Here is a 115,343-nt window from a genome sequence, read left to right as displayed (position 1 = left end):
CCGGCCGGTGTGGCGCCGCTACTCGCCCTTTGCCATCCGCAGCCGCGCGGCCTGCACCCCGGGCAGCGCGCGCACCGCGCGCAGCAGGTCGGGGATGGCTTCCACGCGCCAGTCTTCGCCCAGCTCCAGGTCGGCCTGGGCCTCGGCGTTGTGGTAGCCGTGCAGGGTGACGCTGGCGCGGCCGCCGCGGAAGCCGGCCAGCGTCTGGCGCAACTGCGCGGCGAAGCCGGCGTCGATGCCGTTCAACTTCAGCTGCAGCAGGCGCGCGTGGCGTCGGCAGGCGTCGGCCAGGGTCATGGCGCTGCGGGCGCGGATCTGGAAGCCGCCGCCGGAGAATTCGTCGATGCGCAGGCCGCCCTCGACGATCAGCATTTCGTCGCGCACCAGCAGCGGCGCCACCTGCTGGTACAGCTCGCCGAAGAAGCTCACCTCGATCGCGCCGGTGCCGTCCTCCAGCCGCACGAAGGCGTCGCTGTCGCCGCGCTTGCGCACGGCCACCACCATGCCGGCCGCCGTCCACGGCGTGTCGGGGCCGCGGCGGAAGCGGTTGCCGTCGTCGCCGTCGCTCTTGCGCGGCCGCGGCGGCTGGTAGCGCTCGACGATCTCGCCCAGCGGACAGGTGGCGAGCTGGGCCAGCTCTTCGCGCCAGGGATCGACGGGATGGCCGGAGAGGTAGTGGCCCAGCGTGTCGCGTTCGCCCTGCAGCTTCTGCTCCAGCGGCCAGTCGGGCACGGTGGGCAGCTCGATCTGCACCACCGGCGCGGCCGCGCCCATGGCGGCGCCGAACATGTCGTTCTGGCCGGACTGGCGGTCGCGCAGGTGCTGCTCGGCGGCCTTGATCGCGTCGGGCAGCTGCAGCATCAGGCTGGCGCGGTTGGGCGCGAGGGCGTCCAGCGCGCCGGAGAGGATCAGCGCCTCGAGCACGCGCTTGTTGAGCTTGGTGGGATCGACGCGGCGGCAGAAGTCGGCGAGATCCTTGTACGGGCCGCCGCGCTGGCGCTCCGCGACGATGGACTCGCAGGCGCCCTGGCCCACGCCCTTGATCGCGCCCAGGCCGTAGCGGATGGTTCGGACGCCTTGGCGTCCGGACGAAGACGGCTCGTCGGGCTCGACCGCGACGAACATGAAGTCCGAGGCGTTCACGTCCGGCGGCAGCACGGTGAGGCCGATCGCCTTGGACTCGTCGATGAAGGTCACCGCCTTGTCGGTGTTGTCCATGTCCGACGAGATCGTCGCGGCCATGAATTCGGCGGGGTAGTGCGCCTTCAGCCAGGCGGTCTGGTAGGAGACCAGCGCGTAGGCGGCGGCGTGCGACTTGTTGAAGCCGTAGCCGGCGAACTTCTCCATCAGGTCGAAGATTTCGTCGGACTTGCTGCTGCTCAGCCCGTCCTTGGCCGCGCCCTCGCGGAACTTGGCGCGTTCCTTCGCCATCTCCTCGACTTTCTTCTTGCCCATCGCGCGGCGCAGCAGGTCGGCGCCGCCGAGCGTGTAGCCGCCCACGATCTGCGCCATCTGCATCACCTGCTCCTGGTAGACCATGATGCCGTAGGTCTCTTTCAGGATGGATTCGGTGCGCGGGTCGGGGTAGACCACTTCCTCGCGGCCGTGCTTGCGCGCCACGAAGGTGGGGATCAGATCCATCGGGCCGGGGCGGTACAGCGCACCCAGCGCGATGATGTCGTCGAAACGGTCGGGCTTGGCGTCCTTCAGCATGCGCTGCATGCCCGAGGATTCGAACTGGAAGATCGCCACCGTCTTCGCCTTGGCGAAGATCTCGGCGTAAGTGTAGGCGTCGTCCAGCGGCAGCTTGGCGATGTCCAGCGGCTCCTCGCCGCTTTGCGCGCGGTGCGCGTTGATCGCCTTCACCGCCCAGTCGATGATGGTGAGCGTGCGCAGGCCGAGGAAGTCGAACTTCACCAGGCCGACCGCTTCCACGTCGTCCTTGTCGTACTGGGTGACCACGCCGCCGCCGCCGGCTTCGCAGTACAGCGGCGCGTATTCGGTGAGTGTCTGCTGGCCGATCACCACGCCGCCGGCGTGCTTGCCGACGTTGCGGGTGAGGCTTTCCAGCTTCAGCGCGAGGTCGATCAGCGGGCGCGCCTCGTCCTCGTCCTGCTCGTACAGCTCGCAGAATTCCTTGACGACGCGCTCGGGCTCCTTCTTCGATTTCTCGGTGCGGCCCAGCGCGTCGGACAGCGTGAGGTCGAGCGGGCGCGGCGGGATCAGCTTGGCGATCTTGTCCACCGCGCCGTAGCCCATGCCCAGCACGCGGCCGGAGTCGCGCAGCACCGCCTTCGCCGCCATCGAGCCGTAGGTGATGATCTGGCTGACGTGGTCGCGGCCGTACTTGCGCGCCACGTAGTCGATCACCTCGTCGCGGCGATCCATGCAGAAGTCGATGTCGAAGTCCGGCATCGACACGCGTTCGGGATTGAGGAAGCGCTCGAACAGCAGGTTGAACTGCAGCGGGTCGAGGTCGGTGATCTTCAGCACCCAGGCCACCAGCGAACCCGCGCCCGAGCCGCGGCCCGGGCCCACCGGGATGCCGTTCGCCTTGCCCCAGTTGATGAAGTCCGCCACGATCAGGAAGTAGCCGGGAAAGCCCATCTTGATGATGACGTCCAGCTCGCGCTCCAGCCGCGCCTCGTAGTCGGCCAGCGTGTAGCCGGCGGCCAGCGGCGCGTCGGCGAGGCGCTCCTTCAGGCCCTGCCGCGCCAGTTCGCGGATGTGGCTGTCGAGGTCGTAGCCTTCGGGTACCGGGAAGTCGGGCAGGTAGTAGGTGCCGAACTTCAGTTCGAGGTTGCAGCGCTTGGCCAGCTCGACGGTGTTTTCCAGCGCCTCGGGGATGTCCGCGAACAGCTCGGCCATTTCTTCCGGGGACTTCAGGTACTGCTGGTCGCTGTAGTCGCGCGGGCGCTTGGGATCGGCCAGCACGCGACCCTGGTGGATGCACACGCGCGCTTCGTGCGCCTCGAAGTCGTCGCGCTTGAGGAAGCGCACGTCGTTGCTGGCGACCACCGGCAGTTCGAGTTCGGTGGCCAGCGCGAGGGCCGCCGAGTTCCAGGTTTCCTCGCCTTCGCGGCCGCAGCGGACGAGTTCGAGGTAGAGGCGATCCGGGAACAGCCGCGCCAGCGGGCGCAGCTTCGCCAGCGCGGCGTCGTGGCCCTGCGACAGCGCGACGCGCGCCACCTCGCTTTCGCGGCCGAGCAGGGCGATCAGGCCGTCCGTCGCAGTAGCAGTGAGCCAACCAGCCTCGACCAGTGCGCGGCCGCCGTGCTGGCCTTCCTGCCAGGCGCGCGAGACCAGGCGCGACAGGTTGAGGTAGCCCTCGCGGTGCTGGCACAGCAGGGTGAGCCGCCAGGGGCGCGGGTCGTCCGGCGCGGAAATCCACAGGTCGCTGCCGCAGATCGGCTTGACGCCCGCCGCATTGCAGGCCTTGTAGAACTTCACCAGCGCGAACATGTTGCATTCGTCGGTGAGCGCCACGGCCGGCATGCCCGCCTGCGCGCAGGCGGCGACCATCGCCTTGATGCGGATGGTCGAATCGACCAGCGAATACTCGCTGTGCAGGTGGGTATGGACGAAGCGTGCGGACATGCGGATGGACACGATGAATCCATGCAGGCTAACCGGCACCCGATCCAGCGGCAAGATTGACTTCCGCGTGTCCCTGTCGGCGCGCAGGCAACCGGATTCCGGCTGTCGAATGCCGCTTGCCGGGATGCTACGGGCTGCCCGAGTTGCCGATGGCGTGAGCGGCGGGTTTCTCGGCGAGCAGCTCGTTGATCTCGCCCACCATGCTGTCAAGCGAGCCTTCGCCGTAGCCGGCATGGATGTGCGCTATCGAGCCGTCGCGATGCAGCATCACCATCACCGGAATGCCCTTGTCGCTGCCATAGGGTTTCCCCAGTGCGCCATCGCGATCCCAGGTCAGCACCAGGCCGGGAAGGCGCGGACGCAAGGCGCGCACGACGTTCACGAAGGTGCGTCGATTCTCGCGATAGTCGACGGCCACCACCTGCAACGGCAGGCCGCGCTGGCTAGCCAGCGACTGCAGGTTCGCCAGTACCGGCATTTCCTTCATGCAGTAGCCGCACCAGGTGGCCCAGAAGCTGATCACGACGACCTTGCCGTGCAGCGATGAAACCGTCACTTTCTGGCCGTCCAGGGTTTTGCCCAGCGCGTCCGGAGGCATTTCTCCGGGGTGCAGTCTTGCGCTCGCGGAGCAGCAAAGCATCAGCCCGCACAGTGCGGCAGCGATCCGGCGCATGTCATGTCCCCCTGGTCTGTCGCGGCAGCTTAGCAATGCGCGGCGGCATGGCGGAAGTCGCACGGATCGTCGGTTTCGGCGCGTCGCACCGCGATGGCGTGTGTTGGCCGACGCGGGCCACGGGGCAGCGTTGAATGGGTTCTCAGCTCACGTGGAAGCGCTCGTCCTCCGTGGGCTTCACGTAGTGTTCGAGGCCGCCCACCAGCAGCGGCTGGTGGTTGTAGTCGCCGTGCGGCAGCGCCGGTTCGGCGGCGGCGTTGGCGTTGGCGTTGCCGGTGGGCAACAGGGCGTCGGACGTTGGTTGGACGATGGGCGGATGACGATTCGGCGGAAGCATCATGGCTCGACTCCTGCGGTTCGTTGGCGCGGATGGCCATGCGATGGCAGTGCTTGTCGTCGGCATGGCCGGTGCGTCCATGCGGCGATGATCCCGGTAGTTATGATGCGCCCGATCGGAGGATGGTTGCATGCGATTTTTGCGTGCGGCGCTCCTTTTCCGACGCAGCGTTTCGCACGTGCGGGAATGCTGGCGGAATCGTCAGAACAGCACGCCCTGGTCGAGCAACCGGCGCACCGGCGCGAAGCTGCGCCGATGTTGCGCGCAAGGCCCGAGCCGCTGCAGCGCGGCGAGGTGGGCCGGCGTGGGGTAGCCCTTGTGGATGGCGAAGCCATAGCCGGGATGGACGTCGTCCAGCGCCACCATCAACCGGTCGCGCGTGACCTTGGCGAGGATGGAAGCGGCGCTGATCGCCGGTTCCAGCGCATCGCCGCCCACGATGGCGCGGCCGGGGCAGGGTAGATCCTTCGGCAGCTTGTTGCCGTCCACCAGGGCTTCGTGCGCGGCCGGTGCGAGCCCGGCCACCGCGCGGCTCATGCCGGCCATGGTGGCCTGGAAGATGTTGAGGCGGTCGATCTCCTCCGCCTCCACCACCACGATGCAATGCGCCAGCGCGCGCTCGACGATCTGCGGGAACAGCGCTTCGCGTTTCTTCTCGCTGAGTTTCTTGGAATCGTCCAGGCCGGCGATGGGACGCGCCGGGTCGAGGATCACCGCGGCCACCACCACCGGGCCGGCCAGCGGGCCGCGACCGGCTTCGTCCACCCCCGCTTTTAAAAGACCTTGCTTGATCGAAGTCGGGCTGTTCATGTTTGTCAGGTGTTGGAAAGTGCGAACCCGCATAGCGCGTTCGCTTCCTCTCCCCTTTGGGGAGAGGATTGAGGTGAGGGGTCGGGGCTTGCGAAGGGCCGCATCGGAGCATGCCTTGATGTGACCCTATCGCCAGCGTGTCCCCTCACCCCGGCCCTCTCCCCGGAGGGGAGAGGGAGCAAGGCGGCTCCATCAACTCGGTGATCGCCGCGGCTGCCGCATCCGCCGCGCTACCGTCCAGATCCGCACGCAAGGCCCGGTGCAACTGCTCGAACGCCGCCACGATGGCGCCGCGGCGTTCGCTGTCGTTGAACAGCGCGAGCACGGCGTCGGCGAGCTTCGCGGCGGTGCAGTCGTCCTGCATCAGCTCCGGCGCCAGCACGGTGCGATCGCCCATGCCGCATGCGCGGGCGAGGATGTTGGGCAGGGCGTAGACGTCGGTCTTGAGCATGCGCAGCAGTTTCGCGATGCGGTAGCTCAGCGGCGAGACGCGGTAGCCCACCACCATCGGACGCTTGGCCAGCATCGCTTCCAGCGTGGCCGTGCCGGAAGCCAGCAGCACCACGTCGGCGGCCTGCATGGCCTCGTGCGCGTGGCCGTCCAGCAGCTGCGGCGCGGTGGTGTCCCGCGGCGCCTGGGCGAGCATGGTGCGCAACCGTTCCAGCATGCGCGGGTTGGCGGCGGGTATCACCACACGCAGGCCGGGCAGGGCGGCGGCCACGCGCCGCGCGGCGTCGAGGAAGGGTTCGCCCAGCCGCGCCAGTTCGCTGCCGCGGCTGCCGGGCAGCACGGCCAGTACCGGCGCGTCCTGCGGCAATTGCAGCGCTTCGCGTGCGGCGGCGCGATCGGACACCAGCGGGAAGCGGTCGGCCAGCGGGTGGCCGGTGAAGCGCGCATCGACGCCGTGCTTCGCGTAGATCGCGGGCTCCATCGGGAACAGGCATAGCACGCGGTCGGCCGAGCGGCCGATCTTTCCGGCGCGCTTCTCGCGCCATGCCCACACCGAGGGGCTGACGTAGTGCACGGTGCGCAGGCCGGCCTGCCGCAGGCGTTCTTCCACGCCGAGGTTGAAGTCCGGCGCGTCGATACCGACCACCAGCGCCGGCTTCGCGGCGATCAGGCGCGCGACCAGTTCCTTGCGCAGCCTGAGCAGGCGCGGCAGGTGCGACACCACCTCGGCGAAGCCGAACAGCGACAGTTCGTGGATGTCGTACCAGGACTCGAAGCCACGGGCCTGCATGCGAGCACCGCCGATGCCGACGAAGCGCGCCTCGGGGTAGCGCGCGCGGAGCGCGGCGATCAGGTCGGCGCCGAGTTGGTCGCCGGAGTCTTCGCCGGCAAGGAGGGCGATGAGTGGAGGCTGTGTGTTGGTCATGCGTAGTGCAAGAGCAAAGACCCGTGCCTGATTTGCCGATATGCGGGACGCATATCGGCAGCGCTTATCTGGCGAGCGACCGCTCGCTGCGCTCGATGAAGTCCAGCATCGAGCGCACGTCGGCGCTGTCCTGCGCCTGCGTGGCGAGCTGCTCGCGGGCTTCGGCCTGCGACAGGCCGGCCATGTACAGCGTGCGGTAGGCGCGCTTGATCGCGGCCACGCGCGTGCTGTCGAAGCCGCGGCGCTTCAGCCCCTCGCTGTTGATGCCGCGCGGCCGGCCGCTCTGTTCGTTCGCCATCATCAGGAACGGCGGCACGTCGGCGCCGACCAGGCAGCCCATCGCGATGAAGGCGTGCGCGCCCACCTTGCCGAACTGGTGCACGCCGGCGTAGCCGGAGATGATCACCCAGTCGCCGATCTCCACGTGCCCGGCCAGCGCCGAGTAGTTGGAGAACACCACGTGGTTGCCGACCTGGCAGTCGTGCGCGACGTGCACGTAGGCCAGCAGCCAGTTGTCGTTGCCGATGCGGGTGACGCCGCCGCCGTCACCGGTGCCACGGTTGATGGTGACGAACTCGCGGATCAGGTTGCGGTCGCCGATCACCAGCTCGGTGCGCTCGCCGGCGAACTTCTTGTCCTGGGGATCGCCGCCCAGCGAGGCGAACTGCGCGATGCGGTTGTCGCGGCCGATCTTGGTCGGCCCCTCGATCACCACGTGCGGGCCGATCACCGTGCCGTCGCCGATTTCCACCTCGGCGCCGATCACGCTGTAGGCGCCGATGCTGACGTTGTCGCCGATTTTCGCCGATGGGTCGATCTGCGCGGTGGCGTGGATCATTTGTCCGCCCTCGCCGCGCACATCAGCTCGCAGCTCGCCACTTCCTTGCCGTCCACCAGCGTGCGCGCGGCGAACAGGCCCATGCCGCGCATCACGCGCTTGACCGACACTTCCAGCCGCAGCTGGTCGCCCGGCACCACCGGCGCGCTGAAGCGCGCGTTGTCCACCTTGACCAGGTAGAACAGCGAGCTGGCGTTGTTGCCCTTCATGCGGTTGCTGAGCTGGGTGAGCAGGCCGGCGGCCTGCGCCATCGCCTCCACGATCAGTACGCCCGGCATCACCGGGTGGCCGGGGAAGTGGCCGTTGAAGAACGGCTCGTTGATGGTGACGTTCTTGATCGCCACGGCGCTCTGGTCGGGCACCAGCTCGATCACGCGGTCGACCAGCAGGAACGGGTAGCGGTGCGGCAACAGTTGCTGGATCTGTTCCACGTTCACCGGCAGGGTCACGGGGGCGGGGGCGTCACTCATCGTTCTTGTCCTTCTCCAGCGCCGCGAGGCGGCGCGCGAAATCGTCCAGGTGCTTGAAGCGGGCGGCGTTCTTGCGCCAGCTGCGGTTGTCCTGCAGCGGCGTGCCGGAGGAATACTCGCCGGGCTCGCGTATCGAGTGCGTGACCAGGCTCTTGGCGGTAATGGTAACCCGGTCGGCCAGTTCGAGATGGCCGAGCACGCCGGCGTTGCCGCCGATCATGCAATAACGGCCGATCTTCGCGCTGCCGGCCACCGCGGCACAGCCGGCCAGCGCGCTGTGCGCGCCGATGTGCACGTTGTGCGCGATCTGGATCTGGTTGTCGAGGCGCACGTCCTCTTCCAGCACGGTGTCGTCCAGCGCGCCGCGGTCGATGGTGGTGTTGGCGCCGATCTCGCAGTCGTCGCCGATGCGCACGCCGCCGAGCTGGGGGATCTTCACCCAGTGGTCGCGCTCGAAGGCGAGGCCGAAGCCATCCGAACCGATCACCGCGCCGGGATGCACCAGCACGCGTTTGCCCAGCGTCACCCGCGTCACCAGCGTGACGCGCGCCACCAGGCGCGACTGCGCGCCCACCGTGCAGCCTTCGCCCACGATGCAGTGCGGGCCGAGCACGGAGCCGTCCTCGACCGTCGCGCCGCGCTCGATCACGCAGCAGGGGCCGATGCTGGCGCTGGCGCCGACCGTGGCGTTTGCGTCCACTACGGCGCTGGGATGGATGCCGGGCGCGGCGGCGGGCAGGCGCTCGAACAGCGCGGCGACCTTGGCATAGGTCACGTAGGGATCGGCGGCGAGGAGGGCGTCGACCGGACAGTCGGCGAGGTTCTCCTCGCGCAGGATCACCGCGCCGGCGCCGGTGGCGGCCAGTTGCGCGGTGTACTTGCTGTTGGAGAGGAAGCTCAGCTGGCCGGCGTTCGCGTTCGCCAGCGTGGCGATGCCTTCGACGCGGCGGCTGCCGTCGCCGTGCAGGCGCAGGCCGAAACGCTCGGCGAGTTCGGCGAGGGTGTGGCTGGGTTGCGGGCTCAAGGGCGGCTCCTCGGCGGGGCGGCCATTGTATCGGCCGGGTGCGAAAACGCGAAAAGCGCGGCGAACCGCGCTTTTCGGGGTGTGACGCGGTGCCGATGGATCAGAACGTGGAGCCGAAGGTGAACTGGATGCGTTCCTCGTAATGGTTGTCGCCCGGCTGGGTGCGGAACGGCATCGCGAAGTTGATGATCATCGGGCCCATCGGCGACTGCCAGTGCAGCGACAGGCCGGTGGACGCGCGCAGCGTGCTGGCGCTGAAGCTGTTCCAGTTGGCGTAGGCGTTGCCTGCGTCCACGAACCAGGAGACGCGCGCGGTGTTGACGTCCTTGAGGAAGGGCAGCGGCAGGTACAGCTCGGCCGTGCCCAGCACCTTGAACGCGCCGCCGACGGGCTGGGCGTAGTCGTAGTAGCTGCTGGAGCAGTAGTCGTTGGCGTCCTTGACGCCGGTGCCGCCGCAGAGGCGCGGGCCCAGCGTGTTGTCCTGGAAGCCGCGCACGTCGCGCACGCCGCCGGCGTAGAAGTTCTCCCAGAACGGGAAGTCGTTGCGCATGTCCACCAGGGTCTGGCCGTTGGCGGCGTAGGCGGCCTTGAGCTGATCGAACTGCTCGTCGCTGATGCCGTTCTGGCCGTAGGTCTTGCCGTAGCCGAGCTGGCCGTCGAGGTAGAGCACGAAGCCGTGGCCGATCGGCCAGTAGTGGTTCGCCTCGCCGGTGAGCTTCCAGTACTTCACGGTGGAGGTGGGCAGCGCGACCTCGGAGTTCAGCGACAGCACGCCGCCGCGGGTGGGCGCCCAGTAGCCGTTGCGGGTGTCGCGGTTCCAGCCCAGCGTGGCGATGGTGGAGTGGATCGTGTAGTTGCCGATCTCGTTCTGGTAGTCGATCAGCGGCTGCGGCGTGTAGCCGACGATGGAGTTGATCTTGTTGCTGCTGAGGCCCAGGCCCGCGCGGATGCTGGAGAAGTCGGTGATCGGGAAGCCGAGGTAGGTGGAGAACGCCTTCTGGCTGGTGGAGTAGTCGGCGAACTCGCCGTTGTCCACGTCGCTGTAGTCGGTCTTGGAGTAGGTGGCGTTGTAGCCGATGCCCACGCCGTTGTTGGTGAGGTAGGGGTTGTAGTAGTTGACGTTGAAGCGCGTGTAGTAGGCGCTGCGCTCGCCGCTCACCGACACGCTGTCGCCGCTGCCGAACAGGTTGCGCTCCGACACCGAGGCGGACAGGATGATGCCCGAGTACTGCGAGTAGCCGATGCCGAACTGCAGGCTGCCGGCGGACTGCTCCTCGACCTTGACGGTGACGTCCACCTGGTCGTCGGAGCCGGGTACCCTCTTCTTGTCGATGTCCACCTTCTTGAAATAGCCCAGCTGCTGCAGGCGGATCTTGGAGCGGTCGATCACCGCCTGCGAATACCAGGAGCCTTCGAGCTGGCGCATCTCGCGCCGCAGCACGTTGTCCTCGGTGAGCGTGTTGCCCTCGAAGATCACGCGGCGCACGTACACGCGCTGGCCCGGCTCGATGTAGAGCGTGAGGTCGACGGTGCGCTTGTCCTTGTCCAGCTTGGGATACGGCGTGACCTTGGCGTAGGCGTAGCCGATGTCGGCCAGCAGCCCCTTGATCGCCTTGGTGCTGGCCTCGATGGCGGCGCGGTTGAACAGCTCGCCGGGCTTGACGAACACCAGCTGGCGCAGCGTTTTCTCCGGGAGCACCAGGGTGCCGAGCAGCTTCACGTCGGCGATCTTGTAGACCGCGCCTTCCTTGACGTCGGCGGCGATGTACATGGACTGCTTGTCCGGCGCGATGGTCACCTGGGTGGAGTCCACGCCGAAGTCCGCGTAGCCGCGGTTCATGTAGTAGGCCTGCAGCTTGTCCAGGTCGCCGGAGAGCTTTTCCTGCGAGTACTGGTCGTTCTTGGAGTACCACGACATCCAGTTCGGCGTGCCCAGCTCGAAGTCGTCGCGGATCGCCTTGTCGGTGAACGCGTGGTTGCCGACGATGTTGATCTCCTTGATCTTCGCCACCTGGCCCTCGCGGATCTCGATGTCGATCGCCACGCGGTTGCGCTCCAGCTTCACCACGTGCGGGATCACCGAGACGCTGTACTTGCCGCGGTTGTAGTACTGGTGGATCAGCTCCTGCTTCACGTTGTCCAGCGCCAGCCGGTCGAACGTCTCGCCCTCGGCCAGGCCGATCGACTTCAGGCCCTTCTTCAGGTCGTCGGTCTTGATGTCCTTGTTGCCGCGGATGGTGAGCTTGGCGATGGACGGCCGCTCCACCACCTTGATGACGAGGATGTTGCCGTCGCGCTCCATCTCCACGTCGCTGAAGAACTTGGTCTGGTACAGCGCGCGGATCGCCCGCTGCGCCATGGCGTCGGTCATCTGGTCGCCGCGGCCCATCGGCAGGTAGTTGAACACCGTGCCGGCGGAGATGCGGGTGAGGCCGTCGATGCGGATGTCCGAGATCACGAATGGATCGAAGGCGAACGCCTTGGCGGAGAGGGAGGCAAGCAACAGCAGGGCGGCGATACGCTTCATCGTCGGTTCCGGTGGAGGGTTTCGATCAGGCCGCCGGCCCGATCATGGCACGCAACAGGGAGTGCCCTGCCGCGTGAAAAAAACTGACGCCCGCACGGGGTGCCGGATGTGACGTCGACGAACCGTGGGTGCGGAGCGTCGGCGTCACGACAGCAGCAGGCGATGGATGTCGTTGTAGAACACCAGACCCATCAGGCTGAACAGCAGTACCAATCCGATGTACTGGCCGATCGCCATGGCCTGCTCGCTGAGCGGGCTGCCCTTGAGCAACTCGATAAGGTAATACAGCAGGTGCCCGCCATCCAAGACCGGGATGGGCAGCAGGTTCAGCACCGCCAGGCTCAGCGACACCGTGGCGAGGAACCACAGGAACCACGCGAGGCCCATCTGGGCGCTGGCATTGGCCATTTGGGCAATGCCGATCACGCTGGACAGGTTCTTGGTCGAAGCCTCGCCGCCCAGCATCTTGCCGACCATGCCAAAGGTCTGCGCGACGTTGCGCCAGGTGCCGACCAGCGCTTCGCGCAGCGCACGCACGGGCCCGTAGCGCAGGGTTGCGGTTTCCTGCGGCATCGCGCCAACGCCGATCACCCAGTTCGGTGGCTGGCCCTGCAGCGATTCGTGCCTGGCCACGATCTGCAACGGCATCGTCTTGCCGTTGCGCTCGACCACGACAGCCAGGTTCGGTGACACAGTCGCGCCTTGCTGCACCAGCTTGGCTACCGCCTCGTAGTCCGCCACCGGCTTGCCGTCGATGCTGAGGATGCGGTCACCCACCTTCATCCCGCCCAGCGCGGCGGGTTGGCCGGGCAGCACGGTGGCGGCCATGGCGGGAACGGGCGCCAGATCCAGCCCCAGGGTCGTGAGGTACTGGTCGACGGTCTGGCCGGGCGGCAGCTTGTCCAGCGGCAGCACCAGCCGCCTTTGCGTGCCGTCGGCGTCGCGCACGGTCAGCGGCAGCGGGCTGCGATCCAGCAGGGCATTGCCCATGGCATCCAGCGAATCGCTCCAGGTGGCCACGTCGCGGCCGTCGATGCTGAGGATGCGGTCGCCCGGCCGGATGCCCGCCACGGCGGCCATGCTCTGCGGCTTGGCGGTGACGACGGGGGCGGCATCGGGCCGGCCCAGCATGAACATCAGCCACAGCGCGGCCACGGTGAAGATCAGGTTGAAACCTGGGCCGGCCAGCACGATCAGGATGCGCTTCCACACCGGCTGGCCGGTGAACTCCTGGTCGCGGAACTGCGGCGGCACCACGCCTTCGCGGGCGTCCAGCATCTTCACGTAGCCGCCCAGCGGGATCGCGGCGATCTGGTACTCGCAGCCGTCGCGGCCGACGCGCTTCCACAGCGCCTTGCCGAAGCCCACCGAGAAGCGCAGCACCTTCACGCCGCAGCGGCGCGCGACCCAGTAGTGGCCGAACTCATGGAAGGTCACCAGCACGCCCAGCGTGACCAGCAACCAGAATACCGAGCCAAAGAAGGAAGTCATCAAACGCCGAGGCAGGAATCTATCGGATAAGGATATCAGCAAGCCCGCCGCAACTGGCGCCGGGCCGCGGCCCGTGCCTCGCCGTCGCGCGCGACCAGGGACTCCACATCGACCACGGCCTGCGCCGGCAGTTCCGCAAGCACGCCCTCCACCACCTCGGCGATGGCCAGGAAGGGCAGGGCACCGGCCAGAAAGGCCTCCACCGCCACTTCGTTGGCGGCGTTGAGGATCGCCGGCGCGTCGCCGCCAGCGCGCAGCGCCTGGAAGGCGAGGGCCAGGCAGCGGAAGGTGTCCAGGTCGGGCGCCTCGAACTGCAGCGCGCCGCTGGCGGCGAGATCCAGCGGCGGCACGCCGGCCTCCACGCGCTCCGGCCAGGCCAGCGCGTGGGCGATGGCGGTGCGCATGTCCGGGTTGCCGAGCTGGGCCAGCACCGAGCCGTCCACGTATTCCACCAGCGAATGCACCAGGCTCTGCGGGTGCACCAGCACGTCGATGGCCCCGGCCGGCGCACCGAACAGGTGGTGCGCCTCGATCACCTCCAGGCCCTTGTTCATCAGGGTGGCGGAGTCCACCGAGATCTTGCGGCCCATCGACCATTTGGGGTGCTTGCAGGCCTGCTCGGGCGTCACCGCGGCCAGCTCGGCGCGCGTGCGGCCGCGGAACGGGCCGCCGGAGGCGGTGAGGATCAGCCGGCGCACACCGCTCTTCGCCAGCTCCGGGCGTCCGCCGGGCAGGCATTGGAAGATCGCGTTGTGCTCGGAATCGACGGGGATCAGCACGCCGCCCCCCGCGCGCAGCGCGTCCAGCAGCAACGGCCCGGCCAGCACGATGGATTCCTTGTTGGCCAGCAGCAGGCGCTTGCCGGCGCGTGCGGCGGCGAGGGTGGAGTCGAGCCCGGCGGCACCTACGATGGCAGCCACCACGGTGTCGCACAGCGCGCCGGACGCGGCGGCGGCCAGCGCCTCGTGGCCGCTGGCCACCTCGCAGCGCACGCCGGTCGCGGCGAGCCGGCGCGCCAGTTCGCCTTCCAGCGCGGGATCGGCGATCACCGCCAGCTCCGGGCGGAAGCGCGCGCACAGTTCGGCGAGGGCGGCCACGTTGCCGTGTGCGCTCAGCACGCTGGCGCGGAAACGATCCGGGTGCCGCGCGATCACGTCCAGCGTGCTGGTGCCGATCGAGCCGGTGGCGCCGAGGACGGCGACGTTTCTCATCTCACACGCCCAGCAACTGCAGGCCCAGCGCGAACACCGGCAGCGCCGCGAACACGCTGTCCAGCCGATCCATCAGGCCGCCGTGGCCGGGGATCAGGGTGCCCGAGTCCTTGATGCCGGCGTGGCGCTTCATCAGGCTCTCCAGCAGGTCGCCCACGATGGAGATGGCCACCGTGAGCGCGGCCAGCGCACCGAGGCCGGGCAGCGCCGCGGCGCGCACGCCGAGCAGCCACCCGCCAACCAGAGCCACCAGCACGCCAGCCACCATCGCGCCGTATGCGCCGGCCCAGGTCTTGCCGGGGCTGATCTGCGGCGCCAGCTTGCGCTTGCCGAAGCGGCGCCCGCTGAAATACGCGCCGATGTCGGCGGCCCACACGATCACCAGTGCCAGCAGCATCCACCATGGGCCGTGCGGCTCGCGGCCGTGCAGGGCCAGCAGCGCGATCCACGCGGGAAACGTCACGAAGGCGCCGGCCACGAGCTTCGTCGCGCGGTTTTCCGGCGTGGGCGCGGCGCCGAAGGCGAAGTGGCGCAGCCACAGGCAGGCCAGCAGCCACCAGGCCGCGCCCAGCACCAGCAGCAGCGGTGTCGCCAGACCGGCGTGCGCGATCCACAGCACGACGAACAGCGCGGCGGCGGGCGCCAGCAGGGCGAGGCGCGCGGCCGGCTTGCGCACGCCGGCGAGGCGCATCCACTCCTCCTGCGCGCCGAGGAACACGGCGGCGGCCACCGCGGCGAACCACGGCGTGGGCAGCAGCAGGATGATGGCGATGGCCAGCGGCGCGAGCAGCAAGGCGGTAATGACGCGTTGGCGCAGCATGCTTATCCCTGATTCCCCGTGGCGGCGAGCTGGTCGCCGGTGCGGCCGTAGCGACGCTCGCGCCGGCCGAAGTCTTCGATGGCCTGGCGCAGGCTGGCCTGGTCGAAGTCCGGCCACAGGGTATCGGTGAAATGCAGTTCGGCATAGGCCGACTGCCACAACAGGAAGTTGCTGAGCCGGCATTCGCCGCCGGTGCGGATGAACAGATCCAGCGGCGGCAGCTCGGCCAGGCACATGCGGCGGCCCAGTTCGGCCTCGTCGATGGCTTCGGCGCGCAGTTCGCCGCGCGCCACCGCGGCGGCGGCATCGCGCGCGGCCTGCACGATGTCCCAGCGGCCGCCGTAGTTCACCGCGATGTTGAGCTGCAGCTTGCGGTTGCCGGCGGTGCGCGCCATCGCGGCCAGCATGCGCTCGCGCAGCGGTTCGTCGAAGGCGGCTAGGTCGCCGGTGAAGCGCAGCCGCACGCCCTGCGCATGCAGTTCGTCGGTCTCCTTGTCCAGCGCGCGCACGAACAGCGCGATCAGGGCGCCGACCTCCTCCTCGGGGCGCTTCCAGTTCTCGCTGGAGAAGGCGAACAGGGTGAGCGCCTCCACGCCTTCGCGCAGGCAGCCTTCCACCGCCTCGCGCACCGCCTTGCGGCCGGCGTTGTGGCCGAAGCTGCGCGGCCGGTGGCGCGCCTTGGCCCAGCGCCCGTTGCCGTCCATCACGATGGCGATGTGGCGGGGGGGGGCGGGAGTCTTGGTCATCGGCAGGCGGGGCTTTTGTGTCCTTCTCCCCGCTGGGGAGAAGGTGCCCCGAAGGGGCGGATGAGGGGCGGGTGCTTGCGATGATGCTGCATCAGAGCGAGCTCGAATTGCGGGGATGTCGCAAGCTTGGCCCCTCACCCTGGCCCTCTCCCCGGAGGGGAGAGGGAAAATGCGCGGCGTGCGGGTTTGCCGCGGTGTCCATCACATGGACATCAGCTCGTCTTCCTTGGCCTTCACCACGCCGTCCACGTCCTTCACGAAGCGATCCGTGAGCTTCTGGATCTCGTCGTCGGCGCGGCGCTCCTCGTCCTCGCTGATCTGCTTGTCCTTGAGCAGATCCTTCACCTTCTGCATGGCGTCGCGGCGCACGTTGCGGATCGCGATCTTGGCGTTCTCGCCCTCGTGCGACACGTGCTTGGCCAGCTCGCGGCGGCGCTCCTCGGTGAGCGGCGGCATGTTCAGGCGGATCACGGTGCCGGCGGTGTTCGGCGTGATGCCGATGTCCGAGGCCAGGATGGCCTTCTCGACCGGGCCGACCAGGCTTTTGTCGAACGGCGTGATGACGATGGAGCGCGCGTCGCCCAGTACCACCGTGGCCACCTGGTTCAGCGGCATCTCCGAGCCGTAGGCCGGCACGCGGATGCCGTCCACCAGCGCGGTGCTGGCGCGGCCGGTGCGCAGGCGGGTGAGCTCGTGCCTGAGCGCGTCGATGCTCTTGCCCATGCGGGTCTGGGCATCGGTCTTGATGTCGTTGATCATGGGCGGGTTTCCACTTGAATCCGGCAAGCCGGAAAGTATAGCAGCGCGGATCGATGGCTCAGTTGTGCACCAGGGTGCCCACCGGCTCACCTTGCATGATGCGCATGAGGTTGCCAGGCACCGTCATGTCGTAGATGCGCAGCGGCATGCGGTGGTCGCGGCACAGCGCGATCGCGGCGGTGTCCATCACCTGCAGGTTGCGCTGGATCACCGCGTCGTAGGTGAGCTGGTCGTAGCGGGTGGCGTCGGCGTGCTTGGCCGGGTCGGCGGTGTACACGCCGTCCACCTTGGTGGCCTTGAGCAGCAGGTCGGCGCCGATTTCCACCGCGCGCAGGGCGGCGGCCGAGTCGGTGGTGAAGAACGGGTTGCCGGTGCCGGCGGCGAACAGCGCGATGCGGCCCTTCTCGATGTGGCGGATGGCGCGGCGGCGGATGAAGTCCTCGGCCACGTCGTGGATCTGGATCGCGCTCATCACGCGGGCGTAGCCGCCGCGCTTCTCGATGGCGTCGGCCATCGCCAGCGCGTTCATCACCGTGGCCAGCATGCCCATGTGGTCGCCGGTGACGCGATCCATGCCGGCGGCGGCCAGGCCCGCGCCGCGGAAGATGTTGCCGCCGCCGATCACCACGCCGATGTTCACGCCAGCCCGGTTGACCTCGATGATCTCGTCGGCCAGCCGGCCGATCACCTTGGGATCGATGCCGTAATCGGCCTCGCCCATCAGCGCCTCGCCGGAGAGCTTGAGCAGGATGCGGCGGTACTTGGGCTGGTCGCTCATGGGGTCTCCGGATTGTGCGGGGCAAACCGGCGCATTGTAGCGATTGCGCCTGAACGCGGCGAGTCGGGGCGGCGGAAGTTTGAATTCCGTTCGGCCTGAGCGTAGGCCCGTCAGGGCCGACGCGGGGAGCGGCCATGGATGGCCGCGTTCTGGGGAGCGAGGAAGTCGAAGGCTGCATGGCGTTTCGACTTCGCTCGCTGACGCGAGCTACGCTCAACGTGAACGGTCAAGTCCAAACCGGAGCATTACTTTGGTGGCCGGGCATGAAAAAGGCGGAGCCGAGGGCTCCGCCTTGGGTTGGCGCGCAGGGGAATCAGGCGAGGTTCTTCGCCGCAAACTCCCAGTTCACCAGGTTCCAGAACGCCTCCAGGTACTTCGGGCGGGCGTTGCGGTAGTCGATGTAGTAGGCATGCTCCCACACGTCCACGGTGAGCAGCGGCTTGTCGCTGCCGGTGATCGGCGTGGCCGCGTTGGAGGTGTTGACGATGCCCAGCGTGCCGTCCGGGCGCTGCACCAGCCAGGTCCAGCCCGAGCCGAAGTTGCCGGCGGCGGACTTGCTGAACTCCTCCTTGAACTTCTCGAACGAGCCGAACGCCTTGTCGATCGCGTCGGCCAATTTGCCGCTGGGCTCCTTGCCGCCCTTCGGGCTCAGCGAGTTCCAGTAGAAGGTGTGGTTCCAGACCTGCGCGGCGTTGTTGAACACGCCACCGGAGGACTTCCTGATGATGTCTTCCAGCGCGGCGCCCTCGAACTCGGTGCCCTTGATCAGGTTGTTGAGGTTGGTCACGTAGGCCTGGTGGTGCTTGCCGTAGTGGTACTCCAGCGTCTCGGCGGAGATGTGCGGTTCGAGCGCGTTCTTTTCGTAGGGCAGGGCGGGAAGTTCGATCGCCATGAGTGGCTCCTTGACGGTGGCTGGGGAAGGGATCGCGGCGGCCGACGGCCGCCGATGGCCGACTGATACAATACCGGTCTGTCCGCATTGTAAAGACGTACACCCGACCTATGGACGTAAACGAGCGAATCAAGTCGCTGCTCGCTGCGCACCCCATCGTGCTCTTCATGAAGGGCACGCCGGAATTCCCGATGTGCGGCTTCTCCAGCCGCGCCGCGCAGGCGCTGCAGCAGGCCGGTGCGCCGTTCCATGCGGTGAACGTGCTGGCCGATCCGGAGATCCGCGCCGCGCTGCCGCACTACGCGAACTGGCCGACCTTCCCGCAGCTGTTCATCGAAGGCGAGCTGATCGGTGGCTGCGACATCGTCGTCGACCTCGAAGCCTCCGGCGAACTGGCGCGCATGGCCGGCGATGTGAGCGGAGCAGTGCGCGAATGACGCTGCCGACGGCGCAGCTCCCCGTGGGCTGGACGCCCGCCAGCAATACCCTGGCTGGCCGCGTGATACTGGTCACCGGCGCCTACGGCGGCCTGGGCGGCGCGGTGGCGCGTGCGGCCTCGCGCGCTGGCGCCACCGTCGTCGCCAGCGGCAAGCGCAAGCGCCAGCTGGAGCAGCTTTACGATGCCATGCTGGCCGAAGGCCTGGCCGAGCCGGTGCTCCATCCGCTGGACATGGAAACCGCCACGCCGCGCGAATACGCCGCGCTGGCCGACGGCCTGCGCCACGACTTCGGCCGGCTGGACGGCATCGCGCACTGCGCCGCCAGCTTTGCCGGCCTCACGCCGGTTTCCATGCACAAGCCGGACGACTGGCTGCGCGCGATGCACGTCAACGTCAACGCGCCGTTCGCGCTCACCCAGGCCTGCCTGCCGCTGCTGCAGGAGGCAGCCGACAGCGCGTCGGTGTACGTGCTGGACGATCCGCAGCGGCTGGCGCGCGCGCACTGGGGCGCCTACGGCGCGTCGAAGGCGGCGCTGGAACGTTTTGCGGCGATCCTGCACGAGGAGACCGACGAGAGCCCGCTGCGCGTGCACGCGCTGCTGCCCGCGCCGATGCGCACGCGGCTGCGCCGGCAGGCGTATTTCGGCGAGGACACCACGCAGCATCCCCTGCCGGAGGCCGCGGCGGAAGCGCTCGTCTGGCTGCTGTCCGCGCAGGGGGCGTCGGCACGCGGGCACGTGCTCGATTTGCGGGGAGAGGGTTGATGGAATCGCAGATGACCACCTTGTCGGCGGCAATCATGCTGTTCCTGATCATGGATCCGCTGGGCAACATCCCGCTGTTCCTCAGTCTGCTCAAGGACGTGCCGCCCAAGCGCCGCCGCCGCGTGATGGTGCGCGAGCTGCTGATCGCGCTGGGCGTGCTGCTGGGCTTCCTGATCGGCGGCCAGCACCTGCTGAGCCTGCTGCAGCTCAAGCCGGATTCGATCAGCATCGCCGGCGGCATCGTGCTGTTCCTGATCGGCATCCGCATGGTGTTTCCGCCGGCGGACGGCGGCGGCATCTTCGGCAAGTCCGGCGGCGGCGAGCCCTTCATCGTGCCGATGGCGATCCCTGGCGTGGCCGGCCCCTCGGCGATGGCGGCGCTGCTGCTGCTCACCAACACCCAGCCGGGGCGCACGGCCGAATGGGCCGTCGCGCTGATCGGCGCCTGGTCGGCCACGGCGCTGATCCTGCTGTTTTCCACCTACCTGTTCCGCTGGCTGGGCGAGAGCGTGCTCACCGCGCTTGAGCGGGTGATGGGCATGCTGCTGATCGCCTTGTCGGTGCAGATGTTCATGGGTGGCGTGGCGGCGTTCCTGCACCTGGCGCTTTGACGAAACCATACGCTTGCGAATGCAAAAGGCTGGAACCAGTGTAAAATTGTTGTAAAATGCGTAGGGAACAATGCGCAACGCTTCAACGAAAGGCGGCGCGCCTAGGTAAGCGAGCCGCAAGAACATTCGAGTCGCAGGTCTGCCGCTCGACCTTTATAGGAGGTCGGGCTTTTTTGTGCCCGGAATTTACGTTTTTTCTTGCGATTCCGCATTTGCCCGCTACTACAAATCGATCATTACCGGTTTCACTTCGCACTACGGGGTACACACATGAAACGAGCCTACCTATCCGCTGCCATTGCACTGTCCCTTGGCCTGGCGTCGTCGATGACGTTGGCGCAGACCACGGCTGGCAACAGCCAGTCGACGCAGGGCACGACCCAGCAGGGCGGCGGCGGCCAGGCCAGCGTATCCAGCACCTCCAAGGTGTCGGCGGTGGCCACCAAGCGCGCACGTGAACTGCAGTCGGTCGTGGTGACGGCCACGATGCCTGTCCTCGGCGGCGGCCTGATGTCCGAGCAGGACGCGCCCAAGGCGGTGTCCACCATCACCCGCGAGGCGATCCAGCAGGGCGCGCCCGGCGGCACCTTCGCGCAGGCGATCGAGAGCATCCCCGGCGTGTTCACGTCCACCGACGACTACACCGGCCTGAACGACGGCGACTACTCCATCCGCGGCTTCACCAGCGACGAAGTCGGCACCACCGTCAACGGCGCGCCGATCAACGACAGCGGCAGCTACAAGGTGTACGCCACCGAGTACGGCGACGCCGAGAACATGGGCGACATCACCGTGCAGCAGGGCTGGCCGGACGTCGACCAGCCGATCTCCGGCGCGGCCGGCGGCTCCATCGGCTGGGCGACCATCGACCCGTCGCACGAGGGCAAGCTGGACATCAGCCAGACCTTGGGCGGCAACAGCTATCACCGCACCTTCCTGCGCCTGAACACCGGCGACCTCGGCCCGGTGCGCTCCTGGCTCTCGTACTCGAACAACGAAGCCAGCATCTGGGACGGCCCCGGCAAGCAGAAGGTGACCAAGGTCGACGGCAAGTCGCTGTGGACGATCGACGACCGCAACTCGATCTCCTTCTCGCTGCAGTACAACCGGGAGGTGAAAAACAACTACATGCACCTCACCAAGGCCCAGGCCGCCACCCGCTACGACCAGAATTATTCCGGCATCTGGGCGGTTCCGGCCAACCTGAAATCCACCTACACCAACGACTGCAGTCCGTCCACGACGTACAACGACTGCTACTACGGCCTGCACGTCAATCCGTTCAAGAGCTGGCTGGCCAGCGCCGACGGCGAGTTCACCCTGACCGACAGCCTGCATCTGTCCGTGGTGCCCTACTTCCAGTACAACGATGGCGGCAGCGACAGCGCCACCGCCTTCACCGAGATGACGCCCAGCGGCTACACCATGAAGGGCAAGACCAAGATCTATCCCTCCGGGACGTACGGCTACGTGGATGCCGACCTCAATGGCGATGGCAAGGTCACGCCGGGCCAGCAGGCGTTGGTTTCCTCCGACAGTCAGCAGAGCACCTACCGGCCGGGCGTCATCGCCAAGCTGAGCCAGGACTTTGGCACGAACGACACGCTGGTCTACGGCGTATGGTGGGAGCGCCCGCGCGAGCAGCAACGGGAAGTGTTCATGCCGATCGACTACGCCACGGGGCAACCGGCCGACATCTGGGGCCACACCGACCTCATCCGTTATCCCAACGGACAGACGATGATGGCTTATAACGAGTACACCACGACCACCAACGAGAAGGCCTTTGCCACCAATACCTGGACGCCTTCCGACCAGTGGACGGTCACCGCGGGCTTGGCCTATGTCTGGACGAAGCGCGTGGGCTGGGATTATCAGGATCCGGGCTCCTACGTTGCTGCGTGCAGCGGCAAGTATTACTACGAATACAAGTGCGGCTACGGCGGCCAGTTCGCCCTGACCTACCACAAGTGGTCGCCCACGATCGGCGCCAAGTTCCAACTGGACGACCAGAACCAGTTCTATTTCGGCATGGGCCGGACGTTCCGCGCGCCGGTGAACGGTGCGGCCGCCCAAAACGGCGCCGCGGCCATCTTCAACGAGCAGCATCCGGATCCGGGCTACAGCTTCACCGCCACCAACAAGCCGGAGACGTCCACGAGCGCCGACCTGGGCTGGCGCTTCTACACGACCCGAGTGTCGGCCAGCGTCGATGCCTATGCCGCCAACTTCCGCAATAAGCAGGTGAGCGGCTATGACGAGAACAGCGGTTCCACAGTCTTCACGGAACTTCCCAGCGTGCACATGCGCGGCCTGAACGGCGAGGCCAGCGTAAAGCTGACCAGGCAGTTCACGCTGTACGGCTCGTACACGTATACCTTGGCTCGTCAACAGGACAACGTGAACACGGGTGGCGACGGCATCTACTGGACCAAGGGCAAGACCTTGACCAACACGCCGCGCAATTCGGGTTACCTGCGCCTCGGCTACAAGCAGGGCGGACTGTGGGCCAGCCTGAGCGCGAAGTACCGCGGCGCAGTGTGGGGCGACTGGTCGAACACCGAGAAGGTTGGCGGCTACACCGCGTTCAACCTGAGCGCGGGCTACCACCTGCCCGATTTCTCGACGGACTTCACCAAGCCCTACATCAAGCTCAACGTGTTCAACCTGACCGACCATCACGCCTTCACCTGGGCGTCCAGCAACCCCTTCTTGGCCTCGAGCGCCGGAACCGTGTACGACGTCAATGGCGACAAGCTCTATACGGGGGCGGCGACCTACTCGATCCTGCAGGAACGCACTTACATGATCACCTTCGGCGTCTCGATCCACTGACGTCCTGGTCATCGCCCACGGCCGGTACGGCGTGGGCCATCGGGCCGGCTCCTTCGGGGCCGGCCTTTTTTGTTGCGACCCCCGCGATGCTTCGTGGCAAACAGCGAAATATGCAAGAAGTTACGAATCTGTAATATTCTTAACGTAACTTTACGCCGAGCGGGACGCCGCCAGTGCAACTGGCCCGGGCCGCTTCACCCAGGGAAAACAAGAAGAATCGCCGCCTTGCCCGCCAAATCGGGCGGCAGTCGGCCCGGCTGTTGCCCTGAATCGTTGTTTGTTGCGAACCACAGTGGGGTCCACGATGAGAAACACCAATCGCACGAAATTGCTTCCGGTCGCCATTGCCGCGCTGCTGGCTTCCTCGCCGATCCTGGCGCAGGACACCTCGTCCTCGATCAGCGGCCGCGTGCTCGACGGCAGCGGCCAGCCGGTGGCCGGCGCCACCGTGCAGATCGTGCACGAGCCGTCGGGCACCACCAAGATCGCCACCACCGGCGCGGACGGCCGTTATGCGGCGCAGGGTCTGCGCGTGGGCGGCCCATTCGACGTCACCGTGTCCAAGGCCGGCATGGCCCAGGCCGAGCAGAAGAGCGTCTACCTGCAGCTGGCGCAGGACACGTCGGTCAACCTAACGATGGGCGCCGCGCAGATCAAGGACGCGAAAGAACTCGGCGCCGTCACTGTATCGGCCAGCGCGCTGTCGCAGACCTTCACGCCGGACAACAAGGGCATGTCCACCAATGTCTCGCAACGCGAGCTGCAGGCGGCGCCGTCGCCCGGCCGCTCGATCGCCGACATCGCCCGCCTCGACCCGCGCGTGAGCATCTCCGACCGCGGCGAGGGCGCCATCTCCACGATGGGCATGAACAACCGCTACAACGCGATCACCGTGGATGGCGCTGGCGTGGGCGACCCGTTCGGCCTGAACTCCAACGGCATGCCGTACATCGGTTCGCCGATCTCGGCCGACACCATCGAGGAATACAACATCTCCACCGCGAACTTCGATGTCGCTTCCGACACCGTGGGCGCCAACATCAACGCCGTCACCAAGAGCGGCACCAACGATTTCCACGGCTCGGTGTATTACGCCTACCGCAACGCCGACAAGCTGGTCGGCAAGGCCGGCTGGCTGCACAAGGACGCCCCCGGCTACGACTACGCCGGCTACAACCACGACTGGACCGCCGGCGCCACGCTGGGCGGCCCCATCGTCAAGGACAAGCTGTTCTTCTTCGTCAACTACGAGAAGGAGAAGACCATCGGCCTCGGCGCCGATTCGGCCAATGCCCTCGACGCCAGCCTGGGCAACGGCCCCTCCACTTCCAACAAGGTGTCGCCGGGCGACCTGCAGCGCATCATCACCGCCGCCAAGGCGCTGGGCCTGAATCCTGGCAACTTCAGCGGCGGCAACGTGGATCTGCAGGACAAGCGCTACCTGGCCAAGCTGGACTGGAACATCAGCAACAACCACCGCGCCAGCCTGAGCTACCAGCGCACCAAGGAAACCCAGCCCATCGTGCAGGGCAATTCCAGCAATTCGATCGGCCTGACCAGCTACTGGTACACCAAGAACAGCGACACCAAGAACACGGTGCTGCAGCTGTTCGACGACTGGAACGAGAACTTCTCCACCGAAACCAAGCTCGGCTATCGCCAGTTCTCGCAGGTGCGCACCGTGGACGACCAGCAGCCGCAGGTGTTCGTGGACGTGGGCATCAGCACGAAGAACGGCAAGCAGTCGGGCTCCACGCCCTATGTCGACTTGGGCGAAGACCAGTACAGCCACTACAACGTGCTGAACATCAAGACCTGGAACCTGTTCGAGGCGGCCACCGTGTACCTGGGCGACCACACGCTCAAGGCCGGTATCGACTTCCAGCAGAACAAGATCTACAACCTGTTCGGCCGCACCGAGTTCGGCGCCTACACCTTCTACGGCATCGACAACTTCGAGAAGGGCATCTACGGCTCGTACAACATCTACCAGCCGTCGCAGGGCTACACCCTCGACGACGTGGCGGCGCAATGGACGCTGCGCCAGACCAGCCTGTTCCTGCAGGACTCCTGGCAGGTGAACAGCAACCTGTCGGTGCAGTACGGCATCCGCATCGACCAGGCCAACACGGGCGACAAGCCGGTGTACAACGCGAAGGTCGGCCAGACCTTCGGCATCGACGCGAACGGGCGGGTGGTGGCGAACTACGCGGCGGGCAGCGGCGTCACCCCGCTGCGCAACGACAACACCATCGACGGCCTGCGCATCGTCGAGCCGCGCGTGTCGTTCAACTACGCCTTCGACGGCGAGCGCATGATGCAGCTGCGCGGCGGCTTCGGCCTGTTCCAGTCCAACCCGCCGACGGTGTGGATGACCAACCCCTACCAGAACAACGGCATCACCACCACCGTGTACCAGGTGTACAACGATTACGGCGTGCAGCCCGGGCAGGGCAACGGCCTGCCGGTGTTCAGCGCCGATCCGCACGGCCAGAACCTGCCGCCGCCGGCCAACAGCCAGATGGGCGTGGACACCATCGATCCGAACTTCAAGCTGCCTTCCGTGTGGAAGTACAGCCTGGCGTTCGATCGCGAGCTGCCGTGGTGGGGCACCGTGTTCTCGGCCGAATACCAGTACGTGAAGGTGCGCAACGGCATCTGGTACCAGATGCTCAACCTCGGTACGCCCACGGGCACGATGCCTGACGGCCGCAACCAGTACTGGAAGACGCCGGGCGAAGCCGGCTCCAGCGGCGACGCGCGCGCCAACGCAAACAGGAGCTTCACGGGCAACTCCACCTACCTCACCAACACCCACAAGGGCCATGCCGAGGCGCTGACCCTGTCGCTGAAGAAGCCGTTCTCCGACAACTGGTTCGGCAGCGTGGGCGTGACCTTCGGCAATTCCACCGAGGTCAATCCCGGCACCTCCAGCCAGGCCAGCTCCAACCTGTCCAACAACGCCTGGGTGAATCCGAACGACGAGACGGTGGCGCGTTCCAACCGCGCGGTGCGCCAGCGCGTCAACGCGTCGATCACCTGGCAGCACCGCTTCTTCGGCGACTACGTCACCAGCATCAGCGCGTTCTACGACGGCCACACCGGCGAACCGTACAGCTGGACCTTCGGCAACGACGCCAACGGCGACGGCATCGGCCAGGGCACCGACCTGGTCTACATCCCGCGCAACGGCGAGGCGACCCTGCTGCAGCCGAACGGCAAGCCGGCTACCGATGCGCAGATCCAGCAGTTCTACAGCTACATCCAGAGCGACAAGTACCTGCGCAAGCACCAGGGCCAGATCGCCCAGCGCAACGCCGCCACGGCCGCGTGGGTCAACGACCTGGACATGAGCTTCCGCCAGGAGATCCCCGGCATCTTCAAGGGCAACAAGGGCGAGATCCGCCTGGACGTCTACAACGTGCTGAACCTGGTCAACAAGCGCTGGGGGCAGCAGCACGACGTGGGCTTCTACCAGACGCGCAACCTTGCCGATTACGCCGGCGTGGGTTCCGACGGCAAGTACATCTACAAGCTGTACACGGACAAGGCCGGCAACTACCAGCCGGAGCAGCTGACCGTGTACGACGCCGGCACCTACACCAAGACCAACGTGGTCTCGCGCTGGTCGGCGATGCTGACGGTGCGCTACACGTTCTGAGCCGCGTCCCGGCGTAGCGGCGGAAGCCGGCGCCCCGCAGGGCGCCGGCTTTTTCATGGCGCGAATCCTGTGAGCCGTCTTGCCTTGACTGCGCTGCGGCCAAGGCGGGAAGCTTCACGGTCGCCGCATCCGCGCGGGCGTGTGCCTGCGGGACAGTGGCATGGAGATACCGATGAACGATGCAGGTGCCGGCGAAGCCGGCCACAACGCCACCGTGAGCGCGCGGATTTCGCCTGCCGGTGGGCTCGACATTCTTTCCCGCCACGAAGTGGCGCGCCTGCGCGGCGCCAGCGATTCGGGCCTGCACAGCCTGCTGCGCCGCTGCGCGCTGGCCGTGCTGACCTCGGGCACGATCAGCGACGATCCGCGCGCCATCCTCGAACAGTACCCGGACTTCGACATCCAGGTGCTGCAGCAGGATCGCGGCATCAAGATCGAGCTGAGCAAGGCGCCGGCGCAAGCCTTCGTGGATGGCCAGATCATCCGCGGCGTCAACGAGCTGCTGGTGGCGGTGGTGCGCGACATCGTCTACGTGTCCACCCAGCTGGAGCAGATCGGCGGCGACCTGGATCCGTCCGATGCGCTGACCCAGGTGGTGTTCGAGATCCTGCGCAACGCGCGCATCCTCAAGCCGAACATCGACCCGAACCTGGTGGTGTGCTGGGGCGGCCACTCGATCTCGCGCGAGGAGTACGACTACACCAAGGCGGTGGGTTACCAGCTCGGCCTGCGTGGGCTGGACATCTGCACCGGCTGCGGCCCGGGCGCGATGAAGGGGCCGATGAAGGGCGCGACCATTGCGCACGCCAAGCAGCGCCGCCGCAACAACCGCTACATCGGCATCACCGAACCGGGCATCATCGCAGCCGAGTCGCCGAACCCGATCGTCAATCACCTCGTGATCATGCCGGACATCGAGAAGCGCCTCGAAGCGTTCGTGCGCATCGGTCACGGCATCCTCGTGTTCCCCGGCGGCGTGGGCACGGCCGAGGAAATCCTCTACCTGCTCGGCATCCTGCTGCATCCGGACAACGCAAGCATCCCGTTCCCGCTGATCCTCACCGGGCCGAGGCAGTCGGCGGCATACTTCGAGCAGATCGACAAATTCCTGCGCCTTGCGCTGGGCGACTCGGTGGCGCAACGCTACCAGATCATCGTGGATGACCCCGCCGCGGTGGCGAGGGCGATGGCCAAAGGCATCGACAAGGTGCGCAACAACCGCCTGGACACCAAGGACGCGTTCTTCTTCAACTGGGCGCTGCGCATCCCGCTGGAATTCCAGACCCCGTTCCGCCCCACCCACGAGGCGATGCGCGGCCTGCAGCTTCGCCATGGCCGCCCGCTGCACGAACTGGCGGCCGACCTGCGCCGCGCGTTCTCCGGCATCGTGGCCGGCAACGTGAAGGAGGAGGGTGTGCTGGCGATCGAGCAGAACGGCCCGTTCGACATCGACGGCGACCGCGACATCATGCAGGCGCTGGACAAGCTGCTGAAGGCCTTCGTCGAGCAGCACCGCATGAAGCTGCCCGGCGGCGCGGCCTACGTGCCATGCTATCGCGTTGTCACGGGCTGACGGTGCAACCAATGCGGGCTGTCGGCTTGACAGTCCGCTGCTCGGCCGACAAACTACGCAGCTCCCGCCCGAATAGCTCAGCCGGTTAGAGCACTTGACTGTTAATCAGGGGGTCGTTGGTTCGAGTCCAACTTCGGGCGCCATATAAGCATCACGCAGTACCCCGAAACACCCTAGAAACCGCGCCACGGCGCGGTTTTTTGTTGCCTGCACGTCACGCAAGGCGCCCGGTAAGTCCCTTGTGGTCACCCAAGTCGAGCGGTAACGTTGACGGTAACCGGGCCATTCGCCCGACCTGTTGCCGGGAGTTACCGTCATGCTGACCCCTTCCGCAGTCGCCAACGCCAAGCCGCAGGCCAATCCGTACAAGTTGGCCGACGAACGCGGGATGTATCTGCTGGTGAAGCAGGACGGGGCCAAGTGGTGGCGCTTCGATTACCGGCGCCCCGACACCGGCAAGCGCAATACGCTGAGCCTGGGCACCTTCCCTGATGTGAGCTTGCGCAAGGCGCGTGAGAGGCGCGAGGAAGCCCGCGCACTGGTGGCCGACGGTATCGACCCCAGCGAGCAGCGGCAGGCCAGCAAAGCCGCCAGCGCGGCCGCAGCGGCCAATACGTTTGAAGCCGTCGCCCGCGAGTGGCTGGCGCGCAAGGCCGCGCACGAATGGGTGCAGACGCAAACGGCGAAGGAAACCCGCAACCTGGAAAAACACGTCTTCCCCAAGATCGGCAGAAAGCCGATTGTCGAGTTGGACGTGGACGACCTGTCCCCCATCGTGCTGGGCCTGGCCGACGCCGGGCACCACGAGCTTGCACATCGGCTGCGCGCGAACCTGAGCCGCATCATGGTGTACGCCGCCGCCACCAAGCGCATCGCGCGCGGCATGAACCCTGCCGCCCCGCTCAAGGAATTGATGCCACCGCGTCGGCCATCGAAGCGGTTGCCTACCCTTACCGATCCCGAGCGCATCGGCGAGCTGCTGAGGGCCATCGACACGCACGCCGGCACGTTCATTGTCGGCTGTGCGCTCAAGCTCTCCGCCATGTGGGCGTGCCGCCCCGGCGAGATTCGCCAGTCCGAATGGGCGAACGTCGACCTGGAAAGCAAACATCCGACGCTGACCATCCCGCCCAGCATCCGCAAGCTGCGGCGCGTGCAAAAAGAAGACCCGGAAACCTCCCCGCACATCGTGCCGCTGTCGACGCAGGCTGTTGCCATCCTACGCGAACTGCGCACCGTGACCGGCAACAGCAAGTACCTGTTCCCCGGCGCGCGCGATCCGAAGCGCTCCATGAGCGAGGCCGCCGTGACTGCAGCCCTGGCTCGGCTGGGCTATAAGGGCACGCTGGTCGCGCATGGCTTCCGCCACATGGCCAGCACGATGCTCAACGAACACGGGTGGACGCCGGACGCCATCGAGCGCCAGCTTGCGCACAAGGACAAAGACAAGATTCGCGGCACCTACAACCTGGCGCAGTACATGGACGAACGCCGCCGCATGATGCAATCGCTAGCCGACTATCTGGACGGGCTGCGCGCTGGCGCTGATGTGGTGCCATTTAAGCGCAGGGCTGGGTGAAACATGGCGCAGACGGATGAAAGCGAGTCGGAAAAATCGACAAGTGAGTTTGATGTTGGCGTGTCCAAAGCGAAACTGCGCAAAAAAGGCGATTTCGATGGGCTGCTAGGGCAGCTGCCACGCAATGCATCACTACTGCTCAACGACATCTTGTCGGAACTGCGCGACTGCGTGCTACGGAAGCACTCGCTAGCTGAAACGCGCCGCCTGCTGAAAGAGCGCGCACCGCGTTCAGGCTACAGGAATGTAACCCCGGTCGCAGACGATGTAGCACTTGCGCTTGACCTATTGATAAGCATCGCAAGTGCGGCGCGTTGTGAAGGGGATCATTTTGCCAAGTTAATTTTTGGGCCCGAAGTGTTGATGCTTCGGCCAGCGGCGCAGCGTGATGCAGAGCGGAAGGAGGCAATGCGTAAGGCTGGCAGGGTTACTGGGGCTCAGAAACATGAAGAGGCGGTAGCCCGATATGTCCAGTGGTGCCAAGAGGCAGACAATCTAGTTGCGAACGGCAAGAATCCACGCGACCTGGCTGAAATATTGGCTCAGCGCCATAGCACGTCTGCCTCGACAATTCGGCGGGGGCTCAAAAAAGCGCGCAAGAGCTAAGCGTGCGCGCGCCTAGGTGTCCAGTATTCCCCAGCACATCCCGCCAAGTACGCGGGCAACCCTGAGGATTCTGCAATGACATCTAACGTCCTTCCCGCTCCCGGCGAACTCGTTGACGAACACGAAGCGGCAGCGATCCTATCAACCGCCGTGCGGACGCTACGGAACTGGCGCGCACTCGGCAAAGGTCCGCGCTATCGCAAGATCGGCTCACGTATGGTGCGCTATCACCGTGCCGATCTTGCTGAGTTTCAGAAAATCATGACGGGTGAGACTGCCGTTGTATGAGTGCCGCTCACCCGTTTAATCTGCGCGGCAATCAAGGCTGCACGCTCCTGTGTCGTCCAATACATCCTGCCTATCGGTGCACGCCATGAAGCATGATGCTAAACGGCGCGAGCGGCTGAAGGGGCGCTCCGGCGAAATAGTTAGCTTTGCCGGAGTCCCTCGCGAAGTCATGAATACCCGAAAGTACCGAGCCCTGTCGGCACCAGCAAAGGTTCTGCTTTTCGAGCTGTGCAGGCAGTATTGCGGCTCCAATAACGGCAATCTATGCGTGGCCTGGGGCGTTGTGAAGGATCGCGGCTGCGGCACACACACGACTGTCCAGAAAGCTGCCAAAGAGCTTGAGAATGCCGGAATGATCGAGCGAACCGAACAGGGAGGGCGGCACAAGCCGAATTTGTACGCGTTGACATGGAAGGCCATCGACGACTGCGGGGTGCGTGTAAGCTTTTCACCGAGGTCTATTCCTTCCGGTTTGTGGAAGGACGTGCAGTCACCATTGCCGTCCGTCCAGCAGGCGCCAGAAATTGAAAGGCCATACCCGCAAGACGGGCATGCCTTAACCACGAAACAGGTAAATCGGTCTTTTTTGACGAACACGCCATGACGAATCTACCTGTGGAACGGGTCTATCGGACTACTTTTGGTCATTGAATCTACCCGCCGATCGGGTACCTATATAGATATACCAAGGGGGTTCTTGTAGCCGGCGCCTAAGTAGATTTCAATTCTGGAGGCTGGAGCGCCTCTGAGTCATGCGAAAAGGAGTCCTATGGTTATGGCTGCAATCACTTGGGAAGTCACCTCATAAATGAGCGCGACGATGAATGTGCGCCCCACGGGCGATGAGGGATTCTTCGACCGAAACGCACGGTGCAAAATGAGTGCTTTAAATATCAAGGCGGTAGGAACCGCAATACAAAATGCAATGGCCAGGTTTTCAGAGAAGAACCATCCGAACAAAGCGCCTATGACTAGAAAGGCTGCCTGGAGCAGGCAGGAAATCCCAAATGCGTACAAGAATGACACGCGTGCCTTGGCCGCAAATCTTGCTCCCCATATGAGAACGAGCGATCCGGCAACTAGGACGATGAGGGTGCCCAGTGCAGCCTGTGTGGCAAGCACTTTCAATTTATCGACTTCGGTCATCTTAGTCGTGGCTTCTGTATGAAAGGGGGTCAGGCACGCCCCTCGCGCGCGCGAAAGGTGCCAATGGGTAGGTGCCTACGTCGATGATGTTCATTGCTCCCCTAGTATTTTTTTCTTCTGCGCGTCGTACTCGTCCTGGGTGATGATGCCTTTATCGAGCAAGTCCTTCAGCTTAATAAGCTGTGTGTACAGGTCTTGATGTGATTGCGGCTGAGATGGAGCAGCGGCTTGCTGGTTCTGCACGACCACATCGGGGCGGGCGACCAACATCCCGTTACGGGCTAGCGGGTCATCCTTGTCCACCACGCGAAACTCGTAAGTGAACTCGGCGAAGCGTCCTGGTCCAGCGGGTATGGATTGTGTGGAAACGCCAACGGCGACCTTGCCTTGGCTCTCAGCGAACGCGTTGGCTTGTCCAATTACATCGGCTTGAAGCTTGGCGGCGTTGCCGAACATGCCTGCATGGTCTTCCTTCGAGAGCATGTAGGTGTTGTCGGAAATCTTGACGATGCCTGGATTGGCGCAGCCGGCCAGCAGCGCGGCGCTGGCAATTAAGAAGATGGTCCGTTTCATCGTTCTGTCCCCTGATATCCGAAATTCCCCAAGGGGCATCCTAAGGCCATAACCTGACCTCTTGGCAAGTTCTAAGGTCGCCAACGCTACAGGCCGCCTATGCTGGTGCCTTGGAGCGAGCGCCTGGATTGGGTGCGGATCTGGCCGGCGTCGCGGCGCGTTGACGGTAACTTTGACGGTAGCACGGATTGTTCTTCGGATATGAATGCCTACAAGTGTCGGTTTGTGGGCTGTTGTTCGAGTCCAACTTCGGCGCCAATTCAGAGGGTCTGCAGCGATGCAGGCCCTTTTTGTTGCCCAACGGTTGGGCTCGATCGCCCAGTCTTTCCTAGACATCCCAAGGCCCGGATGGACTACCCCTCGGGGGCGTTCACTGCACGCCCCTCCGGGCCAGATTGAAGCCCCCCCTAAACTCTCGCGAGCATTCCCCGATGAGTCCCCTTGATCGGGCAGCCGGAGTGGCGTGCCCGCCATAGGATCGGATGGGAGCAACGCGATGGTGGCAGTGATCAGCGGTAACGGCCTGGGCCTGGGCAACACGTCGCAGCGCACCGTGGGCGGACAGGGCGGGCCGGCTGTCCTGGGCCAGGGCGGCGCGGCCAACGACGTCAACATCGCCACCGGCAACCTGATCCTGCAAGGGGCGGACGAAGGGCTGCTGTTCGATGGCCTGTCCCTATCGGCGGTACGCACCTACAACAGCCTGGGCCAGTTGAACGGTTCGGATGGCTGGAGCTACGGGTTCAGCCGCCGCGTGGGCGGCCTGACCGGTACCCTCGACACCGCCGGCAGCACGGTGACCCGCACCGACGACGACGGCTCGGCGGTCACCTACGCCTACGACGCCAGCCAGGGCGCGTACGTCAGCCAGGGGCAAAGCGGTGCGCTGGACACGCTGCGCTGGGATGCCGCGACGTCGACCTGGACGTGGAGCGATGCCGCCGACCAGCGCCAGGAAACCTACACCGCCGCGGGTCAGCTCGCGACGCTGAGCGACCTGGCCACTGGCGCCAGCTACCGCTTCGACTACGACGATGGCCAGCTCAGCCAGATCGTGGCTGGCGACGGCGACACCCTGCTGTTCGGCTACGACACCCAGCAGCGGCTGATCAGCCTGTCGATCCAGGAGGTGCCGCCCGGCCAGACGGCGGCGGTGACCCGGCAGACCGTCAGCTACGGCTACGACAGCCAGGGGCGCTTGAGTACGGTCACCACCGCGCTGGCCTCCGACACCGACAGCAGCACCGCGAGCTACGCCACCACCTACACCTACGACGGCACCAGCGACCGGGTGGCCTCGGTGACCCAGGGCGACGGCACGGTGGTGAGCTACACCTACACCGAGGACGCGGCCGGGGTGTACCAGGTCACCGGCATCACCACCGGCAGCGGCGCCGCCGCCCAGGCGCTCACGCTGAGCTACGGCACCGGCCGCACGACCGTCACGGACGGCCTGGGCAATGTCACGACGTACCAGTACGACGCCGCAGGTCACCTTACGGCGGTGGTGGCCCCGGCCGTGGGGGACGTGTCACCCACCACGACCTACACCTACGACAGCCAGGGCAATGTCCTGACGATGACCGACCCGGATGGGGCGGTCACCACCTACGCCTACGATGCCAACGGCAACCGCCTGAGCGTGACGGACGGTGTCGGGCACACGGTGGGTTACACCTACGACGCGCAGGATCAGGTCACCAGCCAGAGCGTCTACACGGTACCGGCCCAGGGCGTGCCCGGGGCCACCGGCTACGTGCAACCCAGCGGCGCGCAGACCGCCTACTACGTCTACACCGCCAACGGGCAATTGGCCTATGCCATCGACCCGCTGGGCAACGTCACCGAGTACGACTACACGGCCACGGCCGGCGGGCTGAGCGAGCTGGCCTCGGTGCGCCACTACCTGGGCGCGAGCTACCCCCTGGGCGGCCTCTCGCCGAGCGCGCTGCCGACCCTGGCGCAACTGCAGGCCTGGGCAGCCAGCAGCCCGGTGCAGGCCACCTTGGGCCAGACCACGCGCACGGACTACACCTACGACGTACGCGGCCAGTTGGCCACGCAGACCCAGTACGACACGGTCGACGCCGAGGGCAACGGCGTGCTGACGAACGGGACGGTGATCACCACCACGACCTATGACGCACGGGGGCGGTTGCTGCTGACGGGGACGGCGACGGGAGCGGATCGCGGCACGGTGCAGGCGACCCGTTACGCCTACGACGGGCGGGGGCGCGTGATCAGCCAGACCGATCCATTGGGCAACGTGACCAGCTACGTCTACACCGACAGTGCCGGCACGATCGCCATCACCCAGGCCAACGGGCTGACGACGACGCAGGCGTACAACAGCGCGGGGCAACTGGTCAGCAGCGTGCAGTCGGCGGCGGGCCAAACCAGTCGCACCACGACGCACCTTTACAACGCTGCTGGCGAACCGATCGTCACGATCGATCCGGCGGGCAACGCCACCTACACCTTCTACGACGCCGACGGGCGGGTTGCCGGCACGGTGGATGCGACCGGAGCGGTCGTCGCCTACACCTACGATGCCGACGGCCGGGTCATCGGCACCACGCAGTACGCCACGTCGGTCAATACGGCGAGCTGGATCAGCGGCGGTGCGCTCACCGCCAGCTTCCCCGCGAGCCTGCCGGTACCCGCCAATACGGCCAGCGACCGCACGACGACTACGGTCTATGACGCGGCGGGCGAAGCCGTCGCCACGATCGACCCGGAAGGCCATGTCACGACGACGACCTACGACGGCACCGGCCGTGTGACGTCGACCACGCAGTACGCCACGGCGCTGACGGCGGCGCAGCGCACGGCGTTGGGCAGCGCTCCGACCCTGGCCACGCTGCAGGCCGACCTGACGCCCAGCAGCAGCGATCGCACCACGCGCACTCTCCATGATGCCGATGGCCGCGTCGTCGCCGTCGTCGATCCCGACGGCTATGCCTCCGTCACGGCTTACGACGCCGCAGGAAACATCCTCACGACACGGAGATACACGATCCCGCTGTCTGTGCAGGAACTTGCGCAACTGGACACGTCCCCGGACATGGGGACACTGCAGTCGCTGCTTGGCCCTGCCGAACAGACCATCTACGACGCCAACGGCAACGCGGTCGCGACAATCGACGCGCAGGGGAACGTCACTGTCGCAACGTACGATGCGGCAGGCAACGCGACGTCAAGCGTGGTGTATGCCACGCCGCTGACCGTCGCACAGATTGCTGTCCTGGGCAGTTCGCCGACGCTGTCGGCGCTGCAAGCGGATCTGGTATCCAGCGCAAACGATCGCATAAAGCTGACGATCTACGACGCGAACGAACACGTCGTGGCCACGGTCGACGACTCGGGCGCGGTTGCGGCAACGCATTACGACGGCGCTGGCGATGCCACGGCGGTGACGCACTACGCGACGGCGCTGACGCACGATCAAGTCGTTTCACTGGGCAGTCAGCCGACGTTGGCGACATTGCAGGCCCTCCTGACACCTGGCACCGCCGACCAGGTGGCACTGACGGTCTACGACGCTGCCCATAGACCCGTGGCGACCATCGATCCGGCCGGAAACGTCACGGTTTCGATGTACGACGCATCGGGCAACCTGGTGGCCAGCACGGCATACGCCACGCCGTTGACCGCGGATCAACTGGCGGCATTGGGCGACGAACCGACCCTGTCTGCGGTGCAGGCCGATGTCAGCCCCGGCACGGCCGATCGTACGACGTTGACGGTATACGACGACGCCAGCCGTCCGGTGGCCACGATCGACCCCGCAGGCAGCGTCACGACGACGACCTACGATTCCGCAGGCAATCCGGTCAGCAGCACGACGTACGCCACGCCATTGACCTCTGCGCAATTGGCCACGCTGGGTTACCAGCCCACCTTGGGCGCCCTGCAGGCCGAGCTTGTATCCAGTGCGGCTGACCAAACGACGCGAACGATCTACGACGCCGACAATCAGGCCGTCGCCGTGATCGGCCCGGACGGACATGTCACGGTCAACACCTACGATGCGGCCGGCCATGTCGTTTCGAGCACGGTGGAATCGGCGACGTTGACGGCCACGCAATTGGCCGCATTGGGCGACACGCCGACCTTGGCCGCCGTGCAGGCCGAACTCGTCGCCAATGCCGGCGCACGAATCGCGCTGATCATCTATGACGCCAACGAGCGTCCGGTAGCCACGGTTGATGCGAGCGGCGAGGTCGTTACCACCATCTACGATGCCGCGGGCAACGCTATCTCGACCACCCGCTATGCCACGCCATTGACGGTGGCCCAGGTGGCCAGTTTGGCCGATGCACCATCCTTATCGGCATTGCAGGCCGATCTCACTCCCAATTCCGCCGACCAGACCAGCCTGACCATCTATGACGCCGACGAACGCGTGGTCGGCGCGGTTTCCGCTGACGGTATCGCCTCGACGACAACTTACGATGCCGCGGGTCATATCGTAGCGACGATCCAATATGCAACTGCGCTGACCCATGCGCAGGTTGCCTCGCTTGGAAGCGCGCCGACTCTGGCGTCGCTCACGGCTGTCGTCAGCCCCAGTGCCGGCGACCAGGCCACGGTAACCATCTATGACGCCGAAGGGCGGTTCGTGGGCACTGCAGGTACCAATGGCGGTGCCAGGGTCACTGCCTACGATGCTGCGGGCAACATCACCGCTCAAGCGAATTACGCGGCTGCATGGACGGCGGCGCAGGTCGAGGCGCTCGGCAATGCCCCGACGCTGGCTGCACTGGAGGCCAGCGTCGTACCCAGCCAGAACGATTCGGTGACGTTGACGGTCTATGACGCCGCGAACCGTCCGGTGGCCGTCATCAGGCCCGAGTATGGCTACGACCCGAATACGCATGCGTACGGCACGGTCGGAAGTGTCACGATCACCACTTACGACGCCAACGGCCTGACCGTTGCGACCCAGGAATACGTTCAGACGTTGACCATGCCGGAAGTGGAGGCGCTTGGCCTCGCGCCAACGCTGGGTCAAGTGCAGGCCATGCTGGCTCTTGCGGGTGGTTCGTCCCAACTGACGATCTATGACGATCAGAACCGGCCGATAGTCACGGTCAACGCCTCCGGTGCGGTGACAATGACCGTGTACGACAGTGCCGGTCGCGCTATTTCGACGCAGCAGTACGCCACTGCATTGACTGAAGAGCAGAGAGGTTCGCTGGAGCTTTCACCGACGCTGGCGACCCTGCAAGCCTTCCTCACGCCCAGCCAGAACGACCAGACATCACTGACGATCTACGACGGCCAGGGCAGGGTGCTTGGCAGCGTGGATTCCTATGGCAATGCCGCGATCAATACGTACGATGCGGCAGGGAGCCTTACTTCCACCACGAGCTACGCCACGCCTTTGACCGAAGCGCAAAGGTTGGCACTGGGAAGCGCCCCGACAGTGGACGCCCTGGAGGCTGCTCTGGGCTCCAGCAGCACGACGCGCACGCTGAAGATCTACGATGCCGGAGAGCGGATCGCCGGATCGGTGTCCTCGAACGGAGCCGTGACGCTTACGACGTATGACGCCGTCGGCAATGTCGCCATGACGGTGAATTGCGGCACCTCGCTCACGTCGGCGCAGATCGCTTCGCTTGGCACGGCGCCGACCTTGGCGGCTTTGCAGGCGATTGTCGGCCCCGCTTCCAGCGACTCGGTGAGCTTGACGCTCTACGACGCCGAGAATCGCCCAGTGGCTCTCGTAAGATCTACATACGGCTACAACCCCAGCACGCGCACGTACGGCAATATCGAGTATGTAACGCTCACGAGCTACGACTCGTCGGGCAACGTCATTGCGACTGTGAATCGCAGCGAGTTGTTCACGCCGCAGCAGATCGAGAACCTGGGTAGCAACCCGACGCTGCAGAACCTGCAGACCATGCTTGCGCTGGTGGATGCCAGCCAGGTACAGATGTCCCTCTATGACGCGAACAACCATGCGGTAGCGACCATAGACAACGGTGTCGTTACCACGAACGCCTACAATGCCAACGGCCAGGTAACCGCGAGCACGGTTTATGCCACTGCGCTGACCGCCACGCAGGTCATCGCGCTGGAGGCGGAGCCTTCCCTGGCAGCGCTGCAGTCGCTACTCAGTCCGAGTGCGAGCGATCAGACCCGCCTGACGATCTACGATGCAAACGGGCAAACCGTGGCCACGGTCGGCAACGGCGGCGTGGTGTCGACCATCAGCCGCGACGGTTTCGGCAATCCCACCGCGAGTACGCAATACGCGACGCCGCTGACGGCTGCACAGGTGGCGGCCTTGGGAACAGCGCCCACGCTGGCGATGCTCCAGGCCGACCTGACGACAGGCGCGTCTGACCAGACCAGCTTGGCGATCTACGACAGCAGCAATCGCGTCGTCGCGACGGTGAGCGGTGCCGGCGTGGTTGCGCTCACGGACTACGATGCGTCCGGTAATCCGACATCAGTCACGCAGTACGCCACAGCACTGACATCCAGCCAGATGGCGGCGCTCGGCACGTCGCCGACACTCGCCGCCTTGCAGGCCGACCTCACGCCCAGCGCGGCCGACCAGACCAGCTTGGCGATCTACGACGCCGACAATCACGTCGTTGCCACGGTCAGCGGCGCCGGTGGCGCCACGGTGACCACCTACGATGCCGCCGGCAACCCCATCGCGGTCACGCGGTACGCCACACCGTTGACGGCCGCCCAGTTGTCTTCGCTGGGCACATCGCCCACTCTGGCGGCACTGCAGGCCGACTTGGTGTCGAGCGCTACCGACCAGACCAGCCTGACGCTTTACGACGCCGACGAGCGCGTCGTGGCGACCGTGGGCTTGGATGGCACAGTCACCACCACTGCCTACAACGACGCCGGCCTGCCGAGCCTTACGCGGCAGTATCTGGCCAAGCTGTCGGCCCAGCAGGTGGCGGCCCTGGGTAGTGCGCCGACGCTTGGAGCCCTGCAGGCCGATCTCGATCCGCAGCAAGCCGACGCCACCACGGCGTTGCTCTACGACAGCGGCAATCGCGTCGTGGCCAGCGTGAGCAACGGCCTGGCGACGACGACGACCTACGATGCCGAAGGCAATGTTTCTCTGGTGTATTCGTTGTCGCTCGCATCGCTCGGCCTGGGGTCATCGGACATCCAGCAGATGGCAGGCAACCTGACTCTGTCTGGAGTGCAAGCGCTGCAGGCAATGGCGACCAATGCCAAGACGCCATTGGTCGTCTACGACACCGATAATCGTCCGGTAGCCATCGTTGCCAATGGCGTCGTCACGACGACGACCTACGATGCTTCCGGGAATGTTCTTGCGACCACGCAGTACGCGAATACGCTGAGCATCGACCAACGGGTGGCCCTGAGCGACGAGCCTACGCCAGCCATGTTGCAATCCATGCTGGTTGCAAGCACGGGAGACAAGACTAGCCTGAAGGTCTATGACGACCAGAACCGTCTAGTGGCCGTCGTTGCCGCGCCGCAGAGCATCTACGACCCGGTCAGTGGCACCGATGTCTACGGGTCGCAGGTAACCATCACCACCTATGACAGCGCCGGAGACGCCACGGCGACGACGCAATATGGCGGTTTGCTGACCCCGGCTCAGGTGGCGGCGCTGGGGACGGCACCGACTTTGGCCGACGTCCAGGCGGATCTCGATCCGGACGCGGGTTACCTCACCGCGCTGACCGTCTACGATGCGAACCATCGAGTGGTGGCCCAAGTGGGTACGGATGGCACGGTCGCCACCACCAGCTACGACGCCGCCGGCAATGTCGTGGCGCAAATCCAGTATGCGAACGGGTTGTCGACCACGCAGATGGACGCACTGGGCAACATGCCGACCTTGGCCGCCCTGCAGGCCGACCTCGTGCCCAGTAGCAGTGACCAAACGCGACTGACGATCTACGACAGCCAAGAGCGGGTCGTCGCCAGGCTTGTTCCGGTGGCGGTATCCGGTGGCGGCAACAGCACGACCGAGCAAGTCACGATCACGGCATATGACGCGGCCGGTCGCGTCACAGGGGTTACGCAGTACGGGACGCCATACGGCGGGTGGTTGTACACGGCGTCTTTGACGCCGGCGCAGATCGCCAATTTGGTGAATGACCCCACGCTGGAAACCCTCCAGTCGTATCTCCCGGCCAGTGCGGCAACGAGCGTTTCGCTGACGGTCTACGATGCCAACGGCAACGCCGTAGCGTGGGTCAATCAGGTACAAGTGTTTGACACCTATGGCTACTACGACCCTGAGGAACAGCTGACGACCGCAACGTACGACAGTTCGGGAAACCGTGTCGAACAACATGCATACGCCAACTATGTTTCGACCCCGGTCGTGGCGGCTCTCGGCACCTCGCCTACGTTGGAACAGTTGACGGCACTGTTCTCGATCCGTAGTCCCCAGGAAACCATTTACGACGCAAACAATCGCCCCGTTGCAACGATCAGTAATGGCCAGGTCACGACGACGGCTTATGATGCCTCCGGCCGGGTGCTGGCCACGACGGTTTATGGCAAGTCGCTCACAGAGGGGCAACAAGCTTTGCTTGGTTCGACTCCCACGTTGTCGGAGTTGATGGCCTACCTTACGCCCGGCCCGAATAACCGGACGAACCTCACGATCTACGACGCACAAGGCAACCCTGTTGCCGTCGTTTCGGCGACGTCGAGCTATGACTCCGTTGCGGGCGAGTGGGTCTACGGCGGTAAAGTCGTCCTTCAGAGCTTCGACAGCGCCGGCAACGTGACGGCCGTGACGCATTACGCCACGCCGTTGACGCCCGAACAGATGATGGCCCTGGGACAGGCGCCAACGTTGGCCGAGCTTGATGCAATGCTTACGCCGGCAGCCGGAGATCGCACCAGCCTCACGATTTACGGCGCCTACGGCCGAGTCGCCGGCGAAGTCGGCACGAATGGTGTGGTCACCCTGAACGTCTACGACGATTGGGGCGATCTCTTGGCAACGACGCAGTACGCCACGCCATTGACGGAAGCGCAGATCTCCGCGCTGGGCACTTCGCCAACGCTGGATGCCCTGCAGGCAGTCGTCGTACCCGGCCCGGCGGATATCACCAGCCTGTCCATCTACGATGAGAACGGCAATGTCGTTGGCAGCGTCAACACCAGCGGTCACGTCACCACCACGACGTACGACGATGCTGGCGATGTCCTGGCAACGGTAAATTACGCCACGGCCTTGACGGCGGCGCAGGTCGCGGCCCTGGGGCAGGCGCCGACACTGGCGGCGTTGCAGGCGGCAGTAACTCCGGGGCAGGGCGACAGCACCACCCTGACCATCTACGACTCCGAAGGGCGGGTGGTAGGCACGGTTGAAGCGAATGGCAGCGCTACGACCACGACCTACGATGCCAATGGCAACATCACGGCAGTGACCCAGTACGCCGCGCCACTGACGTGGCAGCAAGCCGAGGCCGTTGCGGCCTCGCCGACCCTGGCGACGCTGCAAGGCTTCCTCGGCCAGAGCGCCAGCAACCGCACCAGCCTGACGATCTACGACGCCGACGGCAATGCCGTGGCGACGGTAGCCGTGGACGGCACGGTCAACGTGCGGGCCTACGATGCCGACGGCAACCAGACGGCTGCGATCCGGTATGCCACGCGGCTCACGCCGGCGCAGATCATGGTGTTGGGCGATACGCCTGCATTGGCCGAGCTGCAGGCGATGGTAACCACGAGCGCGGCAGATCAAGCCACGCTCACCGTCTACGACGCGGATGGGCAGATGGTCGGAACGGTCGATTCCGCCGGCGACGTTTCCATCATGAGCTACGATGCGGCCGGCAGCATCGTCAAAACCGTGCAATACGCCACGCCGCTGAGCCCGATGCAGATCCAGGCGCTGGGCACGGCGCCGACCTTGGCCATGTTGCAAGCGGATCTCGGCATGGCGGGTGGCACCGGTACCAGCCAGACCCTCTATGACGACAGCGGACGGGCGGTTGCCGCCATCGACGCCAACGGGTTCGTCACCACGACCACCTACGACGATGCGGGCAACATTACCGCCGTCACGCACTACGCCACGCCTCTGCCTGCCCGGCGCGGTTACGTTTCCAGCCTGGGCCAGTTGCTTTCGGAAGTTCAGACGAGCTCGGCCGACCTCACGACGCGCGCCATTTACGATGGCCAGAACCGTCCCATCGCCGACATCGATGCGACCGGTCACGTCACGCTCACGACGTACGACGCCGCTGGCAACGTCGCTTCGGTCGTCCAGTGCGCAACGGTTCTGACGCCCATGCAGATGGCTGCACTGGGTGACGCGCCGACAATGGATGCGTTGGAGTCTGCGCTGACTCCGACCAATCGCACCATCTACGACGCGGCCAACCGACCGGTCGCGTCGATCGATGCCGATGGCGACGTCTCCTACAGCTTCTACGACGAGGCAGGCGAACTGTCGGCAACAGTGGATCCCACGGGGGCGGTGACCGTCTACAGCTACGATGCCGATGGCCGGGTGGTTCAGGTCACCCGCTACGCTACGCTGATCGATACCCGCGACTGGATGAGCGATGGCTCGCTCACTTCTAGTTTCCCCGGCGAGTTGACCTTGCCGCGCTCCAGCAACGCCGACCGCACGACGCAAACCATCTATGACTCGGTGGGCGAAGTCGTGGCCACCATCGACGCCGGCGGCAGCGTCGTCACGACCAGCTACGACGCCGAAGGCGACGCCGTATCGAGCACGGCCTATGCCGTCCGGCTGACGGCGACCCAGCGCAAGGTGCTGGGCGTGGCGCCAAGCCTGGCCGCACTGGAGACGGCGCTGACGGTCAACGCCGCCGACCGTGTCACGCAGGCCATCTACGATGCCGACGGGCGCTTGGTCGCCACCATCGACGCCAGCGGATACGTCAAGACGACGACTTACGATGGCGATGGCCACGTCGTGCGCTCCACGGCGTATGCCACCGTGCTGACGGCAGCGCAGCGAACCGCTTTGGGCGACACGCCGACGCTCGCCGACTTGCAGGCGGATCTGGTTGCGTCCAATAGCGACCAGACGACGCGCGACTACTACAACGGCCAGGGCCGGCTCGTCGCCCAAATCGACGCGGACGGCTATCTCACGGTGATGGCCTACAGCAATGCGGCCGACGCGGTCGTCACTACGCGCTATGCCGTGGCGCTGACCACGGATCAGTTATCGGCGCTGACGGGCAGGGAAGGCGCGGGTGCGCTGGTGCGCCTGTTGGGCACCAGTCCGTCCAGCGAAATCACCAGATCCTTCTACGACGCCTACGGCCAGCTCGTGCGCCAGGTGGCTGCCGACGGCACGACCACCGCCTATGCCTACGACGGCGACGGCAACCTCATCGGCACGACCACGAGGCCGGCGGCGGGACAGGGCGTCGTCCGCACCACGAGCGCGACCTACGATGCCTCCGGCCATGTGCTGACCAGCAGGGATGCCGCCGGCGCCATCACCACCTACACCTACGATGCGCAGGGCCGGCGCATCGAATCGACCGACGCGCTGGGCAACAGCACCTGGTACTACTACGACGGCGACGGACGCCTGCTCTATGCGATCCAGGGCGAAACCGGGGCGAATGGCGCCAGGAATGTCCTGGGCAATGTGACGGCCTATGCCTACGATGCCTTTGGCGAGGTGGTTTCGACCACGACCCACGCCACCCAACTGAACCTGGAATCGGCGGCAGGTAGCGTTGCCGCGCTCGATCCGGCCGGCGCCACGCTGGCGGATGTACAGGCCGCTGTCGCGCGATTGTCCACCTCGCTGGGCGATGCCGATGAAGTGACCACAGCCACCTATACCGCCGATGGCCAAGTGGCGCGCGTGACCGATGGCGATGGCTATGTCACCGCCAACAGCTACAACGCGTTCGGCGACCTGATCCAGGTGGAACGGCAGCTTAGCCAGCCGGGCCAGGCCCTGGACAGCGCCAACAGCACGACCACCCGCTACGGCTACGACGCGCGCGGCGAGCAGACCAGCGAAACCGATGGCTTGGGCAGCAGTGCGGCGCGCACCGCGCGCTCGGCCTATGACGCCTTCGGCCGTGTCGTCAGCGCGACCGACGGCAACGGCAATACGGCGACTTACAGCTACGACGGCCTGGGCCGGCGGATCGGCAGCAGCCAGGTGGTGCAGGGCACGACACGCACCAGCGGGACGAGCTACGATGCCTTCGGCCGCATCCTTTCCACCACGGATGCGCTGGGCAACGTCACCACCTACCAGTACGACCTGTCCACGCACACCGTGGCGGTCACGACGCCCGATGGCATCACCACCACCACGGTCGAGGATGCCTACGGCAATACCTTGAGCGTGACCGACGGCGCCGGCAACACGACGAGCTACAGCTACGACAAGGATGGACGCCTGCTCGGCACCACCGATGCATTGGGTAACGCCAGCGCCGATACGTACAACGCCGACGGCGAACTGATCCGTACCGTGGATGCCGATGGCACCCTGGTCGTATACACCTACGATGCGGGTGGCCGCGTATTGACGCGACGTGTCGACCCGTCCGGCCTCAACCGGGTCACCCGCTATGCCTACGACGGCGAAGGGCGCCTGGTCAGCACGACCGATCCGACCGGGATCGTCACCAGCTACACCTACGATGCCGACGGCAACCAACTCACGGTGTCCCAGGACGCAGGCAGCGGGGCGGGCAAGCTCAACCTCACCACGACCTATACCTACGACGGCAACGGCCATGTGCTGAGCGCGACCGCGGCGCAGGGCAGCGGCGTGCAGGCCACCACGCAGTACACCTACGACGCGCTGGGACGGCTCGTGCAGCAGGTCGTCGATCCCGCCGGCCTGGCCCTTGCCACGAGCTATGCCTACGACGCCGACGGCAACCTGGTGCAGTCCACCGATGCCGACGGCAACAGCACCTATACCGTCTACAACCAGGCCAACGAAGTGGTCTACACGATCACTCCGGCCGGCGCGGCGGGAGCGCAGCAGGGGGCGCTGACCCAGAACTGGTATGACGCCGACGGCCACCTGGTGGCTTCCCGCAGCTACGCGACGCTGGCGGATACCAGCAGCCTGTCGTCGCTTTCCGGCCAGCGCCCATCAGTCAACATGGCCGACGTCGCCGCCCTGGCGAAGAACGCCGGCGGCGCGGGAACGGCCACGAGCTATCGCGTGTACGACGCCGACGGTCGCCTGCAATACAGCATCGACCCGCTCGGCAACGTGACCGAGATGCGCTACGACGCGCTCGGCCAAGTTGCCGAGACCCTGGCCTACGCCACGCCGATCGCCGTAGCGTCCACGCTGGCCGGCGCCCTGTACAAGGGCACGGCGAAAGCCGCCGACCTCCAGCAGGCGCTGGCCACGGCCGGCGACAGCGATGCGACGGCACGGGTGAACTATGCCTACTACGACGCCGACGGACGCCAGGTCTATGGCATCGCCTTGAACCTCGTCGACGGCGCGCTGGGCGCCGTCGTCAGCCAGACCGAATACGATGCGGACGGGCGCGTCACCGCGGACATCGTCTATGGCGCGCCGTTGTCGCTCGCCGACGTGGGTGGCAGCGCCACCACGGCATCGGTCGCACAGGCGGTGGCGCAAGCCAATACCCCCGCAACCACACGCGCCACGCGATACATCTACGACGCGGCGGGGGAACAGGTCGCGCAAGTCGACCCGGATGGCAACGCCAGCTACACCTTCTACGACAGGGATGGCCGGGTCGCGGCGACGGTGGATCCGAGCGGCGCCGTGGTGCAGGACACGCGGGACGCATTCGGCCGGGTGATCCGGCAGACGGCCTATGCAAACGCCGTCGACACCACCGGCTGGCTGGACAACGGAACCGTCACGGCATCCTTGCCCCAGGCCATCCCTGGAACGGATCCGCTGAACGACCGGGTCACCTTGACCACGTACGACGCCTTGGGTCGCGTGGCAACGGTCACACGGTACTCACAGGCTGAAGAAAGCGAAGTCTACGAGCCGAGCACCGGCGGATGGGTCGATCGGGACAAGTACACCGGCGGCGACACGCTGACCTACACCTATGACGCGGCGTCGCGCGTTGTCCAGACCACCGACGTCGGCTTCTATACCTACGACATCCAGATATTCTATCCATCGATCGTCGCCGAGAACGCCTCTCCGGGCAACAACGCCACGCAAGGCGTGGTGTCGTCCACGCGCACGACGCGCTATTTCTACGACGCAGACGGCCATGCGATAGCCACGCTGGATGCGGACGGCTATCTGACGACCCGGTCGTACGATGCCGCGGGCCATGTCGTGCAGACCATGGCCTACGCCGATGCCACCGATACCGCCCAGCGCGGCTCGGGGTCGCTGGCGCAGCTCATGCCTTCGGCAAGTCCATCCGACCAGCAAACGCACGACTTCTACGACGCGCGAGGCAATCTGGTGGGCACACTGGATGCGAAAGGCTATTTCACGCAATACGCCTACGACCGCGACGATCGACTCCTGAGCACCACGCGCTACGCCACGGCCGTGGCAGCGGGCACGGCCACCAGTTTCGACGCCATCACCGCCGCCTTGGCCGGTACTGCGTCGGAGCAGACGAGCAACCATTACGACGCCTACGGCGACCTGAACAGCCAGCGCAATGCGGAAGGCACCGTCACGCAGTATGTCTACGACAACGCGGGCAGGGTGGTGCAGACAACGACAGCCGCCGGCACCGCCGACGCGCGTACGACCAGCGCAACCTACGACGCCTTCGGCAACCAGGCCAGCGCCACGGATGGCCTCGGCACCGTCACGACCAGCGCTTACGACCTTGCAGGCCTCAAGATTTCGACAACGGATGCCTTGGGCAACACCACCTGGTACGTCCACGACGCGAATGGCCGGCTGGTCTATACCATCCGAGGCGTAGCCGACGACACTGGCACGCCCAACGCCTTGGGCGAAGTCGCCGAAACGGATTACGACATCTTCGGGGACGTGATCGCGACGCGTACCTACGACGACCGTATTGCCGCGGGTGCCGGTTTCACGCCGACGCTGCAAACCGTGGCGAGCGCCATCTCGTCCGATCAAGCCAGCTTCACTTCTTTCTACTATGACCTGGAAGGCCAGGTTGACGAAAAAGTGGATGGTGACAACAACAGGACTGACTATACCAACGACGGCTTCGGCGACATCGCGCTCTCAATGGAGAGTGGCGGGTATAACTCCAAGGGGCTGATCACCTGGCGCACCTACGACGGGCTGGGGCATATGACCAGCGAGCTGGACGAAGCCGCGCTGATACGCTCATCGGGTGAAGCGGCGTATGCCGTTCAGTCGTCCTCCAACAACGCCAACGATCCGCTCCAGGTACTGCGAACGCAGGACTGGGCCTACGACGCCTTCGGCAACATGGTCAGCTACACCGATGGCGACGGTGCCACGACCACCTACGGCTACGACCAGCTCGATCGCCAGATCAACCAGAGCCTCACCGTGCAGGGGCAGTTGCGCGAGTCGTCAACGACCTATGACGCCTACGGCCGCGTGACCAGCACCACCGATGCCATGGGGCTGGTCACCACCTACGCCTACGACGATGCGAAACGAACGGTCACGACGACCGCGCCGGGCGGCGTGGTCACCGTCACCACGCACAATCGGGAAGGCCAGACCATCGCCGTCACCGATCCTGCGGGCAATGTCACTCGCTACCAGTACGACGCCGATGGGCGGGTGCTGCAGGTCACCCACCCGGACGGCAGCACTTCCACCGACCAGTACGACGCGGTCGGCAACCTGATCCAGGCCACGGATGCGGATGGCCATGTGGTCGCCTACACCTATGATGCCGCCGGCCGCGTGCTGACCCAGACCATCGATCCGGATGGATTGGCGCTGGTCACCACCTACGAATACGACGGCAGCGGCCTGAAGTTTTCGGTCACCGACCCGACGGGCGTCGTCACCACTTACGACTACGACGGCAACAACAACGTGATCGAAATGGTGCAGGACGTGAATGGCGAAGGCCTCACGACCGATTACCAGTACAACCAGAACAATGAGGTCACGTATAGCGACGTCCATGCGACCGGCGCCGGCTATGTGGGCGATTATGAAGAAAGCTCGTACGGATACGACGCCCTTGGCCGCCTGACGTACGAGAGCACGGACACCGGGCACGCGCGATCCACCGACTACACCTACGACGCCGACGGCAATGTGATCGCCAAGACCGACGGCAATGGCAACAGCACGTTCTATCGGTACGACGAGGCTGGCGAACCGATCTTCAGCATCGCGCCCACGGGCGCCGTGACGCAGACCTGGTACGACGCCGACGGCAGGATCACGGCCACGCGCCAGTACGCCAAGGAGGTCGCCCTGCCGGATGCGCTCTACTCCTACGACGGCGGGAATAGTTCCTACGACAACGGGAACAGCCTTTCGGCCGCGCAGTTGGAAGCCCTCATCGGCCAGGCTGCGGCACGCGCCAGATCCAGCGCGAATGATCCTGTTTCGTACCAGGTCTACAACGCCAACGGCCAGTTGCAGTACAGCATCGACCCCACCGGGGCCGTGACCGAGACCCGCCACAACGCGGCCGGCCAGGTCGAGGAGACGCTGGCCTACGCCCATGTCATCCAGACGGCGGCATTGGCGACGTCGCTGCTGGCCGGCACCGCCGGCATCAGCGACATCCAGTCGGCCCTGGCCACGGCCAACGACACCGACACGAACGCGCGGCGCACCTTCACCTACTACGACGACAGGGGCAGGGTGCAATACACCATCGCCTCCGCTTCCGCCGACGGCACGAACGGCGGAGCTGTCAGCGAAACCCGGTACGACGCCGACGGCAACGTGCTGGCGCGGATCCAGTACGGCAGTCTGATCCCGTGGGGACGCGTCGGCGGCAGCGCCACGACCAAATCGATCGGCAATTACCTGGCTACCCTGACGGCCAGCCGAGCCACCCACTACGCCTACGATGCCGCCGGCCGGCCGGTCTATGCGGTCGATGCGAGCGGCAACGTCACGCAGAACCAGTACGACGACGACGGTCGCGTCACCTGGACGCTGCAGTACGCGAATGCAATCGCCGCACCTGCCACCTGGAGCGCGGCGGACATTGCCGCCGCCGTGCAGACCGCCAATCCCGATACCTCGATGATGCGCGGCACCGGCTATGTCTACGACGGAGTCGGCAACGTCCTCCAGACACTGGATACGTCGAGCACCAAGCCAAACGCCACGTATACCTACGATGCGCGCGGGCTCAGAACCTCCTACACCAACCGCGATGGCCAGACATGGACGTACGAATACGACGACCAAGGCAATCTGCTTGAGCAGTTTGGCCCCAAGGTCACGGTGGCCTACTACAACAGCGACGGGAGCTACGGCGGAAACGTCCAGCAGAGCATAGAGACCAGCTACGAGTACGACGGCAATGGCAACGTCGTCACCGAATACGATGGCGAGGGCGGCAACAGCGCGCCCCGCATCACCTACTACGCCTACGACGCCGCGAACCATCTGACCCAGACGACCCGGCCTGATCCAGGCGCCGTCACCGCCACCGGGGCGCTGACCCTTACCGGCGCCAGCCTCGTCACCAGCACCATCTACAACGCGCTCGGCCAGGCCGTGGTCAGCACGGACGCCAACGGCAACAGCAGCTACCAGGCCTACGACCTGGACGGTCGCCTGGCCTATAGCGTCGATGCCGACGGTTACGTCACCGGGTACCGGTACGACGCCTACGGCGACCAGACCGCCGTGACGCGCTACGCCAACGCCATCGATACTTCCACGCTGGCGAACTGGTCGCTCGGGCAGCCGCTCACGCTGCAGCAGGTGCGCGCCATGGTCGCGTCGGCCGCGTCGAGCAGCGACCGCACCATCGCCACCACCTACGACGCGCAGGGCCACAAGCTCAGCGTCACCCAGCCCGCCATCACCTACACCAACAGCGACGGCAGCACGGCCACCGGCTCGCCGGTCACGCGCTTCACCTACGACGCCTACGGCGAGGTCACCAGCCAATCGGTGCTGGTGCAGGGCACGCCCGGCCAGGCCAGTGCGGTGTGGGCCACCACGTACAACTACTACGACGCGCTCGGCCACCGGGTGATGACGGTCGATCCGATGGGCTACGTGACGACCACCGCGTACGACGCCTTCGGCGAGGTCACCGGCACCACGGAATGGGCCACGCCGATCGACACCAGCGGCCTCGTCGCGGGCGGTACGCCACCGGAGAAGCCGCTGGCCGGCAACGCCGCCACCACCGGGCTGGATCGCGTCACCGACTACACCTACGACAACGCAGGCAACAAGACCAGCGAATCGGTGCTGCGTTCCTACGTCGACGCGCAGGGGCAGGCGGTGGTCGGCTACGTCACCACCACCTACGGCTATGACGGCGAGAACCGCCTCACCACGGTCACCGAGAACGGCAACACCATCACCACCACCTACGATGCGCTAGGCCGCGTCGCCAGCGTCACCGGCCCGCAGATGCAGGTGCTGGTCAGCAACTGGCAGGCGTTGCTGGCCGCCGACCCGACGCTCGACCTCTCCAGCCCATCGCTCTACACCACCGCTGCCCAGGTGATGGGCTACACCTACGACGCCCTCGGCAACCGCGTGATACAGACCGAGAGTTCCGCGGCATCGTCCCAAACCGTTTTCACCTATAGCAGGTACGACAACGACGGGCGCCTGGTGGCCCAGGTGCCCCTGCCTGCCGGCACCGGCCTCGAATGGTCGTCCGACCAGACAAGGTTCATGGCCTACGACGCCAACGGCAACCTGGTCAGCCAGTGGCACGCCCTGACCGGCGACGATGGCTCCACCACCACGGTGACGACCGACAACGTCTACGACGCCGACAACCAGCTCGTCCTCGCCACCACCGCGCGCTCGGGCGCTTTCAGTCCCGACAAGGTCGTCTCCACCACCTACGACGCCTTCGGCGAAGTCACCGCCACCGGCGACGGCGTGGCCACCACCGTGGCGACCACCTACGACAACGCCGGCAACAAGCTCACCACCAACGACGCCAGCAGCGGCGAAGTGCACACCTACGGCTACAACCTCGCCGGACAACTGGTGAGCGACACCGTGCCCCTGTCCACCTCGGTGGGAGGCACCGCGACAACCTTGCATACCCTGGATCTGGACGGCCGAACCGTCGCCGAGCAGGTACCCGCCACCGACGCCGCCGCCGGCGAGAATGCCGGCGTCCTGCACGCCAGCTACGACCGCTGGGGCAACGTGCTCAGCTCCACCGACGCCGCTGGCAACACCACCAGCTATACCTACAACGAGCGCAACCAGGTCGTGACCACGACCGAAGCCGCCGTCGCGGTGGTCGGCACCGACGGCACCAGCACCGTGGAAACGCCGGTCAAGACCGCGTCCTACGACGCGGACGGCAACCTCGTAACCAGCACCGACGAGAACCGTGTCGCCACGAAGACGGTGTACAACGCGCTGGGCCAGGTGGTGGAAACCGTGGACGGCACCGGCGCGATCAGCCGCACCGCCTACGATGGCCTGGGCAACGCAGTGGCCGCCGAGAACGGCAACGGCAACGTCACCTTCAAGAACGTCGACGTGCTGGGCCGGGTGGTGCAGCAGGGCGAATTCATGCTCTCCGGCACCGGCACGTCGCGCACGGCGGTGTGGCAGCAGGCCTACGTGCTCGACCAGGACGGCAACCACCTGGTCAGCTACGACGGCATCGGCAGCGCCTACCTGCAGAACGGCGACACCACGGATGCCGCGCTGCACGCCAACTACTATGGCTATGACAGCCAGGGTCGCGTGCTGTGGAGCCAGGACGCGGCCCAGCGCGCGGCCAGCACGGCCGAGGCGCACGGCGCGGCGGGCCCCGGCAACTGGACGCAGACGCCGTTCAACCCCGATTTCTCGCAAGGCAACACCGGTTGGACGCTCGGCGCAGGCTGGAGCACGGGCAGCTTCGGCACGGGTCCGTACGGGCCGTGGGGGGCGCGCTTCACCGGCTACACCGCCAATGGCTCCGGCAGCATGTACAACCAGGATCGCGTGCCCGTGATCCCCGGCCAGACCATCACCGCCAGCGCCGGGTTCGTGGTGAACGGCGAACATGGCGGCGGCGCCGTCGAGATCACCTGGTACGACGCCAACGGCAACTCGCTGGGCGGGCCGTTCAACCACAGCATCGTGTCGGCCCACAAGGGGCCGGGCATCTCCGTACTCACCGCCACGGCACCCGCAGGCGCCGCCTGGGCGGTGATCTCGATCAACGCGAACAACTACAACATCACCAATTCCGCCATCTACTGCTCCGGCGTGTCGTGGGACTACGTGCCGCCGGCGGGCGCCACCAGCACGGGCGCGGACGGCTCCACCGTGGTCTACCTGCCCAGCGGCAACTTCACCCTGCAGCCGACCAACCCGGACTTCGAGAACGGCGACACCGGCTGGACGAAGGGGACAGGCTGGTCCATCGTCCGGGGCGGCTACAACGGCAGCGGCTGGTCAGCGCAGCTCAACGAGACCGGCGGCACGCCGGCCACGCTGACCAACAGCAACCGCGTGCCGGTGATCCCGGGCCAGACGATCTCGGCCAGCGCGATGGTGCAGCAGGGCGCATCGGACGTAGCGGATACCGGCGCGGCCGTGCAGATCCTGTGGTACGACGCCAACGGCAACCTGATCAAGACCTCCACCGGCAACTACGTGATCGATGGCCGGCATGGTGCATGGCACCCTTCCAGCGTCACCGCCACCGCGCCGGCCGGTGCGGCCTACGCCACGGTGGCCGTCAACGGCTGGTGCAACAGCCCCGATCCACTGTGGGTGGATGCGGTGCAGTGGAACTACCAGTACATCCCGCAGACGCCCACGGGCGTGGTGCAGGACAGCTACGTCTACGACCGCGATGGCCGCCTGGTGAGCGAAACCACCGCCGACGGCGACACCGAAACCTGGAACTACAACCAGTACGGCCAGGTGGTGACGCACACCGACCTGAGCGGTGCGGCGTACAACTACACCTACGACCAGGCCACCGGCCAACTGACCAGCGAGAGCGATGACTGGTCGCCGACCGCGCAAGGCCAGGTGACGCCTGACTACGTCACGGCGCCGATCGCCACCGCCAACGGCTACACGGACACCTACTACGCCGACGGCCAGTTGGCCACGCAGACCTACACCGACGGCTCCGCCTACAGCTACCAGTACGACGCCAACGGCAATGTGACGCGTGAGGAATCGAGCACGGTAGACGGCGGCAACCAGGCGGTGCACACCGTCACCGTCACCAGCTACGACAGCCACAACCGCATCAGCCACGTGGTGACCACCGACGTGCCGACCGGCACGGTGACGCTGGACGAAAGCTTCGCCTACGACGCGGCGGGCAACCGCCGCGAAGTGAAGGCCACGTCGAACGGCACCACGCAGGATGCGTGGTACACCTACGACGGCGACAACCGCGTGGCGGTGTCCAACGGCTCGCTGGTCAACGGCCAGATCGTGGCGACGGACGCGGCGGAGTCCTACGCGCTGTCCTACGATGCGGACGGCAACGTGGTGAACCGCACCACGGTGAACGCGGCGGGCGACACGCTGGTGCAGCACAGTGCGTACGACCAGCGCGACGAGCTGATCCGCGCGGACTACGCGGTGGATCTGACCACCGGCGGCACCTCGACCGGCGTGGAGGAAACGCGCACCTACGACGCGGACGGCCACGTGCTGGTGACCAACCAGTACTACGCGCTGGGCACCACACTGGGCGGGGTGCCGCTGCACAAGGTGAACCCGGACGACCCGGACGACCCGGATGGCCCGGACGAGGGCGGCGTGGACGTGGGCGGCGAGTTGTCGTCGGCCACGGTGAACTACTACGACGCGGTAGGCCGGTTGTCGGAGTCGCAGAACTTCGGCAACCCGAGCAACTGGGCCGGCAATGCCGGCACGGCGCCAAGCAGCCCCGGCGGCCCCAACGCCACCACCTACGGCAGCCTGACGCTGCAGAACGAAGTGGTGTACCAGGGCCCGAACGGCAGCGCCGGCTACGACGCCGACGGCGACGTGGTGGCCTACCAGTACCGCGAAGCGGGCGGCCGGGTGGATCAGTACCAGGAGACGTACCTGAAGAAGGACGGCTACCTGCAAGCCACCACCAGCGGGCAGAACGTCTCCAACACGCCCAACGTGCGTCCGTCGACGGACGAGAGCGTGTACGACACGCGGGGCAACCTGGTGGCGGAGGCGCAGCACACGCAGTACGCGGGCGGCAGCCTGGCGGACACGGTGCGGGTGTTCGCGTACGACGGCAATGGCGAGATCATCGAGCGGCGCGACGGCACGGCGGACGGCACAAGCATCGACCCGGGCAGCAACCCCGGGCTGGAGACGCAGCACTACGTGTACGTCGACGGCCAGCAACTGGCGCACTACGACAACGCCGGCACGCTGGACGTGCTGGATCAGGTGACGGCGTTCAGCAGCAACAACGACAGCCCGGACAGCTACGTGGTGCAGGCGGGGGACACGCTGGAAAGCATCGCGCAGGCGGAATACGGCGACGTGAGCCTGTGGTACGTGATCGCGCAGGCCAACGCGCTGAACGGTGACGCCGACCTGTCGCTCGGCCAGCGGCTGACCATCCCCACGGTGACCACGCACAGCAACACGGCGACGACGTTCAAGCCGTACGACCCGAGCAGCATCGTGGGCAGTACCACGCCGAACCTGCCGACGATTGCGCCGCCGCCTCCGCCGCCGAGCGGGCACTCGTGCAATGCGCTGGCGGAGATCGTGATCATTGCGGTCGTTGTCGTGGCGACCGTGTTCACGGCGGGTGCCGCAGCGGTGGCGTTCGGCGCAGCCTCCGGTTCGCTATGGGCGGCAGGCACAGCGGCGCTGGCGGGCAGTCTGGGTGCTGAAGGCGTGGCCGCCGCCGCCATCGGCGGTTTCGTGGGCAATGCCGCCGGCCAGCTTGCCGGCGATGCCGAGGGTGTCAGCCATGGCTTCTCGCTGACGGGCGCTCTGGAAGGCGGATTGACGGCGGGCCTGACGGCAGGTATCGGTTACGGCCTGTCGGAAACCAGCACCTTTGGTGAAGCCGTGCCGAAGATCGCCGGGGATGCCGCCAGCACCGGCCGGGCATTGAACGCCTTCGGCCAGTACGCCTTGGGCGCCGGTTCCTACGTGGCCGGCGTGGGGAGTGCGGAAGCGACGCAACAAGCGGAGCACTTTAGCTGGAGTGGCGTGGTGGCCAATGCGCTGGCGCAGGGCATCACCGCGCAAACCGGCTTGCCGAGCGATGCCGATGCGTCGCACGGCGTGACGGCGGAAACGGTGGGCGCGGACGTGGCCGGCGGCCTGCTGTCTAGCGGCATCGACCGCGAAGCCAGCCTTGCGCTGGGCGACAACCACGTGTCGAGCTGGGAGCAAATCGGCGAAAGCGTGGCGGGCCATGCACTGGGCAATGCAGTGGGGCAACCAGTCAGCCAGGCGATTCTGAACTATCAGCAGCAACAGGCGCAGTCGGCCAATCAGGATGCTGCTGCGTTCAACCAAACCGTCAGCCAATACGCGAAGCAGATGCGGCAGCAGTTCGGGACGGCTGGCGCGAACTTTGGTTTCCAGGGCGATGACTATGGGCTCCTGGGTAGCGGCGCTCCCGTGCAAAGCGGGAGCGCCGGGTACGGCATGATGCTGCCGAATACCGGAGTGCAGGTGGCGGCTACGAGCAATGCAACGGGAACGCTCGCCACGTATCCGACGTATTCGACAGCCGAACTGAGGGCCGATCCGGCGAAGTACACGCAAGAGCTGACCGATAGCACCAACTACTACAACGGTGTGCCTGAAGTCGGTAATTACTTCACGGCACCGCCTACCGATGTCGACGGACTGGCCAAGTGGAACGTGGACGTGGGTCAGTGGGCCCATTCCTTCACGCCGGTGGTTACCGTTACAGCCACAGCCTCCGCGTTGAGTGCCGATGCCGCTTCCGTGGCCAATGATCAGCAGGCCAGTGACGAGGTTGGCGATCAGCTCCGCAACACGGGCGACGTCGGCTTCTTCAGCTTTGGCGATATGGCTGCGGATACCCTCCACCTGCTCACGGTCGGCGGCAATGGTGTCAAGAGCGCGGCATATACCGCATACGACGTGCTGACGGATCGCGCGTCGGCCGAGCAGGTGGCGTCGGGTCTTGTTGCTTTGGCTAATAGCCGACCCATCGACACCTACGAAAATGCGGTCAACGCCATGTCGAACTGGATGGCCCGTCCTCTCGACGAGCAGGCGCGTAGCCTAGGCGAAGCCGGTGCGTCGTTCCTCGCCATGGGGGGCGCCGGGGAAGGGGCCGGCAAGCTTATCGGCTACGCTGGCGATCTTGCGGGCTCCTATCGCTCGCTTGTGAACGCGGCGTCCTTCGATGGATCGTTCCTGGAAGCCCCGCAAGGGGAGGTGAGGGTTCTTGCCGATGATTTGAGTGCGACGGGCGGTGCCACTGGCAACACGGGAGCGTTGGGCAATCCGGTGGAAACCGTCGGGCTGACGACGGGCGATACGTCGATAGCGAGTCAGCCCACGGTCGTCGATGAGGCACTCGATGACTCGATCAATCCCCGCCCTGCGGTCGCCGTGCCTGATGGGGTTCCGCTGGATCAGGATACGTTCGACTCGATCCGTGCGATGGAGCCCGGTACGCGGCCAGATCCGGTCACGTATCTGCCGGACACCTACATCCAGCAGGAACTGTCGCAATACGATGCGGGCGCGTCCCGCTTCATGTCTGAAACCAATCTGGCGAAGTACGGCCCTGGGCAAATAGATGGCACGTCGTTCATCATGCCGCGAAGTGCGGCAGACGACGTACTGGCATCGGCGGGCGGCGAGCCGCGTGCCTTGGAGAAGGCGCTCGGGTTGCCGAACAACACGCTCGAAGGGAATTCGTTGATGCGTGTAAACTTCGACAATCCGCGTGAGCTGGGCCTGCGGTTGCCTTCGGGCAACGAGGCAGGAGCCAACTCGCAGTGGATGCCGGGTGGCAGGTTGCCGTCCGGGGCATCCGAGGCCGTGATTGATGTGGGAGGGATTGGGCCAGAGGGGTATACGGCTGAGAGTGTTCCTCTGAACATGGCAGATTCTGTAGACGCTCTTGTTCCAGACAGCGTTCCGACTGGAGCGTTTAATCCCACCTCTTCCATTAGTACCGGTAAAGGGTTTGGCATACTTACTGATAGTCAAGTAACGGTGACGCAAAAAGGACTAGACCTCGTATCCAACCATCTGTCGCAATTCGGTGATTTTCCTCCAAATCAAATGATGCTTGATCGTTTGCAAGTTGCGATGGATGCAGGAACCCCCGTTACAGGTGCTGATGCGGTGTTTTATACCCATGAGGCATCAGAAGCTACGATGATGGCCCGGGGGATGACGTACGATGAAGCCCATGCCGCGGCTCTGGAGAAATATGGCGTATCGCCCTTCAGCGTCTACCATCCGGATGTGGTTCAAGCCAATCCAGGATGGCTGAATCAAAATTGGCGTAACTTTTGGGGTCTTCAGTAATGATTGAATTTGAACTCGCTAAGCATGGTAGGGCACGCGTTTGGATCGACGAGCTTCCGTCAGTTGAGCCACTTTCGAGTGACTCTTCCTGGCGTCAAGAGGGCTTTGCGAGTGCCAAGAGGAAAACTTTCCATAAGCATGTTGTGGTTGAGTTCTTTCAGCCATTTGGAGCGACATTTCATTACGGTCTATTAGGTGCTGAGTTTCACGCAAATGCGAGCGATGAGCTTGTCGTGGCTGTATCAATTGGTGCGTTAAGTCCGAGGATTCCATACATCGATTCTTTGGCTGCAAAGATCGATGAGGTGGAAGTTGGATCGACACCTGAATACGCAGAAGCTGTCCTGGCAAGCTTGCGTCATCAGCCTGCGGAGCTTTTGCCGGGCGGGCAATTGAAATTTACGTTTATGGCGCATAGTGCTGTGGGGTCGGCACGAATTGTATTCGAAAAGCTAACGTCGGCCGTTATCCGCTTGCTGGTAAGGGGCGAGCCTCTTCAAGGAGAGGATGAGATGGCGGAGATACTCAAAGAAACTTGATCGAACAAATCCGTGCATGGCACATAGGCGTGAGTTTGTGTTCCAAACGAAGCGGTCTATTCAATAAAAAGAAGTCGGAGGATGATGTGAGATTCAGGGATATCCATGTGGCGAAGGCTGACCGGTTCTCAGTCGGCGAAGACATGCAGACTGGCGGCTGTTTCTTGTCCATCCCGGTTGCCAACCGCATGGCGGATTACGAGGAGTACTACCGTATCCCCAAAGTGCTCGTGGATGGATTCCCCGGCACTCTGGAAACCTTGCGTACCATCGCCGACAAGTCGCGGCGCCGCGAAAATGATGAGAACCTGATCGTGCCACCGGGTACGGATCGCGGCGTAGCTTCCTGAGTCGCGGGCTAGCTGACGAGCGAGAGCGACGACTGGTCGCCGACCGCGCAAGGCCAGGTGACGCCGGACTACGTCACGGCGCCGATCGCCACCGCCAACGGCTACACGGACACCTACTACGCCGACGGCCAATTGGCCACGCAGACCTACACCGACGGCTCCGCCTACAGCTACCAGTACGACGCCAACGGCAACGTGACGCGCGAGGAATCGAGCACGGTAGACGGCGGCAACCAGGCGGTGCACACCGTCACCGTCACCAGCTACGACAGCCATAACCGCATCAGCCACGTGGTGACCACCGACGTGCCGACCGGCACGGTGACGCTGGACGAAAGCTTCGCCTACGACGCGGCCGGCAACCGGCGCGAGGTGAAGGCGAGCTCGAACGGCACCACGCAGGACGCGTGGTACACCTACGACGGCGACAACCGCGTGGCGGTGTCCAACGGCTCGCTGGTCAACGGCCAGATCGTGGTGACGGACGCGGCGGAGTCCTACGCGCTGTCCTACGACGCGGACGGTAACGTGGTGAACCGCACCACGGTGAACGCGGCCGGCGACACGCTGGTGCAGCACAGTGCGTACGACCAGCGCGACGAGCTGATCCGCGCGGACTACGCGGTGGATCTGACCACCGGCGGCACCTCGACCGGCGTGGAGGAAACGCGCACGTACGACGCGGACGGCCACGTGCTGGTGACCAACCAGTACTACGCGCTGGGCACCACGCTGGGCGGGGTGCCGCTGCACAAGGTGAACCCGGACGATCCGGATGGCCCGGACGAGGGCGGCGTGGACGTGGGCGGCGAGCTGTCGTCGGCCACGGTGAACTACTACGACGCGGTAGGCCGGCTGTCGGAGTCGCAGAACTTCGGCAACCCAAGCCACTGGGCCGGCAACGCCGGCACGGCGCCGAGCAGCCCCGGCGGCCCCAACGCCACCACCTACGGCAGCCTGACGCTGCAGAACGAAGTGGTGTACCAGGGCCCGAACGGCAGCGCCGGCTACGACGCCGACGGCGACGTGGTGGCGTACCAGTATCGCGAGGCCGGCGGCCGGGTGGATCAGTATCAGGAGACGTACCTGAAGAAGGACGGCTACCTGCAAGCCACCACCAGCGGGCAGAACGTCTCCAACACGCCCAACGTGCGTCCGTCGACGGACGAGAGCGTGTACGACACGCGTGGCAACCTCATCGCCGAGGCCGAGCACACGCAGTACGCGGGCGGCAGCCTGGCGGACACGGTGCGGGTGTTCGCGTACGACGGCAACGGCGAGATCATCGAGCGGCGCGACGGCACGGCGGACGGCACAAGCATCGACCCGGGCAGCAACCCCGGGCTGGAGACGCAGCACTACGTGTACGTCGACGGCCAGCAACTGGCGCACTACGACAACGCCGGCACGCTGGACGTGCTGGATCAGGTGACGGCGTTCAGCAGCAACAACGACAGCCCGGACAGCTACGTGGTGCAGGCGGGGGACACGCTGGAAAGCATCGCGCAGGCGGAATACGGCGACGTGAGCCTGTGGTACGTGATCGCGCAGGCCAACGCGCTGAACGGTGACGCCGACCTGTCGCTCGGCCAGCGGCTGACCATCCCCACGGTGACCACGCACAGCAACACGGCGACGACGTTCAAGCCGTACGACCCGAGCAGCATCGTGGGCAGTACCACGCCGAACCTGCCGACGATTGCGCCGCCACCGCCGCCGCAGAAGGAACATTGCCAGGCGCTGGCGGATCTGATCGGCGTCGCGGTCACGGTGATCGTGTCCATCTACTCGGACGGCAACGTGGAGGCCGGCGCGGCAGCGGGCAACGAAGCGCGCCAGGCCAGCCTGGCGATGCTGAACGGGCAGTTCGACTACGGCCGGTTCATTACGCACGAGCTCGATCCGCTCCGCGGCAGCGACCTGGGCGGCACGGTGGCGGGGTTCCTGGAGTCCCCTGCGCTCAGCGGCGCGGAGTTCTGGTCGGGCAAGCCCGGCAGCGGCAACGACCTCGACCGGGTCTTGTGGGATCCGATCGAGAACGGCATGCCGAACACGTTCGATCGTGCATCGGTGGTGGAATCCGCGGCAGCGGCGTATGCGGGTGGCGAGGTCGGTGGCGAAGTAGGCGATGCGACGAACGGGTTCTATGGTGCGGCCGCGAGTGCGGCGGCCAGCTATGGGGCGGGCTACGTGGCCGGCCAGGTGCTGGGGGAGCCCACCGCCTTCCAATGGAAGGGCCTGCTGGCCAGCGTGGCCTCGTCGGAGGCGGGCTACGGCATCTCGCAAGGGCTGCACGTCAGCTATACCCGCATTGGCGGCACGGATGCCGTGGTGCGCACTGATCCGCTGTCGTGGAACAGCGTGGCGGCGGACGCGCTGGGCAGCGCGGCGACCTACGGTATCGACCGTTCGCTGGGCATCGACACGAGCGTGGCCGATGCGGCGGCGAGCGCTATCGGCAACACGCTGGGCAATGCGATTGGCGATGCGTCGAGCACGCCGGCCAGCCAGGCGATCGCGGCGTATCAGCAGCAGGCACAGTCGTATGCCGCCGGCCTGCCACCCATCCCGGTCGGCCCCAGCCAACCGCAAATCCAGATCGGCCCGCAGGCGTTGGAGGTGGACGACCTCCCGCAGGTGTTGGCTCCAGTGATGACAAACGTAGCGCTGGACGGTGGCGGCCTGATGTACGACCCGAGCAACCCGTTGTCGCGGTACAACGCGGCGGGGTACCAGGCATCGGTGCTCGGTGCGGCCGACGGTTATGGCGCGAGCGGGATCGGCGGATTGAGCGACGCGCAGGTTCAGGAGGTGATCGACCAAAGTCCCCAACTGGCCTACGTGTCGCCCAGCGACATGCAGGGCGGCAGCGCCTTGGGGCCTATGGGTACGCCGCAGACTCTGTCGGACACGCCGTCGAACATCCAGCTCACGATGGCCTCGGCCGCGAATGCGTCCGGCAGCGCAACCACCGTCATGCTGAGCAATGGGGGGCAAGTCGTCGCCGGCGCCGGTTACATGAGCAACAGCGCCGGCTGGCAGTTCAAGCTGCAACTGGGCTCAACGTCGCTGAGCGTGGGTTCTTCGGGCGTCACGCTGCAATCGTCGGCTGCATCGTCGGTGAACCCGTATGCCTACGACGATGGCCCGGCGTCCTCCACGCCGATCCAGCTCATGGGCGATACGGCGGGGGCTGGTTCGGCGTCGGTGGTCACTTCGTCGGCGGGCTCTTCCGGCTGGAACCTGCCGCCGATCGACGTGGGCAGCGTCATCGATACCTCGGACTTTGTGCCGGAGGTGCCGTCCCTGACGATGCCGAACGTGTCGGTGAGCCTTGCGCCCATCGACGTTGGCGCGTTGCCGTTGAGCAACGTGGAGTCGCAACCGGCTTCCAGCCCAGGCTGGCTCAACATGCTGGCCAATGCGTATCCGCAGAACGAGCAGCAAGGGCCATATCAGCCACCTGCGGTGCAGGTGGATGCTGCGGAATCGTCCATGTTGACCAACGTCGTGCAGAAGGTCGGCGGCGCGGTGCAGGACGTGCGGGCCACGGTCACCGGTTGGGAGAACCGCGCCGCCGATGCAGCCGTGAGCCTGGGCAGTTGGGGCGACCGGCAGAACAACCTGCTGGGCGATGCGGCCAAGGTGGTGGGCGGCATAGGCTACGTGCTCGCGGCGCCGGTGGATTGGAACGCCGCCAATGCCGAGTTCGCGGGCTGGAAGGGTGCCGCACAGGACTCCCTGGCCCAGGCGGGCGCCTGGGGTGACCGCCATGGCGGCGTCGTGGGCGGCGCGGTGTATTACGGTGCCGGCGCGTTGTCGGTGGCGGACGACATTCTGCAGCCGGGAAGCGTGGCGCAGGCGGGCCTGATCGTGGCGAGTCCGGCGATAGGCAAGGTCGTCGGAGCAGGTGTCGGCCTGCTCAGCAAGGTGCCTGGTCTGGGGGCGGATGTTGGGGGTACGCTGTCGGCGGCTGGGACGTGGATTAGGCGGGGGCTGGGGAGTGGGGAGGGGGTTCCAAGCGAAGTAGGGTCGGCTAATCCTGTATTAACAGTCAGGGTTCAATACACTCCTTTACAAGGGAGTGAGGAAGAATTTGCACGGCAGCTAGCTGGGCAGGAGGCTGGTATAAACAAGCTCACGGCTGGTGAAATTCGCGCGAATATCGATGCGTTTAACGCGTCGGGGAGACCTTCAAGCGCCAGTGAAGCGATCGGACTATTCAGGCGCGAAAATCCAGTATCTGAAGATCCCTTCGTTGAGGCTTATATGGAGGCTTCCCCGGATTCAAGATTTGCAGCCCTTCATGAGCCAGATATGGTTATAGGAGGGCGGCCTGATGGTGTCACTGGGTATGGTGATCTCCGGGTAAACAGTTCCATCGGCGCCCAGAATGCTTATCGACAAAGCATGATTTATGATACCGTTAATTCTGTGCCATCTGATAGATACGTGCGCTTCATTTTCGAGACGACAGGTCAATGACATTCGACCAAACATTCAAAGTTGATGAGGTAATTTCCCACACTCTGCCCGAGGTCATCGCAGACCGTGTGACCTCGGCTGGGACGTTTGAGGGTGGGCTTTTCTCTATGCTTGATGAAACCCTGTCCAATTCAGTTCTCAGTTCCTGGCGATGGCTGCTTGGTCAAGATGCCGTCGCCTTGGTTGCGAGTGCATTGGGTGACCTATTCTTCTGGTCTGAGAAGCACAAGGCCGTTTACTTTTTAGAAGTGCAACGTGGAAAGTCGACTTTTGTCGACAAGGATGCGGGCTTCTTTTTAGATCATTTCCTAATAAAGGACGGAGTTCTTGAGAGTGTTTTGCATTGCGAGTTCTTTAAGTCTTTGACTGGGCGCCTCGGTAAGTTGAAGTACGGAGAGTGCTACATCGCAGAGCCTTGGCTGCGACTCGGCGGAAGTGGCGATGTAAATACGTACACAAAAGGAGATTTGGCTGCGTACACGAACCTTGTTGGTCAAGCTGTAGAACAGGCTATGAGGTTGGAACGGTCAAGAGTTCGCTAATACTCATGTGTCATAAACGCCCGCTACAAGCGGGCGTTTTGCTGTTGCAGACACGGAAATTGCACCAGCTGCAAATGCTTCTGAGGCCACGCGGCCGGTAAACTCAAAGGGAGTTCCCTATCCGAAGGCCGAGATTCCTGGCTACGGTGAAGTGCCTTGAGGGGCCATATACTCCGAACAATGTGAGCCTAAGATCCAGCTTCACCGACTCCTACCCGTGCAAAGTGGGAGTTCCGGGTACGGCATGATGTTGCCGAATGCAGGGATGCAGGGGGCGGCTGCTGCGAGCAATGCAACAGGAACGCTCGCCACATATCCGACGTATTCGACAGCCGAACTTAGAGCCGATCCGGCGAAGTACGCGCAAGAACTGGCCAACAGCAACAACTACTACAACGGTGTGTCTGAAGTCAGTGGCTACTTCACGGCACCGCCTACCGATGTCGATGGACTGGCCAAGTGGAACGTGGACGTGGGCCAGTGGGCTCATTCCTTCACGCCGGTGGTTACCGTTACAGCCACAGCCTTCGCGTTAAGTGCCGATGCCGCTTCCGTGGCCAATGATCAGCAGGCCAGTGACGAGGTTGGCGATCAGCTCCGCAACACGGGTAACGTCGGCTTCTTCAGCTTTGGCGATATGGCTGCGGATACCCTCCACCTGCTTACGGTCGGCGGCAATGGTGTCAAGAGCGCGGCATATACCGCATACGACGTGCTGACGGATCGCGCGTCGGCCGAGCAGGTGGCGTCGGGTCTTGTTGCTTTGGCTAATAGCCGACCCATCGATACCTACGAAAATGCGGTCAACGCCATGTCGAACTGGATGGCCCGTCCTCTCGACGAGCAGGCGCGTAGCCTAGGCGAAGCCGGTGCGTCGTTCCTCGCCATGGGGGGCGCCGGGGAAGGGGCCGGCAAGCTTATCGGCTACGCTGGCGATCTTGCGGGCTCCTATCGCTCGCTTGTGAACGCGGCGTCCTTCGATGGATCGTTCCTGGAAGCCCCGCAAGGGGAGGTGAGGGTTCTTGCCGATGATTTGAGTGCGAGGGTTCCCCCCCGATTTCACGGACACTTACGAGAAGGCCGATCGAGGCCCTGAGGAGTGTTCATGTCGAAGCGAAGGAAGTTTAGTGCAGAGTTCAAGCGCGGCGCGGTTGAGCAGGCCCGCCAACCGGGTGTCAGTTGTGCCCAGGTGGCCCGCGAGCTGGGGATCGGGGAGAACCTGCTGACCCGTTGGAAGCGTGAAGCCCAGAGCCAGGGCAAGGTGGCCTTCGGCGGAACCGGGACGCCCCGGGACGAGGAGCTGGCGCACCTGAAACGCGAGCTGGCGCGCGTGAAGAAGGAGCGGGATTTTTTGCGCGAAGCGGCGACGTTCTTTGCCAAGGGATCATCCTGAGGTATCGGGTGATCGAACGTTGCCGCGACGAGTTTCCGGTTCGGTTGATGTGCCGCTGTCTGCGTGTGTCGACCAGCGGCTACTACGATTGGAGCAAGCACTCGCCCAGTGCCCGCCAAGCCGACAACGATCGCCTGCTCGGCCGTATCCGTGAACTGCACGAGGACAGCCGTGGCGTGCTGGGAGCGGGACGGATGCATGAGGATCTGGCCGCGGAAGGCGAGTCGGCCAGCCTGAACCGGGTCGCGCGCCTGATGGCGGCCGATGGCCTGCAGGGTTGGCCACGCAAGAAGCGGCGCGGCCAGCGGGGTCAACCGGGGCTGGCCCCACCGGGCGTGCGCAACAGGCTGGAACGGGACTTCACCGCACTGGAGCCGGAGACCAAGTGGGTCACCGACATCACCGAGATCAAGACCGACGAAGGCAAGCTGTATCTGTGCATCGTGCTGGATCTGTTCGACCACCGGGTCGTGGGTGGGTCGATGCATCATCGGCAAGACCGGCAGATGGTGATCCGGGCCGTGCAGATGGCGGTATGGCAGCGCCAGGGAGGCGAGCCGGTGATCCTGCATTCGGATCGCGGCAGCCAGTTCCGCAGCGGCGACTACCAGGACTATCTGGTGGCCAATGCGTTGGTGTGCTCGATGAGCGCGGTCGGCCATTGCGGGGACAATGCGGCTTGCGAGGGCTTCTTCGGCCAGCTCAAGCGTGAGCGCATCTACCGCATGAGGTACCCGACGCTCGATGCAGCAAGAGCCGATGTGTTCGAATACATTGAGCGGTTCCACAATTCGAGGATGCGGCGCAGGCAGGCAAGGCAGGATCTGAAGTTTTCCACCCTTTCACAACCGTCCGTGATTTCGGGGTAGAACCCCCGACCTCGCGCCCATCGACACGGGCAGCATCGCGTTGAGTGGATCCGCATCGGCTATGCCGCCCGCTTCGCTGTACGCCACGCTGGCGAACCAGTACCAGCAAGGTGAACAACTGGCAGGCAAGGTGGGGCAGTGGTTCGGTCAAAAGGAGCAGCAGGCAGAGCAGTCCGTGGATCAGCTGCGCAGTAACATCACCGCCTATGGCGACAGCCAGAACCCGGTGACGGGCTTCGTGGCACACCAGATCGCCGACACCATCGGCGTGGGCGAGGGCGCCGCGATTGGTGCCTACAAGATGGCCTCGGGCATTGTGTCGCTGGCCAACGGCGCGGCCCATCTGGCCAGCCCCTACAGTTGGGCGATGGATCCGCAGGCCAACTTGCAGCGCGTGAGGACGGTGGCGGGAACGGTCGCGACGCTGGATGCGATAGGTCTGGCGGCACAGGTCAACCCGCAAGCGGCGTGGACACTGGCCCAGCCGGTCGTCAATGCTGCGACGGCAGACGTCCGGGGCTATTGGAATCAGGGTGACAAAGCCAAGGCTGTCGGTCTGGCGGGCTTCAATATCGTTACGATGGCGGCTGGTGGCCCGGGCGATGCGGCGAAGGTGGGTGAGGTTGTCGAGGCTGCTGGTACAGTGGAGTGGGCTGGGTCGTTGGTCGAGGTGGTTCCAAACGCGGGAGCCGTAGATACGGCGGCAAATGCGACTGCTGATCAGCCGCTGCTTCTGACGTATACACCGACGACAAATACCTTGTCGCAGATTAGGAACATGTCGGGTGCTGATCGTTGGCAAGCCGGCGAGCAGTACGTACAGGAACTGTACGGTTCTACAGGGCAGCAATATTTCAGCATCGATGCTGGTGACTTCAATGGTGAGACAATCACCGGCTCAGGCGGTCGATATGTTGATGCGCCCGTAGACACTTCAGACGGCGGAACCCTTGCGAATGAAGTGAAGACCTATCAGCAGTGGACAACCGTTAACGGGCAACCGACGCAACAATTTGTTCCGCTTGGTAATCAGATACAGCAGCAGGTTCTCAAGGACAGTTGGCTGCAGACGAACGTACCGGGTTACCAACCGAACTGGATTTTCTTGGACGCTCCGCCGTCTCCAGAACTCGGCCAGTATTTGACGAACAAGAATATCCCGTACGTGATCTATCACTGAGGAATGAAAATGGTGTTGGAAGAAAATTCACTACTGGAAAGGCGTAAAGCAGGTTTTGACGAGTTCTACCGAGCGCTTATCCCCAGTATTGTGGAATTTGTCGAAAAGATGGGGATTAGCCCAGCGCATGAAGTGCTTAAGCATGCTGTTCAATTTGCACCCAATCTAGATCGTGCGTTGAAGGATGTAGTCGTAGCGGACGATCAGGACAGGTCGTGGCTGATCATGCGAATGGGCTACTTCATCGGCGAATACTTTGCGCAGAAGTACGGTGGCTGCTGGTATGTGAACGAGATCCACGGCTCCCGCTACTTTGCGCGATATGTAGTCGGACAGTTTTCTCGGCTGGGGAACGCAGCGCTTATGCTCGATCCATTTCAAATTGCACAAAGCTATGTTGAATCCCCCATGCCTCGACAGCTTGAGAAACTGCTGGCCGAGGTTGATGCAGAACTTACTAAGGCCTGATTGAGTTGTTGTCTTTCAGCGGCAAATGGCTATGAATGATCCCGCCGAGCAAGCGCGACTCAGGGAAGCCTTCCGTCAAGGCATCAGCATCGTGAAGCTCGAAGGCTGGGAGCCGCAGGCGGACTTCTACGCGTTGCAGGAGCGGGTGATCCGTGGCGAGCTGACCATCGACGAGGCCGTGAAGATCGTCCTTAGCGAGCCGCTCTCTTAGCTGCACGACGTTCCTGCCATCTGCGGTGACGTGTGCCGCATGGTGGTTGGGCTGCGCTGATGTTGTCTTACGGGCATGCACCGAAGGCCGCCGATGGGCGGCCTTTTTGCATCGGCGTGCCGTGCTCTCAGGGGCAAAACCTTCCGCTAGCGGAAGGAACGTCCGTCGGAGTAGAGCTAGTGCAGGATAGGCTGACGCCACGCTTTATGCGCATACTGCGCGCGTTGGGACTCTGTTGGGAGGTTGTGTGGCCGGTTCCTCAGTCGCTTTGAATGTCTACCTGGGTGAGTCGAAGCCTGCGTGGCTCGCGTACTGCGCGGCGCGGTCGTTGAAGCCGGGTGCGGCGATCAAGGCCGCCGTGGACGCCGAGCTGGCGAGAGCGGCAGCAGGCCGGAGCGACGTGCCGATCGTCGTCCAGGACGAATCGCCCGACGATCGGCCCAAGGTGCAGTTCCAGTTACGCCTGACCCCGAGTGAGCGGCAAGCCATTGATGCCCGTGCCGACGTCGAAGACTGTTCGCCACAGGTGTGGGCGGTGAACGCGATACGCGGCGTGCTGACGCAGCAGCCGTAGGTCGGCATGCGTGAGCGCAAGCGCAAGGCCGCAGCGGCCTGGTGCGAGCGCATCAATGCGCTGCCGCCGGAGTTGCGCAGCGGCCTGCCATGGCATTACGCGCTGGTCGGCGAGTCGATCTTCCACGACTGGCGGCAGAGCGGGGCGCGGCTTGGCGAATTGCTGGCGTATTCAAAAGTCCGTGCCGCGACGACGGCGCAGTCGCAGGGCGACCTGGCGCTGGGCGACGGCTTCTGAAATGCCGTCGTCCAGCCTTCGTGTCTGCGCCTAGCGCCTGTATTGACCCGCGCCGAGAGGCAACGCAGGCCTGGATTGTCAGACCGTGGCGGGCCTACGCAAGAGTCTTGGCCATGAACACATTGAAGTCCGTAGCCGTGTACTCGCCGAAACAGCCGCACCACTCGAAGCCATTGCGCCGATAGAGCGCATGCGCGGGCTCAAAGGCCTTGCCCGTGCCGGTCTCCAGAAGAAGACGCGAGTACCCGCGTTGGCGGGCGGTGCGGATGATTTCGTCGAGGATCGCCTGTCCGATGCCGCGGCGAAGAAATCCGGCGCGCGTGCGCATGGATTTGACCTCGCCGGTACGGGAGTCCAATTCTTTCAGCGCCCCGCAGCCGCACGGAACGCCGTCTGTCCGCGCCACCCAGAAGGTGACCTGCGGCGAGCGAAGGCCATCCATGGCAAGGGCATGCACGTGGCCGGGCGGGGAGTTGCCGTGCATGCCGGAGAGATGCTCCGCAACAAGCAGCCGAACTTCGGTCGAGGAAAGATCGTCTTGCCGGATGTCCATGCTCACGATGTCGCCTCCTGAGCGGCCTAACTCAAGTTGTACGCCCGCTCCTCGTGCTCGGCGAGATCCAGGCCCATCTGCTCCTGCTCCGCGTCCACGCGCAGGCCGACCATGCGGTCGACGAGTTTCAGGATCGCCCAGCTCAGCGCGGCGCTCCACACGATGGTGAAGCCCACGCCCTTGGCCTGTATCCACAATTGCAGAAGCGGCGCCGTCACGGTGCCGAAGCCGCCGAGTTTCGGTGCGGCGAACGGGCCGGTGAGCAGGGCGCCGACGATGCCGGCGATGGCGTGCACGCCGAACACGTCCAGCGTGTCGTCATAGCCCAGGCGGTGCTTGAGCCGGGTGGCGGTGAAGAAGCAGATGGCGCCGGCGGCGAAGCCGATCAGCAACGCGCCGCCGGGGCCGCAGGTGCCGGCGGCGGGCGTCACCGCGACCAGCCCGGCCACCGCGCCCGAAACGATGCCGAGCACGCTGGCGCGCTTGTGGATGGCCCATTCCACCGCCGTCCAGCCGATCGCGGCGGCGGCGGCGGCGATCTGCGTCACCAGCATCGCCATGCCCGCGCTGCCGTTGGCGGCCGCCGCCGAGCCGGCGTTGAAGCCGAACCAGCCCAGCCACAGCAGGCTGGCGCCGATCACGGTGTAGCCGAGGTTGTGCGGCGGCATGTGCGTGTGCGGCCAGCCGCGGCGCTTGCCGATCACCAGGCAGGCGACCAGGCCGGCGATGCCGGCGTTGATGTGCACCACGGTGCCGCCGGCGAAGTCGAGCACGCCCATGTCACCCAGCAGCGAGCCGGGGCCGCTCCACACCATGTGCGCCATCGGCAGGTAGGCGAAAGTGAGCCACAGGCCGCTGAACAACAGCATGGCGCTGAACTTCATGCGCTCGGCGAAGGCGCCGATGATGAGCGCGGGCGTGATGATCGCGAAGGTGAGCTGGAACATCACGAACACGCTTTCCGGCACGGTCTGGTAGCGCGCGTCGGGCGTGAGCCCGGCCAGCATCGCGCGATCCAGCCCGCCGACGATGGAATGCCAGCTGGTGGTGCCGGCGTGCATGCCGGCGGTGCTGAAGGCCAGCGAGTAGCCGTAGACCACCCACAGCACGGTCACCAGTGCGGTGATGGCGAAGCACTGCATCAGCACCGAGAGCAGATTTTTCGCGCGCACCATGCCGCCGTAGAACAGCGCTGCGCCGGGTATCGTCATCATCAGCACCAGCATGGACGAGACGAGCATCCACGCGGTGTCGCCGCTGTCGACGCGCGGCGCACCCTGGGCCAGGGCCGGCGCAGCGAACAGGCCGGCCGCGCACAGCGCCGCGAGCCGGCGAACGTGCCGCCTTGCTTCAGAGCGCGTCATCGTCCACCTCCTGCGTGCGGATGCGGATCGCCTGTTCCAGCGGATGCACGAAGATCTTGCCGTCGCCCACCTTGCCAGTGCGTGCGGCTGCGGCGATGGCTTCGAGCACGCGGTCGAGCTGCCCGTCCGACACCGCCACCTCGATCTTGATCTTGGGCAGGAAATCCACCACGTACTCCGCGCCGCGGTACAGCTCGGTGTGGCCGTGCTGGCGGCCGAAGCCCTTGACCTCGGTGACGGTCATGCCGTGCACGCCGGCCTCGGCCAGCGCTTCGCGCACTTCGTCCAGCTTGAACGGTTTGATGACGGCAGTGATCCACTGCATGCGCTTGCTCCGGCGGAAGGTCCGAAAGCCATTCAGCAGGATGCATGCCAGCCGTGCGAGGCGCATGGAACGGCCGTTTGGACGGCCAAACGCCACCCAAAGGAGCGAGGCTGGTGCAAGGGTTGCCTGTTGTTGGTGCAATGGGCGGCCTGGGCTGCCTGCACTCATCGCGACCAGAGCCCCTCTCCCTCAGCACCTCTTCTCGCTCCCCAGAGCCGGCGCCATCCATGGCGCCTCCCCGCGTGCCCGCATGGCGGGAGAGGGGAGAAAGGCTCAGCCGGCGAGCTTCGCCGCTTGCTCGCGCAATGCCGTGAGCTGGGTGTTCCAGTCCACGATGCGCTGGCGCTCTTGCGCCACCACTTCCGCCGGGGCGTTGGCGACGAAGTTCGCGTTGCCGAGCTTGCCCTCGCACTTCTTGATCTCGCCTTCGATCCTGGCGATTTCCTTGGCGAGGCGCGCCTGTTCGGCGCCGAGGTCGATCAGGCCGGCCAGCGGGATCAGCACGCGCAGCGAGCCGACCACGGCAGCAGCGGTGGCGGGTTCCGCCGCGCCAGGCTCGATCCACGCGGGCGTTTCGGTGCGGGCGAGGAAGGCGATCTGCGCGGCGAACTTCGCGGTACGCGCGCGATCCGTTGCCTCACCGCCGGCGAGCAGCAGGGGGATGGTCTTGCCCGGCGCGATGTTCATCTCCGAGCGGATTTTGCGGATGCCGGAGAGCACCGCCTTGAACCACTCGATCTCGGCGGTGGCGGCGTCATCGGATGCGAAGTCGGCGGCCTGCGGGTACGTGGTCTGGAGAATGCTCTTTGTTGAAGAGTCCGGCAGGGATGCCGGGTTGTTCTTTGCGCTCATGGAGGAGCGCACCAGTACACGTGAAACCTCCTGGTAGATCTCCTCGGTGATGAACGGGATCACCGGGTGCAGCGCGCGCAGCACCGCTTCGAGCACCACCAGCAGCGTGCGGCGCGTGGACGCGGCGGCCTGCGCGTCGTCGCCATTCAACGCAGGCTTCGACAACTCCAGGAACCAGTCGCAGTACTCGTTCCACACGAACTCGTACAGCGCCTGCGCCAGGTGATCGAAGCGGTACGAAACGAAATGCTGCTCCACCTCGGCCAGCGTTTGCCCGAGGCGCGTGAGGATCCAGCGCTCTGCCTCGGTTGTCGGAACCGAGCCCCTCTCCCACTGGGAGAGGGGTTGGGGTGAGGGTACGGTCGTGCCGGAAGATTGCGCTCCGCCCGAACCCTCTCCCGGCGCATCCGCGCCACCCTCTCCCGCAGGGAGAGGCGAAACGTTCATCAGCACGAAGCGCGCCGCGTTCCACAGCTTGTTGCAGAACGCCTTGTAGCCCTCGGCGCGCTTCAGGTCGAAGTTGATGGTGCGGCTGTAGCTGGCCAGCGCGGCGAAGGTGAAGCGCAGCGCGTCGGTGCCGATGGCCTTGATGCCCTCGGGGTATTCCTTGCGGATGCGCTTCTCCACCTTTTCGCGCACCTGCGGGATCAGCAGCGACTTGGTGGATTTGGCCACCAGCGGTTCCAGTTCGATGCCATCGATCAAGTCCAGCGGATCCAGCGTGTTGCCCTTGGACTTGGACATCTTCTGGCCTTCGGCGTCGCGCACGATGGCGTTGATGTACACCTCGCGGAACGGCACCTGGCCGGTGAAGTACTTGGTCGCCATCACCATGCGGGCGACCCAGAAGAAGATGATGTCGAAGCCGGTGACCAGCACCGCGCTGGGCAGGTAGATGCGGTCGCGCGACCAGTCGGCGACCACGTTGCCATGCGCGTCCTTCACCGGGCCGTCCAGCGGCCAGCCCAGAGTGGAGAATGGCCACAGCGCGGAGCTGAACCAGGTGTCGAGCACGTCCTCGTCCTGCTTCAGCGCGCCCACCGGCGCGACCTGCGCATGCGTGCGCGCGTCGGCCTCGTCCTCGCCCACGAAGATGTTGCCGGCCTCGTCGTACCACGCCGGGATGCGATGGCCCCACCAGAGCTGGCGGCTGATGCACCAGTCCTGGATGTTGTCCAGCCACTGCGTGTAGGTGGTGCTCCAGTTCTCGGGCACGAACTTGATGTCGCCCGAGCGCACGGCGTCGAGCGCGGGTTCGGTGATCGCCTTGCGGCCGCCCGGACGGCCATCCGTTTGGACGTCCGAGGTGAGATCGACGAACCACTGGTCGGTGAGCATGGGCTCGATCACCGCGTCCGAGCGCTGGCTCACCGGCACCTGCAGCTTGTGCGCCTTGGTCTCGACCAGCAGGCCGGCGGCTTCGAGGTTGGCGAGTACTCGTTTACGAGCTTCGTAGCGGTCGAGGCCGCGGTAGGCTTCCGGCGCGTTCTCGTTGACCTTGGCGTCAAGCGTGAAGATCGTGATCGGCGCGAGCTTGTGGCGCTGGCCGATGGCGTAGTCGTTGAAGTCGTGCGCGGGGGTAATCTTCACACAGCCGGTGCCGAACTCGCGGTCGACGTAGTCGTCGGCGATCACCGGGATCTGGCGGTTCGACAGCGGCAGCGCGAGCATTCTGCCGATGAGGTGCGCATAGCGCTCGTCCTCCGGATGCACCGCCACGGCGACGTCGCCCAGCATGGTTTCCGGGCGGGTGGTGGCCACCACCAGCGACTCGTCGCTGCCGGCGACCGGGTAGCGGATCGACCACATGTGGCCGTCGCGCTCGACGTTGTTCACCTCAAGATCGGAAACGGCCGTGCCCAGCGCCGGATCCCAGTTCACCAGGCGGTTGCCGCGGTAGATCAGGCCCGCGCGGTACCACTCCACGAACACCTTGCGCACCGCGGCGGAAAGACCCTCGTCCATGGTGAAGCGCTCGCGCGACCAGTCGGCGGCGGCGCCGATGCGGCGCATCTGGTTGGTGATGGTGGAGCCGGATTCCTCCTTCCACTGCCACACGCGCTCCACGAACGGCTCGCGGCCCAAGTCATGGCGCGTCTTGCCCTCGGCGGCGAGCTGGTTCTCCACGATCTTCTGGGTGGCGATGCCCGCGTGGTCGGTGCCCACCTGCCACAGCACGTTCATGCCGCGCATGCGCTGGTAGCGCACCAGCATGTCCATCACGGTCTGCTGGAACGCGTGGCCCATGTGCAGCGTGCCGGTGACGTTGGGCGGCGGCAGCAGGATGCAGTAGGGCTCGCCCTGGCCCGACGGCCTGAACGCGCCGCCGGCTTCCCAGCGGGCGTACCACGTCGATTCGATCTGGGCGGGTTCGAAGCTCTTTTCCATGGGGACTCGCGATGGCGTGCCGATGGCGGCGCGCGGTTCAGGGGGCCAAACGGCCATTGTAAGGGGCGGGGCGCGGGGCGCCAAAGCACGCCAATGATGGTCTGAACAACCAGCTTCTTGCTCGTCATTCCTGCGAAAGCAGGAATCCAGCGCCTTTGTGTTCGATCGCTTGAAGGCACTGGATCCCAGCTTTCGCTGGGATGACGAACAAAATCAGAGCTTCCCTAAGCCAGCTTGCCCGCGATGACGTAGGCCGCGATGGCGCAGGCGCTGGCCACGTTCATCGAAGAGTTTCCGCCGCACATGGGGATGTGCACGGTGGCGTCGGAGGCGTCCAGCAGCGGCTGGCAGATGCCGGCGCTCTCGTTGCCGAGGATCAGGCAGATGCGCTCGCCCGGCGCGACGGGGAGTTCGGCGAGGTCGATGCTGGTGGAGCTGATTTCCAGGCTGACGACCCGATAGCCGGCCCGTTTCAGCGCTGCCACGACCGGCAGCGGATCGTCGGCCTGCACGAAGGGCATGCGCTGCTCGGTGGTGCGTGCGGCCTTGCGCGCCTTCGGGTGTGCCGGCGAGCAGGAATGGCCGGTGAGGATGATCTTCTCGATGCCCAGCGCGTCGGCGAGGCGGAACAGGCTGCCCACGTTGGCGGGCCGCCGCACGTCGTGCGCAAGCAGGCAGAGCGCGTGCGTCGTGGGCGTGGGCTGGTGCGCGCGGTGGCCGAGCTGCGTGTTCTGCATGCCGCGCTCCACGCGCAACGATCAGGGGCGATGGCGATTGATGGTGTCGCGCAGATCCTGCGCAGCGACGCGCGCGGCCTGCGCGAAGTCCTCGCCGCTGCCGGCATAGAGGATGGCGCGCGAGGAACTGATCATCAGGCCGTTGCCGTCGGCAGTGAGGCCATGCCTGAGCACGGCTTCCACGTCGCCGCCTTGTGCGCCGATGCCAGGCACCAGCAACGGCATGCCGCCGACCACGGCGCGCACCTTGCCCAGTTCCTCCGGCCAGGTGGCGCCGGTGACCAGCGCGCAGTTGCCGTGCGTGTTCCAGTCGCGGGCGATGGTCTCGGCCACGCGCAGGTAGAGCGGGGCGCCGCCGCAGTCCAGCGCCTGGAAGTCGGCGCCGCCGGGGTTGGATGTGCGGCAGAGCAGGATCACGCCCTTGTCGGCGCGGTCGAGGAAGGGCTGGATCGAATCGCGGCCCAGGTACGGATTCAAGGTCACCGCATCCGCCCGGTAGCGCTCGAACGCCTCGCTGGCGTAGTGCTGCGCGGTGCTGCCGATGTCGCCGCGCTTGGCGTCAAGGATCACCGGCACGCCGGGGTGCCTGTCGTGGATATGCGCGATCAGCCGTTCCAGCGCTTCCTCGGCACGCAGCGCGGCGAAGTGGGCGATCTGCGGCTTGAAGGTGCAGACAAGGTCGGCGGTGGCGTCGACGATGGCGCGGCAGAACTCGAACACCGCGTCGGGGCGGCTCTGCAGATGCGTGGGGAATTTCGCAGGTTCGGGGTCGAGGCCGACGCAGACGAGGGAGCGGTTGCGCTGCCATGCGGCTTGCAGGGATTGCATGAAGTGCACGGGGAACTCCTCGTCGCCGCTTTTGCTCCCTCTCCCCTCCGGGGAGTGGGTTGGGGTGAGGGGACAGTCTTGCGATGTGGGCTGTCTGGAACGTGGTTCTGATGAGGACAGGGGCCAGCCTTGGCCCCTCACCCCAGCCCTCTCCCAGGAGGGGAGAGGGGGAAGTGCGCGGCTCAGGCGAGCTTCTTGTACTTCACCCGATGCGGCCTGGCCGCTTCGTCGCCCAGGCGGCGCTTCTTGTCGGCTTCGTACTCGTTGTAGTTGCCGGGGAAGAACTCCACGTGCGAGTCGCCTTCGAACGCGATGATGTGCGTGGCGATGCGGTCGAGGAACCAGCGGTCATGCGAGATCACGATCGCGCTGCCGGGAAATTCCAGCAGCGCGTCTTCCAGCGCGCGCAGGGTTTCCACGTCGAGGTCGTTCGACGGTTCGTCGAGCAGCAGCACGTTGCCACCCTGAAGCAGGGTCTTGGCCATGTGCAGGCGGCCGCGTTCGCCGCCGGACAGGCTGCCGACGATCTTCTGCTGGTCGGTGCCCTTGAAATTGAAGCGGCCGATGTAGGCGCGCGACTGGATTTCGAAGTTGCCGATGGTGAGGATGTCCGAACCGCCGGAGACTTCCTGCCACACGTTGTTCTTCGGGTCGAGCGCGTCGCGCGACTGGTCGACGTAGGCCAGCTTGGTGGTGTGGCCCAGCTTCACCTCGCCCGAGTCCGGCGACTCCTTGCCCATGATCATCTTCATCAGGGTGGATTTGCCGGCGCCGTTGGGGCCGATCACGCCGATGATCGCGCCCGGCGGCACCTTGAACGACAGATCCTCGATCAGCATGCGGTCGCCGAACGACTTGGTGACATTCTTGAACTCGATCACTTCCTGGCCCAGGCGCTCGCCCGGCGGGATGAAGATCTCGTTGGTCTCGTTGCGGCGCTGGTAGTCGACCGAGTTCAGTTCCTCGAAACGGGCCAGACGCGCCTTGCCCTTGGACTGGCGGCCCTTGGCGGCCGAGCGCACCCACTCCAGCTCCTTCTCGATCGCCTTCTGGCGCGACTTCTCCTGGTTGGCTTCCTGCTTCAGGCGCGCGTCCTTCTGCTCCAGCCACTCGGTGTAGTTGCCCTTCCACGGGATGCCGCGGCCGCGGTCGAGCTCGAGGATCCACTCGGCGGCGTTGTCGAGGAAGTAGCGGTCATGGGTGACCGCCACCACGGTGCCGGGGTAGTCGTGCAGGAACTGCTCCAGCCAGTCGACGGACTCGGCGTCGAGATGGTTGGTGGGTTCGTCCAGCAGCAGCATGTCGGGCTTGGACAGCAGCAGGCGGCACAGCGCCACGCGGCGCTTCTCGCCGCCGGACAGCGGGCCGACCTTGGCATCCCAGGCCGGCAGGCGCAGCGCGTCGGCGGCCACTTCGAGCTGGCGCTCCAGCGCGTGGGCGTCGTTCGCGGCCAGGATGCCTTCCAACTGTTCCTGCTCCTTGGCCAGCGCGTCGAAATCGGCGCCTTCCTCGGCGTAGGCGGCGTAGACCTCTTCCAGCCGCTTCTGCGCGTCGAGGATCACCGACACGCCTTCCTCGACCACTTCGCGCACGGTCTTTTCCGGGTTCAGATCCGGTTCCTGCGCCAGGTAGCCGACCTTGGTGCCGGGTTGCGCCCGCGCCTCGCCCTGGAAGTCGGTATCCACGCCGGCCATGATCTTCAGCACGGTGGACTTGCCCGCGCCATTGACGCCGAGCAGGCCGATCTTCGCGCCGGGGAAGAACGACAGCGAGATGTCCTTGATGATCTGGCGCTTCGGGGGAACGATCTTGCTCACCCCGTTCATGGTGTAGATGTATTGCATGCGTGCTCCTGAAGGCGATCCGCTGGCCGCCGCAGCGGCCGGGCACAGGTAAGGGAATCAAAGACCGCCAATTATCGCCGATAGGGCGTTTCCCCGCCATGGCGGGCTGGCAGAATGGCGGCTTCGCATCGTCTTCCCGCGCAGGCGGGAATCCAACGCCTGTGCATTGCGCGAAGCACCGGCACTGGATCCCGGCCTTCGCCGGGATGACGGGCGAAGCGGGGTATCCGCCCCTTTCACGCCACTCCGGATCCGTTGACTATGCACGCCACCTGGTCGCTGTCCGTGCTCATCCTCATCTCGTTCGCCGCCGGCGTGCAGAACGCGCTGGCGGGCGGGGGCTCGTTCATGACCTTCCCGGCGCTGCTGTTCGCCGGCCTCGACCCGCGCGCGGCGAACATCGCCTCGACCATCGCGCTGTTTCCGGGGCAGGTGACCACTGGCCTGGCGGGGCGCAGGCAGGTTTCCGGCGCCGAGGGCCTGTCCTTCCGCACGCTGTTCTGGGTCAGCCTGGCCGGCGGTGCGGCGGGCGCGGTGCTGCTGCTGGTGACGCCAGTCAGCGTGTTCACCCGGCTGGTGCCGTTCCTGGTGCTGTTCGCCACCGTGGTGTTCGCCTGGGGCAGTTTCTTCCGCACGCCGCGCAAGGAAGGCGATCCGCCGGCGCTGGGCCGAAAGGCGGCGCTGGCGGCGCAGGCCGGCATCGCCGTCTACGGCGGCTATTTCGGCGCCGGCATCGGCATCCTGATGCTGGCGGCGCTGACCGCGGCGGGGCTGGGCGTGCGCGTGGCCGGCGCCACCAAGAACGTGCTGGCCGCCGTGATGAACGCGGCGGCGGTGGTGATCTTCCTGGCGCAGGCACATGTGCTGCCGTGGCTGCTGATTGCCTGCGTGGCGGTGCCAGCCATCGTCGGCGGGCAGATCGGTGCCTTCCTGCTGCGCCGGGTCAACGAGAAGGCATTGCGCGTGGTCGTGGTGTGCATTGGCATCGCGTTGACCGTGGGGCTGTTCGTCAAGCAATAAACGCGTCCGGACGGCCATTCGCGGCCCGGCGCACCGGCTGCGCTATCATGGGTGGCCCCTTTCCCATCCCCGCGTTCACGAGGTTCGAATGTTCCCGAAGGACTGCACCATCGCCGGTTACGACTCCGAACTGGCCCAGGCCATCGCCGATGAAGGTCGCCGCCAGGAGGATCACGTCGAGCTGATCGCCTCCGAGAACTACGCCAGCCCGCGGGTGATGGAAGCGCAGGGTTCCAAGCTCACCAACAAGTACGCCGAGGGCTATCCGGGCAAGCGCTACTACGGCGGCTGCGAGTACGTGGACGTGGCCGAGAAGCTGGCCATCGAGCGTGTGAAGCAGCTGTTCGGCGCCGACTACGCCAACGTGCAGCCGCACTCCGGTTCGCAGGCCAACCAGGCGGTGTACTTCGCGCTGCTGCAGCCGGGCGACACCATCCTCGGCATGAGCCTGGCGCACGGCGGCCACCTCACCCACGGCGCCAAGGTCAACCTGTCGGGCAAGATCCTCAACGCCGTGCAGTACGGCGTGGACGCCAACGGCATCGTCGACATGGACGAGGTCGAGCGCCTCGCCGTCGAGCACAAGCCGAAGATGATCGTGGCCGGCTTCAGCGCCTATTCGCAGGTGATGGACTGGGCGCGCTTCCGCGCCATCGCCGACAAGGTCGGCGCGTACCTGTTCGTGGACATGGCCCACGTCGCCGGTCTCGTTGCCGCGGGCGTCTACCCAAGCCCGCTGCCGCACGCGCACGTGGTCACCTCCACCACCCACAAGACCCTGCGCGGCCCGCGCGGCGGCATCATCGTCGCCAGCAGGCAGGGTATGGGTGAGGGAGCCGAGGAGATCGAGAAGAAGCTGCAGTCCATCGTGTTCCCCGGCATCCAGGGCGGCCCGCTGATGCACGTGATCGCCGCCAAGGCGGTGGCCTTCAAGGAAGCGCTGGAGCCGGCCTTCAAGGACTACCAGGCGCAAGTGGTGAAGAACGCCAAGGCGATGGCGAAGACCATCATCGCGCGCGGCTACAAGATCGTTTCCGGCGGCACCGAGAACCACCTGATGCTGATCGACATGATCGGCAAGGGCGTCACCGGCAAGGACGCGGAAGCGGCGCTGGGCAAGGCCCACATCACGGTCAACAAGAACGCCGTGCCGAACGACCCGCAGAAGCCCTTCGTCACCTCGGGCCTGCGCGTGGGTACGCCCGCCGTCACCACCCGCGGCTACCTGGAGGCCGACTGCGTCGACCTCGCCAACTGGATCTGCGACGTGCTCGACGCGCCGAACGACGAGGCGGTGATCGCCGCCGTGCGCGGCAAGGTCGAGGCGCAGTGCAAGAAGTATCCTGTCTACGGCTGAACCCTCAAAAGGAATAGCGATTTATGAACAGGCGTAAGGGAATGCGTGGACGTTCAGGCATGGAAATGCTGGTCGTGGTCATTCTTGGCGGCGTCTTGGTGATTTACTTCATGCACCGAATGGCGGTCACGTCGCAGGCGAAAGTCCATGTCGAGCTGGCGATCAAAGCCGCCGCCGTGATCGAGCAGAAGGCCGTGGCGTATCACGAGGACAACAAGGCGTGGCCGGACAGCGTCTACGACATGCACGCGGAATCGCACATGGTTGCCGGTGCAGTGGCGTTCGACGTGGAGTTTTCGGACGGGCAGCTGACCCTGCAGTTCGACACCGATCAGGGGCGTCTTGCCGGCAAGACGCTGGTACTCAAGCCGCAACGGGTGGGTTACACCGATAATTGGTCCTGGTCGTGCGACGGTGGAACCTTGGATAACGATTACCGGCCGAAGGCTTGTCTGCCTTACACGCTTTAAAGCATGCACTGCCCCTTCTGCCAGCACGAAGACACCCGCGTGATCGACTCGCGGCTCACCGAGGACGGTGCCACCGTGCGCCGTCGCCGCGAGTGCCCGCAGTGCGGCGAGCGCTTCAACACCTTCGAGACGGCGGAGCTGAAGCTGCCAGCCATCGTGAAGAGCGGCGAGCGGCGCGAGGCTTTCGACGAGCGCAAGCTCAGGGTGAGCTTCGAGCGCGCGCTGCAGAAGCGCCCGGTGGCCAGCCACGACGTGGACAGCGCGGTGCGCGAAATCGTCAACGACCTGCGCCGCAGCGGCGAGCGCGAGGTGCCCTCGCGCCAGGTCGGCGAGCTGGTGATGCGCGAACTGAAGAAGCTCGACCAGGTGGCCTACGTGCGCTTCGCCTCGGTCTACCGCAAGTTCGAGGACGTGCAGGCCTTCCTCGAGGAAATCGCGCGGCTGGAACACGACCTGCCCGAACTGGAGAAGCTGCAGCTGTCGCTGCTGGGCAGCGGCGAAGGCGTGGGGCCGCGCCGTTCCCGCAAGGGCTGAGCGCTTTCTCCCTCTCCCCTCCGGGGAGAGGGCCGGGGTGAGGGGCCAATCTTGCCTCGACCAGCATTCGAAGCGCACGTCGATGCGACACTATCGCCAGCCCCATCCCCTCACCTCAGTCCTCTCCCCGGAGGGGAGAGGAAGACCAGCATGACCTTCACCGCCGTCGACCACCAGCACATGGCGCAGGCGTTGCGTCTTGCCGAACGCGGCCTCAACACCACGCAACCCAACCCGCGCGTGGGCTGCGTGATCGTGCATGGCGACGAGGTGGTCGGCAGCGGCTGGCACCAGCGCGCGGGCGAGCCGCACGCCGAAGTGCATGCGCTGCGCGCGGCCGGTGAACGCGCGCGCGGCGCCACCGCTTACGTGACGCTGGAACCCTGCGCGCATCACGGCCGCACGCCGCCGTGTGCCGATGCGCTGGTCGCCGCCGGCGTGGCGCGCGTGGTGGTCGCGGCGGAGGATCCATTCCCGCAGGTGGCGGGTCGTGGCATCGGGAAGCTTCGCGCCGCCGGCATCGCCGTGGATACCGGCCTGCTGCGCGACGAGGCGCGCGAACTCAACATCGGCTTCTTCAGCCGCATCGAGCGCGGACGCCCGTTCGTGCGGGTGAAGCTGGCGATGAGCCTGGACGGCCGCACCGCGCTGGCCGACGGCGAGTCGAAGTGGATCACCGGCGAAGCCGCGCGCGCCGACGTGCAGCGCTGGCGTGCGCGCAGCTCGGCCATCCTCACCGGCAGCGGCACCGTGCTGGCGGACGACCCCCGGCTCACCGTGCGGCTGGGCGACGATGCCTCGCATGCCCCGTCATTCCAGCGAAAGCTGGAATCCAGTGCCACTGGCGCCGCGCTGGACGAGAATCGCTGGATCCCGACTTTCGGCGGAGCGCCGCCGCCGTTGCGCGTGGTGCTTGATCGCCAGTTGCGCACCCCCGCCGGCAGCCATGTGCTGGATGGCTCCGTACCCACGCTGCTGCTGCATGGCGAGCAGGCAGCCACGACCGATGCCCGTTTCACGCAGGTCGAACGCGCCGTGGTGACGGAGCAGGGAGGCGCGCTGGATTTGCACGCGGTGCTGGCGCTGCTGGCCGCACGCGACGTCAATGAACTGCACGTCGAAGCGGGCCCCGCCCTGTGCGGCGCGCTGTTCGCCGCCGGCCTGGTCGATGAGTTGCTGCTGTACGTGGCGCCCTTGCTGCTGGGCGATAGCGCCCGTCCGTTGCTGCGGCTACCCCCGCTGGCGGAGATGGCCGCGCGCTGGCAATTGCAGCTGATCGACCAGCGCATGCTGGGGCCGGATCTGCGCCTGCGCCTGCGGCCCGTCGCGTAGCCCGGAGACGCTACGGCAGCAAGCCCAGCCGCCCCGGATGCTTGCGCACCGCCGCCCACGGAAGCACCGACCAGTCGTCGTTGGCCTCGCAGGCGCGGGCCACGCGGGCGAAGGAGGGGCCGATGAACAAGCCCCTGGGCGTCATGTGCCAGCTCACGAACTGCCACACGCTGGGGTCGTCGTAGCCGCAGTCGTCCTCGCTTCCCGTCGATTTCATCTCTTGCGGGTAGATCCGTTGCCATTGCCGTACCAGCCAGGGCGCGAGAGCCTGTCCGCGGTAGTCCGACCATGCGTCGAAGCTGGCCGAACCGGGTTGCGGGTTGTCGTCGGCATCCGTGAAGTAGTGCAGCGGCTTGCCCTTGCCCACCCACAGGAGGTCTTCCAGCGTCAGCGGTTGCGCGGTGTGCGCGTCGAGGTTGATTGCCGCATCGCCGAAGTCCGGGTGGGCGCCGCCACAGTAGTAACTGGTGAACACGCTGACGCTGACGAGGTTTGCCGTGAGCAGGCGCGGCGTCACCGTCTGCTCGTAGTCGCCCTCGTTGAAATGGTTGAACAGGCAGTCGTAGTAGCTGCCGGTTTCCTGCCACATCCGATCCATCAGCACTTGGTTGATGCGCGCGAGCTCGGTTGGCGGATAGCCGTCCAGGATCTTGAAGAACGCGATGCCGGCGTCAGGCACGCGCCACCATTGCAAGGTGTGGCCCATGAAGGTTTCGCGCTTGCCGGCCTGCGGCTTGAGGCCGGCCAGGCGCAGGTAGCCGTAGCGATCGCTGGCGTAGAGCTGCCTGAGCCAGGGCGGTGCATCGGCGGCGGGTGGCGCGACCTTGGCCGGCGCGAGCACGATGGGCAGGGCCTTGCCCTTGGCGTCCTGCCAGTTGCCGCGCCAGCCGCCGCCGGCTTGCCGCTCCAGCGTGACGAGCGGGCCGCTGGCATCGTCATCCCAGCCTTCGCGCAGTTGCAGGTGGCCGTCGCTGGCCGTCTTGCCCGACAAGGCGATGTCGCGATGGTGGCGCACGTAGAAATAGCGGCCGGCCGTGATGGCGCCCTCGCCGGGCGTGAGTTCCAGCACGATGGCCTGCTTGCCCAGTGTGCCGGTGTAGACGCTGGGCGGCGGGTCGTCGGCATGCGCGGTCGCTAGCCAGGAACTGGCCAGCAAGACGACGAGCGACAGCAGCCAGCCGTATCGATACGTGCGCATGGGAACCTCCTTGGCGTGGGTCTCCATGATGCCGCAGCGCGCTGGCGGATGCCGGGCCGGGGAGTGGCGCGATGCAGGCGTGGTAAGCTGCGCGAGCCGGTTTGCCGGCAAGCGTCTTCAGGGCGGGGTGGAATTCCCCACCGGCGGTAGGCCTTTCGGGGCGAGCCCGCGAGCGCCCACGGAGTCATGCGAGTCCCTCGCAGAAAACCGCGCATCCATGTGCGGACTTTTCAGATTCCGCGGGGTCAGCAGATCCGGTCGAATGCCGGAGCCGACGGTTGGAAACGGGCGACCGCTTCCTCACAGTCCGGATGAAAGAAGACGGTTCGACGCGCGGCCCTGCCGTGCGGCGGCCTCATGCCTTGGGGCGTTCTCGCTCGTTTCCATGGAGAACGTTTCATGATCCTGCTTGTATTCCATGCCGTGGCGGCCTTTCCCGGGAGGCTGCGCTGATGTTCACCGGCATCATCCAGACCGTGGGCCGCGTCAACCGGCTCGAACCGCGCGGCGGCGATCTGCGCCTGCACGTCGACACCGCCGACCTCGATCTTGCCGACGTGCAGCTCGGCGATTCCATCGCCGTCTCCGGCGTGTGCCTCACCGCGGTGGCGCTGGAGGCGCGCGGCTTCGCCGCCGACGTTTCCAACGAAACGCTGTCGCTCACCACGCTGGGCGGACTCAAGGCCGGCGACCCGGTGAACCTGGAGAAGGCGCTGCGCCTGGCCGACCGCCTGGGCGGCCATCTTGTTTCCGGCCATGTCGACGGGCTAGGCAAGGTGGCGTCGGTGACGCCGGACGGCCGCTCGCAGCGCTGGACGTTCGAGGTGCCGGCCAGCCTGGTGCGCTACATCGCCGCGAAAGGCTCGGTGTGCATCGACGGCACCAGCCTCACCGTGAACGAAGTGGGCGGCAACCGCTTCGGGGTCAACCTGATTCCGCACACCGTCGAGCGCACCACCTTCCACGCGAAGCGTGCAGGCGATGCGGTGAACATCGAGGTGGACGTGATTGCGCGCTACGTCGAACGGCTGATCGGCGGCGGCGACGCGCCGAAGCTCGACGAGGCCTTTCTCAAGCAGCACGGCTTCGCCTGATCTTTTCGCCTGACCTTCACACCGTCATTCCGGCGGAGGCCGGAATCCAGCGACTTTGCTTTCTGATTGCCAGTCGAGCGAGGGCCAAAGGCACTGGATTCCAGCTTGCGCTGGAATGACGAATCTTCTTCGAACCCGGATACCCCCATGCCTTTCAACACCATTCCCGAAATCCTCGACGACCTGCGCGCCGGCCGCATGGTGGTGATCCTCGACGACGAAGACCGCGAGAACGAAGGCGACATCGTGATGGCCGCGCAGATGGTGCGGCCGGAGGACGTCAACTTCATGGTGCGCGAGGCGCGCGGCCTGCTCTGCCTCACGCTCACCGAGCAGCGCACGCGCCAGTTGGGCCTCAAACCCATGGTCAGCGACAACACTTCGCCGTACCACACCAACTTCACTGTCTCGATCGAGGCGGCCGAGGGCGTCACCACCGGCATCTCCGCGCACGACCGCGCGCGCACCATCCAGGTGGCAGTGAAGTCGGACGCGAGGCCGCAGGATCTATCGCAACCCGGCCACATCTTCCCGCTCACCGCGCAGCCCGGCGGCGTGCTCACCCGCGCCGGTCATACCGAGGCGGGTTGCGACCTTGCCGCACTGGCCGGGCTGGAGCCGGCATCGGTGCTGATCGAGATCCTGCACGAGGACGGTTCGATGGCGCGCCGCCCCGAGCTGGAAGTGTTCGCCCGGAAGCACGGCCTGAAGATCGGCACCATCGCCGACCTGATCCGCTACCGGCTGGAAACCGAGAAGACCATCCAGCGCGTGCACGAGGAAGAAGTGGACACCGAGTTCGGCCCGTTCCGGCTCATTGCGTACCGCGACGCGATCCGCCATGGCCTGCACTACGCCCTGGTGCGCGGCACGGTGGACGACGGCGCGCCGGTGCTCAGCCGCGTGCACGTGCGCAACACCTTGTCCGATGTGCTGCACCTCAAGCGCGACGATCTTGGCCTCACCGTTACCGGCGCCTTGCGCCGCATCGCCGACGAGGGGCGGGGGGTGCTGCTGGTGCTCTCCGGCGAGGACACCCCGGATGCGTTGCTGGCACGGCTCAAGCGCCAGCCCGAGACGCTAGAACCGGAAGTTGCGCAGCAGCAAGAGTGGCGCCAGCTTGGCCTCGGTGCGCAGATGCTGGCCGACCTCGGCGTGCACAAGCTGCGCGTGCTGGGCACGCCGCGCAAGCTGGTGGGGCTGGCCGGCTTCGGGCTGGAAGTCGTCGAACACGTGTAGGCATGTCTTCCGCGCTTGCCCGCAATCGGGGCAAGCGCACGCGCGCTGTGCTCCCGAGGAATTGAATTGCCCGGTGCCCGCCATGCACCGGTCATGCCTTGCGCGCTGCCTGCCCGCATAATCCGGGAATCCCAGCCGCTCGACCGTAGCCATGCCAGCCACCCGCGTCCGCCTGATCGCCCCTTCCGGTTACCCGCACGATCGCGCCGCGATGGCGCGCGGCGTGGATCGATTGCGCGAAGCCGGCTGCGCGCTGGAGGGCCTTGAAGTGCTGGATCGCACCGAGCTGCGCTACGCCGGAAGCGATGCCGAGCGCGCAGCCGACATCAATGCGCTCGCCACGCTGGACACGCTGCCCGATGTCGCGCTGGCCATCCGCGGTGGCTACGGTGCCACGCGCCTGCTGGAACACCTGCACTACGACGCGCTGCGCGAGCGGCTGTCCGGCACGGACACGGTGCTGGTGGGCCACAGCGACTTCACCGCGATCCAGATGGCGCTGCACGCCAAAAGCGGACTGGTCACGTTCGGCGGCCCCATGCTCGGCCCCGATTTCGGCGCGGAAGCCCTGAGCGGACTGACCCTGCCGCACTTCTGGCGCACCATCCGTTCGGCGCAGGGCAGTGCCGAATGGAACAGCAGCGGCGGGCACGCGCTGGATGTCGAAGGCCCGCTGTGGGGCGGCAACCTCGCGATGATCTGCAGTTTGCTGGGCACGCCGTATTTTCCGCGCATCGACGGCGGCATCCTGTTCGTGGAGGACGTGGGCGAACCGCCGTTCCGCATCGAGCGGCTGCTGTACCAGCTGCACCTGTCCGGCGTGCTGGGGCGGCAACGTGCCCTGATCCTTGGCGACTTCACCGACTGCCGACCCAGCACCTACGACAACGGCTACGGGCTGGCCGAAGGCTTTGCGCAGATCCGTCGCGTGGTGGATCTCCCCGTGCTGGACGACCTTCCGTTCGGCCACGCGCCGGACAAGTTCACACTGCCGTTCGGCGTGCCGGTGCGGTTGCGGATGGACGGTGGGCGTGCGCGGCTGGATTTCGCCGGTTATCCGCACGTCTCGTAACGGCGCCCGCTTGCTTCTATCGGGCGGCGGCCAGCGCGAGATAGCGTCGGTGCAGCGCGGCTACGGCCGCATCCAGCGCAGCCTCGTCGCTGCTGTTGTCGATCACGTCGTGGGCCAGCGCGAGCCGCTGCATGCGGTCGGCTTGTTGCGCCAGCATGCGCCGGGCCAGCGCCTCGTCGATGCCGTCGCGGGCGATCAGTCGGGCCAACTGCAATTCCACCGGGGCATCGACCAGCAGCACGCGGTCGATCCAGTGGTAATGCGCGATGTTCTCGGCCAGCAGCGGGATCGCCAACAGGCAGTACGGCGCCGTGTCGGCCAGTGCCCGTTCGTGCAGCCACTGGCGCACGCGCGGATGGACGATGGCTTCCAGCGTTTTCCGTGCCGCAGGATCGGCGAATACGCGGCGGCGCATCGCCGGACGATCCAGCCGGCCGCCGTCATCCAGCACCTCGCTGCCGAACGCGGCAACCACGGCGGCCAGGCCTTCGCTGCCTGACGTGACTACTTCGCGCGCGGCGATGTCCGCGTCGTGCACCGGCACGCCCAATCCGGCGAAGCGTTGCGTCACCGCGGTTTTGCCGGCGGCGATGCCGCCGGTGAGGGCGATGACGTAACCGCTCACCGAAGGCCCGTGAGCTGCAGGTAGGCGTGCAGCAGGCTGTCGCCGGCCACGAACCACACCCAGCCGGCCATTGCGATGAAGGGGCCGAACGGCATCGGCACGCCGCTTTCGTGGCGGCGCAGTGCGATCAGGCCGCCGCCCACGATGGCCCCGATCAGCGAGGAGATCAGCACGATGGGCAGCAAGGCCGTCGGCCCCATCCACGCGCCCAGCGCGGCCAGCAGCTTGAAGTCGCCGTGGCCCATGCCCTCCTTGCCGGTGAGCAGCTTGAACAGCCAGTACACGCTCCACAGGCTGAGATAGCCGATGGCCGCGCCGACGATGGCGGCGGGCGTGGCGATGAACAGGGCTTTCAGCGCCAGCAGCAGTCCCAGCCACAGCAGGGGCAGGGTGAGCTGGTCGGGCAGCAGTTGCGTGCGGAAGTCGATGCCCGAGAGCGCGATCAGCGTCCAGGTGAGCACGAGCCCGGCCAGCGCCGGCCAGGTCGGGCCGAGTTTCCACACCACGACGGCGCTGAGCACGCCGCTCAGCAGCTCCACCAGGGGGTACTGGATCGAGATCTTCGCCTTGCAGTAGCGGCAGCGCCCGCCAAGCAGCAGCCAGCCGAACAGCGGGATGTTGTCTGCTGCCGACAGCGGATGCTTGCAGTGCGGGCAGTGCGAAGGCTCGCGCACGATACCGGGCGGCAGAGCTTCGTCGAGGGCTTCCAGCTCCAGCACGTCGCGCGCCTCACGCCGCCACTCCGCGGCCATGCGCTCGGGCAGGCGCAGGATCACTACGTTGAGGAAGCTGCCTACCAGCAGGCCGAGTACGGCAGTGAGGGCGACCCAGACGGAGAGAGGCAGATCGGGCATGCGTGTCGGACGATGGTTGCGGAGCGCTCAGAGCTTACGGTGTCGCCGGCGGGAGCGCACCCGCGCGATCTCGTGCACAGAGAGCGCCAATCGCGTGCTGGCGCGTTCCTGTGGCGAGGCGATCAGAACGTGCCGGCGAGCTTGAAGATCGGCAGGTACAGCGCGACCACCATGCCGCCCACCACCACGCCGAGGATCACCATGATCATGGGCTCGAGCAGGGTGGAGAGGGTGTCGACCGCGTTCTCGACCTCTTCCTCGTAGAACTCGGCAACCTTGAACAGCATGTTGTCCAGCGCGCCGGATTCCTCGCCGATGGCGGTCATCTGCACCACCATGTTGGGGAACAGACCGGTCTGCTTCATGGCGAGTTGGAGCTGGTGGCCCACCGAGATGTCGTCGCGCATCTGCTTCACCGCGTCGCCGTAGACCACGCTGCCGGTGGCGCCGGACACCGAGTCCAGCGCCTCCACCAGCGGCACGCCGGCGTGGAAGGTGACGCCCAAGGTGCGGGCGAAGCGAGCAATGGCTGATTCGCGCATGATTTTGCCGAACACCGGCAATTTCAGTGTCACGCGGTCGAGGAAGTGGGCGAACTTCACCGAACGACGCTTGCCGGCAATCAGGCCAATCACGCTGCCGACGACGACGAGGATGATCAGCCACCACCAGCTCTTCATGAACTCCGAAGCGCTGACCACGAACTGGGTAGGGGCCGGCAGGGCGGCACCGGCTTGTTTGAAGGTTTCCGCGAACACCGGTACCACGAACAGCAGCATGATCATGCTGACCAGGAAGGCCACCGCGATCACCATGACAGGGTAGAACAGCGCCTTCTTGATCTTCTTCTTCAGCGCCTCGGTACGTTCCTTGTAGGTGGCCACGGTGTCCAGCACCGTATCCAGCACGCCGGAAGCTTCGCCGGCGCGCACCAGGTTGCGGTACAGCTCGTCGAACTGCACCGGATAGCGGCCCAGCGCTTCGTGCAGCGCCTGGCCGCCTTCCAGGCCCTGCTTCACGTCCGTGAGGATGTTCTTGAAGCGGACGTTCTTCTGGCCGTCGGCGATGATGTCGAAGGACTGCACCAGAGGCACGCCGGACTTCATCATGGTGGCGATCTGGCGGCTGAACACTGCCACGTCGCGGGGCTGAACCGTTTTGCCAGCGGAGCCGAACAGTGGCTTGGCGCGTTCCTTCACGGTCTGCGGGTTCATGCCCTGGCGGCGCAATTCCGCCTTTACCAGCGAGGCGTTCTTCGCCGGCATCTCGCCCTTCATGCGCTTGCCGCGCTTGTCCAGCGCCACCCACTCGTAGGTGGTGAGCTTGCTGACGGCGGCACGCTCGGCGCCGAGCGCGCGCGTGTCTTTCTTTGCGGTTGCGGTTGCGGATGCCGTGGCCATGCGCTGTCCCCTGGTGATGCGTTCCGAGCAGGTCGTTCGAGCCACGGAACCGTTCTGATACCGTAGCTTACGTCATTTTCCTGCCGTAAAACCGTGGCGCCTGCCGCAGCTTCGCGGCAAAACCCGTCCGACGGTGGCGAGTGCTGCCGTCAGTCCTTGGTCACGCGGTCGATTTCGGTGAGGCTGGTGAGGCCTTGCTTCACCTTGAGCAAGGCCGAGGCGCGCAGGTCGTTGATGCCGGCGGCCCGGGCCACTTCGGCGATCTGCAGCGCGTTGCCGCCTTGCAGCACGATTTTCTGGATATCTTCCAGCATCGGCATGACCTGGTAGATGCCCACGCGGCCCTTGTAGCCCTCGTTGCATTCGTCGCAGCCCACCGCCTCGTAGATCGTGAGCCCTTCGTCGATGTCCTTCTGGGTGAAGCCGGCGTCCAGCAGCACCTGCGGCGGCAGGTTCTGTTGCCTCTTGCAACTGTGCAGGCGGCGCGCCAAGCGCTGGGCGATGATCAGGGTGACCGAGGAGGTGATGTTGTACGGCGCGATGCCCATGTTCATCAGGCGCGCGATGGTCTGCGACGCGTCGTTGGTGTGCAGGGTGGAGAGCACCATGTGGCCGGTCTGGGCGGCCTTGATGGCGATCTCGGCGGTTTCCAGGTCGCGGATCTCGCCCACCATGATCACGTCCGGATCCTGGCGCAGGAAGGAGCGCAGCGCGCTGGCGAAGGTCATGCCGCGCTTGGCGTTCTGCTGCACCTGGTTGATGCCCTCGACGCGGATTTCCACCGGGTCTTCCGCCGTGGAGATGTTGCGCTCGGCGGTGTTCAGCATGTTGAGGCCGGTATACAGCGACACCGTCTTGCCCGAGCCGGTGGGGCCGGTGACCAGCACCATGCCGTAGGGCTTGTGGATGGCGTCGATGAAGAGCTTCTGCTGATCCGGCTCGTAGCCCAGCTTCTCGATGCCGATCTTCGCCGCCGAGCCGTCGAGGATGCGCAGCACGATCTTCTCGCCGAACAGCGTGGGCAGGGTACTGACGCGGAAGTCCACAGCGCGGTTCTTGCTGAGGTTGAGCTTGATGCGGCCGTCCTGCGGCACGCGCTTTTCCGCGATATCCAGTTGCGCCATCACCTTCAGGCGCGAGGAAATGCGGCTCGCCATTTTCAGCGGTGGGCTGGCCACCGCTCGCAGCATGCCGTCCATGCGCAGGCGCACGCGGTATTGCGTCTCGAACGGCTCGAAATGTATGTCCGAGGCGCCGCGGCGGATCGCGTCCACCAGGATCTTGTTGACGAACTTCACCACCGGGGCGTCGTCGTTGGCGTTGGCATCGATGCCTGAGGGGCCTTCCTCGCCGTCGCCGCCTTCGGTATCCAGCTCGGCGAAGTCTTCGCCGCCCATGTCGGGCATCACGTCGTGCATGCTGCTGAGCGCGGCGTCGATGGCGCGGTTGAGCTGGACGCGCTCGACCAGGATCGGCTCCACCATGCAGCCGGAGTGGAACTTGATTTCCTCCAGTGCGTTCAACTGCATGGGGTCGGCAATACCCACGAACAGCCGCTTGCCGCGCTGGAACAGCGGCAGGGCGCGATGCTTGCTCAGCAGGGCTTCGCTGATCAGGCTGGTCGGCAGTTGCGCCGGATTCATCGCGGCCACGTCCAGCATCGGCATGCCGAACTCCTGCGAAGCCAGTCGCAGCAGGCGCAGGCCGTCCACCAGGTTCTTGTCCAACAGCCACGAGGTCAGGGTGATCCGCTGCTGGGTGCTTTCCTGCACCGCCTGGCGTGCGTCCGCCTCCGGCAACAGCCCTTCGGTTACCAGCCGACGAGCCAACCCGGTGAGCCCGGCAAGCGGTGTTTGCATAGCAGATGACATGAGTGTCGCCCCCGATCCTTTTTCGGGTCGAATCTACCCCAGTCGGCTCCGCAGGTCATCCATGTGCTGCGATCACCGGCGCAGTCGTGACGCCGGCTTCACGCTATGATTCCAGGCAACCTAGGGGAACCCGCCGTTGAACCGCCTCAGCATCATCCTGCCCGCCAAGAATGAAGCCCCCGCATTGGCCGGCTTGCTGCCGCGCCTGCGCGCAGCGCAACCCGATGCCGAGATCATCGTGGTGGACGACGGCTCCACCGACGACACGCGCCGGGTTTGCGCCGAGGCAGGTGTCGCCTGCCTGTCTTCACCGTATTCGATGGGCAATGGCGCAGCCATCAAGCGTGGCGCCCGTGCAGCCCGCGGCGAAGTCCTGGTGTTCATGGACGGCGATGGCCAGCACGATTCCGCCGACGTGGCGCGCCTGCTGGCCGAGCTGGACGAGGGCTACGACATGGCGGTTGGCGCCCGCGACTGGGGCAGCCAGGCCGGAGTGGGCCGGGGCGTGGCCAATACCCTCTACAACTGGTTGGCCACCCGCATGACGGGCCATCAGGTGGCCGACCTCACCTCCGGCTTCCGCGCCGTGCGCGCAGACAAGTTCCGCGAGTTCATCCATCTGCTGCCCAACGGCTTCAGCTACCCCACCACCAGCACCATGGCGTTCTTCCGCAGCGCCTACCCGGTGGCCTACGTGCCGATCAAGGCGGCGCAGCGGGTGGGCAAGAGCCACATCAAGCCGATCAAGGATGGCGTGCGCTTCCTGTTGATCATCTTCAAGATCGCCACGCTGTATTCGCCGTTGAAGCTGTTCGTGCCGGCGGCAGCGGCGTTCTTCTTGCTGGGCTGCGCCAACTACGCTTGGACTTTCATGCACGAAGGGCGCCTGACCAATGGCAGCACGCTGCTGTGGAGCGCTGCCGTGGTCGTATTCCTGATCGGTCTGGTGTCCGAGCAGATCACGGCATTGACGTACCGGCGCAATGACTGAAACCGCACGCCCCACTGTGCTGGTGCTGGCATCGACCTATCCGCGCTGGAGTGGTGATCCCGAACCGGGTTTCGTGCACGAGCTTTGTCGCCGGTTGAGCTCGTGTTTCGAGGTCATCGCCTTGGTGCCCGACGCGCCGCAAGCCGATGCCAGCGGCATATTGGACGGAGTGGAGGTGGTTCGTTTCCGCTATGCCCCGCGCCGGTGGCAGACACTGGTCAACAACGGCGGCATCACCACCAACCTGCGCCGGCATCGCTGGAAATGGCTGTTGGTGCCAGGCTTTGTGCTTGGCCAGTATCTGGCGGCACGGCGGCTTCTGAAGCAGCGCCGGATCGGTGCCATGCATGCGCATTGGCTGATTCCGCAGGGGATGATTGCTCGCCATCTGCAGCGCGCGACCGGGGTTCCCTATTTGCTGACCTCGCATGGTGGCGATCTGTTTGGCTTGCGGGCGCGCTGGCTGGAGGCGATCAAGCGGCGCGTGGCGGGCTCGGCCGCGGCCATGACCGTCGTCAGTACAGCCATGCGTGATGAGGCGCAGCGCCTTGGGCTGCAGCCGCCGAAGTTGGCCGTGCTTCCCATGGGCGTCGATTTGCGTCAGCGCTTCGTGGCTGATGCCCATGTCGACCGGAATCCGGATGAGTTGCTGTTCGTTGGTAGGCTCGTTGCGAAAAAGGGGTTGACCCATCTGTTGGATGCTTTGCCGCTGGTATTGGCACGCAGGCCTGCAACGAAGCTGACGATTGCCGGCTTTGGTCCCGAGGAGTCGGCGCTGCGGGAGCAGGCGGCGAGCCTGGGCCTGGCCGGGTGCGTATGTTTTCTTGGCGCCAAGCCGCAGACAGAGCTGCCGGGGCTTTACCATCGCGCCGGAGTTTTCGTGGCACCTTTCATACGTGACGAATCGGGCAACCAGGAAGGCCTGCCGGTGGTTTTGATGGAAGCCATCGGCTGCGGCTGTCCGGTCGTCGTTGGCAAGGTGGCCGGTATCAACGATCTGCTGGGTGACACGGCCAATGAAATATGCGTCGACGCGGCGGATCCACATGTTCTGGCGACGGCGATTCTGGCGGCCCTGGACGATCCGGCAGAGGCGCAAGCGCGGGCGCTGCGAATCCGTGACGCAGCCGTCGGCCGAATTGACTGGCAGGTCATTGCTGGCGGGTATGCGCAGTTGATCAAGGGGTGCTTGCGCAGCCCGGCCGGTTCGAAGGAGCCCGAGTGATGCGCATCCTGGTTTGTGGCGGCGCTGGTTACATTGGTGCGCATATGGCCAAGCGACTGGCCGGGGCCGGTTGTGACGTGACGGTGTTCGACAACCTGTCGACAGGCCACCGCGACGCCGTGCGTTGGGGTGAGTTTGTCGAAGGTGACCTGCTGGACGCCGAGGCGCTGAAAGGCTTGTTCGCGGGACAAAAATTCGATGGCGTCATGCACTTTTGCGCAATGTCGCAGGTTGGCGAGTCGGTGCGGCAGCCCTACCTGTACTACCGCAACAACGTAGCCGGCAGTTTGAACCTGCTTGAAGCTATGCGGCACGCTGAGGTTGATCGTCTGGTGTTCTCGTCCACAGCGGCGGTTTACGGTCAGCCCACGAACGGTGTGCTCGACGAGGCGCACCCCACGGTGCCAATCAATCCTTATGGGGCCAGCAAGCTCATGGTGGAGCGGATGCTGCAGGATGCCGCGCAGGCCTATGGGCTGCGTTCGGTGACATTGCGCTATTTCAACGCGGCGGGCGCGGATCCGGAGGGCGAGATAGGTGAGTCGCACTCGCCCGAAACCCACCTTATCCCGAACGTGCTGCGGAACGCCCTGGGACAGGGCGATGGCTTGCAGGTCTACGGCAACGACTACGCCACGCGCGATGGAACCTGCGTGCGCGATTACGTGCACGTGGTCGATCTGGCGGAGGCGCATCTCCTGGCATTGCGCCACCTCGACCATCACGCGGGTGCGCACCAGTTCAATCTGGGCAGCGGTGTCGGCTGCACGGTGATGGAAATCATCGAAGCGGCGCGGCGGGTCACTGGCCGCGCGATCGAGTTCGCGCTGGCTCCGCGACGCCCCGGCGATCCGGCAGCATTGGTGGCGGATGCGACCCGTGCCAGGAGCGTTTTGGAATGGCAGCCTCGCTTCATCGATGTGCAAGACATCGTTGAAACAGCATGGAGGTGGCACTGCGCGCCGCGCTACTGAAGGTGCGCGTAACCGGTGCTCGCTTTGCGCGTGCCGTGCCGCCTTTCAGTGATCCTGGAGACTAGCCTGGTCGTCAGCCCACACCAGCAATGTGCATGATGCACTCGTTCATCCGGCCCACGATCTGCGCCCAGTCCTCAATGGCCACATCCGCAAATTTCGGCGCCTGTGCTTGTGCCCGCACGGCACGCACCAGATCCGTTACCGAGTCGGCGTCGTAGAGGCTGTCGGGCACGTCGGTCAGCAGGTCGGGCATCACGCCGACGCGGGCGGCGACGAGCGCTAGGCCGCAGGCCATCATCTCGTAGGCTTTCTGCGGAAAGCAGTAACGGCCGAACGGCGTGTCGCGCAGATAGATCACGCCCAGATCCAATGCGCCGAACAGCTTCGCCGTCGTTGCATGAGGGAGTTGCCCGAGGTAGTGCACGCGGCCTGCTCCCGGAGGCGGTATGTCGCATGGGCCGGCCAGCACAAGGTGGGCTTGCGGCAGTGCCCTGGCGATTTCGGGCCATGCTTCGTACAGCGTTCCGATGCCTTTGTCCTGGTACAGGCCGCCGGCAGTGCCGATTAGCAGGGCGTCCGGTGGCAGGCCTAATTCGTGCCGGCTCTCCTGTTTGTCGTACTGGCGGAAAACCTGTTTGTCCACCGCGCTTGGCATTGCCATCACATGACCTGCGGCGCCGTACGATTCGACCACCAGCCGGCGCAGCGGTTCGCTGGTGGTGGTGACCAGTGCCGCCGCGCGCACACCGCGGCGAAGTGCGCCCACCATGCCCGGGATGCGCGCCTGCCCGAAACCTTCGAAGTTGTCGTAGAGGTCGGCGACATAAGGGATGTCCAGCTTGCGCGATAGCCATGCGCCAAGCGCGACGTGGGGTATGTCCGAGGTGCCGATCAGTGCATCTGGCTTGAACTGCCGCAATTCTCCGAGCAAGCGGGCTGGGTAAGCGGCTAGGCTGGGCACGATCCATTTGCCCAAGGGGCGTGAGTGCCAAGTCAGGCTTCCAGGGGAGGCTTTGTGCACCCAATTTCCCGCGTCGTGGCCTTGGTAGCTCAGGCAATAGCCTCTCACCTCGTGGCCAAGGCAAGCTAGTTGCCGTGGGATCTCATAAAGCCGTGCATAACGGTCAAGGATCACGTCCTTGCCCATGTAGCGGCGCTTGCACAGGAAGGCTACGCGCATGAATCAGCCAATGATCCGTTTGGCGGCAGCCAGCGCGGCGCCGACGACTTGATCCATGTTGTAGTAACGGTACTGCGCCAGCCGCCCAACGAAGGTGACGTTCTGCTCGTCCTTGGCCAGCGCCTCGTAACGCTGGAACAGGGCTTCGTTCTCCGCGCGCGGCACGGGGTAGTACGGGTCGCCCTCGGCCTGTGGATACTCGCGCACGATCGACGTGCCGGTATGCTGCTGCCCGGTCAGGTGCTTGAACTCGGTGATGCGGGTGTAGGCATGGTCGTTCGGATAGTTCACCGTACCCACTTCCTGATATCGCGAGGTGGCGGCCAGGTGCTCGTGCTCGAAGCGCAGTGACCGATAGGGCAGGTGGCCAAAGCGGTATTCGAAATAGGCGTCGATGGGCCCGGTATAGACCACGTGGTCGAAGCCGCTGCGCTGCCGCACGTCGGCAAAATCCGCGCCCAGTTCCACCGTGATGTTCGGATGGTCGAGCATGGCTTCGAACATCTTAGTGTAGCCGTGCAGTGGCATTGCCTGGAAGGTATCGGTGAAGTAGCGATCATCCGTGTTCGTTCGCACGGGGATGCGCGCTGCTACTCCCGCCTTCAGCTCGGAGGGATCCAGCCCCCACTGCTTGCGCGTGTAGTGCAGGAAGAACTTCTCGTACAGGTCGCGCCCCACCGAATTCAGCACCACGTCCTCGCTGGTCAGCGTCGGTTCGCGCGGCTCACGCACGCGCTCGAAGTACGCTGCAGCGCTTGCTTCATCCAGATCCAGTCCGTACAAGCGGTTCAGCGTGTCGCGATTGATCGGGAACGGATACGACACGCCATCCACCACCCCGCGGACCCGATGTTCGTACGGCCGCCACTCGGTGAAGCGTGACAGGTACTCGAAGATGCGCTCGCCATTGGTGTGGAAGATGTGCGGGCCGTAACGGTGCACCAGCACGCCGTGCTCGTCCAGCTCGTCGTAGGCATTGCCGGCGATATGGGGCCGCTTGTCGATGATGTGGACGTGGTGACCGGCCTCGGCCAGTTCGCGGGCCATGACGCTGCCGGCGTAGCCGGCGCCGACGATGAGGAAATCCATCTGTTGCCTCATGGATATGTTCAAAGAGGTTGCTGATTATTGCCGAATGCCCCACCAGATATGGCGTGAGCCTTTGATGCCCAGTAGACCATCCACCAAGCCGGCACAGAATGCTCCCAGTTGTGCAAGCTTTTGTGGTTCAAAACGAAGGGCAACGAACAATCGAACAAAAGATCCGGGAATCGTTTGGGTCAGCAATCGGAAGCCGTAGTACTTTCGGGCGATGAGGATCCGATTGCGCGTGTCGTAGTAGCGCTTCCATGGTGTAAGACTGAGGTAGGAAATGTTCTTGCCAAGAATCTGCCAGACTCGGACGTCAGCCTTGGGGTGTTCGATGTGACTCTTTCCAGCGATGATGATCTGCGCTCCCATACGCTGTGCGCGCACGCAATATTCAATATCGTCAGCGGCAATGAAGAAGCCAGCATCAGGTAGCCCTATTGCACGCACCAGATCACAGTGAATGAGAAATCCAAGGAACGGCAGTGACTGAACACGTGCTCTGTCAGGTATCTGCGCCAGATGGTTCACCACGTGCTTTTCTGGTTCGAGTAACGTGGTAGACCAGCAGATGTCCTCACCGTGCGCGGCGACTGATCCATAGACATCGGCCGGATTCGTGGCGACCATCATGAGCTCAGCCAGAGCCGTAGGGTGCGGCTCTGCATCGTCATCCATCAGCCATATCCACTGGGCACCTGCATTCATGGCCTGCTGCAAGCCATGCTTGAATCCGCCGGCGCCTCCAGTGTTCACCTCGAGGCGTACATATTCGACTTGCATACCAGCATGCTTGGCGTAGTCCATCATTGCTGTAGAAGTGTCGTCGGTGGACGCATTGTCGACAACAATAATCATGTCTGGGGGGAAATCCTGCCGGCATAACGCTACCAGGCAGCAAAGAAGCAGTTCCTGACGGTTATGGGTGACGACGACGGCACATACCCGGGGATTGGTCTCGGTAGTCATGTGTGGATTCCTCGGTGCCGCAAGGTCTTCAGCCAGAAAAGAAAGCGATGAAGTCGTGGAAGCGCGAGCAGTAACCCCGGCCAAAGAGCTGAACGCCAGTGACCCGATCGCTTGGCGGCGGAAATATAGTAGCCAAGGGCAAAGCGGCGACGCTTAGAGGTATGAAGAGCAAACACAGCCGCCGTATGTCGCCGTTTGGCCGCTTGTGTTGCGAATTGATCGCTGCTGGAGCGAACATCTGCGAGAATTTGCCTGCTGACCCAGTAGTTGGCCCGAATCCGATGACGCAACCGCTTACTGTGTCGATCGAAATCTTCACCCGCCAGTTTCCTAGGAAGCCAGACCGAAACGTTGACTCTGTACTGAACCAGGGCCTCGTTAATCGTTGCGACGCCCCCCAGGAGGCTGGCACGGACGGTGAGTGGGATATCCTCCACGTCCAGTTCCCGCTTTAGAGGGCCAAAATGGCGCATTACCTCGGGGGAGTAGGCGGCGCATGCTCCAAGTAGGAGCAGTTGGCTAGGGGAGTCATAGCCGATCAAACGATCAGCTCTTGGTTCCAGCGTGTCGAGGGCGGTCGCGAAACTGCCGCGGTTCCTGCCAACGGCGTCAATGGCCTGTGCTCGGCAATACACTGCTGAAGGCCTCTCATCACTGTTAGTCCAACGAGCCGCCGTCCGGGAAATCCTGTCCGGCAATGAAATGTCGTCACCAGCGGCGAGAACGATCAGCTCACCATTGGCCAGTTCGAATACTTGATTTACATGTCTGCCTATGCCTAAGTTCCGTTGGTTGACGTTCAGAAACGTCTGGTGGGGGCCCTTATAGCGGCTCAGTATTTCCTTCACGATATCAACGGATCCATCGGTCGATCCATCGTCAGATACTATAATTTCCAAGCGTGGATAGGATTGCGCAAGCGCCGCCTCGACAGCTTCGCCTACGTAGGATTGCTGGTTGTAAACGAGCACCACTAAGCTTACGAATGGGAGAGGTGGCTCAATCATGGGCGACCTAGGTGCGTTGTCTGAGCATGTGCCTTATCGACCAAGCTGTCGCTAATCCAGCCACGGACGTTAGCAGCAGGCCTGTTGGAAGCGCTGCGGAAGGATAGGTATGGTTGACTACTGAGAGAGTTATGATGGCCACGGGCGTCGAAGCGATAATGAGTTGGTTGGATCTGTTCCAGAGTGAACAGATCTGAGTACGAGTTATCGAGTACACGAGCAAGAGATATATCAGGTAGGAGCTTGCAAAGCTGATACCCGTTGCCTCGATCCCAAAGTGATCCAATAAAAGCCAGTTGAGCGCTACATACAAGACATTCCAAGCAAGTTCGGCAAGGAAATAGGCGCGGGGCTTGTTTGCAGCAAGTAGGAGGAAGCCAAGAGGCCACGCGGCAAGCTTGAACACATCTCCCAGGATCTGCCATCGCATGACGCTCACTGATGGCTCGAAGTCTGCTGCGTAGAGCAGACGGATGATCCATGGTGCCAGCACAAACAGTGCTAGAAAGATTGGGCAGGCTGCTACAAACGCCACTGTGGTTTGCTGGTTCAGGAGGCGCCTTGACGCATCGTGATCCGCGATCATCGCCGAAAGTCTGGGAAAATAGTCCACTGCCATTGCGCTCAGGACGAAACCGATATAGGTCATCGATATCGACCATGCAGCCTGGAAATGACCCATGGCTTCTGGGCCGAGTTTGTGATTGATGGCACTGCGTACGAGTAACTGTGATGTACTGGCCAGTGCCATGCTAGAAGACAATGCCAATCCTAACTTGATGATAGGCCAGACGTAGCTCAGGGTGTCTTGGATGGGCGCTTTTGAAACGACAGTTCGGCTACGGAGGACAAGATACGCCGCAAGTGCGAGCGTAACTATCTGCAATGTCGGAGAGCCGCTCACGATGCCAGCGTTGCCGTACATGTGCGTAAGCAACAGCAGCGTTGCACCGGAAACCAGGCTGCCCGAGACCGTCACCTTGAATAGATCCCAGATATTCCCCATGCCAGTTAGTTGGGCAACATAACTACTTGCGATGACGGCCAGAAAGACTGACAGTGCAAGCCAGCCAATTGCGCCGGACTGTGTCGGGTCGCTGAAGATCCAAGTGGCTAACTGATGGCGAAAGCACCACAGGAAAAGCCCAGCTATGGTGGCAAACCCCAAGGATATCCATCGAAGCGCCGTCGACGCCGCCGCGACGGCCTCCCAATCGTTACGTGCCTTCGCTTCGGCGATGAACTTTATGCCCCCGCCTCCGACGCTAAGCGCATTGCAGACTGCCGCCACAATGGTACCGTAGAGCCCCATGAGGCCGACCCCATGGGGGCCGGCTTGAATCGCCAAGCCCTTGGAGACCACGACTGCCATGGCGATGGTGATAACCGATGCCCCCCCAATGACTGATGTGGAGCCGATCAATGCTCTGTAAGGGGTCGGGCGAGTCATCTGAAGCCAAGAGTGTTAGCTGTCACTTCGCATACCCTGTATGCGTTCTCGATGCTCAAGTGCGGGCCGATGGGAAGGCTGAGCACCTCATTGGCCAGCCTCTCGGCAATCGGTAGGCTTCCAACCGGATAGCCGGCGTCCGCGTAAGCGCGTTGCATGTGTGGTGCTAAGGGATAGTGAATCAAGGATCCGATACCCGAGTCATTAAGTTTGCGCCTCACCGAGTCGCGGTCTTTGATCTTTACCACGAACAGATGCCAGACCGGCTCGGCATAAGCCGAGACGTGAGGGAGTACCAAGTCGATATGCCTCATTCTTGCTAAGTACAGCTCCGCAATTGATTGGCGGCGTCGGTTCCATTCGTCGAGGTGCTTGAGCTTGACGCGAAGTATCGCCGCCTGGATGGGATCGAGACGACTGTTGATTCCCTGGACTTCATGGACATACTTTTCTCGGGAACCATAGTTGCCGAGAACACGTATGCGATCCGCGACGTCTGCGTGATGGGTTGTTACGGCACCACCATCTCCAAGGCCGCCGAGGTTCTTGCCGGGGTAAAAGCTCCAGGCAACAGCATCCCCGTGTGCACCCACACGTGCGCCGTTGTAGCGAGAGCCGTGTGCTTGCGCAGCATCCTCCAAAACTCGGATGCCTCGACTCGCGGCGATTGCCAGAATTGGCTCAAGATTGACCGGCTGGCCGTAAAGATGCACGGGAAGAATGCAACTGGTTCGTGGGGAGAGGGCTTCCTCTACAAGGGCGGGGTTGAGATTGTGTGTTCTCTCATCAGGCTCCACGGGAACTGGGGTCGCTCCACATTGGCTTACCGCGAGCCATGTCGCAATATAGGTATTTGAAGGGACGATTACTTCGTCGCCGGGTTTGACGCCGAGTGCAAGCAGTCCAAGCCGCAGGGCGTCGAGGCCGTTGCCAACGGCAACACAGTGCCTGGCCCCGCAGTATGTGGCGAACTCTCGTTCAAAGGATTCCACCTCTTCGCCGAGGATGTAGGTTCCGCTGTCGAGGACGCGTCGAATGGCCTCGTCAACCTCGTGCCGAAGTTCCGCATAAGCGGCATGGACGTCAAGGAATGGGATCATCGACGATGACCCACGATTTCAAGGAAATCCTCGTAGTTCCTGATGTAATCATCAGACTCGTAGTAGTCCGATGCGAGAACCATCAACACTGCGTCAGTTGAGTATTTGTATTGGATTGTCCATGTCATTTCCGGTAGGTAGAGGCCCAGGTTGGGTTTATCCAAGGCAAACTCTTCGCGTGTCACACCATCGTCAGCGATGACTGCACACGAACCCCTCACGCATACCAGGAATTCCTTGCACATGATGTGTGCATGCTCGCCACGTGTTTCTGCGTTAGGTACGTCGAAAACGGTGAAATACCGTTTTGGCGCGAATGGGACGGTTCGCATGAACTCGCCAACGCTCAGCGAACCTCGCATGTCACGAACCAACGGCAACTGGTGTAACGTGACACTTTTCACCCGGGTCGGTATGGTCTCTGTCGTGGCGCTTGATTCTGCTTGTTCAGTGGGGGAGGGGCCCTTTTCCGTGCTGACGTAGCCGACAATCCTTGCCGGGTTTCCATGAACGATTGCCCGTGGTGGAACGGAGCGTGTTACCACTGAGCCTGCACCCACCATGGCTTTTTCGCCTATGGTCAAACCCGGCAAAATGGTGGCGTTAGCCCCGATAGATGCGCCGTCCTTTATGACCGTTCGGCCGAGTTCTTTCGAGTGATCGCCACTCCTAGGAAATTTGTCGTTGGTGAATGTGGCATTCGGGCCGATGAACACATCATTGCCAACTTTCAGTCCATTCCAGAGTTGAACGCCGCTCTTCACGGTCACACGATCACCGATCATGACATCCTGCTCGACGAAGACCTGTGAGCATAGATTGCAGTCACTTCCTATTTGAGCGCCGGGAAGAACGACAACAAACTGCCAGATCCTCGTTCGGGATCCTATTTGATCCGTCTGCACATCCGCCAAGGGATGAATGTAACTATTATTCATGACGGTTCCCCGGTGCTTGTAACGGTTTGTGACAACATGCAACACCCTGGCCGATTGCCTCAGTCGAGCAGTTTTTCCAGATCCCTGATGCTGGGATCCAACCTTCCGCCTATATCAAGTGTCCGCAGCCCTTGCAGTGCGACATGTGCTTCGTTCTTGCGTCCTTGCGCAGCCAGCATTCGCACAAGAGTGATTCGATAGGCCGGTTCGTTCGGGGCCGTCTTGACGGCATCCGCAGTCATGCGCTCGCCGAGTTCGTGGTCATCCAGCACATTCCATGCATAGTCGCCGTACATCGATAGCAGCCGGGCGCTGGGAGGCTGATGCGACAGGGCGGCCACGTAGGCATCAATCATGCGGGCTTTGGACAAGTCGCAGAGATCTTCGCGCATGCACTGTGTCAGCGCGCCAAGCGAACTCTCGTCCTGCACGCCGGGTCGGTGGGCCTTGAGCTTAGCAATCAAGCTGTCCCACCACGTATCCTTGATCGGCAGATGCATGCGTGAGTTCATGAAGATCAGCGCCTGTTCGGGGAGGATAGATGCTTGTGGCAGAGCTGCAGCCTTTTCCAGTGGTTCGTAGGCCAGCCTGGTGAAGGGCGAGGCGGGATCGTAGTTCGAGTAGATGATGTATGTGCGGCCTAGCTCGTATTGGGCACGCGGCGAATCGGGAGCGCGCTCGGCCAGCGTTTCTGCCAGCATAAGCGGATTGCTCCAGGACGAGGCGGTGATGGAGGTTTGCACTATCCACAGCAGCAGCACGCCACCCAGCAGGACTCGACGCGGCAGAGCCATGAAATGCGACATGGGCACCGCGAGCAAGGGCACCACGGCCAGCAGCAGGCCAAAGCTGGCGAAGTAGTTGCGATGCTCGTAAACCAGCTCCAATGGCAAGATGGTGCCGGTGAGCAACTGGCAGCCGAGAAACAGCGCGATGCCGAGAGCAACCAGCGGCTGGCGCGGGCGTAGCCATGCCGCAAGCATGATCAGCCCGGCCAGAACGACAATGCAGGCAAGCGTTGTCCAGGGTGAAAGAAGCCCGGTCGAAATGGTGAAATCGTCGTGGTAGAACGACAATGCATGCGGCGTCGGCCATAGCGTCCAGACTATGTAGTCCACCACGATGCGCGCTTCGCTGAGCAGACGGGTGCCAAGCGTGAAGTTGCGGGTCGACCAGTCTCCCGGGCTGGCGATTTGCGGTGCCAGCCATGCCAGGCCAATGACGAGCGGCAATGCCAGAATCACGATGAACAGTGTGGGCATGCGCCAGTCGCAACGTCCGTCATGCGAGGAGAAGCGGAACAACGCCCATTCGACCAGGAACGCATAAAGCGGCAGCATCACCGCCGTTTCCTTGGCGAGGGTGCCGACAGCGGTGGCGAGAGCGACACTGATGGCGCATAGGCAGAAGCCGCCCCGGTTTGCCGAAGTGCCGCCGGCGGACGATCGGGCGGTTGCATTGGCGAGCATGCGCCGGCGCCCGGCCACGTAGCCAACCAAGCCAAGCATCACGAACAGGTTCGCCAGGCTCTCCATGCGCTGCACCACGTACAGCACGCCGGTGAGGTTGATCGGCAGCAGCATCCACCCGCCGGCGATCAATGCGGCGACGGTGTCTGTATGTGTTTCGACTGTCTCCCTTGCCGGAGGTGTTGCGCGGGATCGGGATGCGGACAGCAGCATCCGCGCGAGCAGAAACACCAGCGCGCCGTTTAGGAGATGGATGACGAGGTTGGCCAGTTTCCAGCCGAATGGATCCAGGCCGCCGATCAGGTAATTCGCAGCGAAGCTAAGCGACGACAACGGGCGCTTGAACTCGCTGGACGGCGAGGAGAGCGCCGCGCCAACCAGCGATGGCAGGCTGGCGTCGTGCGGTTGCACGCCATGGTTGTCCACGATGTTGGGGTAGTCGTCGAACAGCCAGCTACCGGACAGGCCTGGCCAATAGATCGCGAGCGTCACGGCGAACGCGATAAGCAGCAGCCACCAGCCCGTGCGATTGTTCGATGGCGTGTGTGGGTGCTCGGGTGTCTGGTTCATTCGGTGGTGCGGGTCTGATGGGAGGCGTCGTTGCGCAGTGTATCGCGTAGGTGCGCCAACTCCTTCGGCCAGTATTGTTGGTGCTCCAGTACCCAGGCATGGACGCGCGGCATGCCGAATCCGGGGCGGTAGTTCTGCTGTGGCTCCATGGCAAGGTGGTCGAGGTGGGCCAGGCCTTGGCTGGGGAAGCCGGCTGCACCGAGCAACGAGGCCTGTTTAAGTGCGGCGGCGATGCGCACCTGCTCGTCCAGCGCACGGTTGAACTCGGTTAGCGCGGTATCTGCGTCGCCTTGCAGCAGGGCCAAGTGACCGAGCAGATAATGCAGATCTTGCTGACGGCCCGGGTTGCTGGCCAGATACGGGTTGGCCAGCGCTGCATGCAGCAGGCTATGCAGCGTGGCATAACTCAGCTGCGGGCAGGGTGGGTGCGCTACCTGCCCCATCGCCCGATCGAACCAACTCACCAGCAGGGCACCTGGATCACGGGTGGTGCGCAGGGCGTGGCGTGATGCCGCGATCGTCGCCTCGTCGACATGACCGACTATGCACTGCGCGCCGAACAGGTTGATGGCCAACTGTACTTGGTCGGGTGCCTTGGCCAGTGCTGGGAGCAAGCGCTGCGCGGCACGTTTGGGATGGCCCGCCACCATCTCCACTTGGGCGGCATTGGCCTGCGCGCGTGGTGACTCGGGATTGAGGCGTGCCCACAGCAGTGCCTGGTCATGGCTGTTACCCCACAGGCTGGCTCGAGCGTGAGTCATCAGCCCCAGCCCAAGCAGGATCAAGGCCGCCAGCGCCAGCTTGGCCCTGTTGGCGGCCTTGCGGGCTCTCGCGGTCGTGTCGGCGGATGCGCTCGCAAGCTGAGCCTTGCCTTGCGGCGCGCCACGAGAAACCTCCGTCGCTTCGGTGAAAGCAGGGGCCCCGCGCCTCCAGGCACCTGAAAACCAGGATGTGGAGCCACTGTTTGCGCAGGAAGGACGAGGAAGGTTGGCGGGGTCTGGCAGACGCACGTCGCACAACCACAGCGCTAGCGGCCAGAACATCGGCATCGCAGGCAGGTAGTTGCGGTGCTCGAAGTACAGCTCCAGCGCCACGGTGCTGGATTCCAACGACTGGCCCACGAAGTAAAATAGTATGGCCAGCGCCAGCGCGGGCCAGCGCCGACGCAGCAAACATCCGCTCGCGATCAGGCCGGTGACGGCCAGGATCGCCGGCAGTGTCGTCGCGGGCGACCACAGCGACGTGGAAGCCTGGACATGATCGTTGAACAGTCCTGGCGTAAACGGCCGGGGTAGCCACAGCAAGTCCAAGTAGTCCAGCAGCACGCGGGGCTCGGTCAGGAGGCGCTGACCCAGTGTCCACGGTCGTATCGCGGAAATACCACGGGTCATGCCGCTCCAGCCCTCGTACAGCAAGTAACCGCCGACCAGCGCGACTGGTAGCCACGCTAGCGGCAACATGGCGCGGTGGTACATGTGTTCGGCGTGCGAGGTCGTGTGGTTGGCCACTCGCGACACGCTGGCACGTAGGAGCGTGTACTCCACTACCAGCGTCAGCGCCGGCAACAGGATGCCGTTCGCCTTGCTCAGTACGCCAAGCAGGGTGCAGCCGCCCAGGCTCAGCGCCATCCACGCGGCGCCGCGCCAGTGGCACCCCCTCAGCATGAGGCGGCGACCACGCAGCCAGCCGAGTAGGCCAAGCAAGGTAAACGTGGCTGGCAACATCGCTTCGCGCTGCACTATATAGAGCGTGGTGGAGACGAACAGTGGATGCAGCAGCCAGAACCCGGCGCCGATGACGGCAGCCAGGTTGATACGGCGGCTGTCTTGGGTCTTGAATACCGTGCGTCCTAGCTTGCACAGCAGCAGCGCCAGCAGCACCCCGTTGAACAGGTGCAGGATCAGGTTCGTGCGCTTGAAAGGATAGGGATCGGCCGGCCAGTTATGGGCGTCGATCAAAAACGTCAGCAGGGTCAGTGGCCGCCCGGTGGGATCGGCGGTACCAGAGGTGATGTAGCGCCAGAAAGTGGGCCAGGTGTCGACGGGGCCAGTGGCGCCGAGCGCGGGCAGGTTGCTGTAGTCGTCGAACAGGAAGCCGCCATGCAGGCCAGATCCATAGGAGAGCCACCCCAATCCGATGATCAGAAGCAAGAGCAATGATGTTGTCAGCGGGAAGCGCGGACGCATAGCGATAATCCGGAAAAGAAAGGGCCGCACTTGGCGGCCCTTCCAACACATCGACTATGCCGGGATTACTGACGGCAGGACGTCGGCAGATACTTGGGGAGAATGGTGCCGCCCTTGCAGTGCCATTCGATGCTGCCAGCGTTGGTGACAGCAGAGAAGATCAGCGTGCTGCTGCTGATCGCGCTGTTGGCCTTGGGGCCGGCGTACGAAACGGTGATCTTGCCTTGCGTCGTGCCGACATTGACCGCGCTCACATACTGACCCTTGATGCTCGCGGCCGTTGCGAGGCCTGCGGAAGCATTGGTCTGCGGAAAATGGCCGGTATTGCTGTAGAACTCGGCCATCGCAGTCTTGGAGCCGTCCGCAAGAACGGAGCCTTCCGACACCTGCGAACGAACCAGGTAATCCTGGTAAGCGGGGATGGCGATGGCGGCGAGGATGGCGATGATCGCAACCACGATCATCAGTTCGATCAGGGTGAAGCCCTTCTGCATATTCTTCATGGTGGTTCCTCTTTCGTTAGTTAGCTAACCGGTGATGCCCCCTGAGCCCCAGCCCTGAATCCCCCTAGGCAGGATCGGACTCCATACTCGTGGTCAGGAACGACCAGGAAGCTCGCGGAAGATGAAGCAGATTGCATGCCACACCTGCCGCTGGTGTATTCCCGCATACTGCGGGCTTCGGGATTGTGCCTTTCGTCACGGATGGCTGCAAGTGTAGGTTTGAAATGGTGCGATCCGTACTGACTGCAGTCGGTGCACCAGCCTGAAGACTGGTGCGTCGGGGCAATTAGTGACGCAATTTGTCAGTTGTTGTGCGGCTGTGTGTCGTACTGAGTCTGATCATCCGCGACAGGACGTCGGCAGGTATTTGCGATCGACCGTGCTGGCAGTGCATGTCCATTCGATGCTGCCGGCATGGGTAATTGGTGACAACAACACATACTTGCTGGTGGGGCGAATGGCATCGCTTGCCTTGGGGCCGTTGAAGAGCACCTTGATCACGCCGTCGGTTACGTCGACGCTCGACACATATTGCCCCTTGATGGAAGTACTCTTCGCAAGGCCTGCGGATTCGTTGTTCGACGGAAAACGCCCCGTATTGGACACGAAGTCCCAATCGGCTGCTTTTGCTCCCCCTGCCAACACCATGCCTTCGGACACCTGCGCCCTAACCAGATAGTCCTGGTACGCCGGAATGGCAATCGCAGCTAGGATGGCGATGATCGCCACGACGATCATGAGTTCGATTAAGGTGAAACCGGCGGACAGGCGCTGGCGTGACATGGTGGATTCCCCTGGATGGTACTGGGAGACAAGCACGTTCTGTACCGATGGGCTGGGGGGCTTGAGTAGTGCGTCACAGTCTTGATCGTGTGGATTGGTTCGTTGCGGCTGGCAGGTAGGAGATGTGATTGAAGTCAACTATCCGGGTCGTGTTGCCTAGTTGATGATGTGAAGGCTGGCGGATCCTTAACTACAACGCTATTTAGAGGAGGGCATGCTTGCACGGCATCTTTCGTGTGCTTACCTTGCCCCTTTGCTAAGCACTCTGGGGAGCCATCATGAAAGACGCCCTGACCGCCGCCCTGCTGCTGGCGCTTGCGGCCTCGCCCGCGCTGGCTGCCGACACTGGCACAGTGACACCCGTGGATACCGCGATCAGCGTGGATCACGCGCCGCACCCGTTCAACGTGCGCGACCTGGTGATGATGCAGCGCGTGTCTGATCCGCAGCTCTCGCCAGGCGGACGCTACGCGGCGTTTGGCGTGCGCAGCACGGACTACGCGGCGAACAAGGGCGTCAACGCGATCGCGGTGCTGGATCTGTCGCACGACGGCCAACCGGTGACGGTGGTGGAGAAGGGCGCCTCCTTGCCGCGCTGGTCGGCGGACGGCAAGAGCCTCTACTACGTGGCGGCGGCCGATGGTGTGGCGCAGTTGTGGCGACTGGATTTCACGGCGGGCAAGGGCGGCCTGGACTTCGCCAGCCACAAGGCGCCGGTGCAGGTGAGCCATGGCGTGCTGGACGTGCAGGCCTACAAGCTGGCGCCGGGCGGCAAGAGCGTGCTGCTTTCCTACGCGGTGTTCACCGATTGCGGCACGCTGGCCTGCACCAAGCAGATGCAGGACAAGCGCGCGGCGGACAAGGCCACCGGCACGATTTACAAGAAGCTGTTCGTACGGCACTGGGATACCTGGGCCGACGGCACGCGCAACCAGCTCTACCTTGGCCGCTTCGACGCGAATGGCCAGCTGCCGGCGGAACCGACCCTGCTTTCGCGCGGCATCGATGGCGACATTCCCAGCAAGCCGTTTGGCGACGACAGCGAGTTCGCGTTCTCGCCCGACGGCAGGACGGTGTACTTCGATGTGCGCATCGCGGGCCACAGCGAGCCGTGGTCGACCAACTTCGACATCTACAAGGTGCCGGCCGACGGCTCCACGGCGCCGGTGAACCTCACGGCGGCCAACAAGGCATGGGACGCCTACCCGGTGCCCTCGCCGGACGGCAAGACCCTGTACTACCTCGCGATGAAGACACCAGGTTTCGAGGCGGATCGCTTCGGCATCATGGCGCTGGATCTCGCCACCGGCGCGAAGCGCGAGGTCGATCCGCAGTGGGATCGCTCGCCCGGCGGCATGGGCATTTCCGCCGACGGCAAGACGCTCTACGTCACCGCCGACGACAACGGCCAGCACCCGCTGTTCGCCGTGGACGCGGCCAGCGGCAAGGTGCGCCAGGTGGTGGGCGAAGGCGAAGTGAGCAGTTATTCGCTGGCCGGTTCGCGCCTGCTGTTGGCGCGCGACGACCTGAAGCGCCCCGCCGATCTCTATACCGTGAACACCGATGGCAAGGATCTCAAGCAGGTCACCCATTACAACGCCGCGATGTTGGGGAATGCGCACGAGGGCGATTTCGAGTTCTTCACCTTCAAGGGTTGGCACGACGACACCGTGCAGGGCTACGTGGTGAAGCCGGCGGATTACCAGCCGGGCAAGAAGTATCCGGTGGCCTTCATCATCCACGGTGGCCCGCAGGGCGCGATGACCAACAGCTGGAGCTACCGCTGGAATCCGCAGACCTATGCGGGGCAGGGCTTCGCCGTGGTCACCATCAACTTCCATGGCTCCACCGGCTATGGCCAGAAGTTTACCGACTCCATTTCGGGCGATTGGGGCGGCAAGCCGCTGCAGGATCTCAAGCTCGGCTGGCAGGCCGCGCTTTCCAAGTACAACTTCCTGGACGGCAACCGTGCCTGCGCGCTGGGCGCGAGCTACGGCGGCTACATGACCTACTGGATCGCTGGCGTGTGGAACAAGCCGTGGAAGTGCTTCGTCGACCACGACGGCGTGTTCGACATGCGCATGATGTACTACGCCACCGAGGAGCTGTGGTTCGAGGAACACGAGAACGGCGGCCCGCAGTACGAGGTACCGGCCAACTACGAGAAGTTCAACCCGCTCGACCACGTCAAGGATTGGCGTGTGCCGATGCTGGTAGTGCATTCGGGCCACGACTTCCGCATCCCGCTCAGCCAGGGACTGGGCGCGTTCACCGCGCTGCAGCGCCGCGACATCCCCAGCGAATTCCTCACCTTCCCGGACGAAAGCCATTTCGTGCTGAAGCCGCACAACAGCGTGCTGTGGCATGACACGGTGAACGCATGGCTGAAGGAGTGGACGGCCAAGCCCGGGAAATAATCCCGCGGTAGGGGTTTATCCGTGCGCGATTGCTTTCGCTTCGATCAAGAACCGGAGCAATCGCGTGCGTGGCGCGTTTCTGCGGTGCCGCGCTTGAGCACTACAACCATTTCGCCCGCTTCAACCCGACATAGATGCCGCCCACCACGCAAACCACCACGCCAATGATGAGCGGATAGCTCCATGGCTTGCCGAGTTCGGGCATGTGCTGGAAATTCATGCCGTACCAACTGGTGATGAGGGTGGGGGCGGCCAGCATCGCGGCCCAGCCGGCAAGCTTCTTCATCACCTCGTTCTGGCCGAAGGTGACCAGCGAAAGGTTCACGGTGATCGCGGCGGAGAGCATTTCGCGCATCGCCGCAATGGCGTCGTTGACGCGCGTCACGTGGTCGTGCACGTCGCGGAAATACAGCCGCAGTTCGTCGGGAATCAGCTGCGGATGCAGGCGCACCAGCTGGCTGATCACATCCTGCAGCGGCGACACCGCCAAGCGCAGCGTCATCAGGTCGCGCTGCATGTCGTACAGCCGGCGAACGGTGTCGCGGTTGAAGCTCTCGGCGAAGATGTCCTGTTCCAGTTCCTGCAGCTCCTCGCGGTAGTCGCGCACGATGGGCAGCAGGTTGTCCACGATGAAGTCCAGCACGCTGTACAGGCCGTAGCTGGGCCCCAGCGCCAGCAGCTCCGGCGTGTGCTCGCAGCTGCGTCGCGCCGGAGCGTAGGACAGCGATGCGCCGTGGCGCACGGTGACCAGGTAGCGCGGCCCCAGGAAGATGTGCGTTTCGCCGAACGCGATATGGCCGCCGTCCAGCTGCGCGGTCTGCACCACGATGAACAGCGAGTTGCCGTAGGCCTCGATCTTGGTGCGCTGGTGCGCGCTCTGCGCGTCCTCGATGGCGAGGTCGTGCAGGTCGAACTCTTCCTGCAGCCTCAGCAATAGCGCCTCGTCCGGTTCGTGCAGCCCCACCCACACGAAGGTGTCGGGTTCCTTGAGCACATCGCTGATCGCGTCGATGCTTACATCGCCGATGCGTTGCCCGTCGCTGCGATAGGCGACGCAGTTGACCACCATGTTCGCGTTGGCATGGTTTGGCATGGGCGTTTTCATGTCTGCATGATGCCGCGCCGCCAGGGGAGGCGGCAATGACGCGCCTTGCGGGAGGCTATCGGACTTGCCGCAAACTCCACCCCATCGCCAACCAAACCGGCAAGGCGAGCAATATCCACGGCTGGTTCTGTTGCACGGTGCCGGGCAGGAGGTGCAGCAGCACGGCGGCGAAAGCGGCGAGCAGTTGCAGCACCAGCACGATGTCGGCGAAACGCGAGGGGAGGAGGCCACGGCGCAGGCGCCACAGCGCAGGCAGCAGCAGGAAGGCGAGCGGGCTGAACAGCAGCAGGTTGGCGTTGGCCCAGGCGGAGTGGTGGCTGGTGAGCGTCCACAGCGCGAGCAGCAGCACGCCCACGAGGCCGGCGGCGACGAGCCAGAGCGTGCCCAGCAGGGCGTGGATCGTCGGCCAGCGGCGTGCGGCCAGCGCGAGCGCGATGGCGAAGATCAGGCCGGCCGCACCCAACGGCAGGCGAAGATCCGGTGCCTGTGCCGGCGGCACCGAAACATGGTTGGGCGACAACAACTGCTCGTCCTGCACCAGCGGCTGCGCGCCGCCGTGGCTGTCGGGCACGCGGATGCCGCGCAGGTTTGCTTGCAATTCGGCGGGCAGGAAGCTTTCCTGCCATGCGTTGAGCGGCTGGTCGGCGTAGGGGCCGAGGCCGAGGTCGAGCAGCAGCATCAGCCAGGGTTGCGCGCTCATCAGCCGGTCGGTCTGCTGGCGGTAAGTCATGCCGCCGGGCTGTGCGGCGAGACGTGCCTCGATGACGCCGCCCAGCGCCTTGTCCAGCGCATCGCGCACGCGAGTGGTGCAGTTGTCGGCGTAGTAGTCGTAGTTGTAGCCGGCGTTCTCGGGGCGCAGGTTCCAGAACAGGAAGTCGCGCAGCGCTGCGGCCTGTGCGGGCGTGAGCGCGAGGCGCTGGCGGGTGATCGAGCGGCCCACCTGCACGTAGTAGCTTTCTTCGTCCGCGGTGGGCTCGGCATCCATCAGGTAGTGCATGCGGCCGCGCGCGAAGTTGAGGAAGAAGTTCTTCTCGCTGAAGTCGAACACGCCGTAGTTGAAGTTCACCGCCTCGCCGCTGACGGTGTCGCGCAGCTCGATGGCGTCGTGGCCGAAGCGTTCCCAGTACACGTCGCCCGGGCCGTAGGTGACCAGCGCCACTTCCAGGTTCGCGCCGGGTGCGTTGGCGACGCTGGCGTGGGTTGGCGCACCGACCATCGCCAGCATGCAGGTGAGCAGTAGGCAAAGCCGGGCCCATGCGCGCGAGGCCCTCTTCCGCTGGGAGAGGGAGGTGGCAGGCGGGTGGGGGTGTGGGTGGGGTTCGGCCTGCGGATTTCGCCGAACCCTCATCCGGCCCTGCGGGCCACCTTCTCCCGAAGGGAGAAGGGAGAAGGCTTCAGTCATGGTCGTGGCGGCGGGTGACGCGGAACTGCTGCACGCGGCGGTCGTCAGCTTCGGTGACGTGGAACAGGAAATCGCCGGCGCCGGTTTCCTCGCCCGCTTCGGGCAGGTGGCCGAACTCGGCGGTGATCAGGCCGCCGATGGTGTCGAATTCCTCGTCGGGGAACGCGGCGCCCACTTCCTCGTTGAAGTCCTCGATGGGCGTGAGCGCGCTGACCAGCCATGAGCCGTCGGCCTGGGCATGGATCTGCGCGGGTTCCTCCGCGTCGTCGTGCTCGTCGTCGATCTCGCCGACGATCTGCTCCAGCACGTCCTCGATGGTGATGAGGCCGGCCACGCCGCCGTATTCGTCGACAACCATCGCCATGTGGTTGCGGCTGCGGCGGAATTCGGCCAGCAGCACGTTGAGGCGCATGGACTCGGGGATCAGCACCGCGGGGCGCAGGATCGCGCGGATGTCGAAATCGGCGCCGTTGCCGAAGAACTTCAAGAGATCCTTGGCCAGCAGCACGCCGAGGATCTCGTCCTTGTCCTCGCCGTGCACGGGGAAGCGCGAGTGGCCGGATTCGACCACGGCGGAAAGGATGTCCGGAAGCGGTGCGTCGGCGGCGATCATCACGATCTGCACGCGCGGCACCATCACGTCGTCCACGGTGAGCTCGGTGACCTTGAGCGCGCCTTCCAGCATGGGCAGGGTGTCGGCGCTCAGCAGGCCGTTGACCTGGGCGGTGCGCAGCTCGTCGATCAGTTCCGCGCGGTTGCGCGGCTCGCCAGAAAACAGGTGGCCCAGTCGATCCCACCAGGTGCGATGGGCCGGGCCGCTGGTACTGCCGGGGTCGTCGTTCATTACTCGGATTGCAACTGCCCGGATGCGGGCGGAAGCACGAGTCTAGCGGAAAATCCGTGACAGTTCAGGGCACAAGGTCTTGCGGACAGCCCCATCAGGCGTAGGGATCAGCGATGCCCAGCCCGGCGAGGATGCGCGTTTCCAGCGCCTCCATCGCCTCGGCCTCGGCCTCCACGAGGTGGTCGTAGCCGAGCAGGTGCAGTACCCCGTGCACGGTGAGGTGGGCCCAGTGGTCGCGCGCGTGCTTGCCCTGCTCGGTGGCCTCGCGTGCCACCACGGGGGCGCAGATCACCATGTCGCCGATCAGCGGCAGCTTGAGTTCCGGTGGCAGTCCGGCCTCGAAGGAGAGCACGTTGGTGGCGTAGTCCTTGCCGCGGTAGTCGCGGTTGAGCGCACGCCCCTCGTCGGCGTCGACGATGCGGATGGAAAGCTCGGTGGCCTTGCGCCGCTTCGCTCCGTGCAGCGCCGCTTCCACCCAGCGGCGGAAGCTGGTGGCCGAAGGAATGCCCGTGCGCGGCACGGCGTAGCCCACGTGCACCACCAGCGTCGTGCTCATTTCGCGTCCTCGTCCTTCTGCTCGAACGCTTCGTAGGCGCGCACGATCTTGGCCACCAGCGGATGGCGCACCACGTCGCGCGAGGTGAAGAAGGTGAAGCTGATGCCGTCCACGCCGCGCAGCACTTCCACCGCGTGGCGCAGGCCGGAGCGCACGTTGCGCGGCAGGTCGACCTGGCTGACGTCGCCGGTGATCACCGCCACCGAGCCGAAGCCGATGCGGGTGAGGAACATCTTCATCTGCTCGACGGTGGTGTTCTGCGCCTCGTCGAGGATCACGTAGGAGTCGTTCAAGGTGCGCCCGCGCATGTAGGCCAGCGGCGCGATCTCGATCACGTTGCGTTCGATCAGCTTGGCCACCTTCTCGAAGCCGAGCATCTCGTACAGCGCGTCGTACAGCGGACGCAGGTAGGGGTCGACCTTCTGCGTGAGGTCGCCGGGCAGGAAGCCCAGCTTCTCGCCGGCCTCCACTGCGGGGCGTACCAGCAGCACGCGCTGCACGCGGTTCGCCTCCAGCGCCTCCACCGCGCTGGCCACGGCGAGGTAGGTCTTGCCGGTGCCGGCGGGGCCCACGCCGAAGTTGATGTCGTGGCGCGCGATCGCGTGCAGGTAGCGTGCCTGGTTCGCGCCGCGGCCCTTGATCACGCCACGCTTCACCTTGATGACGACTTCCTGGGCGCCTTCGCCCGCGTCGTCGGCGAGCGCATCGACGCCGGACTCGGCCAGGTGCAGGTTGATCTTCGCGCCGTTCAAGGTCTCGTTTTCGGTGACGGCGTACAGGGCGCGCAGC

General features: G+C 64.9%; 80 protein-coding genes, 1 tRNA gene and 1 riboswitch (1 of these 82 cut by a window edge). Of the genes, 35 read left to right on the top strand and 46 right to left on the bottom strand.

Annotated elements, in window-relative coordinates; all coding sequences use genetic code 11:
* Positions 1-18: 18 nt before the first annotated feature.
* The 16 genes from dnaE to sodB form a co-directional block, all read right to left on the bottom strand.
* Positions 19-3,597, bottom strand: a complete 3,579-nt coding sequence (dnaE, locus tag ACZ5Z2_RS13285; protein ID WP_464761709.1) for a DNA polymerase III subunit alpha — start codon at positions 3,595-3,597, stop codon at positions 19-21.
* A gap of 127 nt (positions 3,598-3,724) precedes the next feature.
* Positions 3,725-4,270, bottom strand: a complete 546-nt coding sequence (locus ACZ5Z2_RS13280; protein ID WP_464759067.1) for a TlpA family protein disulfide reductase — start codon at positions 4,268-4,270, stop codon at positions 3,725-3,727.
* Positions 4,271-4,412: 142 nt separating this feature from the next.
* A complete protein-coding gene (locus tag ACZ5Z2_RS13275; RefSeq protein WP_464759066.1) occupies positions 4,413-4,610 on the bottom strand; it encodes a hypothetical protein in 198 nt (65 codons plus the stop codon).
* 198 nt (positions 4,611-4,808) lie between these two features.
* Complete coding sequence (rnhB, locus tag ACZ5Z2_RS13270; protein WP_464759065.1) at positions 4,809-5,417, bottom strand: ribonuclease HII; 609 nt, start codon at positions 5,415-5,417, stop codon at positions 4,809-4,811.
* Positions 5,418-5,562: 145 nt separating this feature from the next.
* Positions 5,563-6,792, bottom strand: a complete 1,230-nt coding sequence (lpxB, locus tag ACZ5Z2_RS13265) for a lipid-A-disaccharide synthase (RefSeq protein WP_464759064.1) — start codon at positions 6,790-6,792, stop codon at positions 5,563-5,565.
* Positions 6,793-6,856: 64 nt separating this feature from the next.
* Positions 6,857-7,630 (bottom strand): acyl-ACP--UDP-N-acetylglucosamine O-acyltransferase, encoded by a 774-nt coding sequence (gene lpxA / locus ACZ5Z2_RS13260; protein ID WP_464759063.1) that lies wholly within the window; start codon positions 7,628-7,630, stop codon positions 6,857-6,859.
* Entirely contained in the window at positions 7,627-8,100 is a 474-nt protein-coding gene (fabZ, locus tag ACZ5Z2_RS13255; protein ID WP_464759062.1) for a 3-hydroxyacyl-ACP dehydratase FabZ, read from the bottom strand. Before fabZ ends, lpxA begins: the two co-directional genes overlap by 4 nt.
* On the bottom strand, positions 8,093-9,124 hold the full coding sequence (gene lpxD, locus ACZ5Z2_RS13250; protein WP_464759061.1) for a UDP-3-O-(3-hydroxymyristoyl)glucosamine N-acyltransferase: 1,032 nt from the start codon (positions 9,122-9,124) through the stop codon (positions 8,093-8,095). Before lpxD ends, fabZ begins: the two co-directional genes overlap by 8 nt.
* 100 nt (positions 9,125-9,224) lie before the next feature.
* On the bottom strand, positions 9,225-11,651 hold the full coding sequence (gene bamA / locus ACZ5Z2_RS13245; protein WP_464759060.1) for an outer membrane protein assembly factor BamA: 2,427 nt from the start codon (positions 11,649-11,651) through the stop codon (positions 9,225-9,227).
* Between the two features lie 144 nt (positions 11,652-11,795).
* Positions 11,796-13,142, bottom strand: a complete 1,347-nt coding sequence (rseP, locus tag ACZ5Z2_RS13240) for an RIP metalloprotease RseP (protein WP_464759059.1) — start codon at positions 13,140-13,142, stop codon at positions 11,796-11,798.
* A 35-nt stretch (positions 13,143-13,177) separates the two neighbouring features.
* The gene (locus ACZ5Z2_RS13235; RefSeq protein ID WP_464759058.1) at positions 13,178-14,353 is read right to left on the bottom strand and encodes a 1-deoxy-D-xylulose-5-phosphate reductoisomerase; all 1,176 of its coding nucleotides are present in this window, start codon (positions 14,351-14,353) and stop codon (positions 13,178-13,180) included.
* Between the two features lies 1 nt (position 14,354).
* On the bottom strand, positions 14,355-15,173 hold the full coding sequence (locus ACZ5Z2_RS13230; protein WP_464759057.1) for a phosphatidate cytidylyltransferase: 819 nt from the start codon (positions 15,171-15,173) through the stop codon (positions 14,355-14,357).
* Between the two features lie 2 nt (positions 15,174-15,175).
* Positions 15,176-15,919 (bottom strand): polyprenyl diphosphate synthase, encoded by a 744-nt coding sequence (gene uppS, locus ACZ5Z2_RS13225; RefSeq protein ID WP_464759056.1) that lies wholly within the window; start codon positions 15,917-15,919, stop codon positions 15,176-15,178.
* A 201-nt stretch (positions 15,920-16,120) separates the two neighbouring features.
* Positions 16,121-16,678 carry a ribosome recycling factor gene (gene frr / locus ACZ5Z2_RS13220; protein WP_464759055.1) on the bottom strand — a complete coding sequence of 186 codons (558 nt, stop codon included), beginning with the start codon at positions 16,676-16,678 and terminating at the stop codon, positions 16,121-16,123.
* 58 nt (positions 16,679-16,736) lie between these two features.
* Positions 16,737-17,456, bottom strand: a complete 720-nt coding sequence (gene pyrH, locus ACZ5Z2_RS13215) for a UMP kinase (RefSeq protein WP_464759054.1) — start codon at positions 17,454-17,456, stop codon at positions 16,737-16,739.
* Positions 17,457-17,769: 313 nt separating this feature from the next.
* Positions 17,770-18,348, bottom strand: a complete 579-nt coding sequence (gene sodB / locus ACZ5Z2_RS13210) for a superoxide dismutase [Fe] (protein WP_464759053.1) — start codon at positions 18,346-18,348, stop codon at positions 17,770-17,772.
* A 110-nt stretch (positions 18,349-18,458) separates the two neighbouring features.
* Here sodB and grxD point away from each other — a divergent pair, with 110 nt between their 5' ends.
* The 11 genes from grxD (at position 18,459) to ACZ5Z2_RS13155 (ending at position 31,309) form a co-directional block, all read left to right on the top strand.
* Positions 18,459-18,785, top strand: a complete 327-nt coding sequence (grxD, locus tag ACZ5Z2_RS13205; protein WP_464759052.1) for a Grx4 family monothiol glutaredoxin — start codon at positions 18,459-18,461, stop codon at positions 18,783-18,785.
* Complete coding sequence (locus tag ACZ5Z2_RS13200) at positions 18,782-19,552, top strand: SDR family NAD(P)-dependent oxidoreductase (protein ID WP_464759051.1); 771 nt, start codon at positions 18,782-18,784, stop codon at positions 19,550-19,552. Before grxD ends, ACZ5Z2_RS13200 begins: the two co-directional genes overlap by 4 nt.
* Before the next feature lie 11 nt (positions 19,553-19,563).
* On the top strand, positions 19,564-20,163 hold the full coding sequence (locus ACZ5Z2_RS13195) for a YhgN family NAAT transporter (protein WP_464761708.1): 600 nt from the start codon (positions 19,564-19,566) through the stop codon (positions 20,161-20,163).
* A gap of 270 nt (positions 20,164-20,433) precedes the next feature.
* Positions 20,434-22,998 (top strand): TonB-dependent receptor, encoded by a 2,565-nt coding sequence (locus tag ACZ5Z2_RS13190; protein ID WP_464759050.1) that lies wholly within the window; start codon positions 20,434-20,436, stop codon positions 22,996-22,998.
* 304 nt (positions 22,999-23,302) lie between these two features.
* Positions 23,303-26,659, top strand: a complete 3,357-nt coding sequence (locus ACZ5Z2_RS13185) for a TonB-dependent receptor (protein ID WP_464759049.1) — start codon at positions 23,303-23,305, stop codon at positions 26,657-26,659.
* A gap of 172 nt (positions 26,660-26,831) precedes the next feature.
* Positions 26,832-28,232: a nucleotide 5'-monophosphate nucleosidase PpnN gene (gene ppnN / locus ACZ5Z2_RS13180; protein WP_464759048.1), complete on the top strand. Its 1,401-nt coding sequence runs from the start codon at positions 26,832-26,834 to the stop codon at positions 28,230-28,232.
* Positions 28,233-28,298: 66 nt separating this feature from the next.
* Positions 28,299-28,375 (top strand) — tRNA-Asn (locus ACZ5Z2_RS13175).
* A 173-nt stretch (positions 28,376-28,548) separates the two neighbouring features.
* The gene (locus ACZ5Z2_RS13170; protein WP_464759047.1) at positions 28,549-29,811 is read left to right on the top strand and encodes a tyrosine-type recombinase/integrase; all 1,263 of its coding nucleotides are present in this window, start codon (positions 28,549-28,551) and stop codon (positions 29,809-29,811) included.
* 3 nt (positions 29,812-29,814) lie between these two features.
* Positions 29,815-30,417 carry a hypothetical protein gene (locus ACZ5Z2_RS13165; RefSeq protein WP_464759046.1) on the top strand — a complete coding sequence of 201 codons (603 nt, stop codon included), beginning with the start codon at positions 29,815-29,817 and terminating at the stop codon, positions 30,415-30,417.
* A gap of 75 nt (positions 30,418-30,492) precedes the next feature.
* Positions 30,493-30,705: a helix-turn-helix transcriptional regulator gene (locus ACZ5Z2_RS13160; RefSeq protein WP_464759045.1), complete on the top strand. Its 213-nt coding sequence runs from the start codon at positions 30,493-30,495 to the stop codon at positions 30,703-30,705.
* An 85-nt stretch (positions 30,706-30,790) separates the two neighbouring features.
* Positions 30,791-31,309: a hypothetical protein gene (locus ACZ5Z2_RS13155; RefSeq protein WP_464759044.1), complete on the top strand. Its 519-nt coding sequence runs from the start codon at positions 30,791-30,793 to the stop codon at positions 31,307-31,309.
* A 146-nt stretch (positions 31,310-31,455) separates the two neighbouring features.
* On the opposite strand, the gene ACZ5Z2_RS13150 is transcribed toward ACZ5Z2_RS13155, so the two are convergent.
* Both ACZ5Z2_RS13150 and ACZ5Z2_RS13145 read right to left on the bottom strand, forming a co-directional pair.
* Positions 31,456-31,851, bottom strand: a complete 396-nt coding sequence (locus ACZ5Z2_RS13150; RefSeq protein WP_464759043.1) for a hypothetical protein — start codon at positions 31,849-31,851, stop codon at positions 31,456-31,458.
* A gap of 90 nt (positions 31,852-31,941) precedes the next feature.
* Complete coding sequence (locus ACZ5Z2_RS13145) at positions 31,942-32,424, bottom strand: SHOCT domain-containing protein (protein ID WP_464759042.1); 483 nt, start codon at positions 32,422-32,424, stop codon at positions 31,942-31,944.
* A gap of 496 nt (positions 32,425-32,920) precedes the next feature.
* Between ACZ5Z2_RS13145 and ACZ5Z2_RS13140 the strand changes: the two genes are divergently transcribed.
* From ACZ5Z2_RS13140 to ACZ5Z2_RS13085, 12 genes are all read left to right on the top strand, one after another.
* Positions 32,921-57,988 (top strand): LysM peptidoglycan-binding domain-containing protein, encoded by a 25,068-nt coding sequence (locus tag ACZ5Z2_RS13140; RefSeq protein WP_464759041.1) that lies wholly within the window; start codon positions 32,921-32,923, stop codon positions 57,986-57,988.
* A complete protein-coding gene (locus ACZ5Z2_RS13135) occupies positions 57,988-58,527 on the top strand; it encodes a hypothetical protein (protein WP_464759040.1) in 540 nt (179 codons plus the stop codon). Before ACZ5Z2_RS13140 ends, ACZ5Z2_RS13135 begins: the two co-directional genes overlap by 1 nt.
* Positions 58,524-58,877, top strand: a complete 354-nt coding sequence (locus ACZ5Z2_RS13130; protein WP_464759038.1) for a hypothetical protein — start codon at positions 58,524-58,526, stop codon at positions 58,875-58,877. The genes ACZ5Z2_RS13135 and ACZ5Z2_RS13130 overlap by 4 nt, the downstream gene beginning before the upstream one ends.
* A 57-nt stretch (positions 58,878-58,934) precedes the next feature.
* Entirely contained in the window at positions 58,935-63,362 is a 4,428-nt protein-coding gene (locus ACZ5Z2_RS13125) for a polymorphic toxin type 15 domain-containing protein (RefSeq protein ID WP_464759037.1), read from the top strand.
* Complete coding sequence (locus ACZ5Z2_RS13120) at positions 63,359-63,904, top strand: T6SS immunity protein Tdi1 domain-containing protein (protein ID WP_464759036.1); 546 nt, start codon at positions 63,359-63,361, stop codon at positions 63,902-63,904. The genes ACZ5Z2_RS13125 and ACZ5Z2_RS13120 overlap by 4 nt, the downstream gene beginning before the upstream one ends.
* A gap of 244 nt (positions 63,905-64,148) precedes the next feature.
* Positions 64,149-65,000, top strand: a complete 852-nt coding sequence (locus ACZ5Z2_RS13115; protein WP_464759035.1) for a hypothetical protein — start codon at positions 64,149-64,151, stop codon at positions 64,998-65,000.
* 9 nt (positions 65,001-65,009) lie between these two features.
* Positions 65,010-66,166, top strand: a protein-coding gene (locus ACZ5Z2_RS13110; RefSeq protein WP_464759034.1) for an IS3 family transposase whose coding sequence is annotated in 2 segments (ribosomal slippage) — positions 65,010-65,250 and positions 65,250-66,166 — 1,158 coding nt in all. Because the reading frame shifts where the segments join, the coding sequence is not laid out codon by codon here.
* A gap of 61 nt (positions 66,167-66,227) precedes the next feature.
* Entirely contained in the window at positions 66,228-67,346 is a 1,119-nt protein-coding gene (locus ACZ5Z2_RS13105; RefSeq protein WP_464759033.1) for a hypothetical protein, read from the top strand.
* Between the two features lie 3 nt (positions 67,347-67,349).
* Positions 67,350-67,814 carry a hypothetical protein gene (locus ACZ5Z2_RS13100; protein WP_464759032.1) on the top strand — a complete coding sequence of 155 codons (465 nt, stop codon included), beginning with the start codon at positions 67,350-67,352 and terminating at the stop codon, positions 67,812-67,814.
* Positions 67,815-67,845: 31 nt separating this feature from the next.
* Positions 67,846-68,025, top strand: coding sequence for an antitoxin VbhA family protein (locus tag ACZ5Z2_RS13095; protein WP_464759031.1), 180 nt, complete (start codon positions 67,846-67,848; stop codon positions 68,023-68,025).
* Positions 68,026-68,293: 268 nt separating this feature from the next.
* Positions 68,294-68,599 carry a hypothetical protein gene (locus ACZ5Z2_RS13090; protein ID WP_464759030.1) on the top strand — a complete coding sequence of 102 codons (306 nt, stop codon included), beginning with the start codon at positions 68,294-68,296 and terminating at the stop codon, positions 68,597-68,599.
* Positions 68,600-68,605: 6 nt separating this feature from the next.
* Positions 68,606-68,836, top strand: a complete 231-nt coding sequence (locus ACZ5Z2_RS13085; RefSeq protein WP_464759029.1) for a hypothetical protein — start codon at positions 68,606-68,608, stop codon at positions 68,834-68,836.
* A 94-nt stretch (positions 68,837-68,930) separates the two neighbouring features.
* Here ACZ5Z2_RS13085 and ACZ5Z2_RS13080 read toward each other — a convergent pair whose 3' ends face one another.
* The 7 genes from ACZ5Z2_RS13080 to ettA all read right to left on the bottom strand — a co-directional run bounded on the left by ACZ5Z2_RS13080 (position 68,931) and on the right by ettA (position 77,727).
* Positions 68,931-69,389, bottom strand: a complete 459-nt coding sequence (locus tag ACZ5Z2_RS13080; protein ID WP_464761707.1) for a GNAT family N-acetyltransferase — start codon at positions 69,387-69,389, stop codon at positions 68,931-68,933.
* Positions 69,390-69,415: 26 nt separating this feature from the next.
* Positions 69,416-70,753: an ammonium transporter gene (locus ACZ5Z2_RS13075; protein ID WP_464759028.1), complete on the bottom strand. Its 1,338-nt coding sequence runs from the start codon at positions 70,751-70,753 to the stop codon at positions 69,416-69,418.
* Positions 70,740-71,078: a P-II family nitrogen regulator gene (locus ACZ5Z2_RS13070; protein ID WP_464759027.1), complete on the bottom strand. Its 339-nt coding sequence runs from the start codon at positions 71,076-71,078 to the stop codon at positions 70,740-70,742. The genes ACZ5Z2_RS13075 and ACZ5Z2_RS13070 overlap by 14 nt, the downstream gene beginning before the upstream one ends.
* Positions 71,079-71,351: 273 nt before the next feature.
* A complete protein-coding gene (locus ACZ5Z2_RS13065; RefSeq protein ID WP_464759026.1) occupies positions 71,352-74,318 on the bottom strand; it encodes a valine--tRNA ligase in 2,967 nt (988 codons plus the stop codon).
* 224 nt (positions 74,319-74,542) lie between these two features.
* The gene (locus tag ACZ5Z2_RS13060) at positions 74,543-75,055 is read right to left on the bottom strand and encodes a TrmH family RNA methyltransferase (protein WP_464759025.1); all 513 of its coding nucleotides are present in this window, start codon (positions 75,053-75,055) and stop codon (positions 74,543-74,545) included.
* Positions 75,056-75,076: 21 nt separating this feature from the next.
* Entirely contained in the window at positions 75,077-75,892 is an 816-nt protein-coding gene (gene pyrF, locus ACZ5Z2_RS13055) for an orotidine-5'-phosphate decarboxylase (protein ID WP_464759024.1), read from the bottom strand.
* 173 nt (positions 75,893-76,065) lie between these two features.
* A complete protein-coding gene (gene ettA / locus ACZ5Z2_RS13050) occupies positions 76,066-77,727 on the bottom strand; it encodes an energy-dependent translational throttle protein EttA (RefSeq protein ID WP_464759023.1) in 1,662 nt (553 codons plus the stop codon).
* Positions 77,728-77,988: 261 nt separating this feature from the next.
* On the opposite strand from ettA, the gene ACZ5Z2_RS13045 reads away from it, so the two are divergent.
* The 5 genes from ACZ5Z2_RS13045 (at position 77,989) to ribD (ending at position 82,440) form a co-directional block, all read left to right on the top strand.
* A complete protein-coding gene (locus ACZ5Z2_RS13045) occupies positions 77,989-78,747 on the top strand; it encodes a sulfite exporter TauE/SafE family protein (RefSeq protein ID WP_464759022.1) in 759 nt (252 codons plus the stop codon).
* 88 nt (positions 78,748-78,835) lie between these two features.
* Positions 78,836-80,104 carry a serine hydroxymethyltransferase gene (gene glyA / locus ACZ5Z2_RS13040; RefSeq protein ID WP_464759021.1) on the top strand — a complete coding sequence of 423 codons (1,269 nt, stop codon included), beginning with the start codon at positions 78,836-78,838 and terminating at the stop codon, positions 80,102-80,104.
* Positions 80,105-80,163: 59 nt separating this feature from the next.
* A complete protein-coding gene (locus ACZ5Z2_RS13035; RefSeq protein WP_464759020.1) occupies positions 80,164-80,574 on the top strand; it encodes a pilin in 411 nt (136 codons plus the stop codon).
* Positions 80,575-80,577: 3 nt separating this feature from the next.
* A complete protein-coding gene (nrdR, locus tag ACZ5Z2_RS13030) occupies positions 80,578-81,108 on the top strand; it encodes a transcriptional regulator NrdR (RefSeq protein ID WP_464759019.1) in 531 nt (176 codons plus the stop codon).
* Positions 81,109-81,258: 150 nt separating this feature from the next.
* Positions 81,259-82,440 (top strand): bifunctional diaminohydroxyphosphoribosylaminopyrimidine deaminase/5-amino-6-(5-phosphoribosylamino)uracil reductase RibD, encoded by a 1,182-nt coding sequence (gene ribD, locus ACZ5Z2_RS13025; protein WP_464759018.1) that lies wholly within the window; start codon positions 81,259-81,261, stop codon positions 82,438-82,440.
* 10 nt (positions 82,441-82,450) lie between these two features.
* Here ribD and ACZ5Z2_RS13020 read toward each other — a convergent pair whose 3' ends face one another.
* Positions 82,451-83,638, bottom strand: a complete 1,188-nt coding sequence (locus ACZ5Z2_RS13020) for a hypothetical protein (protein ID WP_464759017.1) — start codon at positions 83,636-83,638, stop codon at positions 82,451-82,453.
* 109 nt (positions 83,639-83,747) lie between these two features.
* Positions 83,748-83,965: riboswitch (FMN riboswitch) on the top strand.
* Positions 83,966-84,090: 125 nt separating this feature from the next.
* Here ACZ5Z2_RS13020 and ACZ5Z2_RS13015 point away from each other — a divergent pair.
* From ACZ5Z2_RS13015 to ldcA, 3 genes are all read left to right on the top strand, one after another.
* A complete protein-coding gene (locus ACZ5Z2_RS13015; protein ID WP_464759016.1) occupies positions 84,091-84,732 on the top strand; it encodes a riboflavin synthase in 642 nt (213 codons plus the stop codon).
* 147 nt (positions 84,733-84,879) lie between these two features.
* Entirely contained in the window at positions 84,880-85,971 is a 1,092-nt protein-coding gene (gene ribB / locus ACZ5Z2_RS13010; protein ID WP_464759015.1) for a 3,4-dihydroxy-2-butanone-4-phosphate synthase, read from the top strand.
* Between the two features lie 151 nt (positions 85,972-86,122).
* A complete protein-coding gene (ldcA, locus tag ACZ5Z2_RS13005) occupies positions 86,123-87,043 on the top strand; it encodes a muramoyltetrapeptide carboxypeptidase (RefSeq protein WP_464759014.1) in 921 nt (306 codons plus the stop codon).
* A gap of 16 nt (positions 87,044-87,059) precedes the next feature.
* Here the strand turns inward: ldcA and coaE are convergent, their stop codons facing one another.
* The 4 genes from coaE to pilB form a co-directional block, all read right to left on the bottom strand.
* Entirely contained in the window at positions 87,060-87,668 is a 609-nt protein-coding gene (gene coaE, locus ACZ5Z2_RS13000) for a dephospho-CoA kinase (RefSeq protein ID WP_464759013.1), read from the bottom strand.
* Positions 87,665-88,522, bottom strand: coding sequence for a prepilin peptidase (locus tag ACZ5Z2_RS12995; protein WP_464759012.1), 858 nt, complete (start codon positions 88,520-88,522; stop codon positions 87,665-87,667). The genes coaE and ACZ5Z2_RS12995 overlap by 4 nt, the downstream gene beginning before the upstream one ends.
* A gap of 122 nt (positions 88,523-88,644) precedes the next feature.
* The gene (locus ACZ5Z2_RS12990) at positions 88,645-89,922 is read right to left on the bottom strand and encodes a type II secretion system F family protein (RefSeq protein ID WP_464759011.1); all 1,278 of its coding nucleotides are present in this window, start codon (positions 89,920-89,922) and stop codon (positions 88,645-88,647) included.
* 149 nt (positions 89,923-90,071) lie between these two features.
* A complete protein-coding gene (pilB, locus tag ACZ5Z2_RS12985) occupies positions 90,072-91,793 on the bottom strand; it encodes a type IV-A pilus assembly ATPase PilB (protein WP_464759010.1) in 1,722 nt (573 codons plus the stop codon).
* Positions 91,794-91,929: 136 nt separating this feature from the next.
* On the opposite strand from pilB, the gene ACZ5Z2_RS12980 reads away from it, so the two are divergent.
* From ACZ5Z2_RS12980 to galE, 3 genes are read left to right on the top strand one after another with little or no spacing between them, the layout of a single operon-like run.
* Positions 91,930-92,784 (top strand): glycosyltransferase family 2 protein, encoded by an 855-nt coding sequence (locus tag ACZ5Z2_RS12980; RefSeq protein ID WP_464759009.1) that lies wholly within the window; start codon positions 91,930-91,932, stop codon positions 92,782-92,784.
* Positions 92,777-94,009 (top strand): glycosyltransferase, encoded by a 1,233-nt coding sequence (locus ACZ5Z2_RS12975; protein WP_464759008.1) that lies wholly within the window; start codon positions 92,777-92,779, stop codon positions 94,007-94,009. The genes ACZ5Z2_RS12980 and ACZ5Z2_RS12975 overlap by 8 nt, the downstream gene beginning before the upstream one ends.
* Positions 94,009-94,983 (top strand): UDP-glucose 4-epimerase GalE, encoded by a 975-nt coding sequence (gene galE, locus ACZ5Z2_RS12970; protein ID WP_464759007.1) that lies wholly within the window; start codon positions 94,009-94,011, stop codon positions 94,981-94,983. Before ACZ5Z2_RS12975 ends, galE begins: the two co-directional genes overlap by 1 nt.
* A 73-nt stretch (positions 94,984-95,056) precedes the next feature.
* Here galE and ACZ5Z2_RS12965 read toward each other — a convergent pair whose 3' ends face one another.
* The 11 genes from ACZ5Z2_RS12965 to ACZ5Z2_RS12915 all read right to left on the bottom strand — a co-directional run bounded on the left by ACZ5Z2_RS12965 (position 95,057) and on the right by ACZ5Z2_RS12915 (position 108,230).
* Complete coding sequence (locus tag ACZ5Z2_RS12965; RefSeq protein ID WP_464759006.1) at positions 95,057-96,166, bottom strand: glycosyltransferase family 4 protein; 1,110 nt, start codon at positions 96,164-96,166, stop codon at positions 95,057-95,059.
* A gap of 3 nt (positions 96,167-96,169) precedes the next feature.
* A complete protein-coding gene (gene glf, locus ACZ5Z2_RS12960) occupies positions 96,170-97,267 on the bottom strand; it encodes a UDP-galactopyranose mutase (RefSeq protein WP_464759005.1) in 1,098 nt (365 codons plus the stop codon).
* A gap of 24 nt (positions 97,268-97,291) precedes the next feature.
* Positions 97,292-98,224, bottom strand: a complete 933-nt coding sequence (locus ACZ5Z2_RS12955) for a glycosyltransferase (RefSeq protein WP_464759004.1) — start codon at positions 98,222-98,224, stop codon at positions 97,292-97,294.
* A complete protein-coding gene (locus ACZ5Z2_RS12950) occupies positions 98,221-99,231 on the bottom strand; it encodes a glycosyltransferase (RefSeq protein WP_464759003.1) in 1,011 nt (336 codons plus the stop codon). Before ACZ5Z2_RS12950 ends, ACZ5Z2_RS12955 begins: the two co-directional genes overlap by 4 nt.
* Positions 99,232-99,238: 7 nt before the next feature.
* Positions 99,239-100,681: an O-antigen translocase gene (locus ACZ5Z2_RS12945; RefSeq protein WP_464759002.1), complete on the bottom strand. Its 1,443-nt coding sequence runs from the start codon at positions 100,679-100,681 to the stop codon at positions 99,239-99,241.
* Positions 100,678-101,781 (bottom strand): DegT/DnrJ/EryC1/StrS family aminotransferase, encoded by a 1,104-nt coding sequence (locus tag ACZ5Z2_RS12940; protein WP_464759001.1) that lies wholly within the window; start codon positions 101,779-101,781, stop codon positions 100,678-100,680. The genes ACZ5Z2_RS12945 and ACZ5Z2_RS12940 overlap by 4 nt, the downstream gene beginning before the upstream one ends.
* The gene (locus ACZ5Z2_RS12935; protein ID WP_464759000.1) at positions 101,778-102,719 is read right to left on the bottom strand and encodes a WxcM-like domain-containing protein; all 942 of its coding nucleotides are present in this window, start codon (positions 102,717-102,719) and stop codon (positions 101,778-101,780) included. The genes ACZ5Z2_RS12940 and ACZ5Z2_RS12935 overlap by 4 nt, the downstream gene beginning before the upstream one ends.
* Positions 102,720-102,778: 59 nt before the next feature.
* The gene (locus tag ACZ5Z2_RS12930; protein WP_464758999.1) at positions 102,779-104,758 is read right to left on the bottom strand and encodes a tetratricopeptide repeat protein; all 1,980 of its coding nucleotides are present in this window, start codon (positions 104,756-104,758) and stop codon (positions 102,779-102,781) included.
* Entirely contained in the window at positions 104,755-106,944 is a 2,190-nt protein-coding gene (locus ACZ5Z2_RS12925; protein WP_464758998.1) for a tetratricopeptide repeat protein, read from the bottom strand. The genes ACZ5Z2_RS12930 and ACZ5Z2_RS12925 overlap by 4 nt, the downstream gene beginning before the upstream one ends.
* Before the next feature lie 65 nt (positions 106,945-107,009).
* On the bottom strand, positions 107,010-107,447 hold the full coding sequence (locus ACZ5Z2_RS12920) for a pilin (RefSeq protein WP_464758997.1): 438 nt from the start codon (positions 107,445-107,447) through the stop codon (positions 107,010-107,012).
* A gap of 339 nt (positions 107,448-107,786) precedes the next feature.
* Complete coding sequence (locus tag ACZ5Z2_RS12915) at positions 107,787-108,230, bottom strand: pilin (protein WP_464758996.1); 444 nt, start codon at positions 108,228-108,230, stop codon at positions 107,787-107,789.
* 278 nt (positions 108,231-108,508) lie between these two features.
* Between ACZ5Z2_RS12915 and ACZ5Z2_RS12910 the strand changes: the two genes are divergently transcribed.
* A complete protein-coding gene (locus tag ACZ5Z2_RS12910) occupies positions 108,509-110,647 on the top strand; it encodes a S9 family peptidase (protein ID WP_464758995.1) in 2,139 nt (712 codons plus the stop codon).
* Positions 110,648-110,747: 100 nt separating this feature from the next.
* On the opposite strand, the gene ACZ5Z2_RS12905 is transcribed toward ACZ5Z2_RS12910, so the two are convergent.
* The 5 genes from ACZ5Z2_RS12905 to ACZ5Z2_RS12885 all read right to left on the bottom strand — a co-directional run.
* Positions 110,748-111,740, bottom strand: a complete 993-nt coding sequence (locus tag ACZ5Z2_RS12905; protein ID WP_464758994.1) for a magnesium and cobalt transport protein CorA — start codon at positions 111,738-111,740, stop codon at positions 110,748-110,750.
* Between the two features lie 67 nt (positions 111,741-111,807).
* On the bottom strand, positions 111,808-112,977 hold the full coding sequence (locus ACZ5Z2_RS12900; protein ID WP_464758993.1) for a lipoprotein N-acyltransferase Lnb domain-containing protein: 1,170 nt from the start codon (positions 112,975-112,977) through the stop codon (positions 111,808-111,810).
* A 169-nt stretch (positions 112,978-113,146) separates the two neighbouring features.
* Positions 113,147-113,998, bottom strand: coding sequence for an HlyC/CorC family transporter (locus ACZ5Z2_RS12895; RefSeq protein WP_464758992.1), 852 nt, complete (start codon positions 113,996-113,998; stop codon positions 113,147-113,149).
* Between the two features lie 94 nt (positions 113,999-114,092).
* Positions 114,093-114,554 carry an rRNA maturation RNase YbeY gene (ybeY, locus tag ACZ5Z2_RS12890; protein ID WP_464758991.1) on the bottom strand — a complete coding sequence of 154 codons (462 nt, stop codon included), beginning with the start codon at positions 114,552-114,554 and terminating at the stop codon, positions 114,093-114,095.
* Positions 114,551-115,343 carry the 3' portion of a PhoH family protein gene (locus tag ACZ5Z2_RS12885; protein ID WP_464758990.1) on the bottom strand. 191 nt of this gene lie beyond the right edge of the window, so 793 of the gene's 984 nt are visible here — the last part of the coding sequence; its start codon lies beyond the right edge, outside the window; it ends in the stop codon at positions 114,551-114,553. Before ACZ5Z2_RS12885 ends, ybeY begins: the two co-directional genes overlap by 4 nt.

The organism is Rhodanobacter sp. G1 (assembly GCF_055397855.1).
This window is presented reverse-complemented; position numbering and strand designations above follow the sequence as displayed.

Excerpts from the sequence above, each read along its gene's own strand:
- dnaE (WP_464761709.1), bottom strand. The coding sequence starts at position 3,597 with ATGTCCGCACGCTTCGTCCATACCCACCTGCACAGCGAGTATTCGCTG.
- ACZ5Z2_RS13280 (WP_464759067.1), bottom strand. The coding sequence starts at position 4,270 with ATGCGCCGGATCGCTGCCGCACTGTGCGGGCTGATGCTTTGCTGCTCC.
- ACZ5Z2_RS13275 (WP_464759066.1), bottom strand. The coding sequence starts at position 4,610 with ATGATGCTTCCGCCGAATCGTCATCCGCCCATCGTCCAACCAACGTCC.
- rnhB (WP_464759065.1), bottom strand. The coding sequence starts at position 5,417 with ATGAACAGCCCGACTTCGATCAAGCAAGGTCTTTTAAAAGCGGGGGTG.
- lpxB (WP_464759064.1), bottom strand. The coding sequence starts at position 6,792 with ATGACCAACACACAGCCTCCACTCATCGCCCTCCTTGCCGGCGAAGAC.
- lpxA (WP_464759063.1), bottom strand. The coding sequence starts at position 7,630 with ATGATCCACGCCACCGCGCAGATCGACCCATCGGCGAAAATCGGCGAC.
- fabZ (WP_464759062.1), bottom strand. The coding sequence starts at position 8,100 with ATGAGTGACGCCCCCGCCCCCGTGACCCTGCCGGTGAACGTGGAACAG.
- bamA (WP_464759060.1), bottom strand. The coding sequence starts at position 11,651 with ATGAAGCGTATCGCCGCCCTGCTGTTGCTTGCCTCCCTCTCCGCCAAG.
- rseP (WP_464759059.1), bottom strand. The coding sequence starts at position 13,142 with ATGACTTCCTTCTTTGGCTCGGTATTCTGGTTGCTGGTCACGCTGGGC.
- ACZ5Z2_RS13235 (WP_464759058.1), bottom strand. The coding sequence starts at position 14,353 with ATGAGAAACGTCGCCGTCCTCGGCGCCACCGGCTCGATCGGCACCAGC.
- ACZ5Z2_RS13230 (WP_464759057.1), bottom strand. The coding sequence starts at position 15,173 with ATGCTGCGCCAACGCGTCATTACCGCCTTGCTGCTCGCGCCGCTGGCC.
- uppS (WP_464759056.1), bottom strand. The coding sequence starts at position 15,919 with ATGACCAAGACTCCCGCCCCCCCCCGCCACATCGCCATCGTGATGGAC.
- frr (WP_464759055.1), bottom strand. The coding sequence starts at position 16,678 with ATGATCAACGACATCAAGACCGATGCCCAGACCCGCATGGGCAAGAGC.
- pyrH (WP_464759054.1), bottom strand. The coding sequence starts at position 17,456 with ATGAGCGACCAGCCCAAGTACCGCCGCATCCTGCTCAAGCTCTCCGGC.
- sodB (WP_464759053.1), bottom strand. The coding sequence starts at position 18,348 with ATGGCGATCGAACTTCCCGCCCTGCCCTACGAAAAGAACGCGCTCGAA.
- grxD (WP_464759052.1), top strand. The coding sequence starts at position 18,459 with ATGGACGTAAACGAGCGAATCAAGTCGCTGCTCGCTGCGCACCCCATC.
- ACZ5Z2_RS13200 (WP_464759051.1), top strand. The coding sequence starts at position 18,782 with ATGACGCTGCCGACGGCGCAGCTCCCCGTGGGCTGGACGCCCGCCAGC.
- ACZ5Z2_RS13195 (WP_464761708.1), top strand. The coding sequence starts at position 19,564 with ATGACCACCTTGTCGGCGGCAATCATGCTGTTCCTGATCATGGATCCG.
- ACZ5Z2_RS13190 (WP_464759050.1), top strand. The coding sequence starts at position 20,434 with ATGAAACGAGCCTACCTATCCGCTGCCATTGCACTGTCCCTTGGCCTG.
- ACZ5Z2_RS13185 (WP_464759049.1), top strand. The coding sequence starts at position 23,303 with ATGAGAAACACCAATCGCACGAAATTGCTTCCGGTCGCCATTGCCGCG.
- ppnN (WP_464759048.1), top strand. The coding sequence starts at position 26,832 with ATGAACGATGCAGGTGCCGGCGAAGCCGGCCACAACGCCACCGTGAGC.
- ACZ5Z2_RS13170 (WP_464759047.1), top strand. The coding sequence starts at position 28,549 with ATGCTGACCCCTTCCGCAGTCGCCAACGCCAAGCCGCAGGCCAATCCG.
- ACZ5Z2_RS13165 (WP_464759046.1), top strand. The coding sequence starts at position 29,815 with ATGGCGCAGACGGATGAAAGCGAGTCGGAAAAATCGACAAGTGAGTTT.
- ACZ5Z2_RS13160 (WP_464759045.1), top strand. The coding sequence starts at position 30,493 with ATGACATCTAACGTCCTTCCCGCTCCCGGCGAACTCGTTGACGAACAC.
- ACZ5Z2_RS13155 (WP_464759044.1), top strand. The coding sequence starts at position 30,791 with ATGAAGCATGATGCTAAACGGCGCGAGCGGCTGAAGGGGCGCTCCGGC.
- ACZ5Z2_RS13150 (WP_464759043.1), bottom strand. The coding sequence starts at position 31,851 with ATGACCGAAGTCGATAAATTGAAAGTGCTTGCCACACAGGCTGCACTG.
- ACZ5Z2_RS13145 (WP_464759042.1), bottom strand. The coding sequence starts at position 32,424 with ATGAAACGGACCATCTTCTTAATTGCCAGCGCCGCGCTGCTGGCCGGC.
- ACZ5Z2_RS13140 (WP_464759041.1), top strand. The coding sequence starts at position 32,921 with ATGGTGGCAGTGATCAGCGGTAACGGCCTGGGCCTGGGCAACACGTCG.
- ACZ5Z2_RS13135 (WP_464759040.1), top strand. The coding sequence starts at position 57,988 with ATGATTGAATTTGAACTCGCTAAGCATGGTAGGGCACGCGTTTGGATC.
- ACZ5Z2_RS13120 (WP_464759036.1), top strand. The coding sequence starts at position 63,359 with ATGACATTCGACCAAACATTCAAAGTTGATGAGGTAATTTCCCACACT.
- ACZ5Z2_RS13115 (WP_464759035.1), top strand. The coding sequence starts at position 64,149 with ATGATGTTGCCGAATGCAGGGATGCAGGGGGCGGCTGCTGCGAGCAAT.
- ACZ5Z2_RS13105 (WP_464759033.1), top strand. The coding sequence starts at position 66,228 with ATGCCGCCCGCTTCGCTGTACGCCACGCTGGCGAACCAGTACCAGCAA.
- ACZ5Z2_RS13100 (WP_464759032.1), top strand. The coding sequence starts at position 67,350 with ATGAAAATGGTGTTGGAAGAAAATTCACTACTGGAAAGGCGTAAAGCA.
- ACZ5Z2_RS13095 (WP_464759031.1), top strand. The coding sequence starts at position 67,846 with ATGAATGATCCCGCCGAGCAAGCGCGACTCAGGGAAGCCTTCCGTCAA.
- ACZ5Z2_RS13085 (WP_464759029.1), top strand. The coding sequence starts at position 68,606 with ATGCGTGAGCGCAAGCGCAAGGCCGCAGCGGCCTGGTGCGAGCGCATC.
- ACZ5Z2_RS13080 (WP_464761707.1), bottom strand. The coding sequence starts at position 69,389 with ATGGACATCCGGCAAGACGATCTTTCCTCGACCGAAGTTCGGCTGCTT.
- ACZ5Z2_RS13075 (WP_464759028.1), bottom strand. The coding sequence starts at position 70,753 with ATGACGCGCTCTGAAGCAAGGCGGCACGTTCGCCGGCTCGCGGCGCTG.
- ACZ5Z2_RS13070 (WP_464759027.1), bottom strand. The coding sequence starts at position 71,078 with ATGCAGTGGATCACTGCCGTCATCAAACCGTTCAAGCTGGACGAAGTG.
- ACZ5Z2_RS13065 (WP_464759026.1), bottom strand. The coding sequence starts at position 74,318 with ATGGAAAAGAGCTTCGAACCCGCCCAGATCGAATCGACGTGGTACGCC.
- ACZ5Z2_RS13060 (WP_464759025.1), bottom strand. The coding sequence starts at position 75,055 with ATGCAGAACACGCAGCTCGGCCACCGCGCGCACCAGCCCACGCCCACG.
- ettA (WP_464759023.1), bottom strand. The coding sequence starts at position 77,727 with ATGCAATACATCTACACCATGAACGGGGTGAGCAAGATCGTTCCCCCG.
- ACZ5Z2_RS13045 (WP_464759022.1), top strand. The coding sequence starts at position 77,989 with ATGCACGCCACCTGGTCGCTGTCCGTGCTCATCCTCATCTCGTTCGCC.
- glyA (WP_464759021.1), top strand. The coding sequence starts at position 78,836 with ATGTTCCCGAAGGACTGCACCATCGCCGGTTACGACTCCGAACTGGCC.
- ACZ5Z2_RS13035 (WP_464759020.1), top strand. The coding sequence starts at position 80,164 with ATGGAAATGCTGGTCGTGGTCATTCTTGGCGGCGTCTTGGTGATTTAC.
- nrdR (WP_464759019.1), top strand. The coding sequence starts at position 80,578 with ATGCACTGCCCCTTCTGCCAGCACGAAGACACCCGCGTGATCGACTCG.
- ribD (WP_464759018.1), top strand. The coding sequence starts at position 81,259 with ATGACCTTCACCGCCGTCGACCACCAGCACATGGCGCAGGCGTTGCGT.
- ACZ5Z2_RS13020 (WP_464759017.1), bottom strand. The coding sequence starts at position 83,638 with ATGCGCACGTATCGATACGGCTGGCTGCTGTCGCTCGTCGTCTTGCTG.
- ACZ5Z2_RS13015 (WP_464759016.1), top strand. The coding sequence starts at position 84,091 with ATGTTCACCGGCATCATCCAGACCGTGGGCCGCGTCAACCGGCTCGAA.
- ribB (WP_464759015.1), top strand. The coding sequence starts at position 84,880 with ATGCCTTTCAACACCATTCCCGAAATCCTCGACGACCTGCGCGCCGGC.
- ldcA (WP_464759014.1), top strand. The coding sequence starts at position 86,123 with ATGCCAGCCACCCGCGTCCGCCTGATCGCCCCTTCCGGTTACCCGCAC.
- ACZ5Z2_RS12995 (WP_464759012.1), bottom strand. The coding sequence starts at position 88,522 with ATGCCCGATCTGCCTCTCTCCGTCTGGGTCGCCCTCACTGCCGTACTC.
- ACZ5Z2_RS12990 (WP_464759011.1), bottom strand. The coding sequence starts at position 89,922 with ATGGCCACGGCATCCGCAACCGCAACCGCAAAGAAAGACACGCGCGCG.
- pilB (WP_464759010.1), bottom strand. The coding sequence starts at position 91,793 with ATGTCATCTGCTATGCAAACACCGCTTGCCGGGCTCACCGGGTTGGCT.
- ACZ5Z2_RS12975 (WP_464759008.1), top strand. The coding sequence starts at position 92,777 with ATGACTGAAACCGCACGCCCCACTGTGCTGGTGCTGGCATCGACCTAT.
- galE (WP_464759007.1), top strand. The coding sequence starts at position 94,009 with ATGCGCATCCTGGTTTGTGGCGGCGCTGGTTACATTGGTGCGCATATG.
- ACZ5Z2_RS12965 (WP_464759006.1), bottom strand. The coding sequence starts at position 96,166 with ATGCGCGTAGCCTTCCTGTGCAAGCGCCGCTACATGGGCAAGGACGTG.
- glf (WP_464759005.1), bottom strand. The coding sequence starts at position 97,267 with ATGAGGCAACAGATGGATTTCCTCATCGTCGGCGCCGGCTACGCCGGC.
- ACZ5Z2_RS12955 (WP_464759004.1), bottom strand. The coding sequence starts at position 98,224 with ATGACTACCGAGACCAATCCCCGGGTATGTGCCGTCGTCGTCACCCAT.
- ACZ5Z2_RS12950 (WP_464759003.1), bottom strand. The coding sequence starts at position 99,231 with ATGATTGAGCCACCTCTCCCATTCGTAAGCTTAGTGGTGCTCGTTTAC.
- ACZ5Z2_RS12945 (WP_464759002.1), bottom strand. The coding sequence starts at position 100,681 with ATGACTCGCCCGACCCCTTACAGAGCATTGATCGGCTCCACATCAGTC.
- ACZ5Z2_RS12940 (WP_464759001.1), bottom strand. The coding sequence starts at position 101,781 with ATGATCCCATTCCTTGACGTCCATGCCGCTTATGCGGAACTTCGGCAC.
- ACZ5Z2_RS12935 (WP_464759000.1), bottom strand. The coding sequence starts at position 102,719 with ATGAATAATAGTTACATTCATCCCTTGGCGGATGTGCAGACGGATCAA.
- ACZ5Z2_RS12930 (WP_464758999.1), bottom strand. The coding sequence starts at position 104,758 with ATGAACCAGACACCCGAGCACCCACACACGCCATCGAACAATCGCACG.
- ACZ5Z2_RS12925 (WP_464758998.1), bottom strand. The coding sequence starts at position 106,944 with ATGCGTCCGCGCTTCCCGCTGACAACATCATTGCTCTTGCTTCTGATC.
- ACZ5Z2_RS12920 (WP_464758997.1), bottom strand. The coding sequence starts at position 107,447 with ATGAAGAATATGCAGAAGGGCTTCACCCTGATCGAACTGATGATCGTG.
- ACZ5Z2_RS12915 (WP_464758996.1), bottom strand. The coding sequence starts at position 108,230 with ATGTCACGCCAGCGCCTGTCCGCCGGTTTCACCTTAATCGAACTCATG.
- ACZ5Z2_RS12910 (WP_464758995.1), top strand. The coding sequence starts at position 108,509 with ATGAAAGACGCCCTGACCGCCGCCCTGCTGCTGGCGCTTGCGGCCTCG.
- ACZ5Z2_RS12905 (WP_464758994.1), bottom strand. The coding sequence starts at position 111,740 with ATGCCAAACCATGCCAACGCGAACATGGTGGTCAACTGCGTCGCCTAT.
- ACZ5Z2_RS12900 (WP_464758993.1), bottom strand. The coding sequence starts at position 112,977 with ATGCTGGCGATGGTCGGTGCGCCAACCCACGCCAGCGTCGCCAACGCA.
- ACZ5Z2_RS12895 (WP_464758992.1), bottom strand. The coding sequence starts at position 113,998 with ATGAACGACGACCCCGGCAGTACCAGCGGCCCGGCCCATCGCACCTGG.
- ybeY (WP_464758991.1), bottom strand. The coding sequence starts at position 114,554 with ATGAGCACGACGCTGGTGGTGCACGTGGGCTACGCCGTGCCGCGCACG.